This is a genomic window from Modestobacter sp. SYSU DS0511 (genome assembly GCF_054050755.1).
This window is the reverse complement of sequence record NZ_JBJGZY010000013.1, coordinates 1-103,798: the sequence shown is the minus strand read 5'-3', so window position 1 is coordinate 103,798 and position 103,798 is coordinate 1. Positions and strand designations below refer to the sequence as shown.

Genomic DNA, 103,798 nt, shown 5'->3' with positions numbered 1-103,798 from the left:
CCCCCCCCCGCCCCCCAACACCGAAAACCCCCCCGCCCGCCCCCCCCCCCCCCCCCCCCCCCCCCCCCCCCCCCCCCCCCCCCCCCCCCCCCCCCCCCCCCCCCCCCCCCCCCCCCGGCCGGTGAGCTGCTCGTAGGCCTTCACGTAGCGGTCGCGGGTGGCGGCGACGACGTCGGCCGGCAGCTCCGGCGGCGGGGACACCCGGTCCCAGCCCGAGGTCGTCAGCCAGTCGCGGACGAACTGCTTGTCGAAGGAGGGCTGCGCCGCCCCCGGCGACCAGGTCATCGCCGGCCAGAAGCGTGACGAGTCGGGCGTGAACACCTCGTCGCCCAGCACCAGCGGACCACCACCAGGCGCCGTGCCGAACTCGAACTTGGTGTCGGCCAGCACGATCCCCGCGGCGTGCGCGATCTCCGCGCCCCGCCGGTAGAGAGCCAGGGTGAGCGCACGCAGCGCCTCGGCCCGCTCGGCACCGACGGCGTCGACCACCTGGGCGAACCCGATCGCCTCGTCGTGCTGCCCCTGCTCCGCCTTCGTCGACGGGGTGAACACCGGCTCCGGCAGCTGCGAGCCCTCGACCAGCCCGGCCGGCAGCGGGACGTCGACGATCGCGCCGGTGCGCTGGTACTCGACCGTGCCCGAGCCGGAGAGGTAGCCGCGGGCCACGCACTCCACCGGCAGCATCTCCAGCCGGCGCACCAGCATCGCCCGCCCGGCCACCTCGGCCGGGACGTCGGTGGCCGAGACCAGGTGGTGTTCCGCACCGTGCTCGGCCAGCACCGGGGCCAGCTGCTCGAACCACCACACCGACAGCTGGGTGAGCACCCGGCCCTTGTCCGGGATCGGGGTGGGCAGCACGTGGTCGTAGGCGGAGATCCGGTCACTGGCGACCAGCAGCAGCCGGTCGTCGCCGACCGCGTAAACCTCGCGCACCTTGCCCCGCGCGACCAGCGGCAGGTCCAGGCTCACGACGGCTCCCGCTCGCTGCCGCGGCTCGCTCCGCTCACGACAGCGCCGCCAGCCGGTCGAACAGCGGGCCGAGGTTCTGCACGTACCGCTCCGGCCGGCAGATCTCGTCCAGCCGCGCCTCGTCCAGCGTCACGCCGTCGGTCTCGGCCCGGGCGCGCAGCGTCGTCCGGAACGGCGTGCCGGTGTTCCAGGTCTCCATCGCCGCCGACTGCACCAGCGCGTACGCCGCCTCGCGGGACAGGCCGCCCTCGACCAGCTCCAGCAGCACCGACGAGGTGTAGATCAGCCCGCCGGTGGACTCCAGGTTGTCGCGCATCCGCTGGACGTCGACGACCAGGTTCTCCACCAGGCCCGCGGTCAGGTTCAGCAGGTAGTCGGTGGTGATCGCAGCGTCGGGCAGGAACACCCGCTCGGTGGAGGAGTGCGAGATGTCCCGCTCGTGCCACAGCGGGATGCCCTCCATCACCGGCACGATCGCCGCGCGCACCACCCGGGCCAGCCCGGCGATCCGCTCGGAGCGGATCGGGTTCTTCTTGTGCGGCATCGCCGAGGAGCCCTTCTGGCCCGACCCGAACGCCTCGGACAGCTCCCGCACCTCGGTGCGCTGCCCGTGCCGCACCTCCAGCGCGATCGCCTCGCAGACGGTGGCGATGATACCCAGCGCGGAGACCCACTCGCTGATCCCGTCGCGCAGCACCACCTGGGTGGAGGCATCCGCGGCGCGCAGCTGCAGCGCCTCGGCCACGGCCACCTCGACCGACGGGTCGATGAGGGAGTACGTGCCGACGGCGCCGGAGATGGCGACCACGCCGACGGCCTCGCGGGCGCGGCGCAGCCGGTCACGCGAACGGGCCATCGCGAAGGCGAGGTCGGCGACCCGGTGGCCCCAGACGACGGGCTCGGCGTGCACGCCGTGCGTGCGCCCGACCTTGATGGTGTCCCGGTGCGCCAGGCCGTGGTCGCGCAGCGCCGCCACCAGCCGGTCGGCCTTGGCCAGCAGCACGTCGGTGGCGTCGGTGAGCTGCACCGCCAGCGCGGTGTCCAGCAGGTCCGACGACGTCATGCCGTGGTGCACGTAGGCCGCGGCCGAGCGCGGCTCGGTGTTGTCGGCCCAGGCGGTGAGGAAGGCGATGACGTCGTGCTGCGTCGTCTCCTCGATCTCCGCGACCCGGGCGGCGGTCGGCGGCGGCGCGTTGCGCACGGGCTCGACGACGTCGGCGGGCACCCGGCCGGCCGCCGCGTGCGCCTCGAGCACGAGCGTCTCCACCCGACACCAGAGGGCGTACTTGTGCTCGTCACTCCAGACCCGCCCCATCTCGGGCAGGGTGTAGCGGTCGATCATGCGGGTACCGCCCGGAACTGGTCAGCAGGTCGTGGCACGGTGACATCCTCCCGCACCGGCCTGCCGGCCCGCGCATCCCCTCGGAGGAACCATGCTGAAGCGGGCCGCCCGCGCGGTCTCCCGCGCGCGGGAACACCTCCGGGCCGCCGCCGAGCGCGACCCCTACGCCTGGCCCGACGGGACGGTGCTGGTGCTCGACGACGGCACCCGCGCCGTCGTCGACCACGTCGAGGGTCACCCGGCGCCCGAGCCGGACGGCGCCGTGGGCACCCGGCCCGCCGGCCACCCGAACCGGCGGCCGGACCAGGACGGCGCCGCCGGGAGCGACCCCGGCCCCGCGGGCAGCCCGCACCCCGCCGCCCCCGACGTCGACGTGCCCGGCGGCGTCAGCGGACCACCCCGCCCCGGCGGTCCGCCGCCCGCTGCCGGCCGCGACCGCAGCCGGGGCAGCTTGCTCGCCCCCGAGGCGCCGGTCGCCGCCGACCGCGAGGTGCCCAACGGGCTGCGCATCGCCGCCGCCTGGTCGTGGCGGGCGATCGTCGTGGTCGCGGCCGGCTACCTGGTGCTGCGCGCGGCCGGCTACGTCGCCGTCGTCCTGGTGCCGGTGTTCGTGGCGCTGCTGCTGGCGGCGCTGCTGCAGCCCGGCGCGGCGGCCCTGCGCCGCCGCGGCTGGCCGTCGTCCCTGGCGTCGCTGACGATGCTGGTGGTCGGCCTGGGCGTGGTCGCCGGGATCATCACGCTGGTCGTCGAGGAGTTCGTCGCCGGGTACGCCGACCTCGCCGAGCAGGTGGGCCAGGGAATCGAGCAGGTGCGCGACTTCGCCGTCGACACCTTCCCGATCTCCCAGTCGCAGATCAACGACGCGCTCGACAGCGCCCAGGAGGCGCTCGTCGCCAACCGGGACGTGCTCACCACCGGGGCGCTCACCACCGCGGCGACGGTCGGCGAGGTGCTCACCGGCATCCTGCTGACCCTGTTCACCCTGTTCTTCTTCCTGCTCGACGGCCGGCAGATCTGGCTGTGGCTGGTCGGCCTGACGCCCACCAACTCGCAGGCCTACCTGGACGAGGCCGCCCGCCGGTCCTGGCGGACGCTGATCTCCTACGTGCGGGCCACGGTGGCCGTGGCCGCCTTCGACGCGGTGTTCATCGGCATCGGCCTGCTGGTCATGGGGGCGCCGCTGGTGGTGCCGCTGGCCGCGCTCGTCTTCCTCGGCGCGTTCGTCCCGATCATCGGGTCGTTCCTCGCCGGAACCGTCTCGGTGCTGGTCACGCTGGTGGCGCTCGGCCCCATCCAGGCGCTGGTGACCCTCGGCATCATCGTCGTGGTGATGCAGCTGGAGGGGCACGTGCTGCAGCCGCTGCTGCTGGGCCGGGCGGTCTCGGTGCACCCGCTGGCGGTGGTGCTGGGCATCGCGGCCGGTCTCCTCGTCGGCGGCATCTTCGGCGCGCTGATCGCCGTGCCGGTGATCGCCTGCGGCAACGTGGCCGGCACCTACCTGTCCCGCCGGCACGAGGGGCCCCGACCGCCGCAGCCGGACACCCGCCGCGCCCGCCGGCTGGTCCGCGCCGAGTGAGCCGCGCACTGATCCCTTCCCCCGGGCACGCCGGGGTGATCTGGTGTCCCCCGTCCGGCACGCGCGCCGCCACGAACGAAGGGCCCCGATGAGCCGCCAGGTCCAGGTGACGTTCGACGCGTCCGACCCGCGGGCGCTGTCGTCCTTCTGGCGCGAGGTGCTGGGCTACGTCCACCCGGCTCCGCCCGGGGTCGACCTGCCCGAGGGCGCCGACCCGCTGGCCGCCTGGGACGACGTCCTCGCCCGACTCGGCGTCCCGGCGGAGCAGCGCAATGCGCGGTCGGCCATCGAGGACCCGGAGGGGCAGGGCCCACGGCTGTTCTTCCAGCAGGTACCGGAGCGCAAGACCGTCAAGAACCGGGTCCACCTGGACGTCCGTGCGGCTCCCGGGCTGCAGGGAGCGGCGCGGATGGCGGCGCTGGAGGCCGAGTGCGCCCGGCTGGTCACCCTCGGCGCGACGCGGCTGCGTCGCGTCGAGCCCGAACCCCCGATGGAGGCCGGCTTCATCGTGCTGGCCGACCCCGAGGGCAACGAGTTCTGCCTGGACTGAAGAGGACCTGCCTAGCGGATGCGGCCCTCCACGGCGGCCAGGGCGATGTCGGTGCGCCAGTGCGCGCCGGCCAGCCGGACGCCGGCCACCCGCTCGTAGGCGGTCTGCCGGGCGGCGGCCAGGTCCTCGCCGACGGCGGTGACCGCGAGCACCCGGCCCCCGGCCGAGCGGACGGCGCCGTCGGGCCCGGCGACGGTGCCGGCGTGCAGCACGCCCTCGCCGTCGGCCCCGGTGATGGGGTCGCCGGTGCGCGGCCGCTCCGGGTAGCCCGACGCCGCGACGACGACGGTGACCGCGGCGCCCTCGCGCCAGCGCAGCGGCGGGTGGTCGGCCAGCGTGCCGGTGGCCGCGGCGTGCAGCAGCCCGGCGAGCGGGGTCTCCAGCAGCGGCAGCACGACCTGGGTCTCGGGGTCGCCGAAGCGGGCGTTGAACTCGACCACCCGCACGCCGGCCGAGGTCAGCGCCAGCCCGGCGTAGAGCAGCCCGCTGAACGGCTCACCGCGACGGCGCAACTCGTCGACGGTGGGCTGCAGCACGGTCCGCAGCACCTCGTCGACCAGCCCGGCCGGCGCCCAGGGCAGCGGCGCGTAGGCGCCCATCCCGCCGGTGTTGGGCCCGCCGTCGCCGTCGTCGCGGCGCTTGTGGTCCTGCGCCGGCAGCAGCGGCACCACCGTGGTGCCGTCGGTGACGGCGAACAGCGACACCTCGGGGCCGTCCAGGTACTCCTCGACCAGCACGGCACCCCCGGCGTCGAGCACCGCACGACCGTGGGCCAGGGCGGCGTCCCGGTCGGGGGTGACCAGCACGCCCTTGCCGGCCGCCAGGCCGTCGTCCTTCACCACGTACGGCGTCGCGCCGGCAGCGGCGACCTCGGCCAACGCAGTCTCCAGTTCCGCGACGCCACCCACCGGCCACGACCGGGCGGTGGGCACGCCGGCGGCGGCCATCACGTGCTTGGCGAACGCCTTGGACGCCTCGATCTGCGCGGCCTGCGCCGACGGTCCGAAGCAGGCGATGCCCGCCTCGCGCACGGCGTCGGCCGCGCCGGCCACCAGCGGCACCTCCGGGCCGACGACGACCAGCTCGGCACCCCACTGCCGGGCCAGCGCCGCGACCGCGACCGGGTCGGCGACGTCGACCGGCAGCGGCTCGGCGATCACCGCGGTGCCGGCGTTGCCCGGCGCGCAGGCCAGCGCCGTGACGGCGGGGTCGGACTGCAGAGCCACGCACAGGGCGTGCTCCCGGGCACCGGAGCCGATCACGAGCACGCGCACCCGACGAACCTACCCACCTCCGCCCCGAGGGCGGGAATGGCCATCCCTGCCCTCGGGCCGGGTGCGTGCCGACCGGTGCAGCGCCCGCAGTCGGGCGGTCTCCGCGGCCCGGGCCCGGGCATCCGAGCGCAGCTCCTGGCGGTGGGCCTCGGCCTGCAGCTTCCGCCAGCCGAGGAGCCGGCCCGGGTCGAGCCCACCGTCGTCGATCGCGGCCGCGACCGCGCACCCCGGCTCGGTGCGGTGCGCGCAGTTCCGGAAGCGGCAGCCGGCGGCGAGCGCGACGACGTCGGCGTAGGCCTCGTCCAGCCCGGCGTCGCCGGCCAGGGCGAGCTCGCGCATGCCGGGGGTGTCGACGAGCAGCGCGCCACCCGGCAGCCGGTGCAACTGGCGGGCGGTGGTGGTGTGCCGGCCGCGGCCGTCCCCGCGGATCTCGGCCGTGGCGGCGACCGGCCGGCCGGCCAGCGCGTTGGCGAGGCTGGACTTGCCGACGCCGGAGGGGCCGACCAGTGCCGCCGTGCACCCCGGGGTGAGCAGCCCGCCCACCGCCTCGAGCCCGGCTCCGGTGACCGCGGAGACCGGCAGCACGGTCACGCCGATCGCGTCCTCGGCCACCTGGGCGACGGCCGCCGGCACGTCCGGGCAGAGATCGGCCTTGGTGAGGACGACGGCCGGGGTCGCACCGCTGCCCCACGCCAGGGCCAGGTACCGCTCGATCCGCCGCAGCCGCGCAGCGCCGGCCAGCGAGTCGACGACCAGCACCAGGTCGACGTGGCGGCCACCACCTGCGGGGCGGAGCCCCGGCCGGCGGCGGTGCGCACGAACGCCGTCCGCCGCGGGAGCAGCGCCACCGCCAGCTCGCCGCGCACCGCGACCCAGTCGCCGACCGCGGGTGCGTCGGCACCGCGGAGGGCGGCGCCCGCCCGCACCCGCTGCTCGCCGTCCGCGGTGAGCACGGTGAGCCGTCCGCGGTCCACCCGCGCCACCCGGCCGGCGCGGCAGCCCGCCGGCACCGGCGGATCGGTCGTGCCCGACACACTAGGGACTGAGAGTTCACTCACAGGGGTGATGCTGACCTGCAGCTCGGGGGCTTGTCCTCCGATTTGTCCCCATGGGGTCGGCGCACGTTCACCCGCCGGACGGCGGGCTGGGCTTCCCTGGGGTCATGTCCGAGACCGGCCTGCGGGCCGCTCCCTCGTCCCGACGGATCGCCTCCCCCGTGGTGATCGGCCACCGCGGTGCGCCCAGCTACCGCCCCGAGCACACCGCGGCCAGCTACGAGCTCGCCATCGACCTGGGCGCTGACCGGGTCGAGCCCGACCTCGTCGTCTCCCGCGACGGCGTCCTCATCGCCCGGCACGACGCCGAGCTCTCCCGCTCCACCGACGTCGCCGACCGCCCGGAGTTCGCCGGCCGGCGGCGCACCGCGGACGTCGACGGCGAGGAGCAGACCGGCTGGTTCGTGCAGGATTTCACCCTGCCCGAGCTGCGCAGCCTGCGGGCGGTCGAGCGGCTGCCCGCGGTGCGGCCGCTGAACACCGCCTACGACGGCCGCTTCGGCGTGCTCACCCTGGCCGACGTCGTGGAGTTGGTCCGGCGCCGGTCGACGCCCGACCGGCAGATCCAGGTCCAGGCCGAGCTGAAGCACCCCGCGTGGTTCGCCGCCCAGGGGCTGCCGATGACCGAGCTGCTCGCCGCCGAGCTGCGCCGCCTGGACGCCGCGCGCCCGGACGGCCCGGTGGTCGTGATGGCGTTCGAGTCGGCGGCGCTGCGCGAGCTGCGGGCCGACCTCGGCAGCGGCGGCCCGGTCCTGGTGCAGCTGGTCGACGAGGAGGGCGTGCAGGACGCCATGGTCACGCCCTCCGGCCTGCGCGAGATCTCCACCTACGCGCAGGGGATCGCCCCGCACAAGGGCCGGATCCTGCTGCACGGCGCCGACGGCTCGCTCAACGGCGTGTCCGACCTGGTCAGCCAGGCGCACCGGGCCGGCCTGACCGTCACGCCGTGGACGCTGCGGCCGGAGAACCTCTTCCTCCCCCGGCACCTGCGCTCCGGCAGCGACCCGCACGGCCTGGGCGACGCGCAGACCGAGGCCCGGTTGCTGTTCGCCCTGGGCTGCGACGGCGTGATCAGCGACGCCCCGGAGACCGCGTTCCGGGCCCGCGCCGAGCTGACCGCCGAGGCCCTGGCCCCCGTCCGCCCCCGTCGCTGAGCACTCGGTCGGCCTACCGGCCTCCCCCGCGACCGCAGGGCACTCGGTCGGCCTACCGGCCTCCACCGCGACCAGGAGCCGTCCCCCAGCTCCGTTGAGCCGTTTCCCGGGATCGGTCGCCGCGGTGAGGTCCGGCAGGACCTCAGATCAGGTCGTGGATGACCACGTTCTGGTCCCGGCCCGGGCCGACGCCGATGACGCTGATCCGCGCCCCGGAGAGCTCCTCCAGCCGACGCACGTAGGCCTGCGCGTTGGCCGGCAGCTCGTCGAAGGTGCGGCAGGCGGTGATGTCCTCGAACCAGCCGGGCATCTCCTCGTAGATCGGCTTGGCGTGGTGGAAGTCGGTCTGCGTCATCGGCATCTCGTCGTGCCGGACGCCGTCGACGTCGTAGGCGACGCAGATCGGCACCGTCTCCAGCCCGGAGAGGACGTCGAGCTTGGTGAGGAAGTAGTCGGTGATCCCGTTGACCCGGCTGGCGTATCGGGCGACGACGGCGTCGAACCAGCCGCAGCGCCGGTCGCGGCCGGTGGTCACGCCGACCTCGCCGCCGTGCTTGCGCAGGTACTCGCCCCACTGGTCGTGCAGCTCGGTGGGGAACGGACCGGAGCCCACGCGGGTCGTGTACGCCTTGAGGATGCCCACCACGCGCTCGATCCGGGTGGGGCCGACGCCGGCGCCCACGGCCGCGCCGCCGGCGGTCGGGTTGGACGAGGTGACGAACGGATAGGTGCCGTGGTCGACGTCGAGCAGGGTGCCCTGCGAGCCCTCCAGCAGCACCCACTCGCCGGCGTCCAGGGCCCGGCCCAGCAGCAGGCGGGTGTCGGCGATGCGGTGCTTGAGCTGCTCGGCGTAGCCGGCGTACTCCTCGACCACCTCGTCGACGTCGATCGCCTTGCGGTTGTAGACCTTGACCAGGACCTGGTTCTTCTCCATCAGCGTGCCCTCGAGCTTCTGCCGGAGGATGGAGAGGTCGAGCAGGTCGGCGACGCGGATGCCGTTCCGGGCCACCTTGTCGCCGTAGGCCGGGCCGATGCCGCGGCCGGTCGTGCCGATCCGGCGCTTGCCCAGGAAGCGCTCGGTGACCCGGTCCAGCGCTCGGTGGTGCGGCATGATCAGGTGCGCGTCGGCGGAGATCACCAGACGCGAGGTGTCGACGCCGCGCTCCTCCAGGCCGGCGAGCTCGCCGATGAGCACCTCGGGGTCGATGACCACGCCGTTGCCGATGACCGGCGTGCAGCCCGGGGTGAGGATGCCTGACGGGATCAGGTGGAGCGCGTACTTCTCGCCGTCCGGGGTGATCACGGTGTGCCCGGCGTTGTTGCCGCCCTGGTAGCGGACGACGTAGGGGACGCGCCCGCCCAGCAGGTCCGTCGCCTTTCCCTTGCCCTCGTCGCCCCACTGGGCGCCGATCAGCACGACTGCGGGCATCGGGTCGGTCTCCTCGTCACGTCGACACCGGCAGGAACCGGTTGGCCAGGTGGCAGGGTATCGGCATGCCCGTCACCCAGCTCGACCTGCGCGGTCTGGCGGCCGAGCAGCCACCGTCCCGTCGGCACGTCGCCTCGGTCGTCGACGAGGCCGAGGAGGTGCGCGTGCTGGGGCCGGTCCCCGCGCTCGCGTCGGTGCTGGCCCGGCTGTGGCGGAAGGACCGGTTGCCCGCGGTCCCGGTGGCCTGGGAACCGGCCGACGACGCCGCGTCCCGGGGGCTGGCCCGTGCGCTGGGGGTCGGCTCCGGCGCCGAGCGGGAACTGCCCCTGGTGCGCGACGACCACGGGGGCGTGCTGCTGTGGCACGGCCGCGTCACCGCCTTCGGTGCGCCGCGCCGCGCCCTGGCCCGGCGGCTGGGCGCGCAGGCGTACCACGACGACCAGCGGGTGGCCGACGGGCCGATCACCCGGATCGACGTCCGGCCGGACTGGACGGCGTTGGACCGGATCTCCGTCGCCGTGGTCACGGTGCCGCTCCGCCCGGTGCGCCGCACCACCGGACGGGCCCTGCAGGTGGCCAGCGCGCCGGCACAGGTGACCCGCGACGGTGTGCCCGTCGAGCGCCAGGTCACGAAGTGGACCTGGTACGGCGACGACCGGGTCCGCTGGCTGCTGCGCCCCTGACGGGAGACCCCCGCTGCCGCGCCACCCGTCAGGGTGGGATCCCTGCAGCGGGGCCGGGACGGTGGTGGACACTGGGGGCACCGCCCCGCCCGAGGAGGTCGTGCTGCCGTCGTCCCGTCGCCCGACCGGTCCCTGCCGGTGACCCCGGACCGTCCGCTGGCGTTCGGCCCACCCGTCGAGGTGGTGCCCCGCTCGCGCGGCCGCCGGATGTTCGACCGCCTCCTCGCTCGCCCGGGCGTCAGCGCGCTGGTCGGCGTCGCCCTGCTGACCCTGTTCTTCGGGATCCAGTCCCCGGCACTGCTCTCCTCCGGCGGCCTGGCCTCCGTGCTCGAGATCGCAGCTCCGCTGGGGATCGGCGGCGTGGCGGTCGCCCTGCTGCTGGTGGCGGGGCAGTTCGACCTGTCGATCGGCGTCGTCGCAGTGGGCAGCAGCCTGCTGGCCGCCCTGCTGGTCACCGAGCTGGGGCTGGGCGTCTGGCCCGCCCTGCTGCTGTCCCTGGTCGCCGCCCTGCTGGTGGGAGCGGTCAACGGGCTGCTCGTGGTGAGCACCGGGTTGCCGAGCTTCCTGGTCACCCTGGCGACGTTCCTCATCCTGTCCGGCGCTGCGCAGGCGGTCGCCGCTGCCGTCGCCGACGCCCCCCGGGTCGGCGGCCTGCGCGGGGCCTCCGGGTGGGACTCCGCGCACGCGGTGTTCGGCTCGACCGCGCAGGTCGGGGACGGACGGTTCCCGGTCTCGGTGCTCTGGTGGCTGGCCGCAACCGCCGTCACCACCTGGCTGCTGTGGCGCACCCGGTTCGGCAACGCCGTCTTCGCCAGCGGCGGGGCGCCCCGGCCGGCCCGTGAGCTGGGGGTGCCCGTCGGGCGCACCACCGTGCTGCTGTTCCTGGGCACGGCCGCGGCCGGCTGGCTGATCGGCACCCTCGGGCTGGTGCGGTTGGGGGCGGTGCAGGTGACCCCCGCGCTCGGTGCGGAGATCGAGTTCATCGTCGTCGCGGTGATCGGGGGCTGCCTGCTCACCGGCGGGTACGGCTCGACCGTCGGCGCCTCGCTGGGCGCGCTCCTCTACGCCGTCGCCCGCGAGGGCATCGGCCTCTCCGCCTGGGACCCGCGGTTGTTCGAGGCCTTCCTCGGGGTGCTGCTGCTGGTGGCCCTGCTGGTCAACGGCGTGGTGCGGCGGCGGCTGCGGGCGGTGCCGCGGTCGTGAGCAGCGCATGGGAGGGGCCACCGGTGCCCGACGACCGGCCGGCCGTCGACGGCGCGGCGCCGGTGGTCGAGCTGCGCGGCGTCACGGTCCGCTTCGGGAGCGTGCCGGCGCTGTCCCGGGTCTCGCTGACGCTGCGGCGCGGCGAGGTGACGTGCGTGCTCGGGGAGAACGGCTCGGGGAAGTCGACGCTCGTCGCCGTCCTCTCCGGCATGGAGCAGCCGGCGGAGGGCGAGCTGCTGATCGACGGCCGCCCGGTGCGGCTCCGCTCCCCGCAGCAGGCCCGCGCGCAGGGGATCGCCACCGTCTGGCAGGACCTGGCGATCGCGCCGCTGATGTCCGTGTGGCGCAACTTCTTCCTCGGCGCCGAGCCCACCCGCGGCGTCTGGCCGTTCCGCCGGCTCGACGTCGGGCGGGCCGAGGAGATCACCACGCGGGCCATGGCCCGGGTCGGGGTCACCGGCCTGGACGCCGACCAGGCGGCCAGCGCACTGCAGGCCGGTGAGCGGCAGAGCCTGGCCATCGCCCGCGCCCTGCACTTCGGCGCCCGCGTGCTGGTGATCGACGAGCCGACGGCGCCGATGACGGTCGCCCAGCGCGCACTGGTGCTGCAGGCCGTCGTCGCCGCCCGGGAGGACGGGCTGGCGGTGGTCTTCGTGACGCACAGCCCGCAGTACGCCCACCTCGTGGGCGACCGGTTCCTGCTGCTGGGCGGCGGCCGGGTCGCCGGCGACCTCACCCGGGACGACGTCGACGTCGACGTCCTCACCCGTCTGGTCGCCGGCGGCGACGAGCTGTCCCGCCTGACGGAGTCACTGCGCCGGGAGTGACGGAGGCCGCCGGGTCGATCACCGCGAACGGTGGGGCGCCACGACGCGCGGGCACGCCGACGCCGATGACCGACATGACCTCCGGCGGTGACGGCCGCGCAGGGCGCCCGGTCGGCCCCTGCGGCGGCCTCGGCGCCGGCCGGGTCCGCGACCGGGCGGTCTGGTGAGCTGAGAGAACGGCCCGGGGGTCCAGCAGGACCCCCGGGCCTCGTTCAGTTGGTGAAGACGCTCACGCCTCCTGGGCCGACCAGCAGCCCGACGACGATGAGCACGATCCCCCACAGCAGCTGCTTGCGCACGATCGCGACGATCCCCGCGATGACGAGCACGACTGCCGAGGATCCAGAGCAACGTGGCCATGACCAGCCCCTCCCTTCGAGGCGGCGCCCGTTGACGCCGACCGGGAGCCAGACGCTAACGAGACCCTGCGGTCCCGGCATCGGGACGATCAAGATCCGGATTCGTCGAGGTCGGCCAGCCCCACTGTTGACCATCGGCGAACGGCTGCCCGACACGCCGCCCGGGCGGACCGGTCGCCGATGATCAACGAGGAGGCGTCAGGGGACGAGCGTCGGGTCGCAGTCGCGCAGCAGCTCGGTGCAGCGCTGCTGCTCGTCGACCTCGCCGATCCGCTCGGCCGCGGCGGCGAGCACGGTGACGCAGCGCAGGAACCCCCGGTTGGGCTCGTGCGACCACGGCACCGGGCCGAAGCCCTTCCAGCCGTTGCGGCGCAGCGCGTCCAGCCCGCGGTGGTAGCCGGTGCGCGCGTAGGCGTAGGCCTCGATCGTTCGGCCGGCACCCAGGGCGCCCTCGGCCAGCGCCGCCCAGGCCGCGCTGGAGGTGGGGTGCGTGGCCGCGACCCCCGCCGGGTCGACGCCGCTGGCCAGCGCCTCGGTACCGGGGTCGACGGGCAGCAGGGTGGCCGGCGGCTCGCCGAGCAGGTTGCGGTGGGAGTGCGACATGTCAGGCCGCCTGCGACTGGCCGGCGGACAGGAGGTCCTCGCAGGCCTGCACGACCCGGTCGGCCATGCTCGCCTCGGCGAGCTTCATGTAGGTGCGGGGGTCGTACATCTTCTTCACGCCGACCTCGCCGTCGACCTTCAGCACGCCGTCGTAGTTGCTGAACATGTGGCCGGCGATGGCCCGGGTCAGCGCGTACTGGGTGTCGGTGTCGACGTTCATCTTCACCACGCCGTAGGAGATCGCCTCACGGATGTCGGACAGGTCCGAGCCGGAGCCGCCGTGGAAGACCAGGTTGAACGGCTTGGCATCGCCGAGGCCGAACTGCTCCGCGACGACCGCCTGGCCCCGCTGCAGCACGTCGGGGCGGAGCTTGACGTTGCCCGGCTTGTACACGCCGTGCACGTTCCCGAAGGTCGCCGCCAGCAGGTAGACGCCCTTCTCCCCGAGCCCGAGCGCCTCGGCGGTGCGGAGGAAGTCGCCGTCGGCGGTGTAGAGCTTCTCGTTGATCTCGTGGGCGACGCCGTCCTCCTCGCCGCCGACGACGCCGATCTCCACCTCGAGCACGATCTTGGCGGCGGCGCACTTCTCGATGAGCTCCTGGGCGATCTCCAGGTTCTCGGTCAGCTCGATCGCCGAGCCGTCCCACATGTGCGACTGGAACAGCGGCGCCTGGCCCGCGTCGACCCGGTCCTGCGAGATGGCGATGAGCGGGCGGACGTAGCTGTCGAGCTTGTCCTTGGGGCAGTGGTCGGTGTGCAGCGCGACGTTGACCGGGTAGCGCTCGGCCACCACGTGGGCGAACTCGGCCAGCGCGACGGCGCCGGTGACCATGTCCTTGACCCGGGTGCCGGAGCCGAACTCCGCGCCACCGGTGGAGAACTGGATGATCCCGTCGCTGCCGGCGTCGGCGAACCCGCGCAGCGCGGCGTTGATCGTCTCCGAGGAGGTGCAGTTGATCGCCGGGTAGGCGAAGCCGCCCTCCTTGGCCCGGCTGATCATGTCGGCGTAGACCTCGGGGGTCGCGATGGGCATGCGGTGCTCTCCTGACGTCGGGACCAGCGGCTCCTGCTCGCCGGTCAGCATCCCACTGGACCGCGCCCGGGTGATCTCCAGGTCACACGGGCGGGCGGGACCGGATCAGCCCAGGCCGAGGTCGGCGAGCTCGAACGCCGCGCGGTACTCCAGCCCGGCCGCCTCGACCGCCGCGCGCGCCCCGCGGTCGACGACCACGGCCACCCCGACCACCTCGGCACCGGCCTCCTGCAGCGCCTCGACCGCCTGCAGCACGCTGCCACCGGTGGTGGAGGTGTCCTCCACCGCGAGCACCGTCCGGCCGGTGACGTCGGGGCCCTCGATCCGCCGTTGCAGACCGTGCGCCTTGCCCTGCTTGCGCACGACGCAGGCGTCGAGGAAGCCCTCGCCGGCCGCGGCCGCGTGCAGCATCGCGGTGGCGACCGGGTCGGCGCCCAGCGTGAGCCCGCCGACGACGTCGTAGCGCAGGTCGCCGGTGAGCTGGCGCATCACCCGGCCGACGAGCGGGGCCGCCTCGTGGTGGAGCGTCACCCGGCGCAGGTCGACGTACCAGTCGGCCTCCCGACCGGAGGAGAGCGTGACCTTCCCGCGGACGACCGCGAGCTCGACGATGAGCTCCAGCAGCCGGTCGCGGTCGGGGTGGGCCGTTGCGGGGGCGTTCATGGGGCCGACCCTACTGAGCCGGTGCGAGCACCTGGTCGATGACGTAGACGGTCGCGTTCGCCGTCTGCAGCGGCCCGCACAGCAGGGTCGCCGGTGACGCCCCGGCCACCGTCTCCTCCGCCGCCACCGACACCTCCGCACCACTGCCGGTGATCGTGACCCGGTCACCGAGGAGCGTGGTGTGCTCGCCGGCCAGCTCGTCCGGTCCGAGCCGGCCCGGCAGCACGTGGTGGGTGAGCAGCGCGGTGAGCCGCGGGACGTCGGCCTGCAGCTGCGGGAGCGCGTCCGGGCCGAGCGCACCGAAGGCGGTGTCGGCCGGCGCGAGCACGGTGACCTCCTGCCGGGTGTTCAGGACGTCGACCAGGTTGGCGGTGACGACCGCCTGGGTCAGGGTGGTCAGCAGCGGGCTCTGGCTGATCGCGGTGGCCGCGGGCAGGCCGGCGCTTGCCGGCACGCTGCCCGGGCCCTCGGCCGGCAGGCCGGCGCAGGCCGGCCCCACGGGCGTACCGGCGGAGGCGCCGGTGGGCGCACCGGCCGACTCCGAGGTCGTGGCCGCGGAGGTGGTCGCCGCGGAGGCGCTGCCGGCAGCGGCCGGGCCGCCGTCGTCGCCGTCCTCGGTGCTGCAGGCGGTCGCCAGGACCAGCAGGCCGCCGACCAGGGCCACGGCGAGGGCACCGGCCCGTGGTCGTACGGCGGGTCGTGCGGCGGGTCGGGTCGGCCCGGTGGCCTTCACGGGTTCTCCTCTGCGGTGCTGCGGCGCCGGCCCGATCCGGTCGTCGGGGGGCACTGGTCGTGGAGCATCGCATCCCGACCACCGCTGCACCGGGAGGTCAGCGGCTCGTGGTGGTCCCGGCGTGCCAGGCTGACCGGGTGAGCGCCGACCCACCGTCCCGTTCCGCAGGCACCTCCGCCGACCGCCCGCTGATGCCGGTGTCGGTCAAGGTGGCCGTCGGCCTGCTGGCCGCGCTGTCGGTGCTGCTGCTCCTCAGCGGCGTGGTCACCTGGGCCGTGCGGGACACCATCGTCGACGGCTTCCTCGACGCCCAGCCGGACCTCGCCCGGTCGGAGGTGGAGCAGTTCGTGCTCATCGGTCTGACCCGGGACGTGCTCGTGGGGCTGCTCTGCGGCGCGGCCGCCCTGTTCCTGCCCCGGCGACGGCCGTGGGCCCGCTGGATCGGCCTGCTGGGCGTGCTGTTCCTCGGCGCGCTGACCCTGGTCTCGATGGTCACCGCCGGCGGGCTGAGCCCGTTCGCGCTGCTCCTCGTGGTGCTCTGCGCGGCGGCGGCCACCAGCCTGCTCGTCCGGACGACGACCGACTGGCTGCTGCCGGCGGCACGCCGGCAGGGCTGAGCACCGGCCGCCCGGTCGCCGCCCCGGGGAGTGCCCGGGGCGGCGCCCGCCGTCAGCGGAGCGCCCGCCGCCTGGTCTCCGACCGGTACCACTCGCTGGACTGCTTGTTGGCCAGCAGCACGATGCCGACGACCAACAGCACCAGGTGGAACAGGCCCAGGAAGCTCAGGCCGACGCCCGCGCCCAGCAACCCGAACAGCACGTTGATCCCGCCGAGCACGAACAGCACGATGCGCGCCCAGTTGTGGCCCTGCCAGGCGAACCAGATGACGAGCAGGAACGCCGCGATCAGCACCAGCGTGACCACGATCGTCCCGGTGACGACCGCGTCGACCTGCTCGGGGGTGAGCCCCGACTCCTCGGCGGCCACGCGCCGGGCCTCGTCGAGGTCGGTGAAGCTGATCAGCAGGCTGATGAGGTTGATCAGCGCGCTGGCCAGGAAGGCACCGAGGCCGAACCGGACGGTGCTGGGCTGGGGCTGCTGCTCGACCGGGGCGCCGGCGTCCCAGCCCCCGGGCGCGGCCGGGTAGCCACCCCCCTGGCCGTAGGAGCCGTACTGCGGCTGGCCGCCCTGTCCGGGCGGCGGTCCCCAGCCACCCGGCTGGCCCTGGCCGGGCGCACCCCAGCCGCCCTGCTGGCCCTGCTGGCCCTGGCCGGGCGCACCCCAGCCGCCCTGCCCCTGCCCCGGCGAGCCCTGGCCCTCCGGGCCCTGTCCGGGCGGCGGGCCCCAGCCACCCTGCTGCGGGTCCTGCGGTCCTGACGTCATGACGGCTCCTCGTGCGAGCGGTGTGGGCGCGGTGGCGCCTCGGTCACTCGTGATCTTCGACCATCCGGACGGTGTCGGCACGCTCACGCGCCCGGCGGCACGGTGGAGCCCCGGCTCGGGACCGGGGCTCCTGATAGGCCCACGGGGCCGGGGCGACCCACGCCCGGCTGTCCGGGTGCAGCAGCAGGAGCACCCGTACGACGGCGACGACGCCCCCGCCGGCGGCGAGCAGACCCGGCTCCGGGGACAGCAGGCCGGTGACCAGCGTGACCACGCCGGCGGCGAGGAGCACCCACCACGCCCACGGCCGGTGCCGCTCGAAGGCCCGGACGACGATGCCCCAGAGCGTGGCCAGCGCCGCCAGCCCCAGCGGCACGACGAGCGCGACCGGCGAGGCGGTCACCGCCACCAGGACCAGCGACCACGCCGCGGCGACCGCCAGCAGCGCCCACTCCACCCGACCGATGCGGATCACCCACCGCGCCGCCTGCAGGGTGTGCCCGGTCGTGTGCTCCGCTGTCCCCATCGCCGGTCCTCCCGTTCGCCGCGACGCCGGGTGCGCCGCGGGGCAGGACCGGACGGTAGGGCGGCGAGGTCGATCCGCGCGGCCGTCGTCCACAGCCCCCCGGCCCCGTCCAGAGGCTCACCCCGAGCTCGCGAGGGGTGAGGAGGACGGGGTCCTTCGTCAGCCGCGGGTGACCGACAGCCCGGCGTCGCCCTCGGCCACGTCGGCCGGCCAGTCGACGACGACCTCGTCACCGTCGTGGATCTCCCCGGACAGCAGCGCCCGGGCCAGCTGGTCGCCGATCGCCGACTGCACCAGCCGGCGCAGCGGCCGGGCGCCGTAGACCGGGTCGAACCCGTTGAGCGCCAGCCACTCCCGCGCGGCGTCGGTGACCCGCAGGGTGAGCCGGCGGGCCGCCAGCCGGCGGGCGAGCACGCCCACCTGGATGTCGACGATGCCGGCCAGCTCCTCCGAGCCCAGGGCCCGGAACATCACCACGTCGTCGAGCCGGTTGAGGAACTCCGGCTTGAAGTGCGCCCGGACGACGTCCATCACGGCCCGGCGCCGCGCGTCCTCGGGCACCGACTGGTCGGCGATGACCTGCGACCCCAGGTTGGAGGTGAGGATCAGCAGGGTGTTGCGGAAGTCGACCGTGCGCCCCTGCCCGTCGGTCAGCCGGCCGTCGTCGAGCACCTGCAGCAGCATGTCGAAGACGTCGGCGTGGGCCTTCTCCACCTCGTCGAGCAGGACGACGGTGTAGGGCCGGCGCCGGACGGCCTCGGTGAGCTGGCCACCGGCCTCGTACCCGACGTAGCCGGGCGGGGCCCCGACCAGGCGGGCCACCGAGTGCTTCTCGGAGTACTCGCTCATGTCGATGCGGACCATCGCCCGCTCGTCGTCGAACAGGAGCTCCGCCAGCGCCTTCGCCAGCTCGGTCTTGCCGACGCCGGTGGGGCCGAGGAACAGGAACGACCCGGTGGGCCGGTCCGGGTCGGCGACACCGGAGCGCGAGCGGCGGACGGCGTCGGCGACGGCCCGGACGGCGTCCGGCTGGCCGACGACCCGCTGGGCGAGGTCCTCCTCCATCCGCAGCAGCTTCTGGGTCTCCCCCTCCAGCAGCCGGCCGGCGGGGATGCCGGTCCAGGCCTGCACGACCTCGGCGATGTCGTCGGGGCCGACCTCCTCCTTGAGCATCGACTCCCGGGCGGCCGCCGACGCCTCGGCCGCGGTCAGGTCGCGCTCCAGCTGGGGCATCCGGCCGTAGCGGAGCTCGGCGGCGCGCGCCAGGTCGCCGTCCCGCTCGGCCCGCTCGGCCTCCAGCCGCGCGGCCTCCAGCTCCTCCTTGGTGCGCTGGATCCGGTCGATGGCCGTCTTGTCCTGCTGCCAGCGGGCGGTCAGCTCGTCCAGCTCCTGGCGCCGGTCGGCCAGCTCGCTGCGCAGCGCGGCCAGCCGCTCGACCGAGGACGGGTCGTCCTCCTTGGCCAGCGCCATCTCCTCGATCTCCATCCGGCGCACGGCGCGCTCGACCTCGTCGACCTCCACCGGTCGGCTGTCGATCTCCATGCGCAGCCGGCTGGCGGCCTCGTCGACCAGGTCGATCGCCTTGTCGGGGAGGAAGCGGGCCGTGACGTAGCGGTCGGAGAGGGTGGCGGCGGCGACGATGGCGGCGTCGGTGATCCGGACGCCGTGGTGCACCTCGTACCGCTCCTTGAGGCCGCGCAGGATCCCGATGGTGTCCGGCACGCTCGGCTCGCCGACGAGCACCTGCTGGAACCGGCGCTCCAGCGCCGCGTCCTTCTCGATGTGCTCGCGGTACTCGTCGAGCGTGGTGGCGCCGACCATCCGCAGCTCACCGCGGGCGAGCATCGGCTTGATCATGTTGCCGGCGTCCATCGCGGAGTCGCCTGTCGCACCGGCGCCGACGATGGTGTGCAGCTCGTCGATGAAGGTGATCACCTGCCCCTCGGCCTCGGTGATCTCCTGCAGCACGGCCTTGAGCCGCTCCTCGAACTCGCCGCGGTACTTGGCGCCGGCCACCATCGCACCCAGGTCCAGCGCCATCAGCCGCTTGCCCTTGAGGCTCTCCGGGACGTCGCCGGCGACGATCCGCTGGGCCAGGCCCTCGACGATGGCGGTCTTGCCGACGCCGGGCTCACCGATCAGCACCGGGTTGTTCTTGGTGCGCCGGGACAGCACCTGCACCACGCGGCGGATCTCGGTGTCCCGGCCGATGACCGGGTCGATCCGCCCGTCGCGGGCCCGCTGGGTGAGGTCGACGGCGTACTTCTCCAGCGCCTGGAAGGTGCTCTCCGGGTCGGGGCTGGTGATCTTGCGGGTGCCGCGCACGGTGCGGAAGGCGGCCAGCAGGGCATCGCGGGTCGCCCCCGCGCTGGCCAGCACCGCACCGGCCTCGCCCTCGGTGGTGGCCAGCCCCACCAGCAGGTGCTCGGTGGAGACGTACTCGTCGCCCAGGGCGCTGGCCTGCTCGCCGGCGGCGTTGATCGCCCGGAGCAGCTCCCGGGACGGCGACGGCGCGGCCACCGTGGCGCCGCTGACGCTGGGCATGCGGCGCAGCGCGGCGTCGGCCTTGGCGCGGACATCGGCGGGGTCGGCACCGGCCGCCTGCAGCAGCGGGCCGGCGATGCCGTCGGTCTGCTCGAGCAGGGCGACCAGCAGGTGCAGCGGCTCCAGGGCGGCCTGGCCGCGGTCGACCGCCAGTCGCTGTGCGGCGGCGACCGCCTCCTGCGCACGGGTGGTGAGCTTGCTCTGCATGGTCGGGTGTCGCGTCCTCTCGTGTGGGAGTCGTGCTCGCGCGGTCCAACGGACCGGGAGTTGAGTCTGTTCCACTCAACCTCGGTCGTCCAGTGGCGCACCACCCACGGCACGGGAGGTTCGCCTCTGGCACCACTTCCACCCCTGCGGGCCACCGAGATGAGTCACACAACCGACTCCGACCCTGTGGCGCCCTACTCTGTGGGCATGACGGACACCCCGTCGCCGAGCGTCGCTCTCGACGACCAGCTCTGCTTCGCCCTGTACGCGGCCTCCCGCGCGGTCACCGCGCGGTACCGGCCCATGCTCGACGAGCTGGGGGTCACCTATCCCCAGTACCTCGTCCTGATGCTGCTGTGGGAGGAGGACGGGCAGACCGTGGGTCAACTGGGGTCCCGGCTCGCGCTGGACTCCGGCACCCTCTCGCCGCTGCTCAAGCGCCTCACCACCGCCGGCCTCGTCACCCGCCACCGGCGGGCCGACGACGAGCGCTCGGTGTCGGTGCGGCTGACCGAGAAGGGCCGCGCCCTGCAGGGCCCTGCCTGCTCGATCTCCGCCGAGATGATCGACGCGCTCGCGCTGGACCAGCAGGAGTTCGACGCCCTCAAGGGCCAGCTGCGCCTGATCACCGACCGGGTCACCGGACCGCGGGCCGACGTCCCCGCCTGATGAAGGACCCCCTCGCTCCCCTGCGAGGGAACCGGGCTCCCCACCGCTCGCGGGCTCGGGGCGGGCCCCTGCGGAGAGGCCGGACGAGGGCCTCCCTCTCCGGTGGCGGGAATCCCGCCTGGTGCGCACGGTTGTGCTCGGCAGGATCAGGTGACACCTCCCACCGCACCCGCGCGGTGGGCACCGTCCACACAAGGAGGCCCCGTGCCCACTCGTACCGCACGCACCGCCTGGAACGGCTCGCTGCAGGAGGGCTCCGGCCAGGTCGAGCTGAGCAGCTCGAAGGTCGGCACCTACGACGTCAGCTTCCCCAAGCGCGCCGCCGACGAGGCCGGGGGCACCACCAGCCCCGAGGAGCTCATCGCCGCGGCCCACTCGTCCTGCTTCGCGATGGCCCTGTCGAGCGAGATCGGCAAGGCCGGCGGCACCACCGAGTCGCTCGAGGTCACCGCCGACGTCACGCTGGGCCAGGTCGACGGCGCACCGACGATCACCACGGTCAAGCTGACCGTGCGCGGCGAGGTGGGCGGCCTGGACGCCGACGGCTTCCAGCAGGCCGCGCAGGCCGCGAAGGCCGGCTGCCCGGTGAGCAAGGCGCTGTCCGCGGTCGACATCAGCCTGGACGCCTCGCTCGTCTGAGCAAGGACCCCCTCGCCCCCCGCCACTCGCGAGCTCGCGGCGGGACCCTGCGAGGGGGCCGTTCCATCATGTCGCGATGGCCCGCCTCCCTGATCGGGGAGGCGGGCCTTCGTGACGTGCGGGTCAGCGGCGAGTGGTGCCCGTGCCGGCGTCGGCCAGCTGCTGGTCGACCTCGGCGGTGACGTCGCCGGCCGACCCACCGCCCGCGGACTCGGTGCGCAGCCGCTCGTCCCCGGTCTCGGTGCGCAGCGCGACCTCCCGGATGGCCACGATCGCGGCGATGGTGACCAGCGACAGGGCGGCGGCGATGAAGAAGATCCGCCCGGTGGCGTCCCCGTAGGAGACCGCGATCAGCTCACGGATCGGCGCCGGGGCGTCGGCGAGGTCGGCGAGCCCGACGTCACCTGACCCGGCGGCCTCCGCCGCACCGGGGACGTTCGCCAGACCCCGCTGGATCAGGTCACCGACGCGGGTGGAGAGCACCGCGCCCAGCACCGAGACACCGATCGTGCCGCCCAGGCTGCGGAAGAAGGCGACGGCGGAGCTGGCCGCACCCAGGTCGGTGGCCGCGACGGTGTTCTGCACGGCGAGCACCAGGTTCTGCATGGTCATCCCGATGCCGATGCCGAGCACGGCGAGGAACACCCCGAGCACCACCATGTTCGTGGCGTGGTCGATGGTCGCCAGCAGCCCGAACCCGATCGCGACCAGCAGGGAGCCGGCCACCAGGTAGCGCTTCCACTTGCCGGTGCGGGTGATCAGGATCCCGGAGACGGTGGAGGAGACCAGCAGGCCGCCGACCATCGGGATGGTGAGCAGCCCGGCTGCGGTGGGCGAGTAGCCCCGGGAGATCTGCAGGTACTGGCCGAGGAAGACCGTCGAGCCGAACATCGCCACACCGATCGCGACGCTGGCGATGATCGCCAGGGTGGTGGTGCGGTCACGGAAGAGCCGCAGCGGCACGATCGGCTCCTTGGCCCGCAGCTCGGTGACGACGAAGGCGACGATCGCCAGGACGCCGCCGGCGACGAACAGCGCGCTCTCCAGCGAGGCCCAGGCGAAGCCGTCCCCGGCCAGGGTGACCCAGATCAGCAGGGCCGAGACGCCCGCGGTCAGGAAGGCCGCGCCGAGGTAGTCGATCGACACGTCACGCCTGGTGACCGGCAGGTGCAGCGTGCGCTGCAGGAGCACCAGCGCAGCGGCCGCGAACGGAACGCCGACGAAGAAGCAGTAGCGCCAGCCCAGCCAGCTGGTGTCCACCAGCAGGCCACCGATGAGCGGCCCACCGACGGTGGCCACCGCCATCACCGAGCCCAGCAGGCCGGAGTACCGGCCGCGCTCCCGCGGGCTGATCATCGCGGCCATGGCGATCTGCACGAGCGCCTGCAGGCCGCCGAGGCCCAGGCCCTGGAGCACCCGCCAGCCGATCAGCGTGGGCACCGACTGCGCCAGCCCCGCCAGCATCGAGCCGACGATGAAGACCACGATCGCGATCTGGATCAGCAGCTTCTTGCTGAACAGGTCCGCGAGCTTGCCCCAGATCGGGGTGGACGCCGTGGAGGCCAGCAGGGTGGCGGTGACCACCCACGTGTACTGGCTCTGCGAGCCGCGCAGCTCGGTGATGATCGTCGGCAGGGCGTTGGAGACCACGGTCGAGGACAGGAAGGCGACGAACATCGCCAGCAACATCCCCGACAACGCGGAGAGCACCTGCCGGTGGGTCATCCGGCCCTGCTGCTGGACCGGCGCCTCGGCGGCGGGGGCGGGGCCGGCCGCGGGCCGGGTCGGGGCAGGGGTGCTCATGCGCGGGTCTCCTGAGGGTGCTGCGGTGGTGCGGTGGGGAGGGGCGGGGTCGCCGGATCGGCGCCGGGGTGGAGCGGGGTGGACGGGCGACCGGCCCGGTCCAGGCCGTCGGCGAGCCTCTCCAGCGAGCGGGTGAACGCGCGGGCCTCGTCCTCGGTCCAGTCGTCGAGGGCACTGAGCGCCCACTGGCTGCGGACGTCGCGGGTGTGGGCGAGCGCGGCGACCCCGGCGTCGCTGAGGCTGATCAGGCTCGCCCGGCCGTCCTGCGGGTCGGGACGGCGCGCCACGTACCCGGCACGCTCCAGCGCGGCGACCTGCCGGCTGGCGACCGAGACGTCGACGCCGGCGTACCCGGCGAGCGAGCTGCAGCGCTGAGGGCCGTGCTCCTCGAGTGGGGCGAGCACCGCCCAGCCGAAGGAGGGCAGGTCGCCGTAGAGGTCAGCGGCCACGCGGTGGCCGAGCTGGCGCGTGGTGCGCAGCAACCGGGCCAGGCCGGCGGTCAGCCGCTGGGAGGTGTCCCGGGTGATGTGCACGCCCCGCCCCCCGTCGCCTCGCTCGTCGTCCTGTGCAGACAGCAAGCATCTTGCGCCGGTTGGTTGGAGCATGCAACGTGATTCAGCTGTGAGGGTGCTCTCCCGGGTGGGACACCAGGGAGAGGAAGGCCGCAACCGTCGTCGCGCGGGGTCCGGGCCAAGCCGCCCGGGTGCCGGCGGGTGGCCGGGGGGGGTGGCGAGGGGGGCGGCTGGCCGGGGGCCGGGGCGGGTGGCCGGGGGCGGGGCGGGTGACCCGAGGGGCTGCTGGCCGGGGGCCGGGGCGGGTCCGCGGCGACAGCAGACCGCGGAACGGCCGTCACCGCACCGGCGACCTCGCCTCCGAGCGGCCGGCCGAGCCGGTGGCGACGCCGGCGGGCGAAGGGTGGGGCGCCGCTGCCATCTTGCCGGCGCTCAGGCCGGTGGAGGGCACTCCGGGGACAGGATCAGTCGGCGGTTGCCTCGGCCTCGCGAGCCTCACCGATGCGGTTGAGCCGGCCGAGCAGCTCGGCCAGCGTGGCGACGTCGGAGGTGGCCCAGTCGGACAGGTCGGCCTCCCAGCGCGCGCGACGGGCGTCGCGCAGCTCGCTGAGCCGGCGGTGGCCCTCGGCCGAGATCGACAGCACCTGGGCGCGCCCGTCGTCGGGGTCGGCGGCCCGGTCGACCAGCCCGAGGTCGACCAGCGAGGCGACCTGGCGGCTGACCGTGCTCTTGTCCAGCCCGAGCTTGGCGACGACGTCGCTCGCGCGCAGCGGCCCGGCATCGTCGAGCAGCACCAGCAGCCCGTACGCGGCGCCGTCGAGGTCGTGGTGGAGCTGGCTGCCCAACCGCCCCTGGATGGCGCGGGAGCGCCGCAGCAACAGGGCGACCTCACGCTCCAGGTGCACGTACGCCTGGTGGCTGTCCAACTCGCTGTCCACGGTCACATCGTGTCCCACGTCCGGGATCGACTCAACGTTCCCATCGGGACCCATCCGGCCGTGCACTCAGTTCTGGCCGGGCCGCCAGATGACCAGCGCGGAGCCGGCCGTGCGTGGCACCAGGTCCCGCCGGTAGGTGGCGGCCACCGCGGACTCCGCGGCGATCCGCCGGGACTCGGCGACCTGGAGCTCCTCCAGCAGCTCCCCGACCCGGGTCTGCAGCGCCTCGACCTGGGACTCCAGCTCGATGATCCGCTTGATCCCGGCCAGGTTGACGCCGTCCTCCTGGCTGAGCCGCTGCACCTCGCGCAGCAGCGCGACGTCCCGCGGGCTGTACCGGCGCCCCCCGCCCGCGGTGCGCCCCGGGCTGACCAGGCCGAGCCGGTCGTACTGGCGCAGCGTCTGGGCGTGCATGCCGGCCAGCTCCGCGGCCACCGAGATGACGAACACCGGGGCGTCCTCGGGGAAGGCGGGCCCGGTCACCGGGGGGCTCCGCGGCGCAGGGCGGCGGTGACCTCCGGCCGGGGGTCGTCGGGCAGCTCGGCGGCGAGCTTCTCGATCGCCTCACGGGCGCCGGGCGTCAGCCGCTGCGGCACCGCGACCTCGACGGTCACCAGCAGGTCGCCGGCGGAGCCCTTGCCGGGCACGCCGCGACCACGGACCCGGAAGGTCCGGCCGCTGGCCGTGCCGGCGGGAACCTTCAGCGACACCGAGCCGTCCAGCGTCGGCACGGTGAGGGTCGTGCCGAGGGCGGCCTCGGCGAAGGAGACCGGCACGGTGAGCGTGAGGTCCTGGCCGCTGCGGCCGAACAGGTCGTGCCCGCTGACGTGGACGACGACGAACAGGTCGCCGGCCGGGCCGCCGCGGCGTCCGGGCGCACCCTTGCCCGCCAGCCGGATGCGCTGCCCGTCCTTGACCCCGGCGGGAATCCGGACGGTGATCGTCCGGGTCTGGTTGGTGACCCCGCTGCCGGAGCAGGTCGCGCACGGGTCGTCGACCACCGAGCCGGTGCCCCGGCACTCGCGGCAGGGCTCGGAGAAGGCGAACGCGCCCTGGCTGCGGCTGGTCACGCCGGCGCCGTTGCAGACCGGGCAGGTGTGCGGACTGGTGCCGGGCTTCGCGCCGCTGCCGCTGCAGGTCGGGCAGGTGCCGGGGCTCTGCATCCGCAGGGGCACGGTGACCCCGAGGACGGCCTCGTCGAAGGCGAGGGTCGCCTCCGTCTCGACGTCCTGACCGCGGGCCGGACCCGAGGCCGCCTGCTGCCGGCTCCGGGTGCCGGCACCGGGGGCGCCACCGGTGAACAGGCCACCGAAGAGGTCGCCCAACCCACCGGCGCGGCCACCCGGACCGGGCGCACCCGCGCCCCCGAACAGGTCGCCGAGGTCGAACGGCTGCCCAGCGCCACCCGCACCTCCCGGGAACCCCCCGCGGAAGCCCGGGCCGCCGCCGCTCCCGGGGCGGAATCCGCCGGAGCCGAACAGCCGGCGGGCCTCGTCGTACTCGGACCGCCGCTTGGGGTCCGACAGCACGTCGTAGGCCTCGGAGACCTCCTTGAAGCGGATCTCGGCCTGGGTGTTGCCGGGGTTCTTGTCCGGGTGCAGCTCCCGGGCCAGCTGGCGGTACGCCTTCTTGATCGCCGCGGCGTCGGCGTCCTTGGGGACGCCCAGGGCCGCGTAGTAGTCCTTCTCGATGAAGTCCCGGGTGCTGCTCATCGGGCGCCTCCTCTCTGCTGTCCTGTGGTCGGGCCGGTCCGGCGCCCGGGTCGGGGGCGCCGGACCGGCAGCGGGTGTGCGCTCAGCGGTCGGCCGGGTCGGTGTCCGGCTGGTCGGCCTCGGCCGTCACCTGGGTCTCCGGTGCCGGGGACTCCGGCTCGGTCACGCCGACCATCGCCGTGCGCAGCACCCGGTCACCACGGCGGAAGCCCGGACGCAGCACCGTGGTGGCGGTCGGCTCGCTGACGTCAGGGGAGGTGTCGTGCAGCACCGCTTCGTGCAGTGCCGGGTCGAACGGGTCCCCGGGCTTGCCGAAGGACTCCACGCCCAGGCCGTCGAGCAGCCCGAGCACCCGGTCGGCGACGACCTTGAACGCGCCGGTCAGGTCGCCGTGGTCCCGCGCCCGCTCGATGTCGTCGACGATCGGGAACAGCTGCCCGGCGAACTTCTCGGCCGCCTGGTCGATCACCAGCACCCGGTCCCGGTCCACGCGGCGCCGGTAGTTGGCGTACTCCGCGGTCACCCGCTGCAGGTCCTCGGTCCGCTCGGCCAGCTGGCGGGCGGTGTCCCCGCCCTGGTCCCCGCCCTGGTCCCGGCCCTGGTCCCCGCCGATGTCACCGGCCGGGACGTCGGTCTGCTCGGCGACCGGGGCCGCCTCCTCGTTCTGCTCGCTCATCTGCTCTCCCTGCGCGGCCGCGGAGCCGGCCGGCTGCTCGCCGGCCGGCTCGCGGACCGCGCCGCTGGTCGGGTCGATGCGCCGCCGGTCGCGGATGACGACCCGCGGCGCCTGCTCGTCCTGCTGGCTCATGGCTCCCTCCCGAGCTCGCCGGCCCGGTTCCCCGGGCCGACGGGCCGGCACGCAGCCGGGGTCGTCACCGCTTGTCGGTGTCCTCGTCCACGATCTCCGCGTCGACGACGTCGTCGTCGCTGGCCGAGGCGGTAGACCCGGTCGAACCGTCCGCACCCGGCTCACCGGTCGCCCCGGCGAAGCCGTCACCGGCGGCACCGGCCCCGGCACCGTCGGCCTGCGCCTGGGCGTAGAGCGCGCCACCGACCTCCTGGGAGACCCGGGCGACCTTCTCCTGGGCGGTCTTGATCGCGGCGACGTCCGAGCCACCGAGGGCGGAGCGGAGCTCGCTCAGGGCCTCACCCAGCTCGTCCTTCTTGTCGGCCGGGATCTTGTCGCCGTTCTCGGCCAGGAACTTCTCGGTCTGGTACTGCAGCGACTCGGCGAGGTTGCGGGTCTCGGCCTCGTCGCGGCGGCGCTTGTCCTCCTCGGCGTGGGCCTCGGCGTCGCGCATCATGCGCTCGATGTCGTCCTTGGGCAGGGCCGACCCACCGGTGATCGTCATCGACTGCTCCTTGCCCGTGCCGAGGTCCTTGGCGGACACGTGCACGATGCCGTTCGCGTCGATGTCGAAGGCCACCTCGATCTGCGGGACACCGCGAGGCGCCGGCGGCAGACCGGTCAGCTCGAACATGCCGAGCTTCTTGTTGTAGGCGGCCATCTCGCGCTCACCCTGGAACACCTGGATCTGCACGGACGGCTGGTTGTCGTCGGCCGTCGTGAAGATCTCGCTGCGCTTGGTCGGGATCGTGGTGTTGCGCTCGATGAGCTTGGTCATGATGCCGCCCTTGGTCTCGATGCCCAGGGACAGCGGGGTGACGTCGAGCAGCAGGACGTCCTTGACCTCGCCACGGAGCACGCCGGCCTGCAGGGCGGCGCCGACGGCGACGACCTCGTCGGGGTTGACGCCCTTGTTGGGCTCCTTGCCCCCGGTCAGCTCACGGACGAGCTCGGTGACGGCCGGCATGCGGGTCGAGCCACCGACGAGGACGACGTGGTCGATGTCGGCGACGGAGACCCCGGCGTCCCGGATGGCCTGGTTGAACGGGGCCTTGGTCCGGTCCAGCAGGTCCTGGGTCAGCCGCTGGAACTCCGCCCGGGTGATCGTCACGTCCAGGTGCAGCGGACCCTCGGCGCCGGCGGTGATGTAGGGCAGGTTGACGTTCGTCGACTGCGCGCCGGACAGCTCGATCTTGGCCTTCTCGGCCGCCTCACGGAGCCGCTGCATGGCCAGCTTGTCCTTGGCCAGGTCGATGCCGGTCTGCGCGTTGAACGTCTGCACCAGGTGCTTGACGATCCGCTCGTCCCAGTCGTCACCGCCGAGCTGGTTGTCACCGGCGGTCGCCTTGACCTCGATGACGCCGTCGCCGATCTCCAGCAGCGAGACGTCGAAGGTGCCACCACCGAGGTCGAAGACCAGGATGGTCTGCTCGGTCTCGCCCTTGTCCAGGCCGTAGGCCAGCGCGGCCGCGGTCGGCTCGTTGACGATGCGGAGCACGTTCAGGCCGGCGATCTCACCGGCCTCCTTGGTGGCCTGGCGCTGAGCGTCCTCGAAGTACGCCGGGACGGTGATGACCGCCTCGGTGACCGGCTCGCCCAGGTAGGTCTCGGCGTCGCGCTTCAGCTTCTGCAGCACCCGCGCGCTGATCTCCTGCGGGGTGTACTGCTTGCCGTCGATGTCGCCGGTCTTCCAGGTCGTGCCGATCTCGCGCTTGACGCTGCGGATCGTGCGGTCGACGTTGGTGACCGCCTGGTTCTTGGCCGACTGCCCGACCAGGACCTCGCCGTTCTTGGCGAACGCGACGACCGACGGGGTGGTGCGGGAGCCCTCGGAGTTCGCGATGACCGTGGGCTCGCCGCCCTCGAGGACCGCGACGACGGAGTTGGTGGTGCCCAAGTCGATACCGACCGCTCGTGCCATGGGGGCGTCTCCTCTGTGCTGGTGGGTGGTGCAGGTCTGGAGAGAGCCGAGGGACCGACGACGCCGGGTCACCGGCTCCGCCGGGAGCGCCTTGCGCGCGGTCCGCTCAACTTTCCTGCCCACCGTAACGGCAGGCCCCGCCCCTGTGTTCCCGGGGGCCCCGATCCGCCCCCGGGATCAGGTGACCTGATCGTGCGTGCTCCTGGCTCACCTCCGGACCTGAGCCAGGAGCACGGGCGGTGAGCCCGGACGACAGCCGCAGCGCGTCAGGCCGGTGCGCGACGTTCGACCGGCGCCCGCACCACCCGGAACCGCCGGGGGTCGGGCAGCCGAGTCGCCAGCAGCAGCCGAACCCGCTCCGCCACGGGTGGCCAGCCGGCGCCGAGGTCCGCCTGCGCGACCCGCACGAAGCGCGCGCCGAGGTCGCGTGCGGCATCCTCCCGGCGCTTCTCCTCCCAGAGCACCTGCGCCGGCGTCCGACCACCCCGCGGGTCCTCGTACTTCACCCGGCCGTCGAACTCGATCGCCACCGCGGCGTCGTCGTACCAGGCGTCGACCCGGGCCACGAAGCCCTGCGGCCCGTGCAGCTCGACCTGCAGTTCGGGCGCGGGGAGACCGCTGCCCAGCAGCGCCAGCCGGCCACGCGTCTCCAACGGCGACTCCGCGCGGCCGTCCGCGAGCCCCGCGGCGCGCGCGGCCCCGCCGATGCCGTACCAGTGGGTGGCGTCCAGCACCGCCGCCCGCAGCTCGGCCGCGGTGACGACGCCGGAGTGCAGGGCGGCGTCCATCGCCACGACGGCGTCCTCCAGGGCCCATTCGCGGCCGCAGTCCACCAGCGTCCGGGCGGGCCCGGTCAGCCGGAACGGTCCGTCCGCGCGGAGGTGGTGGGCCGGCAACCGGGCGCGCATCACCGTGTAGCCGCGCCCGCGACGCCACTGCTCCTCGTCGGTGAGCTGCACGAGGGACGGCAGGCCGGCCGGGACCACCAGCGACGCCAGGCGCGCGGCCGAGGCGTGGCTCACCGCCGGCCGGCCGCCCAGACACAGCAGGACGGCGGCGCAGTCGAGCCGGTGCCGCGCCGCGTCACCCCACCGGGCGGCGTCCTGGAGGACCGCCCGCTCCACGTAAACCCCGCGGCGGAGCCGGTCCCACTCCCCTCTGCGCAGCGCGGACTGGACGTCGCTCGGATCGAGGCCGGCGCGACGGACGTCGGCGGCGGTGAACGCGCCCCACTGGCGGCCGGCGGCGTCACGGAGGACCGGGTGCATGCAGGTGAGCGTGGCGTCAGCGGGGCCGCCCGCGGGGGTGACCGCCGTCCGGCTGTGGACAACCGCCGTCCTGGCTCAGCGTGCGTGCTCCTGGCTCACGGTGGGGACTGAGCCAGGAGCCCGCATGATCAGCCCACCTGATCCCGGGGCAGCGGCCGGGTCAGTCGGCGGTCGGGGCCTCCGGCACCGACGGGTCCGCCGGGAACTGCGGCAACGGCACGTCCGGGCGCTGCACGGTGGCGTCGCAGGCCCCGAGGGGCACCGGCGCCCCGTCCAGGCCGGTACCGGAGCCGTCCAGCACGTACTGCTGGGGGAACACGTTCGGCACCGGCACCCCGTCGGCGGCCAGCGGCTGGCGCAGCTCCCGGGTGCACCCGTCGATCCACCACTCCTGGAAGCCGACCTCGAGCGGGCGGCCGTCCTGGTCGTAGAGGAGCACCCCCTCCAGCGGCGTCCCGTCCGCGCCGTAGGGCAGGACGTCGGTCACCGGGCCGTACCGGGACACCAGCGGGTACTGCCCGACGGCCCGCTCCTGGCCCGGAGCGGGGTACCCGTAGTCGGACACGTACCCGTACTCGACCGACGGGCCCGGGGACGCGTCGACCACGGCGACGAACCCGAGCAGGCCGAGGAGGGCGCCGCCGGCGACGACCGGCACCCGCAGGCGAGGCGACAACTCGCGGCGGCCGAGCCAGACCGAGCCCGCGATCGCCGCCGGCACCAGCAGGACGCCGAGCGCCTCGCTGCCCAGCGGTCGGGGGAACGGGAAGTCCCAGTCGCCGGAGACGGCGGCCGGCACCGCGACCAGCAGGTAGCCGCGGAGCACCCACCAGGCGGGCCGGAGCTCCAGCAACAGGCGGCGCACCTCCCCGGCCAGCGGGTGCGCCTGCGCCCGGGCCAGCCAGCGGCGCAGCTGCGCGACGCGGTCCGGCGACGACTGGGCCCCGCCGCGCGGCGGGAGCCCGGCGGCGGCCCGCAGCTCGGCGGCGTAGACCACCGGCGACCCCAGCCGCACGTCGAGCGGGCGGTCGTCGCCCTCCTCCTCCTCGACCAGCGAGGCCAGGTGCTGCTCCAGGTCCTCCAGCAGGTCCCCGCGCTCCTCGGCCGGCAGGTCGCTCAGCTCGCACTCGACCGCCACCAGGTAGTTCTGCGCCTCGCGGGTGAGGTCACGGGCGGGGGCGCGGGAGGAGCCGGGGGCCGCGGGCGCGGTCACGCCGCCACCGTCCGGGCCAGCACGTGGTCGACGGCGTCGACGAAGGTCCGCCACGTCTTGGTCGAGTCCTCGAGCACCGAACGTCCCCTGTCGTTGATCGCGTAGTACTTCCGGTGCGGCCCCTCGTCGCTGGGGACGACGTAGGAGGTCAGCGCCCCGGCCTGGTAGAGCCGGCGCAGCGTGCCGTAGACCGAGGCGTCCCCGACGTCCTCGAGACCGGCGGTGCGCAGCCGGCGCACCACGTCGTAGCCGTAGCCGTCGGCATCCCGCACCACCGCGAGCACCGCGACGTCCAGCACGCCCTTGAGCAGCTGACTGGCGTCCACCCCGCCACCTCCTCCGCCCGCCCCGCCGGCGGCACGCGCTAGTGCACCATGCGTAGTAGTCCGGTGAGAAGAGGACGCGCCCGCGGGAACGTCGTCGCGGCGGCCCTGGGGCGCCGGGTCACCGCCGGTAGCGTGGCCTCACCCGGTCAACGTCGGTCCCGGGTGGGCGGCGACGCCCGCACGCGCGCACGAGAGGGAGCCCATGGGCCCGCTGCAGATCGTCCTCGGCACGCTGGCCGTGCTCCTGCTGGTCGTCTCGGTGGTCTACGCCACCAAGGCGGTCCGCGCGATGCTCGCGATCTTCCGCACCGGCCAGCCCGACCCGAACCGCACCGGCCCGGTCGGCCCGCGGCTGAAGACGCTGGCCGTCGAGTCACTGGGCCACACCCGGATGCTCAAGTGGTCGGCCATCGGCGTCGCCCACTGGTTCGTCTTCATCGGGTTCTACGGCCTGTTCCTCACCCTGGTCGAGGCGTTCGGCGAGGTCTGGAACCCGGAGTGGCACCTCCCGCTGATCGGCGAGTGGGCCCTGTGGAACCTCTTCGTCGACCTGATCGGCACCGCCACGGTGCTGGGCATCCTGTACCTGATCGTGCGGCGCCAGCTCGACCACCCGCGCCGGAAGGGGCGGCAGAGCCGGTTCGCCGGGTCCAACGAGGGACGCGGCTACTTCGTCGAGGCCGTCGTCCTCACCATCGGCATCTGCATCCTGCTGATCCGCGCGATCAAGGTCGCGGCCGATCTGACCGACGCGCCGGCCTGGTCCCACCCGGTCTCCGGGGCGCTCGCGAACCTCGTGCCGGCGAGTCCCGACCTGCTGTCCGCCGTCGCCTTCGTCAAGATCGCCGTCAGCCTGGTCTGGCTGATCACCATCTCCCGGGTGCTGAACATGGGCGTCGCCTGGCACCGGTTCAGCGCCTTCTTCAACATCTACTTCAAGCGTGAGGACGACGGCGGCCAGGCGCTCGGCCCGCTGCCGGCGATGACCTCGAACGGTGTGCCGATCGACTTCGAGGACCCCGGCGAGGACGACGTCTTCGGCCGCGGCAAGATCGAGGACTTCACCTGGAAGGGGATGCTGGACTTCACCACCTGCACCGAGTGCGGGCGGTGCCAGAGCCAGTGCCCGGCCTGGAACACCGGCAAGCCCCTGTCACCGAAGATGGTGATCATGGACCTGCGGGACCACCTGTACGCCAAGGCCCCGTACCTGACCGGCGCGACCAAGGCGTCGGACAACGCCCCCGACTTCGCCGACTACTCGACGCTGCAGGCCAGCGACGAGCAGGTCTGGGCGTCGGGCTACGCCCGGATCGAGGGCACCAACGACGCCCAGGCGCACCGCCCGCTGGTCGGCACGTTGGAGGAGGGCGGGGTCATCGACCCCGACGTGCTCTGGAGCTGCACCAGCTGCGGCGCCTGCGTCGAGCAGTGCCCGGTCGACATCGAGCACGTCGACCACATCATGGACATGCGCCGCTACCAAACGCTGATCGAGTCCAGCTTTCCCTCCGAGGCCGGCGTGATGATGCGCAACCTGGAGAACCGCGGGAACCCGTGGGGCGTGGGCGGCACCGTCCGCGAGGACTGGATGAAGGACCTGGACTTCGCGGTCCGGCAGGTCGACGGCACGATCCCCGACGACGTCGAGTACCTGTTCTGGGTCGGCTGCGCCGGCGCCATCGACGACCGCGCGAAGAAGGTCACCAAGGCCGTCGCGGAGCTGCTGCACATCGCCGGCGTCGAGTTCGCCGTCCTCGGCAACGGGGAGACCTGCTCGGGCGACCCGGCCCGCCGGATGGGCAACGAGTTCCTGTTCCAGCAGCTGGCGGCCGAGAACGTCGAGACGCTGAACACCGTCTTCGAGGGCCGCGAGCCGGGGCGGCGGAAGATCGTCGCCACCTGCCCGCACTGCTTCAACTCGATCGGCCGGGAGTACCCGCAGCTCGGCGGCGACTACGACGTCGTCCACCACACCCAGCTGCTCGGCCAGCTGGTCGAGGACGGCCGGCTGACCCCGGTCACCCCGGTCGACCGCAAGGTCACCTACCACGACCCGTGCTTCCTGGGCCGGCACAACAAGGTCTACACCCCGCCGCGCGAGGTGCTGGGCGCCGTGCAGGGCCTGTCGACGCAGGAGATGCACCGGTGCAAGGACCGCGGCTTCTGCTGCGGCGCCGGCGGGGCGCGGATGTGGATGGAGGAGAAGATCGGCAAGCGGATCAACGTCGAGCGCACCGAGGAGGCGCTCGACCTCGACCCCGACGTCATCTCCACCGCCTGCCCGTTCTGCATCACCATGCTGAGCGACGCGGTCACCAGCAAGAAGCAGGCCGGCGAGGCCAAGGAGCACGTCGAGGTGCTCGACGTGAGCCAGATCCTGCTGCGCTCGATGGCCCCGGCGGGCACGCCGGGCACCGGTTCGGGCCCGGAGGTCGGCACCGAGCCCGACGACCCGGCCGGGACCGGCTCGGCGGCCACCCGGCACTAGCAGGACCCCGGTGCCCCCCACCACTCGCAGGCTCGCGGCGGGCCCCTGCACCGGCGCCGCTCCAGCACGTCACCAGGGACACTGACGGCGTGAGCTTCATCTTCGGGGGCGTCCGCGGGCACGAGGACCCCGAGCTGGCGGCGGGCAACCGGCGCACCCGGCTGCACTACGCGCGGGACGTCAACGACGAGCGGGCGCTGGCCGACGACCGCCCGCCGGTCCAGCGCAACCGCGGCTGGACCTGGCTGGCCGTGGCGGCGGTCGCGCTCGCCGTGCTCGCGCTGGTCGGCCCCCGCGGGGCCGAGGACGTCCCGCTCACCGCCGACTGCGACACCCCGGCGATCGCGGTGGCCAGCAGCGTGGTCGCCCCCGGCGCGGTGCTCCGCTACCGGCTCACCGGCGCCGACGGCGTCGACTACGTCACCACGCTGGACGGCGCCCCGGTCCGGGGCGACGCCGGCAGCACGGTCAGCTACACCCCCACCGACGCCGGGCCGGCGCTGCGGCTGCGCCAGTGCCTGAGCCCGACGCTGGCGATCGCCGCCCCCGCCGGCGGCGGCCCGCACGAGCTGGCGCTGCTGCGGGTGGCCCCCGACGGCAGCACCGCGCAGGTCGCGGCGGTGCTGGTCACCGTCACCCGGTAGGCCCCTTCCCCAGCCGCACGGGGCCAGGAGGATGATCCGGGCACGTGACCCGCTCCACCCCCGACGCTCCGCCCGCGCCCCCCGGTCCCGCCTCGCACGGCGCCGTCCTGGTCGGCACCGCGATCGTGCTCACCGGCTTCAACCTGCGCACCGCGGTCAACAGCGTCGGCCCGGTGCTGGAGGAGGTCGAGCGCGGGCTGGGCATCACCTCCGGGCTGGCCGGCCTGATCACCAGCATGCCGCTGATCTGCTTCGCACTGATCGGCTTCGCCGGGCCCCCGCTCGCCGCCCGCTTCCGGGACGGGCACGTGCTGGCGGCCGCCCTGCTGGTGATGACCGCCGGCCTGCTGGGCCGCGTGGCCACCGACAGCGTGTGGGTCTTCCTGGCCGGCACGGTGGCGACCATGGTCGGCGGGGCGCTGGGCAACGTGCTGCTGCCGGGGCTGGTGAAGCGCTGGTTCCCCGGCCGCACCGGCCTGCTGGTGGGCGCCTACAGCACGGCGCTGGCGATCGGCGGCGCGGTGGCCAGCGTCTCGGCGGCCCCGATCGCCTCGGCCGCCGGCGCCGACGGCTGGCGCTGGGCGCTGGGCATCTGGGCGGTGTTCGCGCTGATCGCCGCACTCCCCTGGCTGTTCGTGCCGGTGCGGCCGGGAGCGTCGCGGAGCACGCACACCGCGGTCCGGCTGCGGACGCTGACCCGGAGCCCGCTGGCCTGGACGATGGCCGCCTTCTTCGGCCTGCAGTCGATGCAGGCCTACGTGATCGTCGGCTGGACCGCCCAGTACCTGCGCGACCAGGGCATGTCCGCGGCGGCCGCCGGGTCGCTGGTCGGACTGAACGCGCTGATCGTCATCCCGCTCAACGCCGTCGTCCCGCTGGGCGCGGTGCGGCAGCACCTGCAGCGGCCGATGCTGCTGGGCTTCGTCGCCTGCTACCTGGCCGGCTGGACCGGGCTGCTGCTCGCCCCGCTGACCGTGCCGTGGCTGTGGGTGTCGCTGCTGGGCCTGGGGATGGGCACCTTCGCCATGGTGCTGGCCCTGTTCGGCCTGCGCGGCCGCACCCCGGAGTCGGTCGCCGCGCTGTCGACCGTGGCGCAGGGCTGGGGGTACGCGCTGGCCGGCGTCGGTCCGCTGCTGGTCGGGCTGTTCCGGGGGCTCACCGGCGGCTACACCGGCATGTTCGTGCTGGCCTACACCGGCGTCGTCCTGCTCGGGCTGACCGGGTGGGCGGTCTGCCGGGAGCGCTACGTCGACGACGAGCTGCCCGGGCCGACGACGCCGAGCACCCGGCCGGCGGCCGAGGTGGAGGTCGCCGGCACCGAGCCGCCGATCGCCGTCCCCCCGGCCGATCGCTAGACCGACAGCTGCAGGGCGCGCAGCAGCTCGACCGCACGGTCACGGCGGAGCTGCGGCGAGCGGGTGAGCAGCGCGACCGCGACGACGTACTCGTCCTCACCGGCCCAGCCACGCCCCTCGGCGGCGAGCCGCGCGATGTGCTCGCGCACCTTCGGCTCGCGGCTGTAGGCGCCGAACTCCAGGCCCATGGCCAGGAAGTTCGCCACCCGGAAGCCCTGCTCCCCGGCCGCGGCCAGGGTGCCGGCGGGGTCGGAGTAGCTGGGCAGGGCGACCAGCACGTGGTCGAAGCCCGCCTTGATCAGCCGGAGCGCGAGGTCGTTGCCGTACCAGCCACCCCAGAGCTCGGGCATGAGCAGCTCGCCGTCGGGGGCGGGGAGATAGGGCGGGTTGGCGATCACCGTGCTGACCCGCTCACCGCCGGCGGAGTCGGCCCAGGCGAAGAAGTCGCCGTGCTCGACGGTGTACCGGTCGGCGACACCGAGCTCGGCGATGGTCTGCCGGGCCCGGGTCACCGAGGTCTCGCTGATGTCGGTGCCGTGCACCCGCAGCCCCGGCACCGCACGGACGACGTGCGCGATCGCCCGGGCGTCGCCGCTGCCGAGCTCGGCCACGCCCTCCTGCTCCCAGGGCACCAGGGAGGCGTACTGGGTCAGCAGCAGCTGGACCCCGAAGGCGTAGTGCGCCGACTCCTCGGCGCAGTCGAAGAAGCCGTCCGCCACGCGGTCGTCGGAGGCCGCTGGCAGCAGAACGGCGGTGTCCCGGGGATCCATGGCGGCCTCCCTACCCAGCACGGCCGCCCGTCACCCGGCCGCGCACGACTGTTCACCCACCGGCCAGCGAGTGGGGGTCACGGTCACGCGAGCGGCGTGGCGGCGTCGGGACGGCGGGTCTCGGCCCGGTTGAAGTTGCGGAACGACCGGGACGGCGTCGGGCCGCGCTGGTCCTGGTAGCGGGAGCCGTAGACCGACGAGCCGTAGGGGTGCTCGGCCGGCGAGGTCAGCTGGAACAGGCACAGCTGCCCGATCTTCATCCCCGGCCACAGCGTGATGGGCAGGTTGGCCACGTTGGACAGCTCGAGGGTGATGTGCCCGGAGAAGCCCGGGTCGACGAAGCCGGCGGTGGAGTGGGTGAGCAGGCCCAGCCGGCCCAGCGACGACTTGCCCTCCAGCCGGGCCGCCAGGTCGTCGGGGATGCGCACCACCTCCAGCGTGGAGCCGAGCACGAACTCCCCGGGGTGCAGCACGAACGGGTCGTCACCGGTCGGCTCGACGAGCGTGGTCAGGTCGTCCTGCTGCTGGGCGGGGTCGATGTGGGTGTACCGGGCGTTGTTGAAAACCCGGAAGAACCGGTCCAGCCGGACGTCGATGCTGGAGGGCTGCACCATCGCGTCGTCGAAGGGCTCGATGCCGAGCCGGCCGTCGGCCAGCGCGGCCCGGATGTCGCGGTCGGACAGCAGCATGCCGCGGAGTCTAGGGAACCGGGACCTTGGTCCCTGCCCGCGGCGGTCGGGTCAACAGGCGCACCGGGCTGCCGATGTACGTCGGACACGACCCAGTGCCGGAACGGCACGTTCCCGGAAGAGGGCCCCGTGGTGATGACGCGGCCGGCGCGGAGCGCGCCGCGGACGGTACGGACGGTCGTGCGCCCGACGGGTGTGGAGCGCACCTTCGCCGACGACGAGCTGATCGGGTCCAAGACCGACGCCCGCGGCGTGATCACCTACGCCAACGACGTCTTCCTGCGGGTCGGCCCCTACTCCCTGCACGAGGTCATCGGCCAGCCGCACAACCTGATCCGCCACCCGGACACGCCCAAGGCCGTGTTCAAGCTGCTCCGGGACACCCTGGCCACCGGCAGCGAGCTGTTCGCCTACATCGACAACCTGGCCGCGGACGGCGCGAACTACTGGGTGCTCGCGCACGTGACGCCGTCCCGCGACGCCGCCGGCCGGGTCGTCGGCTACCACTCCAACCGCCGCCGTCCGGCGCCCGCCGGCGTCGCCGCGGTGCGCCCGCTGTACGAGCAGTTGCTCGCCGAGGAGCGGCGCCACCCCAACGGCCGGGCCGCGGTGGAGGCCTCCTCCGCTCTGCTGCAGCGGCTGATCACCGAGCAGGCCGCCAGCTACGAGGACTTCATCTGGTCGGTCATCAGCGAGAAGTGGCGCTGACCGTGGGACGACGGAGCCACCGGGACGAGGCCGGCGAGCTGGCGGTGTACCGCGCGTTCGTGCAGTCGCTGACCGAGGCCTGCGACGCCGCCGCCCGCGGCGACCTGGAGTCCCGGGCGCGGCCGGTGCCCGGGTCCGACGACGTCCCCGAGCTGGTGGCGCTGCAGCACGCGGTCAACCGGGCGCGGGACGTCTCCGACGCGTTCGTGCGGGAGTCCCGTGCGGCCCTGACCTCGGCGGCCGACGGCCGGTTCCACCGCCAGGTGCTCCTCACCGGGCTGCCCGGTGCCTACCGGAACGGCGCCGCGGACATCAACGCCGCCCGCGACGCGATGGCCCGGACCCAGGAGCGGGTGCTGGAGGCGAAGCAGTCGCGGCTGGAGCTGGCCGACGACTTCGAGTCCGTCGTGCTGGCGATGAGCGAGGGCGTGGCCACCGCCGCCACCGAGCTGAGCGCCAGCGCTGCCGGGCTGACCGGTGCCGCCGGCGCGGCCAGCGACGAGGTCGGGCGGCCCGGGAGACGATCGTCTCGCTCAACCGCTCCTCGACCGAGATCCGGCAGGTCATCGCGCTGATCGAGACGGTGGCCGACCAGACCCGGCTGCTGGCGCTCAACGCCACCATCGAGGCGGCCCGGGCCGGCGAGCTCGGCAAGGGCTTCGCCGTCGTCGCGTCGGAGGTCAAGGACCTCGCCGACCAGACCGCGCGGGCCACCGAGCGGGTCACCACCCAGGTGGAGTCGGTGCGGGTGGCCTGCGAAGAGGTCGCCACCGTGATGACCAACGTCGGGAACACCGTCGACGAGATGACCGGGCTGGTCGACGGGATCTCCGCCGCGGTCGACGGCTCGTCGTCGCTGGGCACGGCCGGCACGGACAGCACCGGGCTCTCGCGGATGGCGGAGACGCTGCGGTCGGAGATGACCGGCTTCCTCGGCGTGATGCGGGGGTGAACCGGCAGAGCTGACCGGGGGGCTGACGCCGCACCCCGGGCGCTTGGTAGGCTCGTCGGCGCTGGGCGTGAGCCCCGCTGCGGGTGTAGTTCAATGGTAGAACATCAGCTTCCCAAGCTGACAGTGCGAGTTCGATTCTCGTCACCCGCTCTCCTCCCCTCCCGGGTCACCCCCGGGCTGCGGCTCCCGGGCCGGTCCGTTTGGCTGTGCCGGTGACCTCCTCCGACGTCCAGCTGCGCACCCTGCCGACGGCGGACCTCTCCCCCACCGAGCTGGGCGAGCTGCGCCGGTTCCTCGACACCGCCTTCGACTCGTTCGGCGACGACGACTGGAGCCACGCACTGGGCGGCGTGCACGTGCTGGCCACCGTCGACGGCGAACCGGCCGGCCACGCCGCCGTCGTCGGCCGCCAGCTGATCGCCGCAGGCGTCACGCTGCGCACCGGCTACGTCGAGGCGGTCGCCACCGCGGCGTCGTTCCGCCGCCGGGGCGTGGGGACGGCGGTGATGGCCGAGATCGAGCGGCTGGTCACCGGCGGGTTCGAGCTGGGGGCGCTGTCGGCCAGCACTGCCGGCGCCGCGCTCTACACCGCCCGTGGCTGGCTGCCCTGGACCGGGCCGACCGCCGCGCTCACCCCCGACGGGGTGCGGGAGACCGGCGACGAGAGCGTCTTCGTGCTGGCCACGCCGTCGACGCCGGTCGCGCTGGACCCGGCCGCCCGGCTGGTCTGCGACTGGCGCCGGGGTGATCTGTGGTGAGTCAGGCGGGCAGCAGCAGCGTGGCGTAGAGGGTCAGCCCCGGCCCGAACGCCATCGCCACCACCGGGCCGTCGACGTCGGCGAGCTCCTCCAGCACCAGCAGCACGGTCGCCGACGAGCAGTTGCCGTGCTCGGCCAGCACCCGCCGGGACGCGCTCATCTGCTCCTCGGCGAGCCCGAGCTGGTCGCGGACGACGTCGAGGATCCGCGGCCCACCGGGGTGCACCGCCCAGCCGGCGACGTCCTCCACCCGCAGCCCCGCGCCGGTCAGCAGCTCGTCGACGACGTCGCCGACGTGCCGGGAGAGCACGTCGGGCACCCGCGGGGACAGGCCCATCCGGAACCCGAGATCGGTGACGTCCCAGGTCATGTGGTCGGCGGTGGCGTAGTCGGTGCGGGCCACGGTGGCCGCGACCCGGCGGCCGGGCCGGGCTCCCGGCTCCACGACCACCGCGGCGGCGGCGTCGCTGAACAGCGAGTGGTTGACCACCTGCTCCAGCTCCGGGACGGCCGGCTGCACGTGCAGGCTGGTCAGCTCCAGGCACAGCAGGACGGCCGGCCTGGACCGCGCGGTCACGTAGTCGCCCACCGCGCCCAGCCCGGGCAGCGCCGCGTAGCAGCCCATGTGGCCGACCAGCAGCCGCTGCAGGGTGGCCGGCATGCCGAGGTCCTGGGCCAGCCGGATGTCCAGCCCCGGGGTGACGTAGCCGGTGCAGGAGGCGACGGCGAACAGGCCGATGTCGCCCGGCGCCAGACCGGCGGCGTCCAGGGCACCGGCCACGGCCTGCTTGCCCAGCGGCATCGCCTCGGCGACGTAGCGGAGCATCCGGGTCTCGGTGCCCGCCGCGGAGAGGTCCTCGTCGCCGGGGTAGACCACCGCGTGCCGGGTGCGCACGCCGGAGGCCATGAAGACCCGCTCCGCGGCGCGCAGTCCGTCGTAGCGGGGGGCGAAGTAGTCGCGCCAGACGGCGGACTGCTCGTAGGTGGTCGGCAGCGCCCGTCCGGCTCCGGTGACGACCGCGCTCACGGCCGCGGGCGGCTTCCGTCGGTCCTGCTCATGACCCGACCGTACGTCCGGGGACGGTCCCCCGCCCGCCGCGCTTGACCCCGTAGCCGGCGAAGAGGATGCCGGTGTAGGGCATGCTCCGCATCCGGACCCCCGCCCGCCGACCGCGCCGCCAGGACACCACGTCGCGTACCGACGGGCGCAGGCCGACCAGCCGGAGGTCCAGCCCCAGCCGATCCGCGGTGGCCAGCAGCTCGCGTCGGTCGACGAACAGCGCCGGGTCGTGGATGCCCGGCGGCGGCCCGCCGGGCAGTCGCTCGGCGATCCGGACGGCCACCAGCGGAGCGAGCCGGGTGGCTGCGATCGAGTCGATGACCAGCACGCCACCGGGCTTGAGCAACCGGGCGCTCTCGGCGAGCACCTGCCCGGGGTCGTCGACGTGCTCGAGGATCTCCCCGGCGGTCACGACGTCGGCGCACCCGTCGGCCAGCGGCACCGCCAGCACCGACCCGCGCACCGGGATGACGCCGTGCTCGCGGGCGATGCGCAGCCCCGCCAGGCCGATGTCCACGCCGACGTGCCGGTACCCCAGCCGCCTCACGTGCGGGGCCATCAGGCCACCACCGCACGCCAGGTCGACCAGGACGGCACCGGGACCGGACGCCGGAGGCACGTGACCGGCCCGCGAGGCGGCGATCCACTGGAGCATCGCGAAGCCCCCGTGCGGGTCCCACCACTGGTCGGCCAGCTCGTCGTACTGCGCCGGGTCGTTGCGCTGCACGCCGCCGACGCTACTTGCCCTTGAGGGGGTCGTGCCCCCAGTTCATCAGGCTGTACCGCCAGCGGGACGTCTCGACGTCCTCCTTCGCCGGCTCCTGCGCCAGGTGGCGCTTGACGTAGCCGGTGACCTTCCGCATGTGCGCGAGGTCGTCGTCGGTCAGGTCGGCCTTGTTCGTGCGCAGCAGCTCGACGATCCGCCGGCCCGACTCGTGCCCGGTCGACTCCCCGGAGCCGCCGTCCTTCTGCCCCACCGACTGCGACTCCTCGGTCCGCAGCCAGCGCTCGAGCTCGCCGGCGGTCGTGTTCACCGCCGCGCCGAACTCGCGGCGGATCGCGTCGGCGTCCTCGGCCTGGTGCTCGGGCATGGCGGCTCTCCCGGGTGTTGATCGACTCCGCCTGCGGTACCGCGGGGAGGTGGCCGAGAAACTGACCGACGCCGAACGGACCGCCCGGGTCCGGGGCGAGACCCCCGAGCAGGTGCTGGACCGGAACGTGAACGAGGCCCTGCAGGAGATGCGGGTGGTGATCACCGGCGTCCAGGTGCTCTTCGCCTTCCTGCTGACCCTGCCGTTCCAGTCCCGCTTCGCCGACCTGGGGACGTTCGGGGTCACCGTCTACTCGGTGGCGCTGATCAGCTCGGCCGGCGCCACGGTGAGCCTGGTGGCGCCGGTCTCCTTCCACCGCACGCTGTTCCGGCGGCAGCAGAAGGCGGCGATCGTGCGCTACGCCGACCGCGGCCTGGTCATCGGCCTGGGCCTGCTGCTGATCGGCATCGCCGCCGCGCTGCTGCTGGTCATCGACGTGGTGCTCGGGCGCTGGCAGGCGGTCGCGGTCTGCGCGGTGGTCGGGACGCTGGGCATCGTCACCTGGTACGCCCTGCCGCTGCGCCGCCGGCTGCGCGCCGACGGCTGACGTCGACTCCTAGGCTCCCTGCCGTGTCGAGCCCCGGGATCCCGCCGTGTCCGTGACCGTCGTCGGCAGCCTGAACGAGGACCTGGTGGTCACCGTCGACCGGCTCCCCGGGCGCGGCGAGACCGTCGTCGGTTCGGCCGTGGCGCTGCTGCCCGGCGGCAAGGGCGCGAACCAGGCCGCGGCGGCCGGCCGGCTCGGGCGCGGCGTGCACATGGTCGGCCGGGTCGGCGACGACCCGGCCGCCGGCCGCCAGCTCGCCGCGCTGGCCGACGCCGGGGTGAACGTCGGTCGGGTGCAGCGCACCCCCGGCACCTCCACCGGGTCGGCGACGATCCCGGTGGAGGCCGGCAGTGGGGAGAACCTGATCGTCGTCGTCCCCGGGGCGAACGCCGCGCTCACGCCGGACGACGTCGACGTCGAGTCGGTGCACCGCGCGGGCGTGCTGCTGCTGCAGCTGGAGAGCCCGCTGGAGACGGTGCGGGCCGCCGCGGCGGCCACCGGCGGCACGGTCGTGCTCAACCCGGCACCGCCCCGGCCGCTGCCCGCCGAGCTGCTCGCCGCCGTCGACGTGCTGGTGCCCAACGAGCCGGAGCTGCGGGCACTGGCCGGCGACCCGGACGGCGACGACTCGCCGGCCGCCCTGGCCGCGCTGGCCCGCCGGGTGGCCACCGGCGACGTGGTGGTGACCCTGGGCGGGCGGGGTGCGCTGGTGGTGCCGGCCGAGGGGCCGGCGCTGCTGCAGGCGCCCCCACCCGTCGACGCCGTGGACACCACCGGTGCCGGCGACTGCTTCTGCGGCGCGCTGAGCAGCGCGCTGGACCGCGGGGCCGGACTGGCCGAGGCGGTGCGGTACGCCGTCACCGCCGCGGCACTGTCGACCACCGGGCCGGGTGCGCGGGGCGGGCTGCCCGACGACGACGCCGTCCGGGCGCTGCTGCCCCGCACCCCACCTGCCGGGCCGGTGGCCTGAGGCGCCGGGTTTCCGGGCCGGACGGTCGGGCATCCGCCCAGGCATGACCGAGAGCGCACAGCAGCACCCCAGCGAGCCCGCCGAGGGCGGCGACCCCGCCGTCGACCAGGAGGGCGGCCGCACACCGCACCCCGACCAGCCCGCCGAGGGCACGGAGGAGGCGGCCGAGGACGGGCTCGACCCGGAGAACCGCGTCACCGGCGCCTGAGCCGGGCGCGGCTGGCCCGGCGCCCGCCGGGTCAGCCGCGCGGCGCCCGTCCCTCGGCCGCCTCCCCGGGCTCGACCGTCTCCCCCGACTCGGGCTGCTGCGGCGGCAGGTCCGGCGCGCGCGGTGCCCGGCGCGGTGGTGCGGTCGGCCGGCGCACGGACGAGCTGCGGTCCCGGGACACGGGCACGGCGCCCTCCTCCAGCACGGCCGCCCGGCCCGCCCGGGCGACGCTGCCTCCCATGATGACCGTCACAGGCGGGGACCGAGCTCGACCCGGTCCGACCCGTGGGTGATACTGGGTCTGACATTCATTCCCATCAGGCATCCACGTGAGGACCCGCCGTGCCCCGCCCTGCCCAGCTCCGCCGCCCCACGCTCGCCGCGCTGGCCGCCACCGCCACGCTCACCCTGGCCGCCTGCGGCAGCTCCGGCGGCGCCGGCACCACGACCAGCGAGGCCGACGCGGACAACTGCCCCGGCGAGGTCGTCGACGTCGTCGTGTCGGTGAGCCAGTGGGGCGATGTCGTCGAGCAGCTGGGCGGCGACTGCGCCACGGTGACCACCGTGCTCGCCTCCTCCGCCGTCGACCCGCACGACTACGAGGCCACCTCCGCCGACATCGCCGCCTTCACCGAGGCCGAGCTGGTCGTGCTCAACGGCGCCGACTACGACCACTGGGCCGCCGACGCGATCGCCTCGCTCGACTCGGACCCGGCCGTCGTCGACGCCGCCGAGGTCGTCGGGATCGAGACCGAGGAGCACACCGAGGGCGAGCACGCCGAGGAGGAGGGCCACGCCGAGGAGGAGCACGCCGAGGAGGAGCACGCCGAGGAGGGGCACGGCCACGGCGGGGTCAACCCGCACCTGTGGTACTCCCCCGAGTACGTCCAGGCCGTCGCCGCCGCGGTGACCGAGCAGCTCAGCGAGCTGTCGCCGGACGCCGCCGACCACTTCGCCGAACAGGCCGAGGCCTGGGAGTCCGACCTCCAGCCCTACCTGGACGAGATCACCGCCCTGCAGTCCGCCGCCGCGGGGCGCAGCTACGCCGCCACGGAGAGCGTGTTCGAGTACACCGCGGAGGCGGTCGGCCTGACCGACGCGACCCCCGAGGGCTACCGGGAGGTGGCGAGCAACGAGGCCGAGCCGGCACCGGGCGACGTGGCCGCGTTCGAGGCCGCGCTCTCCGACGGCTCGGTCGACGTGCTGGTCTACAACACCCAGACCGAGGGCAGCGTCCCCGAGCAGCTGCGGGCCACGGCCGAGGCAGCCGACATCCCGGTCGTCGAGGTGACAGAGTCGGTGCCGGACGGCGAGACCTCGTTCGTCTCCTGGCAGCTGTCCCAGCTGGAGCAGCTCTCCGACGCACTCGGTGGGGGTCAGTGACCGGCATCCAGACGGCCGACCCGGCCGCCGCGCCCCCACCGGCGCTCGTCCTCGACGACGTCTCGGTGGTGCGCGGCGGCCGGGTCGTCTGGTCGCAGGGCACGCTCACCGTGCCCACCGGCGCCGTCGTCGGGGTCATCGGCCCGAACGGCGCGGGCAAGACCACGCTGTTCCAGCTGGCCCTCGGACTGCTGCCCCCGGCCACCGGCCGGGTCGAGGTGCTCGGCCGCACCCCGCGCCGGGGTGACCGCCGGATCGGCTACGTGCCGCAGAACTACACCGCCGCCCTGGGCGAGACCGTCCGCGCCCGGGACCTGGTCATGCTGGGCCTGACCGGCGGGCGCTTCGGGCTGCGCCGCGCCTCGACCGCCGAACGTGCCCGGGTCGACGAGGCGCTCGACCGGGTCGGTGCGACCGGCTACGCCGACCGGCGGATGTCGGAGCTCTCCGGTGGCCAGCAGCAGCGGGTCGCCATCGCCCAGGCGATCGTCGACGACGCCGAGCTGCTGCTGCTCGACGAGCCGCTGGCCAACCTCGACCTGCGCAACCAGCACGAGGTGGTCACCCTGCTCGGCGAGCTCACCCGCTCGCGGCAGGTGACCATCATGGTCGTCGTGCACGACCTCAACCCGCTGCTCCCGGTGCTCACCGACGCCGTGTACCTGCTCGACGGGCACCCGCACCACGACCCGATCGACGCCGTCGTCACCGAGGACCTGCTCACCCACCTGTACGGCACCCCGGTCCGGGTGGTGCGCACCGCGCAGGGCGACCTCTTCACCCGGGGCGGTTGAGCCGTGGTCCGCTTCCAGGAGAACTGGCTGCAGGTGCTGCAGACCTCGTTCATGCAGCACGCGCTGATCGGCGGGTCGCTGGTCGCGCTCACCGCGGGGCTGATGGGCTGGTTCGTCGTCACCCGGCAGAACGCCTTCGCCGCGCACGCGCTGGCACACATCGGCTTCCCCGGCGCCACCGGCGCGATCCTCGTCGGCGCGCCGGTGACCCTGGGCCTGGCGGTGTTCTGCGTCGGCGGCGGACTGCTGATCGGCCTGTTCGGCAAGCGGGTGGCCGAACGGGAGGTCGCCACCGGCACGATCCTGGCCTTCGCCACCGGCCTCGGCGTGCTGTTCGCCTCGCTCGCCACCGCCAACGCCAGCCGCACCACCGCCGTCCTGTTCGGCAACCTGCTGGCGATCTCCACCGACCAGCTGTGGGTCTTCGGCGGGTTCACCCTGCTCGTGGTCGGCGCGCTCGCCGTGATCGCCCGCCCGCTGGTCTTCTCCTCGGTCGACCCGGCGGTGGCCGAGGCGCGCGGCGTGCCGGTGCGCGCGCTCGGGGTGGCGTTCGTGGTCCTGCTCGCCCTCACCATCACCATGGCCGTGCAGGTGGTGGGCACCCTGCTGCTGTTCGCGCTCGTGGTCACGCCGGCCGCCGCGGCGCTGCGGATCACCGCCCGCCCCGGGATGGTGGCCGCGCTCGCCGTCGGGATCGCGCTGGGCAGCGTCTGGCTCGGCCTGGTGCTCTCGGCCATGGTCAACCTGCCGCCCAGCTTCTTCGTCACCACCCTCGCCGTCCTCACCTGGTCGGTCACCCTGGTCGTCACCCGGGACCGCACCCCGCGCCGGGCCACCGAACCGGTGGTCGACCACGCCCCGCTGGTCGTCGACCGGGCCGGCTGACCGCTGCCCGCCCGGCCCGGGCGGGTGATCGACATCTCAGCCCCCGAACGGGTTCTCGTGCCTCGGGGGCTGTTTTGCGCCAGCAGGTGCGGGGGAAGCTCGGGATCATGCCGAACAACGACACCGACCACCAGCGGATGGACCAGAACGCCCCCAGCGGGGCCGAGGACGCGCGCGCGGAGCAGCAGCCGCTGGCCCGCATGCTGGCCAACCCGCGCCGGGTGCGCCGGGCCTGAACCACCGGGCCTGAACTACCGGGCCAGAACCACCGGGTCCTGACCGTCGGGGCCTGACCGCACCCCGCCGCGGACCTGCGACGTCGTCGTCCCAGCAGCCTCACGGAACCCCTGCCGTCCCGGCTGGTGCCGTGTGCCACGATGGCGCTGCGCGAGCGCCCGGACACGTCGGCGTGCCGCGAACTGCTCCGTCACGTGGTGCTGCACGATCGCTGGCGTGACTGCCGCAGCCCTTCCCCTGCACACGGCCGACGACGGGCCGGCACCCGTCCGTCGTTCCCGCGCGGAGCGTCAGGAGATCGTCCTGGACACCGCCGAGCGCCTGTTCTCGGCACGCAGCTCGCGCAGTGTGGGCATGGACGAGCTGGTCCGCGAGACCGGGCTGGGCAAGATGACGGTCTACCGGCTCTTCAAGAGCAAGGACGACCTGGTCGGGGCCTACCTGGCGCGCAAGGCGGCCACGGTGCTGTCCTACATCGACGCGGAGCTCATCCGGCTGGAGGGCGACCCGCGGGCCGCCCTGCTCTCGGTGGTCGACGCGGTGGAGCGGGACGTCACCCGCACCGGCTTCCGCGGCTGCCCGTTCACCAACGTCAGCAGCGAGTACGACGACCCGCAGCACCCGGCCCGCAGCGCCGCCGCCGACTACAAGTTCGAGCTGCACACGCGGCTGGAACGGCTGGCCGCCGAGGTGGTGCCCGGCGGCGGCGGTGAGGACCTGGCCGCGCAGGTGCACCTGATCATCGACGGCATGTACCTCTCCGGTGGCCTCCTCGGCCCCGACGGGCCGGCCGCGCACGGCCGCCGGCTCGCCGAGAAGCTGGTCGACGCCGCCGTCCGGGACGCCACCGCCTGACACCTCCTCCGGGATCAGGTCTCCTGATCGTGATGGCTCCTGGCTCAGCACAGGAGGTGAGCCAGGAGCACCGACGGTGAGCCAGGAGCACCGACGGTGAGCCAGGACGGGCCTGGACGACGACCGCGGGCTGGACGGCGACCACGCCGCCCGGACGACGACCGACCGTGGCACGACGGGCAGGACGGCGTCCGGACCCGCAGGATCGGGTCATGACCGACCGCTCGCGCCCCGACCTCGACGACGACACCGTCACCGCGGTGGGCAAGCTCTCCGAGGCCCTCGAGGCCGTCGAGCACGCCCGCGGCATGCTCTACGGCTTCCACCAGCTCACCGGCCGCGCCGACCTGCTGCTGCAGGACGCCGTCGACCTCTTCCGCCAGGCCGGGCACGGCGGGTTCGCCGACGACCTGGACCGTGAGCTGGTCGGCCGCAACGTCATCGCCGACCGGTGGACCTTCCAGATCGTCGAGGACTACGACGCCAACTACTGGTCCACCTTCCGCGACTTCGACCGGCAGGCCCGCGACGCCTTCACCGACGGAGAGCGGCACGTCTTCGAGGCGCGGATGAAGCAGCGCGAGCGCACCCACGGCCACCCCCGGCACGAAGCCGGCCCGGTCCTCGACGAGTAGCCAGGGTGCGGACGGGCGGACCCCCGCGAGGGTCGGCCCGTCCGCGTTCCGGCTGCTCAGAGAACTGGAGCGATCCGACCGACGTGATCGGTGGCCGCCTCGTAGGCGGCGCCGGCCGCCAGCAGCGTGCCCTCGTCGAACGGCCGGCCCATGAGCTGCATGCCCAGCGGCAGGCCCGCCGCGTCGAAGCCGGTCGGGACCGCCAGCGCCGGCAGCCCCGTGAGGTCTGCCGGCGCGGTGAGCCGCACCATCGCCAGATCGACCGCCTCGGTGGTCCCGTCGCCCCAGGTCACCTCCATGGCATCCACCTCGGGCGCCGGAAACGGCTGGACCGGCGCCACGACCACGTCGACGTCGGTGAACAGCTGTGCCCAAGCCCGCTGCATCAGCGTCCGCACCCGCAGCGCCTTGATGTAGTCGGTGGCCAGCACCAGCTCCCCCACCTCCAGCGACATCCGCGTCTCCGGTCGGTACAGATCAGCCTTCTCGCGGAGCATCTCCTGGTGATAGGCGGCCGCTTCCGGGAGCACGATCGCCCACTCCGCGGCCATGACCTGGTCGGGATACGGGATCTCCACCTCGTGCACCTGTGCTCCGAGACCGACGAGGACGTCGACCGCCGTGCGGACCGAGCGCTCGACCTCCTCCTCGACGTGGTCGAAGAAGAAGTTGGACGGGACGCCGATGCGCAGGCCTGCCACGCCCTCGTCCAGCCCGGCCGTGTACCCGGGCACCGGGACGTCCACCGAGGCGGGGTCCAACGGGTCGTGGCCGGCGATCGCGTCCAGGACGAGCGCGGCGTCCGAGACCGTGCGGGTCAGCGGCCCCACGTGGTCCAGCGACCAGGACAGCGAGGCCACACCGCGCCGCGACGTCCGCCCGTAGGTCGGCTTGAGGCCCACCGTGCCGCACAGGTTCGCCGGGATCCGGATGGACCCTGCGGTGTCGGTGCCCAGGCCGACCAGGCACGACCCTGCCGCGATGGCGGCGCCGGAGCCGCCACTGGACCCACCGGGGATCCGGCTGCTGTCCCAGGGGTTGCGAGTGGTGTGGGTCCGGCCCCCGTATGCGAACTCGTGGGTGTGCGTCTTCCCGACCATCACCATCCCGGCCGCGCGCAACTGCTGCACGGCAACGGCGTCGGTGTCGGGGACGTGTCCCTCGCGAACCTTCGAGCTGGCTGTCGTCGGGACGCCGGCCGTGTCGTACAGGTCCTTCACACCCAGCGGGATGCCGTGCAGCGGCCCGCGGCGTCGACCGGCGGCGATCTCCCGTTCGGCCGCCGCGGCCTCCTCGCGAGCCGTGTCCGCGCAGACGTGCGCAAAGGCACCGATCACGGGCTCGGTGGCCTCAAGACGAGCCAGGACGGAGTCGGTGAGCTCCACCGGGGAGAGCCGACCGGCGGTGATCTCCTCGGCGGCCTCGGTCAGGGACAGCGCGTAGGGCTCCACGGTCATGCCTCCCAGCGGGCGTCGAAGGCGGTCGCCGGAGGGGTCTCCCCCAGCGGCACGTCGTCGAGCCGGTCGATCAACGCGTACATGTCGGCGAGGGTCCGGCCCACGGCGTCGAGGCGGTCGGGGGACAGTTCGAGGCGGGCACCGCGGGCGGCGTGCGCCAGCGCCTCGGGCGGGAACGAGCGGGGGGACGTGGTCACGGGTGGATCTCCCGGTCTCGGAGGGGCGGGTACGGAGGTGGTCAGGTCACGACGAGCAGGTCGGTCAGCCGGGACGGGTCGGCGCGGAGATCAGCGACGGGCGTGTCCAGCAGGATCGAGCCCTTGACCATCACCACGATGCGGTCGCAGGCCCGTAACGGGATCTCCGGGCCCTGCTCCACCAGGAGGACGGCGACACCGGAGTCGGCCACGGTCCGCAGTGCGGCGATCGAGTCGTCGACCACCGAGGGCTGCAGGCCCTGGGAGAACTCGTCGACGGCGATCAGCCGAGACCCCGCCAGGAGCGCGCGGGCCAGCCCGACCTGCTGCTTCTGACCACCGCTGAGCGTGCCGGCCGTCTGGTCGACCCGGTCCCTGAGCAACGGGTAGACCGCGTGCACGTCGACCGGCGGGCGGTACCCCCGACGGGTGGCCAGCCGGAGGTTCTCCCCGATCGTGAGGTCGGGGAAGACCCCGCGGTCGTCGGGCATGAGGGTGAAACCGGCCCGGGCCAGCAGTTCAGGCCGGCCGGGGGGCACCGCGGCCCCATCGATCCGCACCTCGCCGGAGAACACCCGACACAGTCCGAACAGGCTCTTGAGCAGGGTGGTCTTGCCGACGCCGTTCCGGCCCAGGACCCCGACGACCTCACCGGGCTGCACCTGCAGCGAGAGGTCGTTGACGATGCGGGTGTCCTTGTAGCCGCCGGTCAGCGAGGACAGTTCGAGCATCAGGCCACCCCCAGGTAGGCGCGTCGCACCTCGTCGTGGGCGGAGACCTCCGCCATGGACCCCTCGACCAGGACCCGGCCGTCGGCCAGGACGACCACCCGATCGGCCAGCTCGCGGACGATCTCCATGTCGTGCTCGACGGCTATCAGCGTGCAGCCGGTCCGTTCCGCGACATCCCGGAGCGTGCGGGCGAGCGCGATCGAGTCCTCGTGCGAGAGGCCGGCGGCCGGTTCGTCGAGCAGCAGGATCCGCGGCCCCCAGGAGAGCACCATCGCCAGCTCCAGCACCCGCCGATCGGCCAGGGAGAGCTCGCTGGCGGGCGCGTCGTCGGCTTCGAGGAAGCGGTCGATGAGCGGGAGGGAGACCGGCTCCTGCACCGCCTCGGCGCGTGCGATCGCCAGGTTCTGCGCGGGTGTGAGGCCCAGGAACACGCTGGGGACCTGGAAGAGGCGCCCCAGCCCCAGCCGGGCGCGTTCGTACGGGGCCCAGCTGGTCACGTCCTGCCCGGACAGCTGCACCCGTCCCTGCTCGGGCAGGTGCTCGCCGGCCAGGACGCCGAGGAAGGTGGACTTCCCGGCACCGTTCGGCCCGATCAGGCAGACCACCTCCCCGCTGGCCACGCGCAGGTCGACGCCCTTGATGACCGGGACGGGCCCGAAGTCCTTCTCCACGTCGTGGGCGGCGACCGCGGGGGCCGCGGCGTCCACCGGAGGGAGGGCGGTCCGGGGGCGGACCACGCCGGTCAGCACCGCACCGCCGGCGGCCTTCTCCCGCACCGGCCGGCGGAGCAGGGTGCGGCCGAGGCCGACGAGCCCCTCCGGGGCGAAGCGGACGACGAGGAGGAACAGCACCCCCATGAGCAGCAGATACCAGCTGCCCAGTACGTCGCCAAGCGTCTGCTCGCCCAACGTGACCAGCCCCGCGCCGAGGAACGCACCGGAGATCGTGCCCAGACCACCCACGGCCAGCCAGACCAGCACCTCCGTGGACAGCACGATGCCGGCGGCCGACGGTGAGACCAGGCCCATCACGGGCGCGGCGACGGCGCCGGCCACCGCGCTCACCGCGCCGCTCACCGCCAGGGCCGTCGTCTTGACCCGGCGAGGGTCGATGCCGAGGTGCTCGGCGCGCTGCTGGTCGCTGCGGATGGCGAGGAACCGCCGTCCGAGCGGGCCGCGCAGCACGACCAGCCAGACCACGAGAACCGTGACGACCACGACGGCGGCGGTCCGGTAGTAGGTTCCGACGACACCGCTCTCGGAGAAGACGACCAGGCCGTTGGTGCCGTTGGTCAGCCCCGTCCAGGAACGCGCCCCCTGGCTCGTGACCAGCGTCAGGGCAAGGGTGAGCACCGCCATGGTCGCCGGCATGGCGCGACGCCCCAGGCCGGCCAGCCCCACGAGGACCGCCACCAGCGTCGCGACGAGGACCCCGGCGAGACCGCCCAGGACCATCGGCAGGCCGTGGGCCGCAGCGATCGCCGAGCCGTAGGCACCGATGCCGAAGAAGGCCGCGTGACCGATGCTCACCACACCCGCCCGGCCCCACGCAACGTCGAGACCGAAGGCGAACAGGCCGTAGACCAGGGCCAGGGTCAGCAGTGCCAGCGGGTAGGGCAGCAGCACGAAGGGGGCAGCGGCCAGGGCCAGGACCGCGGCGCCCAGCGCCACCGCGTGCCCGGCCCCGAACCGGCCGCGCAGGTCGGAGATCACCCGCAGTCCTTCGTCTGGTCGTCCTCGACCACACCGAGCTCCTCCTGGACCCGGTAGGCGCCCCCGTCGATGGTGGTGAGGAACATCGGGGCCCGGCTCACGTGGTCCTCCGCGTCGAAGCTCACCGTCCCGGTGAGGCCCTCGTACTCCAGCTGGCCCATCTGCTCGCTCACCGCATCGGCATCCGTGGAACCCGCCTGCTCGAAGGCCTCGGCGACGAACCGCATGCCGACGTAGGCGTTGCCGGCCACCCCGGAGATCGGGTCCTGGGTGTCGTACGCCTCGCGGTAGCGCTCGACGAAGGCCTCGTTGGCGGCCCCCGGAGCCTGGTCGGTGTACCGGACGACCTGGGTCCGGCCGTCCAGCAGCGCACCGAGGCCGGGGTAGAACTGCTGGTCCACCGAGGTTCCGGTGAGCCCACGGCCCTCCAGCAGCCCGAACTGGTCGGCCTGCTTGACCAGCGAGACCGCGTCGCCGCCGACGACGGCGGAGAGGATCCAGTCGGGGTCGGCGTCGGCCAGCTTCCTGATCACCGGCTGCCAGTCCGAGGTGCCCAGCGGGGAGTACTCCTCGGCCACCACGGTGGCTCCGGCGGACTCGACCAGCTCGCGGGCGGTCTCGTGGTAGGTCCGCGGGAAGACGTAGTCGTTGCCCACGAGCGCCACGTTCGGCCCGAACTGCTCGATCATCGCCGGCACCAGGTCGGTCAGGAGCTGAGCGGGTGTCTCGCCGAAGGGCCAGAAGTGCGGGCTGCAGAAGTCCAGCGCGGTGGCGATCGCCTGGGACATCGGGACACCGGCCTGCTCGGCGACGTTGGCCGCGGCGATGGTCGTGTCGTCGGTGATCGTCCCGAAGACGTAGTCCACCTGCTCCTGCTGAACCAGCCGCTGCGCCGCCTGGGTGGCGGTGGCCGGGTCGGCCTGGTCGTCGAGGAACACGACCTCGACCGGCTGGCCGAACACCCCGCCGTCGGCGTTGATGTCCTCGATGGCCAGGTCGAAGCCCTGCTTCATGGCGATCCCCTCCGGGGCCGCGGGCCCGGTCACGGGGGCGAGGAAGCCGATCTTCAGCGGCTCGTCGGCGCTGCCCTGGTCGGCGCCCCCTCCGCCGCCGACGGAGCCACCGCAGGCCGTGAGGGCCAGCAGCAGCGCGCTGCTCCCGGCCAGTGCGACCCGTCGCGAGCCGGTCACGCGACGTTCCGAGTTCTTGTGGACCACGAGGGCAACCTCCAGGACAGGCCCGCGGGGCGGGCGGCGATCAGGACGACGAGAGCGGCGAAGAGGAGAAGTTCGGCGACGGTCTCCGTGAGGTACCGCCGCAGGACCGAGGAGAGGAGTGCGACCACGAACGCACCCGCCACGGGCCCGGTCAGCGAGCCCGGCCGGCCGATCAGGACGGCGAAGAACGCCGGGGCGAGGAAGGCGACCCCCATGCCCGGGGTCAGGCCGAGGGTGGGGCTCTGCAGGGCACCGGCGAGCACGGCCAGGACGGTCCCGACGGCGAACGTGCCGGCGATCATCAGCCGGGGTGGGATCCCGAGCACCGCGGCCATGTCGCGGTTGCCGATCGAGGCCCGCAGCTTGAGACCGAGGGTGGTGCGGTAGACCACCAGCAGGGCGAGGACGACGACGGCCAGGGAGACGCCGGTGGTCACCAGCCGGTAGGTCGGGAAGGGCACGCCGAGCACCTGCGTGCTGCCCTCGATGGGCGCCTCGACCGACCGCGGCGTCGCCCCGAACACGGCCTCGGCCAGCTGGCGCAGGACGATGCCCAGGCCCCACATCGCCAGCAGCGTGGCGAGCATGCCCCGGCTGTAGAGCTCCCGGAGCACGGACCACTCGGCGAGCAGCCCCAGCGCGACGGCGACCAGCACCGCCAGCAGCACCCGCGGGACGAAGGGGACGGGGGCCAGCGCGTACATGAGGTAGGCGCCCACCATCACCAGGTCGCCGTGGGCCACGTTGACCACACCGAGCTGCCCGAAGACCAGACCGAGGCCGAGCGCCAGCAGCGCGTAGAACCCGAAGAGGTTGGCGGTGGACAGGACGAAGGAGATCAGCGAGTCCACGGACGTCCGCCGTCCCGGTCACCGACGCCGCAGCGCGGCCCGGTTCTCTGTGACAGCTGCATGGGAGCGGTCCACCTCGCGTTCAGCCCGGCCGGATGGCGGGCTGGGGGCCCGCGCCCGACGTCCTGGTTCGGCTCCCGGGCTGGCGGACCAGGCCGGGCAGTGCGAGGAGTCTGGGAAACAGCGCTACGTCGTCGCCGCAAATCGGTAACAAACACTGCTTAAGTTCCCACTTCCCTGACAGCGGGTTCGGGAGGGAGCGGGAGCCATGACCCGGAGCGACGCGGCGGAGAACGTCGAGCGGCTGTTGCGCGCGGCACGGGATGCGGTTGCGGCCGAGGGACCTGGTGTGGGCGTGCGGGCCATCGCCGACCGGGCCCAGGTCGGGCTCTCCACCCTGTACCGGCACTTCCCTGACAAGGGCAGCCTGATCGACGCCGTCTCCGTGCAACGGTGGGGGGAGATGAACGAGCTGGCGCGCCAGCCGGTCACTTCCGGTGCCGTGCTCTCCCGGATCGTGCAGCTCACCGACACCTTTTCCCGCATGGTGAGCGCCGACGACGGGTTCATCGCGGCCGCCGGCATCCGGATCGGGCGGGTGCCGGCCCCCATCCACGGACCCAAGGCAGCCTTCGACGCGGCCCTGGCGGGCCTCTGGGTCCAGGCCCAGCGCGACGGCGAGGTGCACCGGCACTCGGACCCCCGGGACCTGATGGAGCTGACCGGGGCGATCCGGGAACGCACCCGTCGGGCTGCCCAGCTACGGCTGCTGGTCCAGGGGGTCTGCGTCCGACCCGAGGAGGGGACCGCCATCCTGGCCCGGCACCTGCGCGCCCCGGATCCCGTCTACCTCTGACCGGTCCGGGTCCGGCCGCTCGCCAGCGGATCGGCGGGCGCGCAGACTCGGGCGATGACCACGCCGACACCTGATGATGCCCGCGACGTCGGTCCGCTCGGCAGCGCCGTCTCATCGCCCGCCGGGAACGACGACGCCGACGGCATGGCCGGGCCGGTGAGCCCGCCGCCGGAGACCGAGCCCGACGCCTCCCGGGAGGACGGCTCCGCGGACCCCAACTGACCCGCCGCGTCCGCCTCCCACGCTCTTCGTCCGCGTTCCACGCGCTGCACCACGTGGAACGCGGACGAAGAGCGGGGAAGGACTCCGGGGTGCTTGCTCCCGGTCACCGGTCGGCAATAGCGTTTGTTACCCGCGGGTAGACCGCCCGTGCCGACCGGCCCCGCACCCAGGAGCGCTCTGCTGATGAGCCACTACACGGCCAACCTCCGCGACCTCGAGTTCAACCTCTTCGAGTTCCAGAGCACCAAGGACCGGTTCGGCACCGGACCCTTCGAGCAGATGGACGCCGAGACCGCCCGCGGGGTGCTCACGGAGGTCCGGCGTCTCGCCGAGGGGCCGCTGGCAGCTTCCTTCGCCGACGCCGACCGCAACCCGCCGGTCTTCGACCCGGCCACGCACTCGGTGACGCTGCCGGAGTCGTTCAAGGAGTCGTTCCGGGCGGTGGAGGCCGGCGAGTGGTGGCGGCTGGACCTGCCCGAGGAGCTCGGCGGTTTCGGCGCCCCGTTCAGCCTGCGGTGGGCGGCCTTCGAGATGATCCTCGGCGCCAACCCGGCGGTGTTCATGTACGGCTCGGGCGCGACGTTCGCGGCGATCCTGCACTCCCTCGGCACCCCGGAGCAGCAGCGTCTGGCCGAGCTGATGATCGAGCACCTGTGGGGCGCCACCATGGTGCTCACCGAACCCGATGCGGGCTCCGACGTCGGTGCCGGGCGGGCCCGGGCGGTGCAGCAGCCCGACGGGTCCTGGCACATCACCGGGGTCAAGCGGTTCATCTCCTCGGCCGAGCACGACCTCAGCGACAACATCGTCCACCTGGTGCTGGCCCGCCCCGAGGGCGCCGGCCCGGGCACCAAGGGGCTGTCGCTGTTCGTCGTCCCCAAGTTCCACGTCGACCTGGCCACCGGCGAGCTCGGCGAGCGCAACGGCGTGCACGTGACCAACCTCGAGAAGAAGATGGGGCTGAAGGTCTCCACCACCTGCGAGCTCACCTTCGGGGACGGACCGGTCCCGGCCAAGGGCTGGCTGGTCGGCGACGTGCACGACGGCATCGCCCAGATGTTCACGGTCATCGAGTACGCCCGGATGTTCGTCGGCACCAAGGCCATCGCCACCCTGTCGGCGGGCTACCAGGTGGCCCTCGCCTACGCCAAGGAGCGCGTGCAGGGGGCCGACCTCACCGCCCCGTCGAAGGACGCCCCGCGGGTCACGATCACCCACCACCCCGACGTCCGGCGCTCGCTGATGCTGCAGAAGGCCTACGCCGAGGGCATGCGGGCGCTGTACCTCTACACCGCCACCTTCCGCGACCAGGTGATGGAGGCCGAGGCCGCCGGCACCCCGGACAGCCCGGAGGCCGTGCTCGCGGCGAAGGTGAACGACCTGCTGCTGCCGGTGGTCAAGGGCTACGGCTCCGAGCGGGCCACGCAGCTGCTCACCAGCGAGTCGCTGCAGACCCTGGGCGGCTCGGGCTACCTGCAGGACTACCCGGTCGAGCAGTACATCCGCGACTCCAAGATCGACACCCTGTACGAGGGGACGACGGCGATCCAGGGGCAGGACTTCTTCTTCCGGAAGATCGTCCGGGACGGCGGGGTGGCGCTGACCTGGCTGGCCGAGCAGATCCAGGCCACCGTCACCGCCGACGCGGGCAACGGCCGGCTCAAGGAGGAGCGGGCGCTGCTCGGCACCGCCCTGGGCGACGTCCAGGGGATGCTCACCGCGATGTTCGGTCAGCTCACCGCGGCGAACGAGGACCGCACGAAGCTGTACGAGGTCGGCCAGAACACCAGCCGGCTGCTGCTGGCGGTCGGTGACCTGGTCACCGGGTGGCTGCTGGTCCGCCAGTCGGAGGTGGCGCTGGCCGCGCTCGCCGGCGACGTGGCCGAGCGGGACCGGCACTTCTACGAGGGCAAGCTCGCCGCCACCCGGTTCTTCTGCAGCCAGGTGCTGCCGAAGCTGACCAGCGAGCGGTACCTCGTCGAGCACACCGACAACGCGCTGATGGAGGTCGACGAGGCGGCGTTCTGAGCGCGACCGCATGTTCGCAGGGCGGGCTGGGCATGGCCGCAGGGACGACGCACCGAGGAGGACCGCGATGAGCCAGCCGCAGGGCAGCGACCGCATCCAGCAGGACGTGCCGACCGCATCGGGCACCGGCGACAACAACGACAGCGGCACCGACGGCTTCGCCGACGTCCCACTGACCGCCGACGAGGCGATCGCGCGCGACGAGGCCTCCGGCGGCGACCAGCCGGCCCGGGTCTCCGGCCAGCCGGAGCTGGCCGATCGCGCCGAGAACTCGCTGGACTCCTGACCCGCACCCCCAGCACCGAGGAGATGCCATGACCGAAGGCGGCCGCACCGGCTACCACGAGTCCCCCGACACCGCGGACGCGAACTCGACGGAGAACCTCGTCGACGGCACCCCCGGCAACGACCGGTCCGACGGCGGCGAGCGGGACACCGTGCTGCTCACCGACGACGATGCCCAGCGCGACGACGACGTGCTCCGGCCGGGGAACTCCGGCTCCTAGATCCAGCCGTGCCGGCGCGCGGCCTCCACGGCCGCGTGCCGGTTCGCCGCCCCCAGCTTGGCGGCGGCCGCTGACAGGTAGTTGCGCACCGTGCCGGCCGAGAGGTGCGCGCGGGCGGCGATCTCCTCGACCGGGGCGCCGCCGGCGGCGAGCTCCAGGACGTCGGCCTCCCGTGGGGTCAGCGGGCTGTCCCCGGCGCTGATCGCCTCCGCGGCGAGCTCGGGGTCGACGTAGCGGCCACCGCGGTGGACGGTGCGCACCACCTCCACCAGCACGGGGGCGCTCACCGTCTTGGGGAGGAAGCCCCGGACGCCGGCCTCCAGCGCCCGCTTCAGGTGCCCGGGCCGGCCGTGCCCGGTGACGATCACCAGTCCGCACCCGGGCACCACGGTGCGCAGCTCGCCGGCGACGCCGATGCCGTCGCGGTCGGGCATCTGCAGGTCCAGCACGGCGACGTCCGGCGTGTGCGCCCGCGCCATGGCCACGGCCTCGGCGCCGGAGGATGCCTGGGCCACCACCTCGACGTCGTCCTCGAGCCCGAGCAGGGCGGCGAAGGCGGAGCGGACCAGGTTCTCGTCGTCGGCCAGCAGCACCCGGATCACGCTGTCCCCGCTGCTCACGCGGCACCCCCGGCGGGCAGCGTGGCGGCGAGGGTGAACCGGTCGCCGTGCCGGGCGGCGTCCAGCGTCCCGCCGGCCGCCGCCAGCCGCTCGCGGAGCCCGGTCAGCCCGTTGCCCGGCCCAGGGTCGGTGGTCACCCCGTCGTTGGTCACGGTCAGCCGCACCTCGCCTCCCTCTCGCTCCAGCGTGATCGTGCAGTCGCTCGCGTCGCTGTGCCGCAGCACGTTGGTGACCGCCTCCCGGACCACCCAGCCCAGCGCCGCCTGCACGGCCTCGGGCAGCTCGCCAGCGCCGTCCTCACCCTGCACCGTGCAGCGCGCCCCGGCGGCGCGCAGCACCGAGCGCGCACCGACCAGCTCGCCGGTGAGGTCCGTGCTGCGGTAGCCGCGGACCACCTCCCGCACCTCCTTGAGCGACTCCTCGGCGATCCGGCTGATGTCGGCGACCTCGTCGGCGGCCTCCGGACGGGCACGGCGCACCAGCTCACCGGCCAGCTGGCTCTTCACCGCGATCGCCGACAGGTTGCGGCCCATCACGTCGTGCAGGTCGCGGGCGAACCGCAGCCGCTCCTCGGCCACCGCCAGCTGCAGCTGCACCCCCCGGGTGCGGTCCATCTCCAGCACCACGTCGAGCACCCACACGGAGAACCGGAAGGCCAGCACCACGAACAGGACCGCCGCGGCCATCACGACGGCCTGCACCCCAGCCGCGACGGTGTGCACACCGGTGAGCGAGGTCGCGAAGCCGCTGAGCACGCCCACGCCCACCGCGTGCGGGGTGAGCTGCCGGGTCGTCCACGCCGTCGAGCAGGCGAGGAGCACCGCGGCGAGGGGCAGGGCGATGGACCAGGGCACCGCGACCGACGCCTCGCGGCCGGCGAACGCCCAGGCGCCGACGGCCGCCGTCGCCCCCGCGACCCCGAACGCCAGGATCGTGGGCCACCTGGGCAGTGGCCGTGCGGCCTGGTGCGCCGCCAGCCCCCGCCGCGTCAGGTGCACCGCCACCGAGGCGGTGGCGACCGAGCCGGCGACGAACAGCCACGAGGCCGCCGTCGGCGCCGCCCCCTCCACCGCCGCGCCCACGACTGCGAGGGCGAGCACCGGCAGCCCGGCCAGGAAGACGTAGAACGACCACCGGGTGTAGAGGTCGATCCGCTGCGGCGCCGTGCGGCTGTTCCACCAGCGCGAGACGGTCGGCACGGCGGTCATGCTGCCCTACCGGCCGGCACGCCCGGACTCACCGACGTGGTGCCCACCGGAACCCGCGCCGTGCCGCGATCGCGCCGACGACCAGCCAGCCGGCGAGCACCGCGAGCGGGAAGCCGGCGTGCGGCCAGACGCTGCCGTCGACGGCGTCGCCCTGCCAGGTCTGGCCGGCCAGCCCCAGCTCCAGCAGCTCGACCACCGGGGTGAGCGGCAGGAACCGGGCGATCGCGCCGAGCGTGTCGGGCAGCACCGACAGCGGGTAGAAGACCCCGGACAGCCCGGTGGACACCACGATGATCGGCAACGTGGTGATCTGCGCGGACTCGGGCGTGCGGGTGAAGCTCGTGCTCGCCGCGGCCAGCACCACCATCAGCAGCGTCCCGGCCAGCAGGGCGACCAGCGGCAGGACGACGTCGGCGGGGGCCGCCCACTCGCCCAGCAGCACGACCCCGACGGCGACGACCACCACCTGGCCGAGCGTGACGAACACGGTCGGCGCGGCGGTGCCGGCCAGCACCTCGACGTCGGTCAGCTCCCCGGTGCGCATCCGCTGCAGCACCAGGTCCTCCCGGCGGGCGACGTAGGTGGTGACCATGTTGTAGTACGTCAGCATCACCAGGCTGATGCCGACGGCGGTCACCAGCAGCCGGGCGCCGAAGGGGAACTCGCCCGCGTCGAGCCCCAGGGCAGGGACCGCGGCGACGAAGAGCAGCGGCAGGACGACCGAGTTCACCAGGGCGGTGCGGTTGCGGCCCAGCAGCCGGGTCTCGGCCGACGCCAGCGACCAGACCCGGGAGAGCCGGGACGGTCCGCTCGTGGGGCGGTCGAGGGTCCGGTGATCGGGGGTCACGGCGCTCATCGGTTCTCCTCCGGGGTCCCGTGCTGGTCGGTGCCGTCGGCGACGGCGAGGAAGGCCTGCTCGAGCGAGCCCGCGCGGGCCAGCAGGGTCCGCAGGACGACTCCGTGCGCGGCGGCCCAGGCCAGCAGCTCGGCGAGCACCGGCTGCAGCGCGCGGGTCCGCCACTCGACCCGCCGGCCCTGGCTGACCACCTGCACACCGGCGGGCACCGGCGGCTCGGGTGCGTCGTCGTCGAGGCCGAAGCGGATGGTCGCCGGCTGGGTCTCGGCGATCTCCGCCTGGGTACCCGACAGCACGATCTGCCCAGCGCGCATGATCGCGACCCGGTCGGCGAGCTCCTCGGCCTCCTCCAGGTGGTGGGTGGTCAGCAGCACCGCGGCGCCGTCGGCCACCAGCCCCTGGACCAGTTCCCACACGCGTCGGCGGGACTCCGGGTCCAGCCCGGTGGTCGGCTCGTCCAGGACGACGACGGCGGGCCGGCCGAGCAGCGACAGCGCGAGGTCCAGCCGCCGTCGCTCGCCGCCGGAGAGGCTGCGCACCCGCACGTCGGCGCGGTCGGTGAGCCCGACCTGTGCCAGCGCCTCCGCGACGGGCCGGGGGGAGGTCAGCGTGCCGGCCCAGGTGCGCAGGGTCTCGGCGACGGTGAGGTCGCCGGGCAGGCCGCTGGCCTGCAGCAGCACTCCCAGGTGCGGGCGGACCCGCGCCCGGTCGGCGACCGGGTCCAGGCCCAGCACCCGGACGGTGCCGCCGCCGGCGGGGGCGAGGCCCTCCAGCACCTCCAGGGCGGAGGTCTTGCCGGCGCCGTTGACCCCGAGGAGGGCGAGCACCTCGCCCGGCTGCACCTCGAACGAGATGCCACGCACCGCCGCGAAGTCGCCGTAGCTGCGGCGCAGGTCGCGGACCTCCACCGCGGGGGCGGTGCTCGGCCCGGACGGCGGGGGGATCGGTGGGGCGGTGGGCTGCACGGTCGGCCTCCTCGGGTGCGCGGCCGGCCACCGTCGGCCGGGCTGTCGAACGCACCTCCGACGGTGCCGCGCCCCCCGGCCCGGCACAGGTGCCGGCTGTCACCGACTGCACCCCCGGGCTCACCGGGCACCCGTGACACGTGTCAGGGGTGCCGGGTGCACCGACCTACCCTGGGCCGGTGCCCCCGCTGCTCGACACCGCGCCGACGGTGCTGCCCGAGCAGGAGTGGCGCGCCCGGGAGACGGCGTACCGGGCGCGGATGGACACCTGGCTGGTGCCGCACGCCGAGCGACGGCGGGCCGGGGTCGCCCACCCGGTGCTGGACTTCCTGTTCACCTACTACTCCGAGCCGCCCGGCCGGCTGCGCCGCTGGCACCCCGGCGCGGGCGCGGTGCTCAGCGGGGACGCCGCACGCGAGCGGCTGACCTGGCCGTTCTACGCGGAGGTCGCGGGCGGGGTGGGCCTGGACGTCGCGGCGTTCCTGGCCAAGCGGCGCACCGCGGTCGGCTGGATCGAGGGGCTGCTCGGCGGCACCGCCTCCCGCCCCGGCCAGTTCGGCTGCTTCGGCCTCCACGAATGGGCGATGCTCTACCGCCCCGAGGACGGCGAGGTGCGCCACCCGCTGCCGCTGCGGCTGGGCCAGGCGGGCACCGACGCGGTGGTCGACGCCCACCGGGTGCAGTGCAGCCACATCGACGCCTACCGCTTCTTCACCCGCGCCGGTGCACCGCGGAACACGCTGCGGCCCACCCGGGAGACCCAGCCGATGATGGACCAGCCCGGCTGCCTGCACGCCACCATGGACCTCTACAAGTGGGCGTACAAGCTCAGCCCCGCCGTCCCCGGTGAGCTGCTGGCCGACTGCTTCGCGCTGGCGGTCGACGTCCGCGAGCTGGACATGCGCGCCTCCCCCTACGACCTGACCGCGCACGGGTACCCGCCGGTGCCGATCGAGACCGCCGAGGGCAAGGCCGAGTACGTGGCCGCGCAGCGCGGCTTCGCCGCTCGCGGCGCGGTGCTGCGCGAGCGCCTGTTGGCCGTCTGCCGGGAGCTGCTGGACGCCGCGTGACGTCGTACGGTCAGCGGGTGACCTCCACCCGCACCGAGCGCTGGCTGCACCTGGACGGGACGACGAACACCCGCGACCTCGGTGGGCTGCCCACCGTCGACGGCGGGACGACGGCGTTCGGCCGGGTGCTCCGCAGCGACAACCTGCAGACCCTGAGCGACGCCGACGTCCGCACGCTGGTGGAGGAGGTGGGGCTGACCGAGGTGATCGACCTGCGCACCACCGCGGAGATCCTGATGGAGGGCCGCGGCCCGCTGCGCGCCGTCGACACGGTCACCCACCGGCACTTCACGCTGTTGCCCGAACGGGGTCTGCGCACCGACGTCTTCGCCGCCGAGGAGGACGACGAGGAGATCCGCGCCCACCTGCCCGCGGACTGGGCGGAGTCGGTGCTGCCCCGCCAGGCGGCCCCCGGCGACGAGGGCGAGCCGCCCGCCGTCCGCTCCTACCTCGGCTACCTGACCGACAGCGCCGAGAACGTACTGGCCGCGCTGCGGGCGCTGACCACCGGCCCGGGCGCCGCCGTGGTGCACTGCGCCGCGGGCAAGGACCGCACCGGCGTGGTCTCGGCGCTGGCGCTGGCGGTGGCCGGCGCGACCCGGGAGGCGATCATCGCCGACTACGCGCAGACCGCGGAGATCATCGAGGCGCTGGTGGCCAAGCTGCGGCAGAGCCCCACCTACGCCGAGGACATGACCACCCGGGACGTCGCCAGCCACACGCCGAAGGCCGAGACGATGCGCCGGGTGCTGGAGCTGGTCGACCAGCGGTGGGGCGGTCCGATCGGCTGGCTGGAGCAGCACGGGTTCGGCGCCGAGGAGCAGGCCGCGCTCCGCGCCCGCCTCCGCGACTAGAGACCGCAGCCGGACACGGTCCCGGAAACGAGAAGGCCCCCTTCCGGGCCCGCCCCGAGCGTGCGAGGGGTGGGGAGAAGGGGGTCCTTCGACCCGGCTCCCTCAGGGAGTCCGGGGCCTGCTGCGTTCCTGCGTCGGCCCCCTCGTCGGGCGAGGGGGTCCGTGCTCAGCGCAGGAGGTTGGTGAACTGGCTGCTGTTGGCCAGGGTCAGCAGCTCGTCGCGCATCGCCGGGCTGCTGGTGCGGGCGACGGCGGCGTCGAGGGCGCGTCGCGTACGCGCCGCCTGCCGACGCTGACGCCAGCTGGAGGTCACGCTGCTCATGGTGGTGCCTTCTCTCCGTGGTCTTCCGTGGGTGTTACGCCTGCATTAAACCAGGCACGCGGCCACGTATTCCATAGGAAACAAGGTCGTGTCGCCGAGGTTGCCGATGATTCACTCCTCGAGAGGGATGACGGCCATGGATACGTCACCCAGCGGTCATCGACCATCCGATCACTGAACGCGCACGGGCCCCGCCGGTCAGTGACCGACGGGGCCCGTGGAGGGCGATCCGCCCTCAGGAGGCGAGCACCTCGCGCACGGCGGCACGGGCGGACTGCGGGTCCGCGGCAGCCAGGGCCGCCTCGGCCGCCCGCCGACAGGTCGCGAGGTCGACCGTCGCGAGCCGGCCACCCACCCCGGCGATGGAGGAGGCGGCGCAGGAGAGCGAGGAGATCCCCATCCCGACCAGCACGCAGGCCAGCACGGCGTCGGCGGCGGCCTCGCCGCACACGCCGACCGGCTTCCCGGCGCGCTCACCGGCGGCGGCGGCCGCCTGGACCAGAGCCAGCAGCGCGGGCTGCCAGGGGTCGGTCAGGTCGGCGAGGTCGGCGGAGAGCCGGTCGGCGGCCAGCGTGTACTGCGACAGGTCGTTGGTGCCGATGGACAGGAAGTCCAGGTGCTCGAGGAACCGGTCGGCGAGCACCGCCACCGAGGGCACCTCGACCATGACGCCGGGCGACATGCCGCGCTGCCGCACCTGAGCGGCGAACTCGGCGGCCTCGGCGACCGTGGCGACCATCGGCGCCATGACCCAGGGGCTGGTGCCGGTGCGCTCGGCGGCCTGCGCGATCGCGTCGAGCTGACGGGCGAGCATGCCCGGGTCGCGGCGAGCGGTGCGCACCCCGCGGACGCCGAGGGCCGGGTTGGCCTCGTCCGGCGGGGTGGCGAAGGGCAGCGGCTTGTCCGAGCCGGCGTCCAGCGTGCGGATGACCACCTTGCCGCCGGGGAAGGCCTCCAGCACGGCGGCGTAGATGTCGGCCTGCTCGTCGACGGTCGGCTCCTCGGTGCGGCCGAAGAACGCCAGCTCGGTGCGGAGCAGCCCGACACCCTCGGCGTGCGCAGCGCGGGCGGCGCGGGCACCGGCGCCGTCCTGCACGTTGGCCAGCACCTGCACCCGGTGCCCGTCCCGGGTGGCCCCGGGTCCGCGGTATCCGGCCAGCGCGGCCGCCACCTGCCGGGCCTCCTCGACGCGCGCCTGGGCCTCGACCGGGTCGGGCTCGACGGTCACGGTGCCCTGGTCGCCGTCGACCAGGACGGTGGCCCCCACCGGCACGTCGCCGAGCCCGCCCACGGCCACCACGCAGGGCAGCCCGAGCTGCCGAGCGATGATCGCGGTGTGGCTGGTGGCCCCGCCGAGGCGGGTGGCCAACGCGATGACCCGGCTGGTGTCCAGGCCCGCGGTGTCGGCCGGCGCGAGGTCGTCGGCCAGCAGCACCGAGGGCGTCTCCGGCGCGGGCACGCCCGGCTCCCCCTGGCCCGTCAGCTCGGCGACGATGCGGTTGCGGACGTCGCGGATGTCGGTGACCCGCTCCGCCATGACCCCGCCGAGACCGGTGAACAGCTCGATGAACTGCTCGGCCGCGCCGACGGTGGCCACCGGCGCGGTGGCGCCGTCGCCGATGCGCTGCTCGACCGCGGACAGCAGGCCGCGGTCGCGCGCGAGCTGGGCGGTGGTGCTCAGCACCTCGGCGCTCACGCCGGTCGCCGCGGCGGCACGGGCGGCCAGTCGCGCGGCGACCGTCTCGGCGGCCACGGTGAACCGGTCCTTCTCCTCCGCCCGCCGCTCCTCGGGCACCCGGGGCCCGGCGGTCTCGGGCAGCTGCACCTCCCCGACCGGACGCACCACGGGCCCGACGGCCACCCCCGGCACCACGGGGGTGCCCGTCAGCACGGCCGGTGCCGCGAGGTCGGCCGGGTGGATCCCGGTTCCGGTGGAGGAGGAGGACATCGGGGCCTCACTGTCTGCTCGGGCCTGTGGGCGCGGGGTGGGGGTCCGGCGCGCAACAACGCTGGTGCGTCCGGTGACCAGAGTCACCAATCAGGCTTGACTTGTCAACTGATCCCACGTAGAACAACACAAACGGACCGCAGGTCCCACACGATCGGGCACCCCGTCGCCGTGGCCCCCGAGCCTGCCGTGATCCCCGAGCCACGAAGCACCCGGAGGTGGACGTGTACGCGGAGGAGCGGCAGCAGGCGATCGCCGGGTTGGTCGTCCAGCGGGGCCGCGTGGCGGTCACCGCGGTCGCCGAGCACTTCGGGGTGACGACGGAGACCGTCCGCCGCGACCTCGCCGTCCTCGAACGCGCGGGGATGCTACGCCGGGTGCACGGCGGCGCCGTGCCCGTGGGCACCCTCGCCGTCGTCGAGCCGGGCCTGGGCGAGCGGCGCAGCACGCGCACCGACGCCAAGCGCCGGATCGCCGCCGCGGCGCTGGCCCTCCTGCCGCCCGCGAACGGCAGCGCGATCCTCGACGGCGGCAGCTCCACCGCGACGCTCGCCGAGCTGCTGCCGCCCGACCGCTCGCTCGTGGTGGCCACGAACTCGGTGCCGATCGCTGCCCGGCTGGCCGGCGCCCCGGCGGTCACCCTGCACGTCCTGGGTGGACGGGTCCGCGGCATCACCCAGTCGGCCGTCGGGGAGTCGACCGTGAGCGCGCTCACCGACCTGCGCGCCGACGTCGTCTTCCTCGGCACCAACGGGATCAGCGCCGGGCACGGCTTCTCCACCCCCGACGAGGCGGAGGCCGCGGTCAAGCGCGCGATGGCCCGTGCCGCCCAGCGGGTGGTCGTGCTCGGCGACAGCAGCAAGCTCGGCCGGGAGCACCTGGTGCGCTTCGCGGCCGTCGAGGACGTCGACGTCCTGGTCACCGACGACGAGGCCGACCCGGCCGTCGTCGCCGAGCTCGAGTCGCAGGGGATCGAGGTGCTCGTGGCATGAGAACGCACACCACACCGCAGGGGCGGGTGGTCACGCTGACCGCCAACCCCAGCCTGGACCGGACGCTGGACCTGCCCGGACGGCTGGAACGGGGCGTGGTGACCCGGCTGGGCGGCAGCTCCACCGAGCCCGGCGGCAAGGGCGTGAACGTCTCCCGCGCCGTCGCCGCGGCCGGGGCCGACGTCGTCTCGGTGCTGCCCGCGGCCGACGACGACCCGCTGGTCCGGGCACTGCAGGCACTCGGCCTGCCGCTGGCGACCGTGCCCATCGGCACCCCGGTGCGCACGAACTACACGCTCACCGAGCCCGACGGCACGACGACGAAGCTGAACGAGCGCGGCGCCCCGCTGGACGACACGGTGCTGGCCGCCCTCCAGGCCGCGCTGCTCGAGCACGCCCGGACGGCGCGCTGGGTCGTGCTGTCCGGCTCGCTGCCCCCCGGCGTGCCCGGCGACTGGTACGCCACCCTCGTGCGCGCCCTGCGCGGCACCGGTGCGCGGGTCGCCGTCGACACCTCCGAGGGGCCGCTGCTGGCGCTGCTGGCGGCCGGCCCGGAGGCCGCGCCGGACCTGCTCAAGCCGAACACCGAGGAGCTGGCACAGCTCGCCGGCCTCCCCGAGGCCGCGGTCGCCGACGACCCGGACGCCGCCCTCGGCGCGGTCGCCACTCTGCACCGGCGCGGAGTCGCGGAGGTGCTGCTCACCCTGGGTGCCGACGGTGCGGTGCTCTCCACCGCCGACGGCGGGCTGTGGTCGGCGCGCCCGCCGCGGGTCGCCGTCCGCAGCACCGTGGGCGCCGGCGACTGCAGCCTGGCCGGCTACGTGCTGGCCGACCTGGCCGGCGAGGAGCCGACCGAGCGGCTGCGCACCGCGGTCGCCTACGGCACGGCCAGCGCCGCGCTGCCCGGCTCGGCGGTGCCCACGCCGGCGCAGGTCGACCGCGCCGCCGTCTCCGTCACACCCGGCCTGCCCGGCCACCCAGACCCTGCCGCGGCCGTTCCGGCCACCGGCGCCGACGCCCACTGACCCCGGGGGAACGACATGCCCGCACTGATCACGACCGACCTGGTGGCGCTCGACGCCGACCTGGGTCCCGACAAGAGCGCCGTCGTGCACCGGCTGGCCTCGGTGGTCGCCGGGGCCGGCCGGGCCACCGGCGCCGAGGCGCTGGCCGACGACGCGCTGGCCCGGGAGGCGAAGGCGGCCACCGGGCTGCCCGGCGGCATCGCCATCCCGCACTGCCGCTCCGCGGCGGTCACCGAGGCCTCGCTGGCGTTCGCCCGGCTCGCCCCGCCGGTCGACTTCGGCGCCCCCGACGGCCCCGCCGACCTGGCGTTCCTCATCGCCGCTCCGGAGCACGGCGACGCCGACCACCTCACGCTGCTCACCGCGCTGGCCCGCGCCCTGGTGCGCCCGGAGTTCACCGCGGCGCTGCGCGCGGCCCGGACGCCGGAAGAGGTGGTCGGCCTGGTGCAGGACGTCGTCTCCCCCGCCGAGACCCCGGCCGCCGCCGCACCCGCGCCGCAGACCCCGCCGCCGGCCACGCCCGCCGGGGCCCGCCGCAGCATCGTGGCGGTCAGCGCCTGCCCCACCGGCATCGCGCACACCTACATGGCCGCGGACAAGCTGACCGTCGCCGCCCGCGAGCTCGACGTCGACCTGCACGTGGAGACCCAGGGCTCGTCGGGCTCGACCCCGCTGGACCCGGCGGTGATCCGGGACGCCGACGCCGTCATCTTCGCCGTCGACGTCGGCGTCAAGGACCGGGACCGGTTCGCCGGCAAGCCGCTCGTGCAGTCGGGCACCAAGCGGGCGATCAACGAGCCCGCGGTGATGATCCGCGAGGCGCTGGCCGCCGCCGACGACCCGAACGCCCGCCGGGTGCCGGGCACCGCCGCCGACGGCGCGGTGGCCGCGTCGAGCGGGGCCTCGGCCGGGGACCGGCCCGGTGTCGGGTCGGAGATCCGCCGCTGGCTGCTCACCGGCGTGAGCTACATGATCCCGTTCGTCGCGGCGGGCGGCCTGCTCATCGCGCTGGGCTTCCTGTTCGGCGGCTACCAGATCGTCAACGCCGACCCGGCCACCGACGGCGCGCAGAGCTACGCGCTGAACTGGGCGCTGAACAACACCTTCTTCGACCTGCCGAGCGCCGGCGGGGTCGAGGGCCTCAACGACGGGCTGCTCGGCTACCTCGGCGCGCTGTGCACCGTGCTCGGCCAGGCCGCGTTCGGCTTCCTGGTGCCGGCGCTGGCCGGCTACATCGCCTACGCCATCGCCGACCGGCCCGGCATCGTCCCCGGCTTCGTCGTCGGCGCGGTCTCCCTGACCGTGGGCGCCGGCTTCCTCGGCGGCCTGGTGGGCGGCATCATCGCCGGGTTCGCCGCGCTGTGGATCAGCCGCTGGAAGCTCCCCGCGTTCGCCCGCGGTCTCCAGCCGGTGGTGATCATCCCGCTGCTGGCCACGCTGATCTCCAGCGGGATCATGGTCGTCCTGCTCGGCCGGCCGCTCGCCCTGGCCCTGGAGGGGCTGGGGGACTTCCTCAACGGCCTCACCGGTGCCGCGACGATCCTGCTCGGGATCATCCTCGGGCTGATGATGTGCTTCGACCTCGGTGGTCCGGTGAACAAGGCCGCCTACGTCTTCGCCACCACCGGGCTGACCGCGGCCATCGCCGGCGACGGCGGCCGGCAGCAGCTGGTCATCATGGCCACCGTGATGGCGGCCGGCATGGTGCCGCCGCTGGCGATGGCGCTCTCCACCGCGATCCGGCCCAAGCTGTACACCCCGGCCGAGCGGGACAACGGCAAGGCGGCGTGGCTGCTCGGCGCGTCCTTCATCTCGGAGGGCGCGATCCCGTTCGCCGCGGCCGACCCGCTGCGGGTGATCCCGTCGATGATGCTCGGCGGCGCGACCACCGGTGCCATCGTGGCCGCGAGCGGGGTCGAGCTGCGGGCTCCGCACGGTGGCTTCTTCGTGCTCTTCGCGATGTCGGGCATCGCGATGTTCGTGGTCGCCGTCATCGCCGGGATGATCGTCGGCGCCCTCGCGGTCACCATCGCCAAGAGCATCGGCCGCACCCCCGAGGTCGGCCCCGGAGCCGACCTCACCACCGACGTGGCCGGCGGCCCCGGCGCCGGGAACTCCCCGGCGCAGCCCGCCGTCGCCCGACCGGCACACTGATCACCAGCACCCCGACCACAGAAGGCAGGCACCGATGCCCTCCAAGACCGTGACCGTCGGCTCCGCCGTCGGTCTGCACGCCCGCCCGGCGGCGCTCATCGCCGAGGCCGTCACCAAGTCCGGGGTGCCGGTCACCCTGGCGGCCCCCGGGGGCAACCCGATCGACGCCGGCTCGCCGCTGATGATCATGACGCTGGGCGCCAAGCAGGGCACCGAGGTCACCGTCAGCAGCGACGACGAGGCGGTGCTCGACCGGATCGCCGGCATGGTCGCCAGCGACCTCGACGCGGACTGAAAGGCCCCTCTGCCCCCACCCTGCAGAGGGCCGTTCCAGCACGTCACGACGGCGCCCGCCCCCTCGGTCGAGGGGGCGGGCGCCGTCGTTCGTCCGGGGCTCAGCCCTCGCGCGGGACCTCGCCGCGCCAGGCACCGGTCTCGGTGCCGCGGCTCTCGATGAACTCCTTGAAGCGCTTCACGTCGGCGCTGATCTGCCGGTCGTCGACGCCGACCGCCGCGCCGACCTTCTCCACGACGCCCTCGGGCTCCCAGTCCAGCTGGACCATCACCCGGGTCGTGTTGTCGCTGAGCTTGTGGAAGGTGACCACGCCGGCGTGCTTGGCCTCGCCGTCGGTGCTCTTCCAGGCCACCCGCTCCTCGGGGTGCTGCTCGGTGATCTCCGCGTCGAACTCGCGCTCCACACCACCGATCTTGGTGACCCAGTGGGTGTGCCGGTCGTCGAGCTGCGTGATCCGCTCCACGCCGTTCATGAACTGCGGGAACGACTCGAACTGGGTCCACTGGTCGTACGCGGTCCGGATCGGGACGTCGACGTCGACGGACTTCTCCACGGTGGCCATGGTGGCGTTCCTCCTCTGCTCGGGATCATGCCGTCAGGGAGCGCCCTACCCGATCGCACGCGGCCGGACACCCGCGGTCACCGGACGTCGCCGTTCCGCGACCTGTCCCCGCCACAATGGCCATTGTGGCGGCGCGGCTGAGCGCCGGAATGGCCATGTCGGCGGCGCAGGTCAGGGGATGCGGACGGCGGCGGCGACGCTGCCGGCGACCGGGGCCTCGCGCAGCAGCAGCATCTGCACCAGGTGGTAGGCGTCCGGCTTGCCGGACCAGGTGACCTCCGCGACCGCACCCTCGGGGGTGAGCTCGTGGTGCCAGCTGCCCACCGCCTCGTCCAGGAACAGCCGCTCGCCCAGTTCCTCCCAGCGGTGCTGCAGGGTCGCCGTCCGGGGGTCGCCGGTGACGGCGAACCGGACCGCCGCCGCCGCGACCGCCTCGCAGAGCACCCAGTGCATCCGGGCGACCACCACCGGCCGGTCGGACCAGTCCAGCGTGTACGGGAAACCCGGGTGGCCGTCGGCGGCCCAGCCGCGCTCGACCGCGGCGGTGAACAGGCCGTCGGCGTCGGCGCGCAGCCAGCCGGGGGCCTGCTCGCCGAGGGCGGCCGCGAGGTGCCAGCACAGCCGGGCCCACTCGAACTGGTGGCCGACGGTGACCCCGTACGGCCGGAACGGGTCGGCCGGCCGGTCCCGGTTCAGCTCCGGCAGCGGCTCCCAGTCGGCGGTGAAGTGCTCGGGCAGCCGCCAGTCGCGCTCCCGGGCCCAGCCGTGCACGATCCGCTCGGTCGCCCGCAGCGCGTGCGTGCGCAGCCGGGCGGTGGCGCCGGGATCCGTGCCGGCCAGCGCGTCCGCGGCGGCGAGCATCGCCTCCACCCCGTGCATGTTGGCGTTGGCGCCCCGGTAGTCCTCACCGGTGGTCCAGCTGCGGTCGAAGGACTCCCGGGCGAGCCCGGCCTCGTCGTCCCAGAACCGTCCCTCCCAGACGCCGAGGGCCTCGTCGAGCAGCTCCCGGCCGCCGGGCACCCCGGCGGTGGTGGCCGTCGCGCCGGCGAGCACCGCGAAGGCGTGCACGTAGGCGGCCTTGGTGTCGTCGTCGGTGGCCGAGCGCCAGCCGCCGTGGCCGTCGTCGTGCAACGGACCGGTGCGCAGCGCGGCCACCCCGTGCGCCGCCAGCTCGTCCGCGCCGTCGTGCCCGAGCAGCGTGGCGAGGCCGAAGACGTGGGTCATCCGCGCGGTGATCCAGGTCTGCAGCGGGCGGTCGGGCAGCACGACGCCGTCGCCGCCCTGCCAGCCGAAGCCGCCGGGCACGCGGGAGCGGGCGGCGAAGGACAGCAGCCGGTCGAGGTCGGTCACCGGAGCACGCTAACGCCGCCGCGCCGCCCGCACCGCACCGCCGAGCCGTCCCGTGACCAGGACGGGCGCCGCCGCGCGGACCAGCACGACGGCCCCACCGCCGATGTCCGGGCCATCGCCCCGGTCAGAAGGTGAGGGCCGTGCCCGGGTCGTGCAGCAGCGCACCGACGTCGGCGAGGAACCGCGACCCCAGCTCGCCGTCGATGATCCGGTGGTCGAACGACAGCGCCAGCGTGGTCACCTGCCTGGGCACGACCTTCTTCTTCCCGCCCTTCCCGCCCCCGTGCACCCACGGCATCTCCCGGATCGCCCCGAACGCCAGGATCGCCGACTCGCCGGGGTTGAGGATCGGCGTGCCGGTGTCGACGCCGAACACCCCCACGTTGGTGATGGTGATCGTGCCTCCGGTCATGTCCGCCGGGGGCGTCCGGCCGGCCCGGGCCGTCGCGGTGAGGTCGGCGAGCGCCCCGGCCAGCTCGGGCAGCGACAGCCGGTCGGCGTCCTTGATGTTGGGGACGACCAGGCCCCGCGGCGTCGCGGCGGCGATGCCCAGGTTCACCTGGGACTTGATCACGATCTCCTGCGCGGCCTCGTCCCAGCTGCTGTTGACCATCGGGTGCCGGCGCACGGCCAGCAGCAGCGCCTTGGCGACGAACAGCAGCGGGCTGACCTTGACCTCGGCGAGCTCGGGGCGAGCCGCCAGCCGCTGGCGCAGCTTCATCGTGCGGGTGACGTCGACGGTGAGGAACTCGGTGACGTGCGGCGCGGTGAAGGCGCTGCTCACCATCGCCGCCGCGGTGTGCTTCCGCACGCCCTTGATCGGGATCCGGGTCTCGTCCAGCACCGTCTCGGTGCGCGCGGTCGCCACCCCGGCGGGCCGGTCGGCCGCGGCGCGCGCCGCGTCGACGTCGGCGCGGGTGATCACCCCGCCGTCCCCGGTGCCGGTGATCGTGGTCAGGTCGATGCCCAGATCCTTGGCGTACTTGCGCACCGGTGGCTTGGCCAGCGGCCGGTGCGCGCCGGCCCCGGGCACGGCCGGGGTCGCCGGTGCGGCCGGCTCCCCGGCCACCGCGGCGGCCTCGGTGGCCCGGCCGGTCTCCAGCCCCCCGTGGCGCACCGGCTTGACCGTGGTGTCCGGCGCGGTGGCCAGCAGCGGTGGCTGGTCGCCTTCGCTCCCGTGGTCGGCCTCGGCCGGGACGGCGGTGGCTCGGCGCGGGCGACGGCGGGGCTCGGTGGTGCGCGGCCCGTAGCCGACCAGGACGGCGGTGCGCTCCTCGGCGGGCGCGGGTTCGGGGGTGTCGCCGGCCGGGCTCCCGGTGTCGATGGTGATGATCGGCGCGCCGACGTCGACCGTCGTGCCGGCCTCGTGGAGCAGCTCGACGACGGTGCCGGCGAACGGCGAGGGCAGCTCGACGGCGGCCTTGGCCGTCTCGACCTCGCACAGCGGCTGGTTGACCGCCACGGTGTCGCCCACCGCGACCAGCCAGGAGAGGATCTCCCCCTCGGTGAGCCCCTCGCCGACGTCGGGGAGGCGGAACTGGCGCAGCTCGGCCATCAGAACCCCATCGCCCGGTCGACGGCGTCCAGCACCCGGTCGAGGTCGGGGAGGTAGTCCTCCTCGAGCTTCGACGGCGGGTACGGGGTGTCGTACCCGCCCACCCGCAGCACCGGCGCCTCCAGCGAGTGGAAGCAGGTCTCGGTGACCCGGGCGGCGATCTCCGCGCCCAGGCCCAGGGTCAGCGGCGCCTCGTGCACGACCACGCACCGGCCGGTGCGGCGCACCGAGGCGTACACCGGCTCCAGGTCCAGCGGGGACAGGGTGCGCAGGTCGACCACCTCCAGCGAGCGCCCCTCCTCGGCCGCGGCCTCGGCGGCCTGCAGCGCCGTCTTCACCATCGGCCCGTAGGCGAGCACGGTGACGTGGTCGCCACCGCGGACCACCCGGGAGGCGAACAGCGGCGCCGGGGCGCCGTCGAGGTCGACCTCGCCCTTCTCCCAGTACCGCCGCTTGGGCTCGAGGAAGACGATCGGGTCGGGGTGGGCGACCGCTTGCTGGATGCCCCAGTAGGCGTCGGCCGGGGTGCTGATGCTGACCACCTTGAGCCCGGCGGTGTGCGCGAAGTAGGCCTCCGGGCTCTCGCTGTGGTGCTCGACCGCGCCGATGCCGCCGCCGAAGGGGATCCGGATGACGATCGGCATCGGCAGCCGGCCCTTCGAGCGGGCGTGCAGCTTGGCCACCTGGGTGACGATCTGGTTGTAGGCGGGGAACACGAACCCGTCGAACTGGATCTCGCAGACCGGCCGGTAGCCGCGCATCGCCAGCCCGACCGCGGTGCCGAGGATGCCGGCCTCGGCCAGCGGGGTGTCGACGACCCGGTCCTCGCCGAAGTCCTTCTGCAGCCCGTCGGTGATCCGGAAGACCCCGCCCAGGCGGCCGATGTCCTCGCCCATGAGCACGACCTTGGCGTCGTCCTCCATCGCCCGGCGCAGCCCGAGGTTGAGCGCCTTGCCGATGGTGAGGGTCTCGGTCACCGCCCCGCTCCTTCGAACCCGGCCTCGTCGAAGCTGGCGTGGTACTCGAGGAACTCCGCGCGCTGGCGGGCCAGCTCGGGGGGCATCTCGGCGTAGACGTGGTCGAAGATCTCCGTCGGCGCCGGCTGGGGCAGCTCCCGGGTGCCGCTGCGGATCCGCTCGGCCAGCGCGTCGGCGTCGGCCTCGACCGCGGCGAAGAAGTCCGCGTCGGCGATGCCGCTGCGGGACAGGTGCGCCTTGACCCGGGCGATCGGGTCGCGCAGCTTCCACTCCTCCAGCTCGCTGGCCAGCCGGTAGCGGGTCGGGTCGTCGGAGGTGGTGTGCGCGCCCATCCGGTAGGTGAACGCCTCGATGAAGGTGGGGCCCTGACCGTCGCGGGCGGCGGCCAGCGCCGCCCGGGTCACCGCGAGCACGGCCAGGACGTCGTTGCCGTCGACCCGGACGCCGGGGAAGCCGAAGCCGCCGGCCCGGTGGAACAGCGGCACCCGGGACTGCCGCTCGATCGGTGCGCTGATCGCGTACTGGTTGTTCTGGCAGAGGAAGACCACCGGCGCACCGAAGGTGGCGGCCCAGATCATCGCCTCGTTGACCTCGCCCTGGCTGGTGGCGCCGTCGCCGAGGAAGGCCAGGGTGGCGCTCTCCGCGCCGTCGCGCTGCAGGCCCATCGCGTAGCCGGTGGCGTGCAGGGTCTGCGCGCCGATGACGACGGTGTAGAGGTTGAACCCGGTGGCCACCGGGTCCCAGCCGCCCTGGTCGACGCCGCGGAACAGGCTCAGCACGTGCAGCGGGTCGACCCCGCGGGTCCAGGCCACGCCGTGCTCGCGGTAGGTCGGGAAGGCCATGTCCTCGTCGGCCAGCGCCCGGCCGGCGCCCACCTGGGCCGCCTCCTGGCCGAGCAGCGACGCCCACAGCCCCAGCTCACCCTGCCGCTGCAGGGCGGTGGCCTCGGTGTCCCAGCGGCGGACGAGCACCAGGTCGCGGTACAGGCCGCGCAGCTCCTCGTCGCTCACCTCGAGCGCGTAGTCGGGGTGCTCGACCCGCTCGCCCTCGGGCGTGAGCAGCTGGACGAGCCCCGGCTGCCCGGGCAGATGGGGAGCACCGGCTCCCGGTACGGGGTCGACCACCTCGGTGGTGTGCGACAGCGCGGTCATGCGCGTCCCTCCTCGCCGTCTCGCGGAGCCCGGGGTCTCCGGGGTTCCCGCGCTGGACGTCCTCGCGGCGCCCGGGTGTGGCGTCGCTCACACATGGTGGCACGCGGGAGCTCCGAGCAGCAGATCACCACGCGGCCGATCTGCGCAAGATCCGTCCCACGGGGTGCGCACGATGCCCGGTAGTAGGACGTCCTCGCATGTCAGACTGCACATCGTGACCGCCGGCACCACCCGACTCGACGCCACCGACGCCCGCCTCCTGCTGGCCCTGTCGGAGGACCCGCGGGCCACCGTCCTGTCGCTGGCCCGGACGCTCGGCCTGGCCCGCAACACCGTCCAGGCCCGGCTGGCCCGGCTGGAGTCCACCGGCGCTCTCGAGCCGTTCGAGCGGCGGGTGCGCCCCGAGGCGCTGGGCTACCGGCTGGGCGCCTACGTGACGGTGCAGGTGGTGCAGCGCAGCCTGGCCGACGTCGCCGAGGCGCTGGCGGCGATCCCGGAGGTCCTGGAGGTCACCGGGCTCTCCGGCGTCGCCGACCTGCTGGTCCGGGTGGTCGCGACCGACGCCGACGACCTCTGGCGGATCAGCGAGCAGGTGCTGGCGATCCCCGGCGTGCAGCGCACCGACACCAACCTCGCGCTGCGCCGGTTCGTCGACCATCGGATGGCCCCCCTGCTGGAGCGCGCCGCCGGGCCCACCCGCGGTGCCGAGGACGGCGCCGGCGCGGGCTGAGGGCCGGCGGGCCACTGGCGCACCGGCCCGGCCGCCCCCCGTTTCACCCGCCGCGCGGGCCGGGTAGGGGCGCGGTCATGGCGAAGCGAACCTCTCTGGGCACCATCGGCAAGGGCCGGCGCGGGATCAGCACGCTGGGCTGGGTGCTGCGCGGCGCCGCCGCCGGTGCGGCCGGCACGACGGCGCTGAACGCCGTCACCTACCTGGACATGGTGGTGCGCGGGCGGGGCAGCAGCTCGACCCCGGAGCAGACCGTGGAGGCGCTCGCCGACAAGGTGCACGTGCAGGTCCCCGGCGACGAGGAGACCCGGCAGAACCGGGTTCAGGGGCTCGGCCCGATGACCGGCCTGGCCGCCGGGGTCGGCGTCGGGGTCCTCGCCGGGCTGGCCCGCGCCGCCGGGTTCCGCTCCCAGCCGCTGGTCGGGACGGCGCTGACCACGATCGGCGTGCTGATCGGCTCGAACGGCCCGATGACCGTCCTGGGAGTCACCGACCCCCGCACCTGGCCGCTCAGCTCCTGGATCACCGACGTCGTCCCGCACCTGGCCTACGGCGCCGTGGTCAAGACGACGATGGACGCCTTCGACCGCCCCTGACGCGGTCGGGACCGGTCCGGACCCGTCAGGAGCTCACGGTGGCGTAGCCCACGTCAGAACGAACTCGGGCTACGCCACCGCTGCACGGTTCAGAAGTCGCCCAGGTGCCTGTCCCGGAGGTCCTTGGCCACGTACCCGCCCACGATCAGCAGTACGCCGCCGACTGCGGTGATCACCGCCGGGGTGTAGTCGTAGTCCATGAAGGTCCCGAGTCCGACCATGTAGTAGGCGTAGAACGCCGGGACGATGCTCGGGAGGCTGTAGGCGATCCCGTACCCCGACGCGCGCACCTTGGTGGGAAAGAGCTCCATCAGGAACGCCGTGATCATCGCCCACATGGTCAGGCCCGGGATGATGGCCAGGATGGCCAGCGGGATCATCCAGGTGCTGTCCTTCGCCGCGACCGCGAACGCGAGGGCCGCTGTGCTCACCACCGCGCAGGCCGCACCGATCACCATGATCGTCTCGCGCCGGCCGAATCGCTGCCCCGCCGCACCCACGACGGGGAACAGCGCGGCGCCCAGCAGGGCCGCAGTCAGGATGACGACATTGATCCTGAAATCCGACACGTCGAGTCCGCGGAAGTGGCTGGAGAAGACGCCGACCGTGCCGTTGAGGGTCAGCCATGCGCCGGAACCGACCACGAATGCGATGCCGAACGACCTGGCGTTCGGCCCGCTGGCCAGGGCCTTCAGCGGGTTCTCCCGGTTCTTGGGCATCTTGGTCCAGATCTCGGACTCCGGCACCGCCTTCAGGTAGTAGAAGAACAAGGCAGTGCAGAACACGAAGCCGAACAGGAAGGGGATGCGCCAACCCCACACCGCGTACGCCGACTCCGGCCCACCGGCCGGAAAGATCCGCAGGGTGAGCAGTGTGACGACCGTGATGAAGGCCAGCGCCAGCGGATAGCCCATGTTGATCATGGACCCCGCCACTCCACGCTTGCTGCGCGGGGCGTACTCCATGGCCAGCGGGTTGGCAGCCGAGTACTCCCCACCCAGGAAGAGACCGTCGACCAGGCGCAGGAAGATCAGGCTGACCAGGGCCCAGACGCCGATGGTGGCGTACCCGGGCAGGACAGCCATCGCGCCGGTGCAGACCGCCGAGCCAGCCGCCGCGATGAGCGTCGTCTTCCGCCGGCCGATCCTGTCCCCGAGCGGTCCGAAGACCACGGAGCCCAACGGGCGGCCGATGATCGATGCCACGAAGATCAGCGCCGTGAAGATCGCCATGTCCACGGTCGAGGACCCCGAGGAGGTGAAGTAGACGATCGCCGGGGAGAGTGCGATGACCGGGAGGTAGACGTCGTACATGTCGACGAAGAAGCCGAACATCGCCGCGCCCAGCGCGCGGCGCCCCTTGGGCCCGAACTCGACGGGCTCGCCCGGTGACCGTGTGCTGTCTTGCACCTGGGCGCTCTGAGTGTCAACCACGGGATCGTCCGCCCTCGCCGACCGGGAGCCCCGGCGCTCCGTCGGTGATCCGACCCGTGGGTTCGTGCCGGGTCTTGTCCACGCTCAGGGCGAAGACGTCGAACCGGTTGTAGGTGCCCACGATGTCGTGCGCCTGCTTGGGGACGATGCGGTCGGCCAGAGTCAGGTCGGCGTACAGGATTCCCTCCTCGCCGACCAGCGGACCGGCCAGGTACTGCCCGGTCGGTCCGAGGATCATCGACGCGGTCGGCTTGGCACCCAGGAGCTTGACGATCGACTCGTCCCCACCGGACACCAGTTCGACGGCGTCGTCGCCCAGCGCCGTCGAGGCGACGATGTTGAACACCTTGCCCTCGAAGGAGTGGGCAGCGCTGCGCAGTCGGATGCTCTCGGCCAGGTCGTACTCCTCCCGTGCGTCGCTCCGGTCGAAGGGCCAGGCCGGCGGATAGGTCGCGATGTGCACCTCTTCGCCCTGGGCGAGCAGTGCGTAGCGGGCCAGTGTGTTCGTGTTCTCCCCGCAGAGCAGCACCCCGACCTGCGCGCCGTCGACGTCCACCGGCTGCAAGTCGTGTGCGTCACCGTGGGACCAGGCCAGACGCTCACACCAGGTCGCGACGAGCTTGCGCCGGTGATTCACCAACTCCCCGTCGTGGCTGAAGACCAGGTTCGCGTTCCAGACAGTGCCGACGCTGACCCGGCTGACCTCGTTGACACCCACGGACAGGGTCACCCCGTGGTCCCTGGCGATCGCGCCCAGGCGTCGCACCTGAGGCCCGGGGACCTCGATGGCCGACTCCACCATCCGGACCTGGAAGTCATGCTGGTCGACCGGCGGCAGCACGCTCGTCCACAGTGGGAAGCCTGCGATGAACGACTCGCCGAAGGCGACGAGCTGGGCGCCTTCGGACGCCGCTTGGGCGACCAACCCCTCCAGCTTGTCGATGGTCGCCTCCGTGTCGAACATGACCGGAGCCGCCTGAACGGCAGCAACCCTCAACGGGGTGGATCTCTTGATGGACACGACTCGCACACCTCCATGCGCCGGGATGCCGAGGCGCCGCGCGCCCCGGAACGACTGCCCGGAAAGCTAGGCAAGGCGTGGGTGCACGGCGATACCGTCAGGTAGCAATCGAGTAATCGCAGTGTCGAGGACTTCCGACACTGTTTCCACGCCCGTGGTCGGTGGCTGACCAGCGGCTGGCCGATGGCCGCCCGGACTCACCGGGCTTCGCTCACTCCCCAGAGGACCTCGAAGAGGTTGGCCTGCATCGTGGCGTACTCGGAGCTCTCGATCTTGACCGCGAACGACTCGTCAGTCGAGGAGAGCATCACCACCGAGTCGGTGCCGATGATCGAGGTCATGGTGTAGACGTAGGACGGCGGGGCCCAGCGGGCCTCCCGGAACTCGGGGTCGCTGGTGAGCCAGCCCGGAGAGGTGTCCTTCTCGGCCGAACGGATCACCTTGAGGAAGATCCGGCGGCGTCCTCGCTCGCGGACGTACCCCTCCATGACGTCCTGGCCGATCGCCGCGTACAGGTCTTCCATGGACATGATCGCGCGCAGGTCGCATCCCCAGTTCAACGTCTCGAACAGCGCCTGCCGGATTCCCGCCGCGCCGTCGTAGTGGCTGGTCCGGGGGAACGGCCCCGCCTTCTCGTGGATCGCACGCAACCGTGGCACGACCTCGTCCAGGATGCGCTTGCGCTGGTGCCACTCCCCGAGCAGTCGTCCGGGGTCGTTCGGGCGGAGGACCTTCGTCCCGGCTCTGCGCTTCACCCGATCGGAATCGACGAGTTCCACGAGACCACGCTGCCGGAGGTGACCGGTGAGGTCGTATGCGTGGCTCCGCGTGATGCCGCTGGCCATGGCGACCTCGGCCACCGTGGGCTGCCGCATCTCCAGCAGCATCAGGTAGAAGCGCGCGGCCTTCGGCTCGATGCCGATCTCGACCAACTGCTGGAGGAGCAGGCCGCGCAGATCGGGCGACTGCTCGCCACCGTCCGTGTGGTCCACGGCAGCAGGCTAGCGATCCCCGAGCCAGCCGCCCCTCTGTGACGGACGACGGTGCCGTCGCAGTCTCGGCGCTGATCGAACAGCGCGATCGGGGGAGGACACCGTCGCGTCGAGGCCACGCCGGGGATCAGCTCAGCGCCAGCCCCGCGCGTCCACCCCGCCGGGCACCGGCGCATCGGGGTCGTAGGGCGTGCGGGTGAAGACGAAGGTCGCCAGGTCCAGGTGGTCGGGGGCGATCCGCAGCGTCTCCCCCGCGTAGTAGCCGTCCAGGCCCACCCAGGTGCCGTCCGCCCGCGCGGTGAACCGGCTGGCCCGGCCGGGGCGGCCGGGCAGCGGGCCCAGGTGCAGCAGCCGGTCGCCCTGCGCCCGCAGCACGTGCGGGGCCGGCCCCCAGAACCACACGCCGAGGACGTCCAGCGGCACCGGCGGGGGCGCCGGCGTCCAGGCGTCGACGACGCGCGGCTCGGCCGCCCGGAGGTCGGCCAGCAGCCCGGGGACGAGCGGGTCCAGCCCGCTGGTGGTGTTGGCCAGCATCACCGCGCCCGCCTGCTCGGCCCGGTCGACGAACACCCCGGCGAGGAACCCGGGCATCGAGCCGCCGTGGCCGACCAGCGTCACCCCGTCGGCGCGCACCACCTGCAGACCCAGGCCGTACGCCGACCAGCCGGCCGCGGCGGAGTCGACCCCGGCCGGAACGGTCATCTCCTCCAGGGTGGCCGGGGAGACCACGTCGTCGGTGTCACCGAGCAGGAAGACCGCGAACCGCCCCAGGTCGGCCAGCGTGGCCCACAGCTGACCGGCCGCGGCCATCACCCCGGCGTCGTGCTCGGGTTCGGGCAGCACGACGTCGGCCCACGGGTGCACCGCGTGGCCCTGGGCGGCAGCGCCGCTGGGACGCGGGGTGGTGCGGGTCATGCCCAGGGGCAGCAGCACCTCGTCCCGGACGACGTCCGCCCACGGCCGGCCGCGGTGCCGGGCGACCAGCTCACCGAGCAGGCCGAAGCCGAGGTTGGAGTAGTGGAACCGCCGGGCGGCGCCGAGCACCACGTCGTCGTCGCTGAGCGGCAACTCGGCCAGCGATCCGCCGGGTACGCGCTCCCACCAGCCGCCCGGGCTCTCCGACCCCGCCCCGGCCAGGTGGGAGAGGAGCTGACCGACCGTGCGGTCACCCAGCGGGGTGCCCGGCAGGTGCTCGTCCAGCAGGTCGTCAAGGCCCAGGACGCCCTCGTCGCGCAGCCGCATCACCACCAGGGCGGTGACCGTCTTGCTGATCGAGCCGAGCCGGTACTGGACGTCGGTGTGCGGGTCGGCGACGTCCCCCCGCCCGGCCGACCAGGCGAGCCCGCCGCCCCGGACGACGCCGGCGACCAGGCTGGGGGCCCGTCCGTCGCGCTGCACGCGGGCGGTGCGGGCCAGCAGGGTGCGGGCGGTGGAGGGCAGCACTGGCTCGGCCATGCCGGGAGGCTAGCCAGCCCGGACGGCTGCGGTCTCCCCCACCGGCAGCCGGCCGGTGCGGCGGGCCCAGTGCTCGAACCAGAGGGTCACCAGCGGCGGCACCGAGGCGGCCAGCGCGAGGACGGTGGTGCCGAGGGACCAGCCGAGCACCCGCCAGGCGACGAGCGTCACCGCGACGTAGGCGATGAAGACCGCACCGTGCACCGGGCCGAACACCTGGACGCCGACCTCGGAGGTCTTCGGCACGTACTTGACGAACATCCCGGCGAGGAGCAGCACCCAGGACACCGCCTCGGCGACGGCGACGACGCGGAACGTGCGGGCGACGGGGGCGGGGGCGAGCAGTCGGGCAGCCACGACCGGGGACAACGAACCACCGGTGCCGCAGTCTCCCGGATGTGATGAAGACCCTCCTCCCCACCCTTCGCGAGCTCAGGGCGGGACCCGGGAGGGGCCATTGCACGACGCGGAGACGCCGGTGCCCCGGCCGCCGAGAGGCGACCGGGGCACCGGTGTTCGTGCTGGAGCGCTGGCGTCAGCCGGCGATGCGGCGCATCGCGGTGATCGGGCTGACCGCGTCGATGCTGGCGACCTTGACGACGTCGCCGGAGGTCGGCGCGTGCACCATCTGGCCGTTGCCGATGTAGATGCCGATGTGGCTGACCGGGCTGCGGAAGGCGATGAGGTCGCCCGGCTGCAGCTCTCCGCGGGAGACCGCACGACCCATGCTCGCCTGGGCCCGGCTGGAGTGCGGCAGGGAGATGCCGGCGGCGGCGTAGGCGTACTGCACCAGACCGGAGCAGTCGAACGACCCCGGGCCGGCGGCGGCCCAGACGTAGGGCTTGCCCTGCTGGGCCATGGCGGTGCTGACCGCGGTCGCCGCGGCACCGCTGGAGGCGACGACCGGGGCGGACGGGGCCTGGGCGGCCGGGGCTGCGGCGCGGGCGGCGTTGCCGCCCCCACCCGACCCGGAGCCGGAGCCCGATGCCTGCTCGGCCGCGGCGGCCTCAGCGGCGTGCCGCCGCTCGGCCTCGGCCCGGGAGGCGGCCTGCTCCGCGGCGGAGAGCCGCTCGTACATCGCCTGGTACTCGGCGATCTGCTTGTTCAGGTCGGTGCGCTGCTGCTCGACCCGGTCCAGCTGGGCCTGTGCCTCGGTGGCGGCGGCCTCGGCCGCGGCCTGGGCCTCGGTGGCCTGCTCGTCGGCCGCGACGGCCTCGCCCAGGATCCCGTTGTTGTGGTCGGCGATGGAGCCCAGCGTGCCGACGCGGTCCATCAGCTCGTCGGCGGACTCGCTGGTGAGCATCGCCTGCAGGGTGCTCAGCTGGTCGCCGGTGTAGGCGCTGCGGGCGACCTCCCGGACCCGGTCACGGGCGCCGGCCAGGGCGGCCTCGGCGGCCTCGACCTGGGCGGCGGCGGCGTCGACCTCGGCCTGCGTGGCCTCGAGCTCGACGCGGGCGTGGTTGAACTGCTCGGTGACGACCTCGAGGTCGTGCGCGCGCTCGGCGACCAGCGTGGCCGCCTCGGCGGAGGTGGTGGGCTCGGCCGCGGCGGGCGCGGGAGCCAGCAGGGTGGTGGCGACGAGCGCCCCGGCGGCGAAGAAGGTGACGACGGCCCGGCGGGAAGTGGACCCGCGGCGGGCAGGGTTGAGCGAACTCGCCATGTTCGGCGGGTGGTCCTTTCTTCCAACGTGCCGCCTACCGAGTTAGCTGACGGGTTCGGATGGGAAGACACCCGGCACGTGCGGTCCGATCGGGCCGCTCAGTGCTTCACCCCAGTGCTGCGGTGGGTCCCCGGTCCCCTGGCCCGCCGGAGTGCACGGGCCGCGGAGTTCGGCGGCGGTCTGGTCGGTCGCCACCGAGAGGTGGCTGAGGTGCCCGTCCGGACCGTCGCCCACCGTAAGGGCGTTATGGGCTCGTGACAAAGGTCCTTTGCGATTTTGTTGAGAAACTCCGTGGGTGTGCTGCGACACGCTCACCGAGCGTGACTGGCGCGCCGGGCCTGTGGGTCACCGCCGCCCACGGCCCCCCACCTCACCCGCGCCCGGGACGCCGACACGCGACCTGAACTGGGCGCCTGCATCCCGCACCGGACGGCGCGGTCGCCGGTCTCGAACCGCGCCCCTCAGCACCTTGCCGACCCCTTCCCGTCACGCTCCGCCAGCGGCTCCACACCCCGCGCCGCCACCGCATCAGGGGCTGGGTACTCCCCCGGCGTGGCGGTCGCCGGCCCTGGCCCGGGGACCTGGTAGAGGGAGCCGGAGCACGGCGCGCCAGGATGACCGGGTGCCGACCCTCGCCACCGCCCCCTGGGACGACCCGGACGTCGTCGCGCTGACCGCCGCCCAGCAGGTCGAGCTGCGCGCCCGCTACGACGGCGCCGGCGAACCCGGGGTGCCCCCGTCCGCCGCCGACGTCGCGGTGGTGCTGCTCGCCCGCGACGACGACGGCACCCCGATCGGCTGCGGCGCGCTGCGCCCGCTGGGGCCGGACGAGGCGGAGATCAAGCGGATGTACGTCGTCCCCGGCGCCCGTGGGCGAGGGGTGTCCAGGCTGCTGCTCGCCGGGCTGGAGACCGAGGCGGTGACCCGCGGGTGGACGACGGTGCGGCTGGAGACCGGCGTCCGGCAGCCGGAGGCGATCGCGCTGTACCGGTCGACGGGCTACCGGCCGGTCGAGGCGTTCGGGCACTACGTCGGCGCCGACGACCCGCACGCGGTCTTCCTCGCCCGGGAGCTGGCGTGAGCACCGCGGCCCGCTACGACGCGGTCGTCGTCGGGGGTGGGCACAACGGGCTGGTCGCCGCCGCCTACCTGGCGCGCGCCGGGTGGTCGGTGCTCGTGCTCGAGCAGCGGGACGTGCTCGGCGGCGCCGCCATCAGCCAGCACGTGTTCCCCGGCGTCGACGTCCGGCTCTCGGCGTACTCCTACCTGGTCAGCCTGCTGCCCGACCGGATCGTCACCGACCTGGGCCTGCCGCTGGACCTGCGGGACCGCGCGGTCGCGTCCTGGACGCCGCTGCGCCGCCACGGCCGGCACCGGAGCCTGCTGGTCGAGCGGGACGAGGGGCCGGCGACGGCGGCGTCCTTCCGCGCGCTCACCGGCGGGGACGCCGAGCTGGCCGGCTGGCAGCGGTTCTACGGCCGGCTGGCCACCCTGGCCGAGGACCTGGCGCCCACGTTCACCGAGCCGCTGCCCAGCGAGGCGGAGCTCGCCGGCCGGCTGCGCGACCCGGGCATCTGGCGCGACCTGCGCGAGCGTCCGCTGGCCGACGTCGTCGCCGACCACCTGTCCGACGACGACGTGCGCGGCATCGTCCTCACCGACGGCCTGATCGGCACCTTCGCCGACGTGCACGCGGCCGACGGGCTGGCCGGGCGCTGCTTCCTCTACCACCTGGTCGGCAACGGCACCGGCCGCTGGCGGGTGCCGGTGGGCGGCATGGGCGCGGTCAGCGGCGCGATCGCCACCGCCGCCCGCGCGGCGGGCGCCCGGCTGGTCACCCGGGCCACCGCCACCGCGATCGAGGCCCGCGCCGACGGGGTCACGGTGCACTGGACCGACGACGAGGGGACGGCGCACGCGGCCGACGCCGGGCACGTGGTGGGCGGCGCCGCGCCGGCCGTGCTCGACGAGCTGCTCGGCGCGCCGGCCACGCCACGGCCCTCGGGCTCGCAGCTCAAGGTCAACATGGTGCTGCGGCGGCTGCCCGGGCTGCGCTCCGGGGACGACCCGCACCGGGTGTTCAGCGGGACCGTGCACGTCGACGAGTCCGCGTCGGCCATCGACGCCGCCTACGCCCAGGCCGCCGCCGGGCGGCTGCCCGACGTCGTCCCGTTCGAGGTGTACTGCCACTCGCTGACCGACCCGTCGATCACCGGGGCGACCGGGCTGCACACGCTGACCCTCTTCGGGCTGCACACCCCGGCCGAGCTCTACGCGACCGACCCGGTGGGCACCCGCGAGGAGGCGGTGCGCCGGGTGGTCGCGCAGCTCGACGACCACCTCACCGAACCGCTGGCCGACTGCCTGGCCACCGACGCCGAGGGCCGGCCGTGCCTGCAGGCGGCCTCACCCCTGGACGTCGAGGCCGCGCTGGCGATGCCGGGCGGGCACATCTTCCACGGCGACCTCTCCTGGCCGGTGGCCACCGACCCGGAGCAGGCCGGCACCTGGGGCGTGGCGACGGCGCACCCGCGGGTGGTCGCGGCGTCGTCCGGGGGCACCGTGCGCGGCGGTGCGGTCAGCGGGCTGGGCGGCTTCGCCGCGGCCCAGCACCTGCTCGGGCGGTGACCGTCCCGGATCCGTGCGTGAGCAGCCGCTGCCGGGGAAGGAAGGCAGCAGAGCCCGGGACCGGCCGGTCCCGACGACGACTGGAGACGCCATGAGCACCCCGACGAACCGCCCGGACGACCAGGGTCAGCCGCCGAAGAAGGCACAGAACCGGAGCCGGGCCATCCTGGCCGGCGTCGTCGTGCTGATCCTCGTGGTGATCTTCGGCTACATGCTGCTGGTGGGCGGTCTCGCCGACTGAGCCGCACCCGGCGGGCGGCGGTGCCCCGCGCCGTGGTCACATGACGCGGTGCGGGTGGCGGACGAGGCACAGGGCCTCGCGGCGTCGGTGCGCCGCCGGCTGCGGGGGCGCGACACCTCCCTCATCGCCGCCGGCCTCACCTTCTACGCGGGCATCGCCGTCGTCCCGGGCCTGGTGCTCTCCCTCGGCCTGACCAGCTGGGTGACCAGCCCACGGACCGTGCAGCGGCTGACCGACCGGCTGGCCGAGGTGCTGCCGGTCGAGCTCGGCGCCCCCACCGCCCTGGCCCGGCTGGCCGAGGCCGGCACCGGGCTGTCGGTGATCGGTGGCCTGCTCACCCTGCTGCCCATCTCGCTCTACGGGGAGGGCCTGCGCCGGGCGCTGCTGCGGTTCAGCCCGGCGCACGACCGGTTCACCGCCTGGCGCGGCCGGCTGCTGGCGCTGCCGCTGCTGCTGGTCGCCCCGCTGCTGACCTGGCCGCTGCTGCGGGCCGGCCAGGCGCTCGCCGAGCTGTCCGCCGAGCCCGGCGTCAGCAACCGCCTGGCGGCGTTCGCGGTCGGCTACTACTCGGTGCTGGCCGTGCTCACCGTGCCGCTGGCCTGGGTCTTCGGGGCGGTGGCCGCGGGCCGGCTGCGGTGGGCCGCGGTGGGCGCCGGTGCGCTGTTCACCGCGGCCTGCCTGTCGGGGTTCCTGCAGGGGTTCGTGCTCTTCCTGTCGCTGCCGCTGGACCTCGGCGCCCCCTTCGGCGGGCTGACCGTGGTCGGCGGCGTGATCGCCGTCGGCTTCTGGCTGTTCCTGCTGCATCTGGTGCTCATCGCCGGCTGGCTGTGCACCCAGGCGCTGGACGAGCGCCTCGACCGACGAGCGGTCAGCCGCTGAGCGGCTGCTCCTCGACGAGCCGGTCGCGCTGCTCGTCGACGTCCCAGGCCGGTTCCGGCAGCCGCGGCTGCAGCTCGGTGAGGGTCTCCAGCAGCAGCCGCCCGACGGCCCAGTTCCGGTACCACTTGCGGTCGGCCGGCACGACGTACCAGGGCGCGGTGTCGGTGTCGGTGCGCTCCATCGCGGTGGCGTGGGCCTCCTGGTACTCCGACCACAGCGCCCGCTCGTCGACGTCGGAGGGGTCGAACTTCCAGCGCGTGGTCGAGTCGTCGAGCCGGGCGAGCAGCCGCTGCTTCTGCTCCCACGGGGACAGGTGTAGGAAGACCTTGACGATCGTGACGTCGTCGGCGGCCAGCTGCCGCTCGAACCGGGCGATCTCCCGGTACCGCCGCTCGATGACTTCCGGTGCGGCCAGCTGCCGGACCCGGCCGATCAGCACGTCCTCGTAGTGGGAGCGGTCGAAGACGCCGACCTTGCCCGGCCCGGGGAGCGCGCGGCGCACCCGCCAGAGGAAGGAGTGCCGCAGCTCCTCCGGCGTCGGCCTGCCGAAGGAGACCACGTGCACGCCGTGCGGCTCCATCGCGCCGACGACGTGCTTGACGACGCCGCCCTTGCCGCTGGTGTCCATGCCCTGCAGCACCAGCAGCACCCGCCGCCGGCTGCCGCCGGTGCCCTCCGCGTAGAGCCGCTGCTGCAGCTCGGCCAGCCGCTCCGCGTCGACCCGCGTGACGTCCTTGGTCCGCTCCTTGTCGCCCGGCACGCGCGGCGTCGACCGGGGGTCGAGCTCGCTCAGCCGGACCGGGGCGGGGGGCACGCGCAGGGCTCGGCGCAGGGAGGACATGCCCCGCAGCCTAGGGACGCCCGCTCAGCCGGCCAGCAGCTCGGGGAGGTCACCGCGGTGGAGGACGACCATGCTGCTCACCGCCCGGGTGAGGACGACGTAGAGCCGGTGCAGCCCGCGCGGCTCGGCGGCCACGATCGCCGCCGGCTCCACCACCACGACGTGGTCGAACTCCAGCCCCTTCACCAGCGTCGCCGGCACCACCGACAGCCGGGTGGGCGCGCTGCCGTCGTCGGCCAGCGCCGCCACCTCCAGGCCGGCGGCGACCAGCATCCCGACCACCGCCGCGACGTCGGCGTCGGCGCAGACCACGCCGGTCGACCCCTCGGCCGCGGCCAGCTCGGCGACCACCGCGGCCAGCGGCCCGGCGAGCGTCCCCACCGGGCGCAGCCGCAGCGCGCCCGGCTCCGAGCGCGCCGCCGTCGCCGCGGGCAGCCCGGGGGCGATCCGCGGCAGCAGCCGGTTGGCGAAGTCCAGCACCTCGCCGGGCACCCGGTAACCGCGGGTCAGCGGCCGGATCGTCGTCTCCGGCCGGCCCAGGCCGGCCAGCGTCTGCGCCCAGTCCGGCGCCGACCAGGGGCTGGTGGCCTGGGCGAGGTCGCCGAGCACGGTCAGCGAGCCCGCACCCAGCCGCCGGGCGATGACCCGGCACTGCATCGGCGAGAGGTCCTGCGCCTCGTCGACGACGACGTGCCCGTAGCCGGGGGTGCGCTCGAGCATCCCGGCGACCTCGTCGACCAGCACGGCGTCCGCGGCGGTCCACGGGGCGCTCCGCACCGACCGCGGCACCTTCGGCCACCGGAGCAGCGCCTGCTCCTCCTCGGTGAGCACGCCGCGGGCCGCACGGGCCAGCCGCCCGGGGTCGGTGAACAGGTCGTGCACCAGCCCGGCGGCGTCCACGGCCGGCCAGACCGCGTCGCAGAAGGCGCGCACCTCGGCGCTGCGGGCGCACCGTCGGGTCTCGGCGTCGGTCGGGCTGCCCCCGCCGGCCTCCTTCAGCCGCCGGGCGTACTCGGCCAGCCCCATCGCCAGCCGCTCCCGGCCGGCCGCGTAGTGCACCAGCTGCTGGTCGTCGGCGCCGCTGGTGCCGGCCCGGCGCAGGTCGTCGACGAAGCGCTTGAGCCGGTCCTCGCCGATGCGGTACTTCCGGCCGGACAGCGTGACCTGCACCGAGTCGGCCGGCTTCCGGACCCCGCCCCAGAGCGCCCGCCGGAGCACCTCGGCCATCCGCGGGTCGCCCTTGAGGACGGCGACGGCCGGCTCGTCGTGCGCGCGGACGGTCACCCGGGCGGTCAGGTCGGCGACGGTGGCCTGGTCGACCTCCACCTCCCCCAGCGCGGGGAGCACCTGCTCGATGTAGCGCAGGAACGCCCGGTTCGGCCCGACCACCAGCACGCCGGTGCGGGCCAGCTGCTCGCCGTGGGTGTAGAGCAGGTAGGCCGCCCGGTGCAGCCCGACGGCGGTCTTCCCGGTGCCCGGCGCGCCCTGGACGCAGATCGACTCGGTCAGCGGGGCCCGGACGATCTCGTCCTGGTCGGGCTGGATGGTGGCCACGATGTCGCGCATCGGGCCGCTGCGCGGGCGCTCGATCTCCTGCCGCAGGATCGCCCCCGCGGCGCCGTCGTCCGGCCCGTCGGCCAGCAGCTCGTCCTCGTAGCCGGTGAGCTCGCCGGCGGCGAAGCCGAAGCGGCGCCGGCGCACCACGCCCTGCGGATCGGCGGCGCTGGCCTGGTAGAACGGCCGGCTCATCGGCGCCCGCCAGTCGATGACCACCGGGTCACCGGCGGCGTCGCGCACGTGCCGGCGCCCGATGTGGAACGTCTCCGAGCTCCCGTCGGTCCGGCCGAAGAACGGCGGGACACCGGGGTCGGCGGCCAGGGAGCGGAGGCGCTCGGCACGGGCGGCACCGAGGCGTTCGGAGGCCCAGGCGTCCACGCCGGCATCGGTGACCGCGACGGCGGCGGTGCGCATCTGGGTCAGGCAGTCGGCCGCGCGGTCCAGGTGGGCGCGCTCGGCGGCGAGGACGGGATCGGGGGCGGTCTCGGCGAGGGCGGGGGTCGGAGACACCGTCGGAGGACGGTACGCGCGCGAGGAGGCCGGCTCAACCCACTTCCGCCGTGGCACGCCGGAGATGTGTAGCCGGACCCACCCCGGAGCACCCACCAGGGCATGACCAGTGACTCCGCGCCGCCGCCCGTGATCGGGGCGACCGTCGACGACCGGGACGGCACCACCCTGGGCACCGTGACCGCGGTCTTCCTCGACGACGTGACCGGCCGACCCACCTGGATCGGCCTCACCGAGGGGCAGCACGCCGCACCCGACGACGAGGAGGTGCCGGTGATCGCCCCGATGAGCGGCGCCGAGTTCACCGGTGGGCGGCTGCACCTGACCGTGGCCGCCACGGCGGTCCGCTCCGCGCCGCGCGTCGCCCGACCGGACCACCTCAGCCCCGAGGAGGAGGCCACGCTGCAGGCGCACTACCGCGTCGGCGCGGCCGCCGGCACCGGGGCAGCGCACTCCGGCGGCGGCTCGGCCGACTCCGCGATGACCCGCTCGGAGGAGCAGCTCCGGGTCAGCACCGTGGTCGAACCCTGGACCCGGGCGGTCCTGCGGATCGAGGAGGTCACCGAGGAGGTGATGGTGCCGGTCACCGTCACCCGGCAGCGCGCCCGGATCGAGCACCTGCCGCTCCGCGCGGGCGAACGCCCGGCCGCGGACGCGCCGGCCGAGGTCGGCGGCGACCGGACCGGCGAGTGGGTGACCCTCTACGGCGAGCGCCCGGTGGTCTCGGTCGAGCGGGAGCCGCTCGAGCGGGTGCGGCTGGCCACCTCCTGGACGACGGACGAGCAGGCCGTGACCGACCGGCTGCGCCGCGAGGAGCTGTCCCTGGACACCGACCGCCCAGGCGCCTGATCAGCGGCGGCGGAGCAGCGCGGTCGCGGCGATGCCCGCCGCGACCGCCGCGCCCGCCAGGCCGGCCCGGGCCGGGTGGACGGTGACGCCCACCGTCCAGCTGCCGCCGCGGTGCCAGCCGACGTGCGAGCCCCGCTCCTGGCCGCCGTGGCCGGCGTGCCACAGGGCGCTCCGCTCCCGCGGTACGGCCCGGCGGTTCGGGTCGAGCTGGCTGGGCCACATGTACCAGGACATGATCTTGTCGACCGTCCGTGGGAGCAGCGCCCCCGCGAGTTGGACGACCTTGGCCTGCGAGCCGACATAGACGTCGCGGACCGGGTGCACCGCCGCGCCCAGGATCGCCTCGGCGACGGCCTCCGGCGGGTACACCATCCCGCGGTGCGCGGGCTGCGCGTCGGTGTGGGCGTGGGCGTGCTCGTTGTACGGGGTGTCGATCCGTCCGGGGTGGACGAGGGTCACCGAGACGGGATCGTGCTCGTGCTGCAACTCCACCCGCAGCGCGTCGGTGAACCCGTGCACCGCGTGCTTGGCGCTGGCATACGTCGACTGCAGCGGCGTCGACCGGTCGCCGAACAGGCTGCCGACGTTGACGATGGCGCCGGGCTCCCCGCGCTGCCGGTAGTGCTCGACCGCCTGCAGGCAGCCGTGCACCACGCCCCAGAAGACCGTGTCGAACACCCGGTGCATGTCCTCCAGCGACACCTGCGGGATCTCCCCGAAGATCGAGACCCCGGCGTTGTTCACCCAGGTGTCGAACCGGCCGAACTCGGCGATCGCGGCTCGGGCCAGCCGTTCCACGTCCTCGGGCCGCCCGACGTCGGTGACCACCGGCAGCGCCGTGCCGCCACCCTGCCGGATCTCCTGCGCCAGATCCTCCAGCGCCGACCCGTTGCGGGCGGCGAGCACCACCGCCGCACCCCGCTCCGCAGCGCGCCGGGCGGTGACCAGGCCGATGCCGCTGGAGGCGCCGGTGACGATGACGACCTGCTGGTCGAGAGGACGGAGCGAGAGGGGCACGCGGGGACTCCAGGGGACGAGGCAGCCGGCGCCCCGGCTCGGCACCACGTGGTGCCTGCCCGGCCCACCTGGCCGCGACACCTCGGCCGGGCGTGTCAGTCCCCGCCCAGCCACCACCCCAGCGCCCCGGACACCAGCCCCGGCGTGACCACGTGACCGCCGGCGAACTCGTCGTAGGTGACCTCGTAGCCGTCGGCGGCGAGCTCGGCCGCGACGCGCCGGCCGCAGCGCGCCACCGGCAGCACCCGGTCGTCGGTGCCGTGCGCGACCCAGAACCGCGGCCGGCCGAAGCGGCCGGGTGGGGCGGCGAACCCGGGGGAGAAGGCCAGCACGGCCTCGGCGAGGTCGCCGTTGGCGATGCCCAGCGACAGGGCGTACGAGGCGCCGTCGGAGAAGCCGCCGATCGCGACCCGGTCGACCGCGGTGCGGGCGAGGACCTGGGCCAGAGCGGCGTCGATGGTGGCGACGTCCCGCCCCAGCCCGCCGGCGATCAGGTCCCAGGTGGACGCCGCCGACGACGGCGCCACCACGACCACCCCGCGGGCGGTGGCCAGGTCGCCGACCAGCGCCAGCGCGTCGGCCGCCGTGCCGCCCGCGCCGTGGCAGAACACCAGCAGCGGGCGGGGCACCGGCTCCCCCGGCGGCACCGCGACCACCGCCTCGGCCGAGGTGCCCAGGTCCAGCGTGGTCAGCCCCGGCGGGAAGGGGACCTCGGAGAGCTCGGTGCGGGGGCGGCTGTCGAGGCGGCCGTCGGCGGCGCGGCGGGGAACGGTCACCGGCCGGGGCTACCCCGCAGCCGGTGGGTCTGCACGACCGGTCTCAGCCGGCCGGTCGCTCGCCCGGCTCGACGATGTGCACCCGGACGGCGCGGATCTGGGCGGGGGTCTGCAGCAGCACCGCCTTCGTCGGCTCGCCGACGTCCAGGTGGCCGAGCCGGGGCAGCGCGGCCAGCGGGCGCAGTCGCGGGTCGTCCAGCACCTCGGCGACCAGCCCCTTGTCACCGCCGGGGGCGAGCGCCTGCAGCCCGCCGGCGTGCGGCAGCAGCACCCGGGCGGCGGTGTCGGCGGCTGCGCCGACGACCGCGTCGGTCTGGTTGGCCCGCCGCCGGGCGAACCGCTGCTGTGACCACCCACCGGCCGCCGTCCGGCCCTGCACCTGCCGCGCGTCGACCTTGGAGACGACGAGTGCGGCGCCGTCGAACACCCCGACCGCCCAGCGGCCGCGCCGGACCAGCAGCACCGCGGTGCGCCGCGGCTGACGGGCGGCGACGGTCAGCGAGGTGAGCACCGCCGGCCCCGGGGTCCAGCCGGGCGGGCCCCCCACCCGCAGCCACGTCGAGTCGGCGCAGGTCACCACCACGTCGCCGTCCTCGACCCGCACGTCGGCGAAGGCGCCGTGCCGCTCGGCGACGCCGTCCAGCCAGCGGCCCAGCCGCTCGGGGGCCACCCCGAGCACCCGGCCGCCGCCGGCGGCCGGGCGGGGAGCGGTCATCGCGCCAGCGCGGGGTCGGCGGCGTGCTCGGCGGGCACGTGCAGCAGCCGCTGCCCCAGCGCCACGACGACGGCCGCGACGACGGCGGCGACCGTCGCGACCAGCACGCTGGCGTTGGCGCCCGCGGTGTCGACGATCTTGCCCGCCAGGGAGGCGCCCACGGCCACGCCGAGGGCGAGGGCCGTGCCGATCCAGGTGAACGCCTCGGTGACGGCGGCCCGTGGGACGAGCACCTCGGCCAGGGTGAAGGCGCTGATCAGCGAGGGCGAGACGGCGATCCCGGCGAGGACCACCAACGGGAGCATCACCCAGAGGGAGTCGACGAGCACCAGCGGGACGGTGAGCACGCTGAGCACCAGGAGCGCGGCCACCAGCCGGTGCCGCAGCGGCAGGCGCCAGTGCACCGCCCCCCAGCCGATGCCCGAGGCCATCGACCCGGCGGCCAGCCCGGCGATGAGCAGCCCGGCCAGGGACCGCTGGTCGACCTCGTCGGCGAAGGCGACCAGGGCGATCTCCAGCGTGCCGAGGACCGCCCCGACGGCCGCCCCGACGACGAACAGCACCCGCAGCCCGCGGGTGCGGATCGCCGAGGGGCCGCCGCGGTGCTCGTGCTCGGCCGGCGGCGGCTCGGTGCGCCGCTGGGCGGCGAACGCGAGGCCACCGACCGCGGCCAGGGTGAAGGCGGTGACCAGGCCGGAGGTGGTGTGCCCGGTCGTGGACAGGAAGGTGACCAGCACCGGGCCGACGATGAAGACGAACTCGTCGACCACCGACTCCATGGCCAGCGCGGTGGGCAGCCGTGGCGTGCCGCGCAGCAGGTGGGTCCAGCGCACCCGGATCATCGAGGCGACCGGCGGGATGCTCGCCCCGGCCGCGCCGGCGAAGAGGAACACCGTCCACAGCGGCCACTCCTGGCGCACCGCGGCGAGGAAGAGCACGCCGGAGGTGACGAAGGCGGCGAGCACGGTGAGCAGCACCCGGCGCTGGGCGTGGGTGTCGGCCAGCCGGCCGATCACCGGACCGGCGACGGCGGTGCTGACCGCCCCCACGGCGGCCACGGCGCCGCCCAGCCCGTAGGAGCCGGTCACGTCCTGGACCAGCAGCACGCTGCCCAGGCCGAGCATCGACAGCGGCAGCCGGCCGATGAGGGCAGCCAGCACCATCGGCACCGCGTGCGGCGTCCGCAGCACGTGCAGGTAGGGGTTGGGCACGAGCGGAACTGCCTCCGGGACGGGGGTGGAGCGTGCCGCCGCCACGGTAACCGACGGACCCGTCCGGCCCCGGGCACGACGGGGTCCCGTCCCCGACCACGCTGTCGGGAACGGGACGCCGTCCGGGAGCCGGACCGCGACGGCGACGCTGCCGGCGCGGACCGGGGTCTTACGCCAGCCGGCTCTTCAGGATCTCCAGCTCGTCCCAGAGCGTGGTGGGCAGCTTGTCGCCGAACTTCTCGAACCACTCGGTGATCTGCGGCACCTCGGCGCGCCACTCCTCGGGGTCGACGCGCAGCGCCTGCTCGACCTGCTCGCGGGTCATGCCCAGGCCGGAGACGTCGAGGGAGTCCGGCGTGGGCACGTGGCCGACCGGCGTCTCCTCGGCGGCGGCGGTGCCCTCCAGGCGCTCGACGACCCACTTGAGCACCCGGCTGTTCTCGCCGAAGCCGGGCCACAGGAAGCCGCCGTCGGCGTCCCGGCGGAACCAGTTCACGTAGAAGACCCGCGGCAGCTTCGTGGCGTCGTGCTGCTTGCCGGTCTCGACCCAGTGCTTGAAGTAGTCGCCGGCGTTGTAGCCGATGAACGGCAGCATCGCGAACGGGTCGCGGCGGACGACGCCGACGGCGCCGGTGGCCGCGGCGGTGGTCTCCGAGGAGAGCGTGGCCCCCATGAAGACGCCGTGGTTCCAGTCCCGGGCCTCGCTGACCAGCGGGATGGTGGTCTTGCGGCGGCCGCCGAAGAGGATCGCCGAGATCGGCACGCCCTTCGGGTCCTCGTACTCCGGGGCCAGGATCGGGCACTGGGTGATCGGGGTGCAGAACCGGCTGTTCGGGTGGCTGGACGGCTCGTCGGACTCCGGCGTCCAGTCCCGCCCCTTCCAGTCGGTCAGGTGGGCGGGGGCGTCGTCGGTCATCCCCTCCCACCAGATGTCGCCGTCGTCGGTGAGGGCGACGTTGGTGAACACCGAGTTGCCCTGGTCGATGGTGCGCATCGCGTTGGGGTTGGTGTCCCAGCCGGTGCCCGGCGCCACGCCGAACAGGCCGTACTCGGGGTTGAGCGCGTAGAGCCGGCCGTCCTCGCCGAAGCGCATCCAGGCGATGTCGTCGCCGAGGGTCTCGACCTTCCAGCCCGGGATGGTCGGCTCCAGCATGGCCAGGTTGGTCTTGCCGCAGGCGCTGGGGAAGGCCGCGGCCACGTAGTAGGTCTTCTGCTGCGGGCTGGTCAGCTTGAGGATCAGCATGTGCTCGGCGAGCCAGCCCTCGTCGCGGGCCATGACCGAGGCGATCCGCAGCGAGTAGCACTTCTTGCCCAGCAGCGCGTTGCCGCCGTAGCCCGAGCCGTAGGACCAGATGGCCCGCTCCTCGGGGAAGTGCACGATGTACTTGGTCTGGCTGCACGGCCAGGGGACGTCGGCCTGGCCGGGCTCCAGGGGTGCGCCGAGGGAGTGCATGGCCGGCACGAAGTCGCGGTCGGTGCCCATCGCCTCGAGCACCCGGCTGCCGATGCGGGCCATCACGCGCATGGAGACGACGACGTACTCCGAGTCGGTGAGCTCCACGCCGAACATCGGGTTCTCGGCCTCGACCGGGCCCATGCAGAACGGGATGACGTACATGGTGCGGCCGCGCATGCAGCCGCGGTACAGCTCGGTCATCACCGCCTTCATCTCGCCCGGGTCCATCCAGTTGTTGGTGGGCCCGGCGTCGGCCTCGTCGACCGAGCAGATGAAGGTGCGGTCCTCGACCCGGGCGACGTCGCTGGGGTCGGAGGCGCAGTGGAAGGAGTTGGGCTTCTTCGCCAGCCGGGTGAAGGTGCCGGCGTCGACGAGCCTGGTGGTGAGCCGCTCCCACTCCTCGTCGCTGCCGTCGACCCAGACCACCTGGTCCGGCGTCGTCAGCTCGGCCATCTCCTGCACCCAGGCGAGCAGCCGGGAGTGCGTGGTCGGGGCGTTGTCGAGGCCGGGGGTGGCAACTGAAGTCACGGCGTCTCCTCTTCGGTACGCCGGGTGCGGGACGACACCGGCGCTGGAGCTGGACGGCTGGGGAGCGCCGTCCCGGCCACGTCGGTGGGGCCGGGGCGGATCGCACGAGACTAGCCGTTGGTTTGAGTACGTATAAGACGTCTACTCCAAGTGTGACCCAGCTCGCCCCGGGATGTACCGGGACGGATGTCCTGTTGTGCGGGCCGTGAGCGAACCGAGCAACCCCGCCCTGCTGGAGCCGCTGACCCTGCGCGGGGTGACCCTGCGAAACCGCCTGGCCGTCGCACCGATGTGCCAGTACTGCGTCTCCGACGGCCTGGTCGGCGACTACCACCTGGTGCACCTCGGCCGGTTCGCGCTCGGCGGGTTCGGCCTGGTCATGGTGGAGGCCACCGGGGTCACCGCCGACGGCCGGATCAGCCCCGGCGACGTCGGCCTGTGGAACGACGCGCAGGTGCCCGGCCTGGCCCGGGTGGCCACGTTCCTGCGCGAGCACGGCAGCGTGCCGGCGATCCAGCTGGCGCACGCCGGCGGCAAGGCGAACACGCTGCGCCCCTGGGACGGCAACGGTCAGGTGACCGCGGAGAACGCCCGCCCCGGCGACGAGCCCTGGACACCGGTCGCCCCCAGCGCCGTGCCGATGGGTGAGGGGTGGACGGCGCCGCGCGCCCTGCCCGCCGCGGAGCTGGCCGGGGTGCGCGACGCGTTCGTCGCCGCCGCCCGCCGGGCGCTGACCGCCGGCTTCCAGGTGGCCGAGGTGCACGCCGCGCACGGCTACCTGCTCAACCAGTTCCTCTCCCCGTTGACCAACCGGCGGGACGACGAGTACGGCGGCTCGCTGGAGAACCGGATGCGCTTCCCGCTCGAGGTGGTCACCGCCGTCCGTGCGGTGTGGCCGGCCGAGCTCCCGCTGCTGGTGCGGGTCTCCGCCGTCGACGCCACCCGCGAGGGGACGACGCTGGACGACACCATCGCCTTCGCCCGCGAGCTGAAGGCCCTCGGCGTCGACGCGATCGACGTCTCCGGCGGTGGCATCGGCCCGGGCTGGGAGCACCCGATCGGCTACGGGTACCAGGTGCCGTTCGCCGCGGCGATCCGCGAGCGGGCCGGGATCCCCACGATGGCCGTGGGGCTGCTGGTCGACCCCGCCCAGGCCGACGCCGTCGTCGCCGGCGGGCAGGCCGACCTGGTGGCGGTCGCCCGCGAGGCGCAGGACGACCCGAACTTCGCCGTCCACGCCGCCCGGACCCTCACCGGCTCCTACGGGACCTACCCGGTGCAGGCCGGCCCCCGGCTGGCCTCCCGCGAGCGGCTGCTGCAGCGACTGGGCCCGTGGACCGGCCCCGACCCGGTGCGCGTGGAGCAGCCGACCGCCCAGGCCTGAGCCGGGAGGGGTTGAGCCGCCCGACCTGATGCTGAGCCGCGCCGTGACACGGCTCAGCATCAGACGACGCGGCTCAACCTCCGCTGCGGCCGTGGCCGGGACCCACCCCGGCGACGGTTCGGACGGCCGCCGGCCGGGAACGGCCCGGGCATGACCGTCACCGACCCCGACGTCCCGGACCCGTTGAACGATCCGCGCACCACCCAGGCCGACCCGGGTGCGCTCGGCGAGGGCGAGGACCTCGCCTCGACCGAGGACGACGCCGTCACCACCGGCGAGGACGAACTGGCCTCCGCGCAGACCGAGGCCGACGAGGCCGGCGGCGGAGACGTCACCGGCGGCTTCGCCGGCGCGGTGGGCGAGGCGCCGACCGTCGACCGGACCTGAGACGGACCGGTCCGCACCGTTCGTGTGTCACCCGCCGCGGCGTCGGGTAACGCGAGGGCGCAATCGCCACAGGCCGAGCAACGGCTCCGTGTGAACTCGCGAAGGAGGACCCATGGCCACCGGTGAGACCGGCTTCGCCGACGTCACGTACGACCTGATCTCCGTGCAGTACCACTCGCTCAAGGCCGGGCACGACTACGGCCAGTACGTCCGGGACGCCGAGAACGCGGGCCTGGACGACGTCGCCTCGTTCTTCCGCGAGGTGATGGAGCAGGACTCCCAGCGCGCCGCGCGCTGCCACGAGTTCCTGCGCAGGCTCTCCGGCACCGACCAGGGCGGCCCGGCGGCCAGCTGACCGTCCCACCCCGCACCTCCCGGAGCCCCGGCCGCCCCTGGCAGCCGGGGCTCCCGCGCTCCTCGGGCGGAATTCGTTGGCCCCTGCACCGGGCCGGTGCATAGCCTGCTGGGCCGGCTCACCCCGTCCCGTCCCAGGAGGCGCCCCGTGCAGGCCCTGTCCGAGGCCGCGATCCGCCGTTCGCTGGTCAACTGCTCCCGCAGCGAGGCCGCGGCGATGACGCTCCCCCGCGACATCGACCAGTTCGACTGGGCCGCGGCCGACGTGCTCGGCTGGCGCGATCCGAAGGCGGAGCTGCGCGGCTGGCTGGTGCACGAGCACGAGGGCCGCACCGTCGGCCTGGCGTTGCGCGCGGCCGACACGAGGATGTCCAGCCGCCGCTCGGCGATGTGCCTGCTCTGCCACACCGTGCAGAGCGCCGACGCGATCTCGCTGTTCACCGCCCGGCGGGTGGGCGAGGCCGGGCGCAACGGCAACACGATCGGCACCTACATCTGCGCCGACCTGCGGTGCGCCGGCCGCGTGCGGGACGTGCCGCCGTCGGCCCAGCACCTGAGCGAGGAGCTGCAGGCCCTCGCCGTCGAGGAGCAGGCCGAGGGGCTGCGCCAGCGGCTGGCGGCGCTCACCGCCGACGTGCTGCGCCGCTGAGCTCCGGGGACGACGATGGGGCGGTGATCAAGACCCCGCTGACCCGCTGGTTCGACCTCGACACCCCCGTGTTCGGGGCGCCGATGGCCGGCGTCGCCGGGGGCGAACTGGCCCGGGCGGTCTCCCTCGGCGGTGGGCTCGGGATGATCGGCGTCGGTGCGGGGACGACGCCGGAGTGGCTCACCGAGCAGGCGCGGCTGCCCACCGAGGCCGACGTCTCCTTCGGCGTCGGGCTGATGGCCTGGGTGCTCGCCGACCGGCCCGAGCTGCTGGCCGCCACGGTGGCCACCGAGCCGGCGCTGGTGTCGGTCTCCTTCGGCGACCCGGCGCCGTTCGTCGGCCCGCTGCACGACGCCGGGATCGCCGTCGCCACGGCGGTCAACACCCTCGACGACCTGGACCGGGCGCACGCCGCCGGCGTCGACGTGATCGTGGCCCAGGGCACCGAGGCCGGCGGCCACACCGGGCACCGGGCCACCCTGCCGCTGCTGCAGGAGGTGCTGGCCGCCACCGACCGCCCGGTGCTCGCCGCCGGCGGGGTGGGCACCGGCGCCGGGCTGGCCGCCGTGCTGGTGGCCGGGGCGGCCGGGGCGTGGCTCGGCACCCCGTTCCTCAGCTGCACCGAGGCGGCCAACGCGCCGGCGGCGCGCGAGCGGATCCGGGCGGCGAGCGGCGACGACACCGTGCTCACCCGCGCCTTCGACATCGCGCAGGGGCTGGCCTGGCCGGACCGCTGGCCCGGCCGGGCCCTGGCCAACGAGTTCACCGAGACCTGGCACGCCCGGGAGGCGGAACTGCGCGGCGACACCCGGGCGGCCGAGTGGGTGCGCCGGGCACGCGCCGAGGGCGACCTCTCCGCCGCACCGGTCTACGCCGGGGAGTCCGTCGGGCTGGTCACCGCGGAGGAGTCGGCGACCGACGTCGTCCGGCGGCTCACCGCCGATGCGCGAAAGGCGCTGGAGCGCGCCTCCCGCCTGCTCGGCTGAGCGTCACACGCTGCAGCTGCCGTCCTCGCAGCCCTCGGCGGCGGGCACGGTGGTGAGCGGGTGGGTGTCCGCCCAGGCGCGCTCGAGCAGCTGCAGCAGCGTCTCGGCGGGCTGGGCACCGGCGGCGCCGTAGGTGCGGTCGACGACGAAGAACGGGACGCCGGTGGCGCCGAGTGCGCGCGCCGTCTCGATGTCCGAGCGCACCGCGGGCAGGAACCGGCGGTCGGCCAGCGCCGCGCGCACCTCCGCCTCGTCCAGGCCCACCTCGACGGCCAGCGGGACGAGCGCGTCGACATCGAAGACCGACCGCTGCTCGGTGAAGTGGGCGTGCAGCAGCCGCTCCTTCATCTCGCTGCGCAGCCCGTGCTCGGCGGCCAGGTGGATCAGCTGGTGGGCCAGCAGCGTGTTGCCGCTGACGCCGTCGGCCAGGTGGTACTCCAGGCCCTCCCCGGCGGCGATCTCCTCCACCCGGCGCATCTGGCCGGCCATCTCCTCGACGCTGCTGCCGTACTTGGCGGCCAGCGCCGGGAGGGTCGGCTCGGTGTGCCCCTCGGGGATGCTCGGGTCCAGCTGGAACGACCGCCAGACGACCTCCACCTGGTCGGCGTGCGGGAAGCGGGAGAGCGCCGTCTCCAGCTTGCGCTTGCCGATGTAGCACCACGGGCACACGACGTCGGACCACACCTCGACCTGCATGGCCGGCGCAACCACCGCGGCGCCCCGGTCATTCCGCGGGCGGCGCCTCACCTGGTGGCGACTCGGCCTGCGCGCGCCCGTCGCCGGGGGTGGGGTCGAGGAAGACGTAGCGGACGCCGGGGTGCCGGGCGACCAGCCGCCGCTCGGCCTCGTCGGAGGCGCGCTCGACGTCAGCGACGCTGGCGGTGTCGGCGAAGTCGACCTTGGCCGACACGATCAGCTCGCCCGGCCCGATCACGGAGGTGAGCAGGAACGGGACGTCGTCGACCTGGTCCAGCCCGGCGGTCTCCGCCCGCAGCTCCCGCTCGATCGCCTCGGGCACTGCCTGGCCGATGAGCAGCGAGATGTTGGCCCGGGCCAGCGACCACGCGACCAGGACCAGCAGCACGCCGATGAGGATCGCGGCGAGGCCGTCCCACAGCGGGTCGCCGGTGACCTGCTCCAGGAAGAGGCCCAGCGCGGCGAGTACCAGGCCGACCAGCGCGGCGCCGTCCTCGAAGGTGACCGCCTTCAGGGTGGTGTCCGTGGTGGAGCGCAGGTACCGGTGGGAGCTGATCCCCCGGCTGCGAGCCTCGCCGCGGACCTGGCGGACCGCCTTGAGCAGCGAGCCGCCCTCCAGCACGAAGGAGACCGCGAGCACGACGTAGGCGATGGTCGGGGAGCCCTGCTCCTCGCCCTCCCGGATCGTCTGGACGCCCTGGAAGACCGAGAACCCGGCGCCGACGGCGAAGGTGCACAGCGAGGCGAGGAACGCCCAGAAGTAGGTCTCCCGCCCGTAGCCGAACGGGTGCCGGGCGTCCGGCGCCCGGTGGCCCCGCTTCAGCGCCACGAACAGCAGCACCTCGGTGACCGTGTCGGCGAGGGAGTGCGCGGCCTCGGACACCATCGCCGAGGAGTGGCTGATCAAGCCGCCGACGAGCTTGGCGGCGGCGATGGCCAGGTTGACCGCGCCGGCCAGCACGACGGTGCCGGTCGACTCACCCCCGGAGCCCTGCCCCTGCGCCGCCTCGACCAGGGCGTGCCCGGTGGTGGGCGCCGGTTGCGTCATGCACCGGCCGGTTCCCCGCCGCGAGCGTCGGCAACCGCCCGCGCCGGATGTCGGGACCGGTCAGCTGAGCCGCTGCTCCAGGTGGACCCGGACCGGGGCGCCGGCCTCGTCCTTGCCGATCCGGGCGCACAGCGCCTTCCTCAGCGGCAACCAGTGCGGTCCCTGCCCCGAGGGCATCAGGGTGGCGGCGAACGGGTGGCCGTCCAGCGTCCCGGCGACCTCCACCGCCCGCCGGGTGCCGAGCACCTCGGCCGAGCCGGGGAGCTCCAGGTAGGTGGGGAACGCGCCGCCCGTGGCGATGACGGAGTCGAAGACGGCGTCGACGGGCTGGGCGGGGTGCGGTGCGGCGGTCATGCGGGGAGGACTGCCGAACCGTCCGGAAGTCATCGCCGAGCGGGTCGGCGGGCGGAGAACGGGGGGGGGGGGGGGGGGGGGGGGGGGGGGGGGGGGGGGGGGGGGGGGGGGGGGGGGGGGGCGGGGGGGGTTGGGGTGGGGTGTGTCGGGGGTTGGGGGGGGGGGGGGGGG

At 74.3% G+C, this 103,798-nt stretch carries 110 protein-coding genes, 1 tRNA gene and 1 riboswitch; of the genes, 49 read left to right on the top strand and 62 right to left on the bottom strand.

Translation table 11 applies throughout. The annotated features are described in order from the left end of the window. Together ACI783_RS08975 and purB are read right to left on the bottom strand one after the other, a co-directional pair. A partial coding sequence (locus ACI783_RS08975; RefSeq protein ID WP_457140124.1) for a phosphoribosylaminoimidazolesuccinocarboxamide synthase occupies positions 1-969 on the bottom strand: 969 nt, incomplete at its 3' end. A 34-nt stretch (positions 970-1,003) separates the two neighbouring features. Continuing rightward, positions 1,004-2,311 carry an adenylosuccinate lyase gene (gene purB / locus ACI783_RS08970; RefSeq protein WP_457140123.1) on the bottom strand — a complete coding sequence of 436 codons (1,308 nt, stop codon included), beginning with the start codon at positions 2,309-2,311 and terminating at the stop codon, positions 1,004-1,006. A gap of 91 nt (positions 2,312-2,402) precedes the next feature. On the opposite strand from purB, the gene ACI783_RS08965 reads away from it, so the two are divergent. Continuing rightward, complete coding sequence (locus tag ACI783_RS08965) at positions 2,403-3,887, top strand: AI-2E family transporter (protein ID WP_457140122.1); 1,485 nt, start codon at positions 2,403-2,405, stop codon at positions 3,885-3,887. 88 nt (positions 3,888-3,975) lie between these two features. Continuing rightward, complete coding sequence (locus ACI783_RS08960; RefSeq protein ID WP_457140121.1) at positions 3,976-4,437, top strand: VOC family protein; 462 nt, start codon at positions 3,976-3,978, stop codon at positions 4,435-4,437. Positions 4,438-4,448: 11 nt separating this feature from the next. Here ACI783_RS08960 and purD read toward each other — a convergent pair whose 3' ends face one another. Continuing rightward, positions 4,449-5,711 carry a phosphoribosylamine--glycine ligase gene (purD, locus tag ACI783_RS08955; RefSeq protein WP_457140120.1) on the bottom strand — a complete coding sequence of 421 codons (1,263 nt, stop codon included), beginning with the start codon at positions 5,709-5,711 and terminating at the stop codon, positions 4,449-4,451. A gap of 9 nt (positions 5,712-5,720) precedes the next feature. Beyond that, positions 5,721-6,470 (bottom strand): ribosome small subunit-dependent GTPase A, encoded by a 750-nt coding sequence (gene rsgA, locus ACI783_RS08950; protein WP_457140119.1) that lies wholly within the window; start codon positions 6,468-6,470, stop codon positions 5,721-5,723. Positions 6,471-6,873: 403 nt separating this feature from the next. Here rsgA and ACI783_RS08945 point away from each other — a divergent pair, with 403 nt between their 5' ends. Further along, positions 6,874-7,920 carry a glycerophosphodiester phosphodiesterase family protein gene (locus tag ACI783_RS08945; protein ID WP_457140118.1) on the top strand — a complete coding sequence of 349 codons (1,047 nt, stop codon included), beginning with the start codon at positions 6,874-6,876 and terminating at the stop codon, positions 7,918-7,920. 142 nt (positions 7,921-8,062) lie between these two features. Here ACI783_RS08945 and ACI783_RS08940 read toward each other — a convergent pair whose 3' ends face one another. Beyond that, the gene (locus ACI783_RS08940) at positions 8,063-9,349 is read right to left on the bottom strand and encodes an adenylosuccinate synthase (protein WP_457140117.1); all 1,287 of its coding nucleotides are present in this window, start codon (positions 9,347-9,349) and stop codon (positions 8,063-8,065) included. A 65-nt stretch (positions 9,350-9,414) separates the two neighbouring features. Here ACI783_RS08940 and ACI783_RS08935 point away from each other — a divergent pair, with 65 nt between their 5' ends. From ACI783_RS08935 to ACI783_RS08925, 3 genes are all read left to right on the top strand, one after another. Continuing rightward, complete coding sequence (locus ACI783_RS08935) at positions 9,415-10,032, top strand: hypothetical protein (RefSeq protein WP_457140116.1); 618 nt, start codon at positions 9,415-9,417, stop codon at positions 10,030-10,032. Positions 10,033-10,170: 138 nt separating this feature from the next. Continuing rightward, positions 10,171-11,235, top strand: a complete 1,065-nt coding sequence (locus ACI783_RS08930; RefSeq protein WP_457140115.1) for an ABC transporter permease — start codon at positions 10,171-10,173, stop codon at positions 11,233-11,235. Continuing rightward, complete coding sequence (locus ACI783_RS08925; protein ID WP_457140114.1) at positions 11,232-12,062, top strand: ATP-binding cassette domain-containing protein; 831 nt, start codon at positions 11,232-11,234, stop codon at positions 12,060-12,062. The genes ACI783_RS08930 and ACI783_RS08925 overlap by 4 nt, the downstream gene beginning before the upstream one ends. Before the next feature lie 212 nt (positions 12,063-12,274). Here ACI783_RS08925 and ACI783_RS08920 read toward each other — a convergent pair whose 3' ends face one another. The 5 genes from ACI783_RS08920 to ACI783_RS08900 all read right to left on the bottom strand — a co-directional run bounded on the left by ACI783_RS08920 (position 12,275) and on the right by ACI783_RS08900 (position 15,453). Continuing rightward, positions 12,275-12,391, bottom strand: a complete 117-nt coding sequence (locus ACI783_RS08920; protein WP_457140113.1) for a GPGG-motif small membrane protein — start codon at positions 12,389-12,391, stop codon at positions 12,275-12,277. Between the two features lie 228 nt (positions 12,392-12,619). Further along, positions 12,620-13,024, bottom strand: coding sequence for a DUF3151 domain-containing protein (locus ACI783_RS08915; protein ID WP_457079817.1), 405 nt, complete (start codon positions 13,022-13,024; stop codon positions 12,620-12,622). A 1-nt stretch (position 13,025) separates the two neighbouring features. Further along, positions 13,026-14,057, bottom strand: a complete 1,032-nt coding sequence (fbaA, locus tag ACI783_RS08910; RefSeq protein ID WP_457140112.1) for a class II fructose-bisphosphate aldolase — start codon at positions 14,055-14,057, stop codon at positions 13,026-13,028. 105 nt (positions 14,058-14,162) lie between these two features. Continuing rightward, positions 14,163-14,720 carry an orotate phosphoribosyltransferase gene (gene pyrE / locus ACI783_RS08905; RefSeq protein ID WP_457140111.1) on the bottom strand — a complete coding sequence of 186 codons (558 nt, stop codon included), beginning with the start codon at positions 14,718-14,720 and terminating at the stop codon, positions 14,163-14,165. 10 nt (positions 14,721-14,730) lie between these two features. Continuing rightward, a complete protein-coding gene (locus ACI783_RS08900; protein WP_457140110.1) occupies positions 14,731-15,453 on the bottom strand; it encodes a fasciclin domain-containing protein in 723 nt (240 codons plus the stop codon). Between the two features lie 137 nt (positions 15,454-15,590). Between ACI783_RS08900 and ACI783_RS08895 the strand changes: the two genes are divergently transcribed. Then, entirely contained in the window at positions 15,591-16,070 is a 480-nt protein-coding gene (locus ACI783_RS08895; protein ID WP_457140109.1) for a hypothetical protein, read from the top strand. Between the two features lie 52 nt (positions 16,071-16,122). On the opposite strand, the gene ACI783_RS08890 is transcribed toward ACI783_RS08895, so the two are convergent. From ACI783_RS08890 to clpB, 3 genes are all read right to left on the bottom strand, one after another. After that, entirely contained in the window at positions 16,123-16,836 is a 714-nt protein-coding gene (locus ACI783_RS08890; protein ID WP_457140108.1) for a hypothetical protein, read from the bottom strand. 43 nt (positions 16,837-16,879) lie between these two features. After that, positions 16,880-17,362, bottom strand: coding sequence for a hypothetical protein (locus ACI783_RS08885; RefSeq protein WP_457140107.1), 483 nt, complete (start codon positions 17,360-17,362; stop codon positions 16,880-16,882). Between the two features lie 159 nt (positions 17,363-17,521). After that, positions 17,522-20,113: an ATP-dependent chaperone ClpB gene (gene clpB / locus ACI783_RS08880; RefSeq protein ID WP_457140106.1), complete on the bottom strand. Its 2,592-nt coding sequence runs from the start codon at positions 20,111-20,113 to the stop codon at positions 17,522-17,524. A gap of 207 nt (positions 20,114-20,320) precedes the next feature. Between clpB and ACI783_RS08875 the strand changes: the two genes are divergently transcribed. Together ACI783_RS08875 and ACI783_RS08870 are read left to right on the top strand one after the other, a co-directional pair. Continuing rightward, entirely contained in the window at positions 20,321-20,782 is a 462-nt protein-coding gene (locus ACI783_RS08875; protein WP_457140105.1) for a MarR family winged helix-turn-helix transcriptional regulator, read from the top strand. 204 nt (positions 20,783-20,986) lie between these two features. Next, positions 20,987-21,421, top strand: coding sequence for an OsmC family peroxiredoxin (locus ACI783_RS08870; RefSeq protein WP_457079835.1), 435 nt, complete (start codon positions 20,987-20,989; stop codon positions 21,419-21,421). Positions 21,422-21,544: 123 nt separating this feature from the next. Here the strand turns inward: ACI783_RS08870 and ACI783_RS08865 are convergent, their stop codons facing one another. The 10 genes from ACI783_RS08865 to ACI783_RS08820 all read right to left on the bottom strand — a co-directional run bounded on the left by ACI783_RS08865 (position 21,545) and on the right by ACI783_RS08820 (position 31,961). Beyond that, on the bottom strand, positions 21,545-23,224 hold the full coding sequence (locus ACI783_RS08865; RefSeq protein WP_457140104.1) for an MFS transporter: 1,680 nt from the start codon (positions 23,222-23,224) through the stop codon (positions 21,545-21,547). After that, positions 23,221-23,757: a MarR family winged helix-turn-helix transcriptional regulator gene (locus ACI783_RS08860; RefSeq protein WP_457140103.1), complete on the bottom strand. Its 537-nt coding sequence runs from the start codon at positions 23,755-23,757 to the stop codon at positions 23,221-23,223. Before ACI783_RS08860 ends, ACI783_RS08865 begins: the two co-directional genes overlap by 4 nt. 443 nt (positions 23,758-24,200) lie before the next feature. Further along, the gene (locus tag ACI783_RS08855) at positions 24,201-24,674 is read right to left on the bottom strand and encodes a MarR family winged helix-turn-helix transcriptional regulator (protein ID WP_457079842.1); all 474 of its coding nucleotides are present in this window, start codon (positions 24,672-24,674) and stop codon (positions 24,201-24,203) included. Between the two features lie 66 nt (positions 24,675-24,740). Further along, positions 24,741-25,157: a heat shock protein transcriptional repressor HspR gene (locus ACI783_RS08850; RefSeq protein WP_457140102.1), complete on the bottom strand. Its 417-nt coding sequence runs from the start codon at positions 25,155-25,157 to the stop codon at positions 24,741-24,743. Next, complete coding sequence (gene dnaJ / locus ACI783_RS08845; RefSeq protein ID WP_457140101.1) at positions 25,154-26,386, bottom strand: molecular chaperone DnaJ; 1,233 nt, start codon at positions 26,384-26,386, stop codon at positions 25,154-25,156. Before dnaJ ends, ACI783_RS08850 begins: the two co-directional genes overlap by 4 nt. Positions 26,387-26,468: 82 nt before the next feature. Next, complete coding sequence (gene grpE, locus ACI783_RS08840) at positions 26,469-27,194, bottom strand: nucleotide exchange factor GrpE (protein ID WP_457140100.1); 726 nt, start codon at positions 27,192-27,194, stop codon at positions 26,469-26,471. Positions 27,195-27,258: 64 nt separating this feature from the next. Then, positions 27,259-29,154 carry a molecular chaperone DnaK gene (gene dnaK / locus ACI783_RS08835; protein ID WP_457140099.1) on the bottom strand — a complete coding sequence of 632 codons (1,896 nt, stop codon included), beginning with the start codon at positions 29,152-29,154 and terminating at the stop codon, positions 27,259-27,261. Positions 29,155-29,420: 266 nt separating this feature from the next. Then, the gene (locus tag ACI783_RS08830) at positions 29,421-30,422 is read right to left on the bottom strand and encodes a type IV toxin-antitoxin system AbiEi family antitoxin domain-containing protein (protein WP_457140098.1); all 1,002 of its coding nucleotides are present in this window, start codon (positions 30,420-30,422) and stop codon (positions 29,421-29,423) included. A 160-nt stretch (positions 30,423-30,582) separates the two neighbouring features. Further along, the gene (locus ACI783_RS08825) at positions 30,583-31,635 is read right to left on the bottom strand and encodes an HAAS signaling domain-containing protein (RefSeq protein WP_457140097.1); all 1,053 of its coding nucleotides are present in this window, start codon (positions 31,633-31,635) and stop codon (positions 30,583-30,585) included. Continuing rightward, a complete protein-coding gene (locus tag ACI783_RS08820) occupies positions 31,632-31,961 on the bottom strand; it encodes a PadR family transcriptional regulator (protein WP_457140096.1) in 330 nt (109 codons plus the stop codon). Before ACI783_RS08820 ends, ACI783_RS08825 begins: the two co-directional genes overlap by 4 nt. A gap of 202 nt (positions 31,962-32,163) precedes the next feature. Between ACI783_RS08820 and ACI783_RS08815 the strand changes: the two genes are divergently transcribed. The 3 genes from ACI783_RS08815 to ACI783_RS08805 all read left to right on the top strand — a co-directional run bounded on the left by ACI783_RS08815 (position 32,164) and on the right by ACI783_RS08805 (position 36,451). Further along, the gene (locus ACI783_RS08815) at positions 32,164-34,452 is read left to right on the top strand and encodes a (Fe-S)-binding protein (protein ID WP_457140095.1); all 2,289 of its coding nucleotides are present in this window, start codon (positions 32,164-32,166) and stop codon (positions 34,450-34,452) included. Positions 34,453-34,541: 89 nt separating this feature from the next. Further along, complete coding sequence (locus ACI783_RS08810; protein WP_457140094.1) at positions 34,542-35,096, top strand: hypothetical protein; 555 nt, start codon at positions 34,542-34,544, stop codon at positions 35,094-35,096. 44 nt (positions 35,097-35,140) lie between these two features. After that, a complete protein-coding gene (locus ACI783_RS08805; RefSeq protein ID WP_457140093.1) occupies positions 35,141-36,451 on the top strand; it encodes an MFS transporter in 1,311 nt (436 codons plus the stop codon). Here ACI783_RS08805 and ACI783_RS08800 read toward each other — a convergent pair. Together ACI783_RS08800 and dcd are read right to left on the bottom strand one after the other, a co-directional pair. Further along, entirely contained in the window at positions 36,448-37,221 is a 774-nt protein-coding gene (locus ACI783_RS08800; RefSeq protein ID WP_457140092.1) for a methyltransferase domain-containing protein, read from the bottom strand. The genes ACI783_RS08805 and ACI783_RS08800 overlap by 4 nt on opposite strands. 83 nt (positions 37,222-37,304) lie before the next feature. Next, positions 37,305-37,910: a dCTP deaminase gene (dcd, locus tag ACI783_RS08795; protein ID WP_457140091.1), complete on the bottom strand. Its 606-nt coding sequence runs from the start codon at positions 37,908-37,910 to the stop codon at positions 37,305-37,307. A 180-nt stretch (positions 37,911-38,090) separates the two neighbouring features. Between dcd and ACI783_RS08790 the strand changes: the two genes are divergently transcribed. The 5 genes from ACI783_RS08790 to ACI783_RS08770 all read left to right on the top strand — a co-directional run bounded on the left by ACI783_RS08790 (position 38,091) and on the right by ACI783_RS08770 (position 40,328). Next, positions 38,091-38,618 (top strand): PAS domain-containing protein, encoded by a 528-nt coding sequence (locus ACI783_RS08790; protein WP_457140090.1) that lies wholly within the window; start codon positions 38,091-38,093, stop codon positions 38,616-38,618. 2 nt (positions 38,619-38,620) lie between these two features. After that, on the top strand, positions 38,621-39,193 hold the full coding sequence (locus ACI783_RS08785) for a hypothetical protein (RefSeq protein ID WP_457140089.1): 573 nt from the start codon (positions 38,621-38,623) through the stop codon (positions 39,191-39,193). Next, positions 39,142-39,570 carry a methyl-accepting chemotaxis protein gene (locus ACI783_RS08780; protein WP_457140125.1) on the top strand — a complete coding sequence of 143 codons (429 nt, stop codon included), beginning with the start codon at positions 39,142-39,144 and terminating at the stop codon, positions 39,568-39,570. The genes ACI783_RS08785 and ACI783_RS08780 overlap by 52 nt, the downstream gene beginning before the upstream one ends. Positions 39,571-39,649: 79 nt before the next feature. Then, positions 39,650-39,720: transfer RNA gene (locus tag ACI783_RS08775), tRNA-Gly, on the top strand. 62 nt (positions 39,721-39,782) lie between these two features. Next, positions 39,783-40,328, top strand: coding sequence for a GNAT family N-acetyltransferase (locus ACI783_RS08770; RefSeq protein WP_457140088.1), 546 nt, complete (start codon positions 39,783-39,785; stop codon positions 40,326-40,328). 1 nt (position 40,329) lies between these two features. Here the strand turns inward: ACI783_RS08770 and ACI783_RS08765 are convergent, their stop codons facing one another. The 3 genes from ACI783_RS08765 to ACI783_RS08755 are packed head-to-tail and all read right to left on the bottom strand — an operon-like array spanning position 40,330 to position 42,479. After that, the gene (locus ACI783_RS08765; protein WP_457140087.1) at positions 40,330-41,355 is read right to left on the bottom strand and encodes a type III polyketide synthase; all 1,026 of its coding nucleotides are present in this window, start codon (positions 41,353-41,355) and stop codon (positions 40,330-40,332) included. A gap of 28 nt (positions 41,356-41,383) precedes the next feature. Beyond that, positions 41,384-42,115 carry a methyltransferase domain-containing protein gene (locus ACI783_RS08760; RefSeq protein WP_457140086.1) on the bottom strand — a complete coding sequence of 244 codons (732 nt, stop codon included), beginning with the start codon at positions 42,113-42,115 and terminating at the stop codon, positions 41,384-41,386. A gap of 10 nt (positions 42,116-42,125) precedes the next feature. Next, positions 42,126-42,479, bottom strand: a complete 354-nt coding sequence (locus ACI783_RS08755; protein ID WP_457140085.1) for a DUF3140 domain-containing protein — start codon at positions 42,477-42,479, stop codon at positions 42,126-42,128. 49 nt (positions 42,480-42,528) lie between these two features. Here ACI783_RS08755 and ACI783_RS08750 point away from each other — a divergent pair, with 49 nt between their 5' ends. The 3 genes from ACI783_RS08750 to ACI783_RS08740 are packed head-to-tail and all read left to right on the top strand — an operon-like array spanning position 42,529 to position 44,204. Continuing rightward, on the top strand, positions 42,529-43,026 hold the full coding sequence (locus tag ACI783_RS08750; RefSeq protein WP_457140084.1) for a DUF6328 family protein: 498 nt from the start codon (positions 42,529-42,531) through the stop codon (positions 43,024-43,026). 46 nt (positions 43,027-43,072) lie between these two features. After that, a complete protein-coding gene (locus tag ACI783_RS08745) occupies positions 43,073-43,996 on the top strand; it encodes a ribokinase (RefSeq protein ID WP_457140083.1) in 924 nt (307 codons plus the stop codon). 43 nt (positions 43,997-44,039) lie between these two features. Then, a complete protein-coding gene (locus ACI783_RS08740; RefSeq protein WP_457140082.1) occupies positions 44,040-44,204 on the top strand; it encodes a hypothetical protein in 165 nt (54 codons plus the stop codon). A 31-nt stretch (positions 44,205-44,235) separates the two neighbouring features. Here ACI783_RS08740 and ACI783_RS08735 read toward each other — a convergent pair whose 3' ends face one another. Further along, positions 44,236-44,445 (bottom strand): hypothetical protein, encoded by a 210-nt coding sequence (locus tag ACI783_RS08735; RefSeq protein ID WP_457140081.1) that lies wholly within the window; start codon positions 44,443-44,445, stop codon positions 44,236-44,238. Between the two features lie 101 nt (positions 44,446-44,546). On the opposite strand from ACI783_RS08735, the gene ACI783_RS08730 reads away from it, so the two are divergent. The 6 genes from ACI783_RS08730 (at position 44,547) to ACI783_RS08705 (ending at position 48,993) form a co-directional block, all read left to right on the top strand. Next, positions 44,547-45,587 carry a metal ABC transporter solute-binding protein, Zn/Mn family gene (locus ACI783_RS08730; protein ID WP_457140080.1) on the top strand — a complete coding sequence of 347 codons (1,041 nt, stop codon included), beginning with the start codon at positions 44,547-44,549 and terminating at the stop codon, positions 45,585-45,587. Then, entirely contained in the window at positions 45,584-46,381 is a 798-nt protein-coding gene (locus tag ACI783_RS08725) for a metal ABC transporter ATP-binding protein (RefSeq protein WP_457140079.1), read from the top strand. Before ACI783_RS08730 ends, ACI783_RS08725 begins: the two co-directional genes overlap by 4 nt. Before the next feature lie 3 nt (positions 46,382-46,384). Then, positions 46,385-47,266, top strand: coding sequence for a metal ABC transporter permease (locus ACI783_RS08720; RefSeq protein WP_457140078.1), 882 nt, complete (start codon positions 46,385-46,387; stop codon positions 47,264-47,266). A 107-nt stretch (positions 47,267-47,373) separates the two neighbouring features. After that, a complete protein-coding gene (locus ACI783_RS08715) occupies positions 47,374-47,502 on the top strand; it encodes a hypothetical protein (protein ID WP_457140077.1) in 129 nt (42 codons plus the stop codon). A 217-nt stretch (positions 47,503-47,719) separates the two neighbouring features. Continuing rightward, positions 47,720-48,358: a TetR/AcrR family transcriptional regulator gene (locus tag ACI783_RS08710; protein ID WP_457140076.1), complete on the top strand. Its 639-nt coding sequence runs from the start codon at positions 47,720-47,722 to the stop codon at positions 48,356-48,358. A gap of 212 nt (positions 48,359-48,570) precedes the next feature. Beyond that, positions 48,571-48,993 carry a hypothetical protein gene (locus ACI783_RS08705; protein ID WP_457140075.1) on the top strand — a complete coding sequence of 141 codons (423 nt, stop codon included), beginning with the start codon at positions 48,571-48,573 and terminating at the stop codon, positions 48,991-48,993. A gap of 56 nt (positions 48,994-49,049) precedes the next feature. Here the strand turns inward: ACI783_RS08705 and ACI783_RS08700 are convergent, their stop codons facing one another. The 6 genes from ACI783_RS08700 to ACI783_RS08675 are packed head-to-tail and all read right to left on the bottom strand — an operon-like array spanning position 49,050 to position 55,158. Next, positions 49,050-50,450: an amidase gene (locus ACI783_RS08700; protein ID WP_457140074.1), complete on the bottom strand. Its 1,401-nt coding sequence runs from the start codon at positions 50,448-50,450 to the stop codon at positions 49,050-49,052. Next, positions 50,447-50,647 (bottom strand): hypothetical protein, encoded by a 201-nt coding sequence (locus tag ACI783_RS08695; RefSeq protein WP_457140073.1) that lies wholly within the window; start codon positions 50,645-50,647, stop codon positions 50,447-50,449. Before ACI783_RS08695 ends, ACI783_RS08700 begins: the two co-directional genes overlap by 4 nt. A 41-nt stretch (positions 50,648-50,688) precedes the next feature. Then, positions 50,689-51,378, bottom strand: coding sequence for an ABC transporter ATP-binding protein (locus ACI783_RS08690; RefSeq protein WP_457140072.1), 690 nt, complete (start codon positions 51,376-51,378; stop codon positions 50,689-50,691). Beyond that, a complete protein-coding gene (locus ACI783_RS08685; RefSeq protein ID WP_457140071.1) occupies positions 51,378-53,090 on the bottom strand; it encodes a branched-chain amino acid ABC transporter ATP-binding protein/permease in 1,713 nt (570 codons plus the stop codon). The genes ACI783_RS08690 and ACI783_RS08685 overlap by 1 nt, the downstream gene beginning before the upstream one ends. After that, positions 53,087-54,280 (bottom strand): substrate-binding protein, encoded by a 1,194-nt coding sequence (locus ACI783_RS08680; RefSeq protein ID WP_457140070.1) that lies wholly within the window; start codon positions 54,278-54,280, stop codon positions 53,087-53,089. Before ACI783_RS08680 ends, ACI783_RS08685 begins: the two co-directional genes overlap by 4 nt. After that, positions 54,277-55,158 (bottom strand): branched-chain amino acid ABC transporter permease, encoded by an 882-nt coding sequence (locus ACI783_RS08675; RefSeq protein ID WP_457140069.1) that lies wholly within the window; start codon positions 55,156-55,158, stop codon positions 54,277-54,279. Before ACI783_RS08675 ends, ACI783_RS08680 begins: the two co-directional genes overlap by 4 nt. A 268-nt stretch (positions 55,159-55,426) precedes the next feature. Between ACI783_RS08675 and ACI783_RS08670 the strand changes: the two genes are divergently transcribed. From ACI783_RS08670 to ACI783_RS08650, 5 genes are all read left to right on the top strand, one after another. Then, on the top strand, positions 55,427-56,014 hold the full coding sequence (locus tag ACI783_RS08670) for a TetR/AcrR family transcriptional regulator (protein WP_457140068.1): 588 nt from the start codon (positions 55,427-55,429) through the stop codon (positions 56,012-56,014). 54 nt (positions 56,015-56,068) lie between these two features. Further along, a complete protein-coding gene (locus ACI783_RS08665) occupies positions 56,069-56,236 on the top strand; it encodes a hypothetical protein (protein ID WP_457140067.1) in 168 nt (55 codons plus the stop codon). 183 nt (positions 56,237-56,419) lie between these two features. After that, positions 56,420-58,264, top strand: coding sequence for an acyl-CoA dehydrogenase (locus ACI783_RS08660; RefSeq protein ID WP_457140066.1), 1,845 nt, complete (start codon positions 56,420-56,422; stop codon positions 58,262-58,264). Positions 58,265-58,331: 67 nt separating this feature from the next. Then, positions 58,332-58,550, top strand: a complete 219-nt coding sequence (locus tag ACI783_RS08655; RefSeq protein WP_457140065.1) for a hypothetical protein — start codon at positions 58,332-58,334, stop codon at positions 58,548-58,550. 28 nt (positions 58,551-58,578) lie between these two features. Further along, complete coding sequence (locus ACI783_RS08650; protein WP_457140064.1) at positions 58,579-58,770, top strand: hypothetical protein; 192 nt, start codon at positions 58,579-58,581, stop codon at positions 58,768-58,770. Here the strand turns inward: ACI783_RS08650 and ACI783_RS08645 are convergent. Genes ACI783_RS08645 through ACI783_RS08630 form a run of 4 tightly spaced genes read right to left on the bottom strand, consistent with a single transcriptional unit; the run spans position 58,767 to position 62,419 of the window. Continuing rightward, entirely contained in the window at positions 58,767-59,390 is a 624-nt protein-coding gene (locus ACI783_RS08645; RefSeq protein WP_457140063.1) for a response regulator, read from the bottom strand. The two genes, ACI783_RS08650 and ACI783_RS08645, sit on opposite strands and share 4 nt — an antisense overlap. Then, positions 59,387-60,589 carry a sensor histidine kinase gene (locus tag ACI783_RS08640; protein WP_457140062.1) on the bottom strand — a complete coding sequence of 401 codons (1,203 nt, stop codon included), beginning with the start codon at positions 60,587-60,589 and terminating at the stop codon, positions 59,387-59,389. The genes ACI783_RS08645 and ACI783_RS08640 overlap by 4 nt, the downstream gene beginning before the upstream one ends. Before the next feature lie 37 nt (positions 60,590-60,626). Further along, positions 60,627-61,454, bottom strand: a complete 828-nt coding sequence (locus ACI783_RS08635) for an ABC transporter permease (RefSeq protein ID WP_457140061.1) — start codon at positions 61,452-61,454, stop codon at positions 60,627-60,629. Further along, positions 61,451-62,419: an ABC transporter ATP-binding protein gene (locus ACI783_RS08630; RefSeq protein WP_457140060.1), complete on the bottom strand. Its 969-nt coding sequence runs from the start codon at positions 62,417-62,419 to the stop codon at positions 61,451-61,453. Before ACI783_RS08630 ends, ACI783_RS08635 begins: the two co-directional genes overlap by 4 nt. Before the next feature lie 179 nt (positions 62,420-62,598). On the opposite strand from ACI783_RS08630, the gene ACI783_RS08625 reads away from it, so the two are divergent. Next, on the top strand, positions 62,599-63,489 hold the full coding sequence (locus ACI783_RS08625; protein ID WP_457140059.1) for a 3-methyladenine DNA glycosylase: 891 nt from the start codon (positions 62,599-62,601) through the stop codon (positions 63,487-63,489). 17 nt (positions 63,490-63,506) lie between these two features. Beyond that, entirely contained in the window at positions 63,507-64,343 is an 837-nt protein-coding gene (locus tag ACI783_RS08620; protein ID WP_457140058.1) for a tyrosine-protein phosphatase, read from the top strand. Positions 64,344-64,509: 166 nt separating this feature from the next. Here ACI783_RS08620 and ACI783_RS08615 read toward each other — a convergent pair whose 3' ends face one another. Both ACI783_RS08615 and ACI783_RS08610 read right to left on the bottom strand, forming a co-directional pair. After that, positions 64,510-64,665 carry a hypothetical protein gene (locus ACI783_RS08615; RefSeq protein WP_457140057.1) on the bottom strand — a complete coding sequence of 52 codons (156 nt, stop codon included), beginning with the start codon at positions 64,663-64,665 and terminating at the stop codon, positions 64,510-64,512. Positions 64,666-64,900: 235 nt separating this feature from the next. Further along, entirely contained in the window at positions 64,901-66,613 is a 1,713-nt protein-coding gene (locus tag ACI783_RS08610; RefSeq protein ID WP_457140056.1) for a phosphoenolpyruvate--protein phosphotransferase, read from the bottom strand. A gap of 218 nt (positions 66,614-66,831) precedes the next feature. Here ACI783_RS08610 and ACI783_RS08605 point away from each other — a divergent pair, with 218 nt between their 5' ends. The 4 genes from ACI783_RS08605 to ACI783_RS08590 are packed head-to-tail and all read left to right on the top strand — an operon-like array spanning position 66,832 to position 71,079. Then, positions 66,832-67,605, top strand: a complete 774-nt coding sequence (locus ACI783_RS08605; protein WP_457079932.1) for a DeoR/GlpR family DNA-binding transcription regulator — start codon at positions 66,832-66,834, stop codon at positions 67,603-67,605. Further along, a complete protein-coding gene (locus ACI783_RS08600; RefSeq protein ID WP_457140055.1) occupies positions 67,602-68,630 on the top strand; it encodes a 1-phosphofructokinase family hexose kinase in 1,029 nt (342 codons plus the stop codon). The genes ACI783_RS08605 and ACI783_RS08600 overlap by 4 nt, the downstream gene beginning before the upstream one ends. A gap of 15 nt (positions 68,631-68,645) precedes the next feature. Next, positions 68,646-70,784, top strand: coding sequence for a PTS fructose transporter subunit IIABC (locus tag ACI783_RS08595; RefSeq protein ID WP_457140054.1), 2,139 nt, complete (start codon positions 68,646-68,648; stop codon positions 70,782-70,784). A gap of 34 nt (positions 70,785-70,818) precedes the next feature. After that, positions 70,819-71,079 carry an HPr family phosphocarrier protein gene (locus ACI783_RS08590; RefSeq protein WP_457079939.1) on the top strand — a complete coding sequence of 87 codons (261 nt, stop codon included), beginning with the start codon at positions 70,819-70,821 and terminating at the stop codon, positions 71,077-71,079. A 100-nt stretch (positions 71,080-71,179) separates the two neighbouring features. Here the strand turns inward: ACI783_RS08590 and ACI783_RS08585 are convergent, their stop codons facing one another. From ACI783_RS08585 to pdhA, 5 genes are all read right to left on the bottom strand, one after another. Next, the gene (locus ACI783_RS08585; RefSeq protein WP_457140053.1) at positions 71,180-71,641 is read right to left on the bottom strand and encodes an SRPBCC family protein; all 462 of its coding nucleotides are present in this window, start codon (positions 71,639-71,641) and stop codon (positions 71,180-71,182) included. A gap of 171 nt (positions 71,642-71,812) precedes the next feature. After that, a complete protein-coding gene (locus ACI783_RS08580; RefSeq protein WP_457140052.1) occupies positions 71,813-72,991 on the bottom strand; it encodes an AGE family epimerase/isomerase in 1,179 nt (392 codons plus the stop codon). A 124-nt stretch (positions 72,992-73,115) separates the two neighbouring features. Continuing rightward, positions 73,116-74,546 carry a dihydrolipoamide acetyltransferase family protein gene (locus ACI783_RS08575; RefSeq protein WP_457140051.1) on the bottom strand — a complete coding sequence of 477 codons (1,431 nt, stop codon included), beginning with the start codon at positions 74,544-74,546 and terminating at the stop codon, positions 73,116-73,118. After that, positions 74,546-75,523, bottom strand: a complete 978-nt coding sequence (locus tag ACI783_RS08570) for an alpha-ketoacid dehydrogenase subunit beta (protein ID WP_457140050.1) — start codon at positions 75,521-75,523, stop codon at positions 74,546-74,548. The genes ACI783_RS08575 and ACI783_RS08570 overlap by 1 nt, the downstream gene beginning before the upstream one ends. After that, positions 75,520-76,674: a pyruvate dehydrogenase (acetyl-transferring) E1 component subunit alpha gene (pdhA, locus tag ACI783_RS08565; protein ID WP_457140049.1), complete on the bottom strand. Its 1,155-nt coding sequence runs from the start codon at positions 76,672-76,674 to the stop codon at positions 75,520-75,522. Before pdhA ends, ACI783_RS08570 begins: the two co-directional genes overlap by 4 nt. A gap of 214 nt (positions 76,675-76,888) precedes the next feature. On the opposite strand from pdhA, the gene ACI783_RS08560 reads away from it, so the two are divergent. Continuing rightward, positions 76,889-77,404: an Lrp/AsnC family transcriptional regulator gene (locus ACI783_RS08560; protein WP_457140048.1), complete on the top strand. Its 516-nt coding sequence runs from the start codon at positions 76,889-76,891 to the stop codon at positions 77,402-77,404. Between the two features lie 77 nt (positions 77,405-77,481). Beyond that, on the top strand, positions 77,482-78,000 hold the full coding sequence (locus ACI783_RS08555) for a hypothetical protein (protein ID WP_457140047.1): 519 nt from the start codon (positions 77,482-77,484) through the stop codon (positions 77,998-78,000). Between the two features lie 89 nt (positions 78,001-78,089). On the opposite strand, the gene ACI783_RS08550 is transcribed toward ACI783_RS08555, so the two are convergent. The 6 genes from ACI783_RS08550 to ACI783_RS08525 all read right to left on the bottom strand — a co-directional run bounded on the left by ACI783_RS08550 (position 78,090) and on the right by ACI783_RS08525 (position 84,561). Next, a complete protein-coding gene (locus ACI783_RS08550; protein ID WP_457140046.1) occupies positions 78,090-79,409 on the bottom strand; it encodes an MFS transporter in 1,320 nt (439 codons plus the stop codon). Between the two features lie 16 nt (positions 79,410-79,425). Next, the gene (locus ACI783_RS08545) at positions 79,426-80,454 is read right to left on the bottom strand and encodes a carbon-nitrogen hydrolase family protein (protein WP_457140045.1); all 1,029 of its coding nucleotides are present in this window, start codon (positions 80,452-80,454) and stop codon (positions 79,426-79,428) included. A 197-nt stretch (positions 80,455-80,651) separates the two neighbouring features. After that, positions 80,652-81,446, bottom strand: coding sequence for a TrmB family transcriptional regulator (locus ACI783_RS08540; RefSeq protein WP_457140044.1), 795 nt, complete (start codon positions 81,444-81,446; stop codon positions 80,652-80,654). A gap of 132 nt (positions 81,447-81,578) precedes the next feature. Next, positions 81,579-82,901 carry a serine hydrolase domain-containing protein gene (locus ACI783_RS08535; protein ID WP_457140043.1) on the bottom strand — a complete coding sequence of 441 codons (1,323 nt, stop codon included), beginning with the start codon at positions 82,899-82,901 and terminating at the stop codon, positions 81,579-81,581. Between the two features lie 9 nt (positions 82,902-82,910). Further along, a complete protein-coding gene (locus tag ACI783_RS08530; RefSeq protein WP_457140042.1) occupies positions 82,911-83,258 on the bottom strand; it encodes a DUF3817 domain-containing protein in 348 nt (115 codons plus the stop codon). Between the two features lie 178 nt (positions 83,259-83,436). Then, positions 83,437-84,561, bottom strand: a complete 1,125-nt coding sequence (locus ACI783_RS08525; protein WP_457140041.1) for an NlpC/P60 family protein — start codon at positions 84,559-84,561, stop codon at positions 83,437-83,439. A 15-nt stretch (positions 84,562-84,576) separates the two neighbouring features. Then, a riboswitch (cyclic di-AMP (ydaO/yuaA leader) is annotated at positions 84,577-84,746 on the bottom strand. Between the two features lie 437 nt (positions 84,747-85,183). Here ACI783_RS08525 and ACI783_RS08520 point away from each other — a divergent pair. The 4 genes from ACI783_RS08520 (at position 85,184) to ACI783_RS08505 (ending at position 88,309) form a co-directional block, all read left to right on the top strand. Further along, entirely contained in the window at positions 85,184-85,642 is a 459-nt protein-coding gene (locus ACI783_RS08520; protein WP_457140040.1) for a GNAT family N-acetyltransferase, read from the top strand. Further along, complete coding sequence (locus ACI783_RS08515; protein WP_457140039.1) at positions 85,639-87,189, top strand: phytoene desaturase family protein; 1,551 nt, start codon at positions 85,639-85,641, stop codon at positions 87,187-87,189. The genes ACI783_RS08520 and ACI783_RS08515 overlap by 4 nt, the downstream gene beginning before the upstream one ends. 91 nt (positions 87,190-87,280) lie before the next feature. Beyond that, positions 87,281-87,430: a hypothetical protein gene (locus ACI783_RS08510; protein ID WP_457140038.1), complete on the top strand. Its 150-nt coding sequence runs from the start codon at positions 87,281-87,283 to the stop codon at positions 87,428-87,430. A 48-nt stretch (positions 87,431-87,478) separates the two neighbouring features. Then, positions 87,479-88,309 (top strand): YihY/virulence factor BrkB family protein, encoded by an 831-nt coding sequence (locus tag ACI783_RS08505; protein WP_457140037.1) that lies wholly within the window; start codon positions 87,479-87,481, stop codon positions 88,307-88,309. Here ACI783_RS08505 and ACI783_RS08500 read toward each other — a convergent pair. Together ACI783_RS08500 and ACI783_RS08495 are read right to left on the bottom strand one after the other, a co-directional pair. Further along, positions 88,299-89,150, bottom strand: coding sequence for a PPK2 family polyphosphate kinase (locus tag ACI783_RS08500; RefSeq protein ID WP_457140036.1), 852 nt, complete (start codon positions 89,148-89,150; stop codon positions 88,299-88,301). The two genes, ACI783_RS08505 and ACI783_RS08500, sit on opposite strands and share 11 nt — an antisense overlap. A 24-nt stretch (positions 89,151-89,174) precedes the next feature. Continuing rightward, positions 89,175-91,217, bottom strand: coding sequence for a HelD family protein (locus tag ACI783_RS08495; protein ID WP_457140035.1), 2,043 nt, complete (start codon positions 91,215-91,217; stop codon positions 89,175-89,177). A 102-nt stretch (positions 91,218-91,319) separates the two neighbouring features. Between ACI783_RS08495 and ACI783_RS08490 the strand changes: the two genes are divergently transcribed. Further along, positions 91,320-92,066 carry a PRC and DUF2382 domain-containing protein gene (locus ACI783_RS08490; protein ID WP_457140034.1) on the top strand — a complete coding sequence of 249 codons (747 nt, stop codon included), beginning with the start codon at positions 91,320-91,322 and terminating at the stop codon, positions 92,064-92,066. Here ACI783_RS08490 and ACI783_RS08485 read toward each other — a convergent pair whose 3' ends face one another. The 5 genes from ACI783_RS08485 to ACI783_RS08465 all read right to left on the bottom strand — a co-directional run bounded on the left by ACI783_RS08485 (position 92,067) and on the right by ACI783_RS08465 (position 97,769). Further along, positions 92,067-93,083 (bottom strand): SDR family oxidoreductase, encoded by a 1,017-nt coding sequence (locus tag ACI783_RS08485; RefSeq protein ID WP_457140033.1) that lies wholly within the window; start codon positions 93,081-93,083, stop codon positions 92,067-92,069. It abuts the gene before it with no gap. A 95-nt stretch (positions 93,084-93,178) separates the two neighbouring features. Beyond that, positions 93,179-93,859, bottom strand: a complete 681-nt coding sequence (locus ACI783_RS08480) for an alpha/beta hydrolase (RefSeq protein ID WP_457140032.1) — start codon at positions 93,857-93,859, stop codon at positions 93,179-93,181. A gap of 43 nt (positions 93,860-93,902) precedes the next feature. Beyond that, positions 93,903-94,574, bottom strand: a complete 672-nt coding sequence (locus tag ACI783_RS08475; RefSeq protein ID WP_457140031.1) for an acVLRF1 family peptidyl-tRNA hydrolase — start codon at positions 94,572-94,574, stop codon at positions 93,903-93,905. Then, complete coding sequence (locus ACI783_RS08470; RefSeq protein ID WP_457140030.1) at positions 94,571-95,785, bottom strand: MFS transporter; 1,215 nt, start codon at positions 95,783-95,785, stop codon at positions 94,571-94,573. The genes ACI783_RS08475 and ACI783_RS08470 overlap by 4 nt, the downstream gene beginning before the upstream one ends. A 169-nt stretch (positions 95,786-95,954) precedes the next feature. Beyond that, entirely contained in the window at positions 95,955-97,769 is a 1,815-nt protein-coding gene (locus tag ACI783_RS08465) for a phosphoenolpyruvate carboxykinase (GTP) (RefSeq protein WP_457140029.1), read from the bottom strand. 205 nt (positions 97,770-97,974) lie between these two features. Here ACI783_RS08465 and ACI783_RS08460 point away from each other — a divergent pair, with 205 nt between their 5' ends. From ACI783_RS08460 to ACI783_RS08440, 5 genes are all read left to right on the top strand, one after another. After that, positions 97,975-99,153, top strand: coding sequence for an NADH:flavin oxidoreductase/NADH oxidase (locus tag ACI783_RS08460; protein ID WP_457140028.1), 1,179 nt, complete (start codon positions 97,975-97,977; stop codon positions 99,151-99,153). A 150-nt stretch (positions 99,154-99,303) separates the two neighbouring features. Further along, a complete protein-coding gene (locus ACI783_RS08455; RefSeq protein ID WP_457140027.1) occupies positions 99,304-99,540 on the top strand; it encodes a hypothetical protein in 237 nt (78 codons plus the stop codon). A gap of 112 nt (positions 99,541-99,652) precedes the next feature. Beyond that, the gene (locus tag ACI783_RS08450) at positions 99,653-99,895 is read left to right on the top strand and encodes an acyl carrier protein (protein WP_457140026.1); all 243 of its coding nucleotides are present in this window, start codon (positions 99,653-99,655) and stop codon (positions 99,893-99,895) included. Positions 99,896-100,042: 147 nt separating this feature from the next. Further along, a complete protein-coding gene (locus ACI783_RS08445; protein WP_457140025.1) occupies positions 100,043-100,543 on the top strand; it encodes an FBP domain-containing protein in 501 nt (166 codons plus the stop codon). A gap of 23 nt (positions 100,544-100,566) precedes the next feature. Next, positions 100,567-101,529, top strand: coding sequence for an NAD(P)H-dependent flavin oxidoreductase (locus ACI783_RS08440; RefSeq protein ID WP_457140024.1), 963 nt, complete (start codon positions 100,567-100,569; stop codon positions 101,527-101,529). 3 nt (positions 101,530-101,532) lie between these two features. Here the strand turns inward: ACI783_RS08440 and ACI783_RS08435 are convergent, their stop codons facing one another. From ACI783_RS08435 to ACI783_RS08425, 3 genes are read right to left on the bottom strand one after another with little or no spacing between them, the layout of a single operon-like run. Next, positions 101,533-102,225, bottom strand: coding sequence for a DsbA family oxidoreductase (locus ACI783_RS08435; RefSeq protein WP_457140023.1), 693 nt, complete (start codon positions 102,223-102,225; stop codon positions 101,533-101,535). A gap of 28 nt (positions 102,226-102,253) precedes the next feature. Continuing rightward, entirely contained in the window at positions 102,254-103,273 is a 1,020-nt protein-coding gene (locus ACI783_RS08430; protein WP_457140022.1) for a cation diffusion facilitator family transporter, read from the bottom strand. A 60-nt stretch (positions 103,274-103,333) separates the two neighbouring features. Further along, positions 103,334-103,627, bottom strand: a complete 294-nt coding sequence (locus ACI783_RS08425; RefSeq protein WP_457140021.1) for a DUF1905 domain-containing protein — start codon at positions 103,625-103,627, stop codon at positions 103,334-103,336. Positions 103,628-103,798: the final 171 nt, after the last annotated feature.

What these genes read in the sequence shown, in the direction of transcription:
- ACI783_RS08890 (WP_457140108.1), bottom strand. Translation starts at nt 16,836, where the DNA reads ATGACGTCAGGACCGCAGGACCCGCAGCAGGGTGGCTGGGGCCCGCCG.
- ACI783_RS08935 (WP_457140116.1), top strand. Translation starts at nt 9,415, where the DNA reads ATGCCCGTCACCCAGCTCGACCTGCGCGGTCTGGCGGCCGAGCAGCCA.
- fbaA (WP_457140112.1), bottom strand. Translation starts at nt 14,057, where the DNA reads ATGCCCATCGCGACCCCCGAGGTCTACGCCGACATGATCAGCCGGGCC.
- ACI783_RS08940 (WP_457140117.1), bottom strand. Translation starts at nt 9,349, where the DNA reads ATGCCCGCAGTCGTGCTGATCGGCGCCCAGTGGGGCGACGAGGGCAAG.
- ACI783_RS08800 (WP_457140092.1), bottom strand. Translation starts at nt 37,221, where the DNA reads ATGGATCCCCGGGACACCGCCGTTCTGCTGCCAGCGGCCTCCGACGAC.
- ACI783_RS08610 (WP_457140056.1), bottom strand. Translation starts at nt 66,613, where the DNA reads ATGTCCTCCTCCTCCACCGGAACCGGGATCCACCCGGCCGACCTCGCG.
- ACI783_RS08490 (WP_457140034.1), top strand. Translation starts at nt 91,320, where the DNA reads ATGACCAGTGACTCCGCGCCGCCGCCCGTGATCGGGGCGACCGTCGAC.
- ACI783_RS08660 (WP_457140066.1), top strand. Translation starts at nt 56,420, where the DNA reads ATGAGCCACTACACGGCCAACCTCCGCGACCTCGAGTTCAACCTCTTC.
- ACI783_RS08435 (WP_457140023.1), bottom strand. Translation starts at nt 102,225, where the DNA reads ATGCAGGTCGAGGTGTGGTCCGACGTCGTGTGCCCGTGGTGCTACATC.
- ACI783_RS08865 (WP_457140104.1), bottom strand. Translation starts at nt 23,224, where the DNA reads ATGAGCACCCCTGCCCCGACCCGGCCCGCGGCCGGCCCCGCCCCCGCC.
- grpE (WP_457140100.1), bottom strand. Translation starts at nt 27,194, where the DNA reads ATGAGCCAGCAGGACGAGCAGGCGCCGCGGGTCGTCATCCGCGACCGG.
- purB (WP_457140123.1), bottom strand. Translation starts at nt 2,311, where the DNA reads ATGATCGACCGCTACACCCTGCCCGAGATGGGGCGGGTCTGGAGTGAC.
- ACI783_RS08555 (WP_457140047.1), top strand. Translation starts at nt 77,482, where the DNA reads ATGGCGAAGCGAACCTCTCTGGGCACCATCGGCAAGGGCCGGCGCGGG.
- ACI783_RS08455 (WP_457140027.1), top strand. Translation starts at nt 99,304, where the DNA reads ATGACCGTCACCGACCCCGACGTCCCGGACCCGTTGAACGATCCGCGC.
- ACI783_RS08965 (WP_457140122.1), top strand. Translation starts at nt 2,403, where the DNA reads ATGCTGAAGCGGGCCGCCCGCGCGGTCTCCCGCGCGCGGGAACACCTC.
- ACI783_RS08670 (WP_457140068.1), top strand. Translation starts at nt 55,427, where the DNA reads ATGACCCGGAGCGACGCGGCGGAGAACGTCGAGCGGCTGTTGCGCGCG.
- ACI783_RS08690 (WP_457140072.1), bottom strand. Translation starts at nt 51,378, where the DNA reads ATGCTCGAACTGTCCTCGCTGACCGGCGGCTACAAGGACACCCGCATC.
- ACI783_RS08735 (WP_457140081.1), bottom strand. Translation starts at nt 44,445, where the DNA reads ATGGGAGGCAGCGTCGCCCGGGCGGGCCGGGCGGCCGTGCTGGAGGAG.
- ACI783_RS08830 (WP_457140098.1), bottom strand. Translation starts at nt 30,422, where the DNA reads ATGCACCCGGTCCTCCGTGACGCCGCCGGCCGCCAGTGGGGCGCGTTC.
- ACI783_RS08535 (WP_457140043.1), bottom strand. Translation starts at nt 82,901, where the DNA reads ATGGCCGAGCCAGTGCTGCCCTCCACCGCCCGCACCCTGCTGGCCCGC.
- ACI783_RS08705 (WP_457140075.1), top strand. Translation starts at nt 48,571, where the DNA reads ATGACCGACCGCTCGCGCCCCGACCTCGACGACGACACCGTCACCGCG.
- ACI783_RS08755 (WP_457140085.1), bottom strand. Translation starts at nt 42,479, where the DNA reads ATGCCCGAGCACCAGGCCGAGGACGCCGACGCGATCCGCCGCGAGTTC.
- ACI783_RS08595 (WP_457140054.1), top strand. Translation starts at nt 68,646, where the DNA reads ATGCCCGCACTGATCACGACCGACCTGGTGGCGCTCGACGCCGACCTG.
- ACI783_RS08590 (WP_457079939.1), top strand. Translation starts at nt 70,819, where the DNA reads ATGCCCTCCAAGACCGTGACCGTCGGCTCCGCCGTCGGTCTGCACGCC.
- ACI783_RS08425 (WP_457140021.1), bottom strand. Translation starts at nt 103,627, where the DNA reads ATGACCGCCGCACCGCACCCCGCCCAGCCCGTCGACGCCGTCTTCGAC.
- ACI783_RS08600 (WP_457140055.1), top strand. Translation starts at nt 67,602, where the DNA reads ATGAGAACGCACACCACACCGCAGGGGCGGGTGGTCACGCTGACCGCC.
- ACI783_RS08740 (WP_457140082.1), top strand. Translation starts at nt 44,040, where the DNA reads ATGACCGAGAGCGCACAGCAGCACCCCAGCGAGCCCGCCGAGGGCGGC.
- clpB (WP_457140106.1), bottom strand. Translation starts at nt 20,113, where the DNA reads ATGCAGAGCAAGCTCACCACCCGTGCGCAGGAGGCGGTCGCCGCCGCA.
- ACI783_RS08960 (WP_457140121.1), top strand. Translation starts at nt 3,976, where the DNA reads ATGAGCCGCCAGGTCCAGGTGACGTTCGACGCGTCCGACCCGCGGGCG.
- ACI783_RS08510 (WP_457140038.1), top strand. Translation starts at nt 87,281, where the DNA reads ATGAGCACCCCGACGAACCGCCCGGACGACCAGGGTCAGCCGCCGAAG.
- pyrE (WP_457140111.1), bottom strand. Translation starts at nt 14,720, where the DNA reads ATGAACGCCCCCGCAACGGCCCACCCCGACCGCGACCGGCTGCTGGAG.
- ACI783_RS08635 (WP_457140061.1), bottom strand. Translation starts at nt 61,454, where the DNA reads ATGAGCGCCGTGACCCCCGATCACCGGACCCTCGACCGCCCCACGAGC.
- ACI783_RS08525 (WP_457140041.1), bottom strand. Translation starts at nt 84,561, where the DNA reads ATGGCGAGTTCGCTCAACCCTGCCCGCCGCGGGTCCACTTCCCGCCGG.
- ACI783_RS08815 (WP_457140095.1), top strand. Translation starts at nt 32,164, where the DNA reads ATGGGCCCGCTGCAGATCGTCCTCGGCACGCTGGCCGTGCTCCTGCTG.
- ACI783_RS08915 (WP_457079817.1), bottom strand. Translation starts at nt 13,024, where the DNA reads ATGTCGCACTCCCACCGCAACCTGCTCGGCGAGCCGCCGGCCACCCTG.
- pdhA (WP_457140049.1), bottom strand. Translation starts at nt 76,674, where the DNA reads ATGACCGCGCTGTCGCACACCACCGAGGTGGTCGACCCCGTACCGGGA.
- ACI783_RS08615 (WP_457140057.1), bottom strand. Translation starts at nt 64,665, where the DNA reads ATGAGCAGCGTGACCTCCAGCTGGCGTCAGCGTCGGCAGGCGGCGCGT.
- ACI783_RS08500 (WP_457140036.1), bottom strand. Translation starts at nt 89,150, where the DNA reads ATGTCCTCCCTGCGCCGAGCCCTGCGCGTGCCCCCCGCCCCGGTCCGG.
- ACI783_RS08665 (WP_457140067.1), top strand. Translation starts at nt 56,069, where the DNA reads ATGACCACGCCGACACCTGATGATGCCCGCGACGTCGGTCCGCTCGGC.
- dnaJ (WP_457140101.1), bottom strand. Translation starts at nt 26,386, where the DNA reads ATGAGCAGCACCCGGGACTTCATCGAGAAGGACTACTACGCGGCCCTG.
- ACI783_RS08650 (WP_457140064.1), top strand. Translation starts at nt 58,579, where the DNA reads ATGACCGAAGGCGGCCGCACCGGCTACCACGAGTCCCCCGACACCGCG.
- ACI783_RS08575 (WP_457140051.1), bottom strand. Translation starts at nt 74,546, where the DNA reads ATGGCCGAGCTGCGCCAGTTCCGCCTCCCCGACGTCGGCGAGGGGCTC.
- ACI783_RS08585 (WP_457140053.1), bottom strand. Translation starts at nt 71,641, where the DNA reads ATGGCCACCGTGGAGAAGTCCGTCGACGTCGACGTCCCGATCCGGACC.
- ACI783_RS08450 (WP_457140026.1), top strand. Translation starts at nt 99,653, where the DNA reads ATGGCCACCGGTGAGACCGGCTTCGCCGACGTCACGTACGACCTGATC.
- ACI783_RS08875 (WP_457140105.1), top strand. Translation starts at nt 20,321, where the DNA reads ATGACGGACACCCCGTCGCCGAGCGTCGCTCTCGACGACCAGCTCTGC.
- ACI783_RS08655 (WP_457140065.1), top strand. Translation starts at nt 58,332, where the DNA reads ATGAGCCAGCCGCAGGGCAGCGACCGCATCCAGCAGGACGTGCCGACC.
- dnaK (WP_457140099.1), bottom strand. Translation starts at nt 29,154, where the DNA reads ATGGCACGAGCGGTCGGTATCGACTTGGGCACCACCAACTCCGTCGTC.
- ACI783_RS08715 (WP_457140077.1), top strand. Translation starts at nt 47,374, where the DNA reads ATGCCGAACAACGACACCGACCACCAGCGGATGGACCAGAACGCCCCC.
- ACI783_RS08945 (WP_457140118.1), top strand. Translation starts at nt 6,874, where the DNA reads ATGTCCGAGACCGGCCTGCGGGCCGCTCCCTCGTCCCGACGGATCGCC.
- ACI783_RS08885 (WP_457140107.1), bottom strand. Translation starts at nt 17,362, where the DNA reads ATGGGGACAGCGGAGCACACGACCGGGCACACCCTGCAGGCGGCGCGG.
- ACI783_RS08475 (WP_457140031.1), bottom strand. Translation starts at nt 94,574, where the DNA reads ATGACCGCTCCCCGCCCGGCCGCCGGCGGCGGCCGGGTGCTCGGGGTG.
- ACI783_RS08700 (WP_457140074.1), bottom strand. Translation starts at nt 50,450, where the DNA reads ATGACCGTGGAGCCCTACGCGCTGTCCCTGACCGAGGCCGCCGAGGAG.
- dcd (WP_457140091.1), bottom strand. Translation starts at nt 37,910, where the DNA reads ATGCTGCTGTCCGACCGCGACATCCGGGCCGCGCTGGCCGACGGCCGG.
- ACI783_RS08430 (WP_457140022.1), bottom strand. Translation starts at nt 103,273, where the DNA reads ATGACGCAACCGGCGCCCACCACCGGGCACGCCCTGGTCGAGGCGGCG.